This is a genomic window from Microbacterium dextranolyticum (assembly GCF_016907295.1).
GTDB lineage: Bacteria > Actinomycetota > Actinomycetes > Actinomycetales > Microbacteriaceae > Microbacterium > Microbacterium dextranolyticum.
Window position 1 is genome coordinate 687,291 of record NZ_JAFBBR010000001.1, and the last position, 115,343, is coordinate 802,633.

The 115,343-nt window shown below is 67.5% G+C and carries 103 protein-coding genes and 2 tRNA genes; 50 read left to right on the forward strand and 55 right to left on the reverse strand.

From position 1 onward, the window contains the following. The first annotated feature begins 7 nt into the window (after positions 1–7). Positions 8–940: an ABC transporter ATP-binding protein gene (locus JOE64_RS02985; protein ID WP_204962883.1), complete on the forward strand. Its 933-nt coding sequence runs from the start codon at positions 8–10 to the stop codon at positions 938–940. Beyond that, positions 937–2,037 (forward strand): ABC transporter permease, encoded by a 1,101-nt coding sequence (locus tag JOE64_RS02990; RefSeq protein WP_204962884.1) that lies wholly within the window; start codon positions 937–939, stop codon positions 2,035–2,037. The genes JOE64_RS02985 and JOE64_RS02990 overlap by 4 nt, the downstream gene beginning before the upstream one ends. A 6-nt stretch (positions 2,038–2,043) precedes the next feature. Here JOE64_RS02990 and JOE64_RS02995 read toward each other — a convergent pair whose 3' ends face one another. The 7 genes from JOE64_RS02995 to JOE64_RS03025 form a co-directional block, all read right to left on the reverse strand. After that, a complete protein-coding gene (locus JOE64_RS02995; protein ID WP_204962885.1) occupies positions 2,044–2,607 on the reverse strand; it encodes an alpha/beta fold hydrolase in 564 nt (187 codons plus the stop codon). A 67-nt stretch (positions 2,608–2,674) separates the two neighbouring features. Continuing rightward, a complete protein-coding gene (locus tag JOE64_RS03000) occupies positions 2,675–3,307 on the reverse strand; it encodes a hypothetical protein (RefSeq protein WP_204962886.1) in 633 nt (210 codons plus the stop codon). A gap of 53 nt (positions 3,308–3,360) precedes the next feature. Continuing rightward, positions 3,361–4,161: an SDR family NAD(P)-dependent oxidoreductase gene (locus JOE64_RS03005; protein WP_204962887.1), complete on the reverse strand. Its 801-nt coding sequence runs from the start codon at positions 4,159–4,161 to the stop codon at positions 3,361–3,363. Between the two features lie 61 nt (positions 4,162–4,222). Then, entirely contained in the window at positions 4,223–5,110 is an 888-nt protein-coding gene (locus tag JOE64_RS03010) for an SMP-30/gluconolactonase/LRE family protein (RefSeq protein WP_204962888.1), read from the reverse strand. After that, positions 5,100–6,908, reverse strand: coding sequence for a glycoside hydrolase family 15 protein (locus tag JOE64_RS03015; RefSeq protein ID WP_204962889.1), 1,809 nt, complete (start codon positions 6,906–6,908; stop codon positions 5,100–5,102). Before JOE64_RS03015 ends, JOE64_RS03010 begins: the two co-directional genes overlap by 11 nt. 46 nt (positions 6,909–6,954) lie before the next feature. After that, a complete protein-coding gene (locus tag JOE64_RS03020) occupies positions 6,955–7,845 on the reverse strand; it encodes an SDR family oxidoreductase (protein ID WP_271202434.1) in 891 nt (296 codons plus the stop codon). 833 nt (positions 7,846–8,678) lie between these two features. Continuing rightward, entirely contained in the window at positions 8,679–9,614 is a 936-nt protein-coding gene (locus tag JOE64_RS03025; RefSeq protein ID WP_239531685.1) for a sugar-binding transcriptional regulator, read from the reverse strand. A gap of 130 nt (positions 9,615–9,744) precedes the next feature. Between JOE64_RS03025 and JOE64_RS03030 the strand changes: the two genes are divergently transcribed. The 3 genes from JOE64_RS03030 (at position 9,745) to JOE64_RS03040 (ending at position 14,957) form a co-directional block, all read left to right on the forward strand. After that, entirely contained in the window at positions 9,745–11,493 is a 1,749-nt protein-coding gene (locus tag JOE64_RS03030) for a glycerol-3-phosphate dehydrogenase/oxidase (protein ID WP_204962891.1), read from the forward strand. A 52-nt stretch (positions 11,494–11,545) separates the two neighbouring features. Further along, positions 11,546–13,063: a glycerol kinase GlpK gene (glpK, locus tag JOE64_RS03035; RefSeq protein WP_204962892.1), complete on the forward strand. Its 1,518-nt coding sequence runs from the start codon at positions 11,546–11,548 to the stop codon at positions 13,061–13,063. 208 nt (positions 13,064–13,271) lie between these two features. Continuing rightward, the gene (locus tag JOE64_RS03040) at positions 13,272–14,957 is read left to right on the forward strand and encodes an alpha/beta hydrolase family protein (RefSeq protein WP_486341527.1); all 1,686 of its coding nucleotides are present in this window, start codon (positions 13,272–13,274) and stop codon (positions 14,955–14,957) included. A 251-nt stretch (positions 14,958–15,208) separates the two neighbouring features. On the opposite strand, the gene JOE64_RS03045 is transcribed toward JOE64_RS03040, so the two are convergent. Both JOE64_RS03045 and JOE64_RS03050 read right to left on the reverse strand, forming a co-directional pair. Next, positions 15,209–15,835 (reverse strand): response regulator, encoded by a 627-nt coding sequence (locus JOE64_RS03045; protein ID WP_204962893.1) that lies wholly within the window; start codon positions 15,833–15,835, stop codon positions 15,209–15,211. Continuing rightward, positions 15,832–17,019, reverse strand: a complete 1,188-nt coding sequence (locus JOE64_RS03050; protein ID WP_204962894.1) for a sensor histidine kinase — start codon at positions 17,017–17,019, stop codon at positions 15,832–15,834. Before JOE64_RS03050 ends, JOE64_RS03045 begins: the two co-directional genes overlap by 4 nt. Before the next feature lie 163 nt (positions 17,020–17,182). Here JOE64_RS03050 and JOE64_RS03055 point away from each other — a divergent pair, with 163 nt between their 5' ends. From JOE64_RS03055 to JOE64_RS03070, 4 genes are all read left to right on the forward strand, one after another. Beyond that, on the forward strand, positions 17,183–18,253 hold the full coding sequence (locus JOE64_RS03055) for an FtsX-like permease family protein (RefSeq protein WP_204962895.1): 1,071 nt from the start codon (positions 17,183–17,185) through the stop codon (positions 18,251–18,253). After that, positions 18,250–18,945, forward strand: a complete 696-nt coding sequence (locus JOE64_RS03060; RefSeq protein WP_204962896.1) for an ABC transporter ATP-binding protein — start codon at positions 18,250–18,252, stop codon at positions 18,943–18,945. Before JOE64_RS03055 ends, JOE64_RS03060 begins: the two co-directional genes overlap by 4 nt. Before the next feature lie 30 nt (positions 18,946–18,975). Beyond that, on the forward strand, positions 18,976–19,395 hold the full coding sequence (locus JOE64_RS03065; RefSeq protein ID WP_204962897.1) for a DUF2269 family protein: 420 nt from the start codon (positions 18,976–18,978) through the stop codon (positions 19,393–19,395). Positions 19,396–20,326: 931 nt separating this feature from the next. Next, positions 20,327–21,516 (forward strand): IS3 family transposase gene (locus JOE64_RS03070; protein WP_204962898.1). Its coding sequence is split into 2 segments (ribosomal slippage): positions 20,327–20,605 and positions 20,608–21,516, totalling 1,188 coding nucleotides; the frame shifts between segments, so codons are not numbered across the junction. A 146-nt stretch (positions 21,517–21,662) separates the two neighbouring features. On the opposite strand, the gene JOE64_RS03075 is transcribed toward JOE64_RS03070, so the two are convergent. Then, positions 21,663–22,370, reverse strand: coding sequence for a hypothetical protein (locus JOE64_RS03075; RefSeq protein WP_239531687.1), 708 nt, complete (start codon positions 22,368–22,370; stop codon positions 21,663–21,665). Positions 22,371–22,380: 10 nt separating this feature from the next. Between JOE64_RS03075 and JOE64_RS03080 the strand changes: the two genes are divergently transcribed. From JOE64_RS03080 to JOE64_RS03100, 5 genes are read left to right on the forward strand one after another with little or no spacing between them, the layout of a single operon-like run. Further along, positions 22,381–22,599: a helix-turn-helix transcriptional regulator gene (locus tag JOE64_RS03080; protein WP_204962899.1), complete on the forward strand. Its 219-nt coding sequence runs from the start codon at positions 22,381–22,383 to the stop codon at positions 22,597–22,599. Further along, positions 22,589–22,879, forward strand: a complete 291-nt coding sequence (locus JOE64_RS03085) for a glutaredoxin domain-containing protein (RefSeq protein WP_204962900.1) — start codon at positions 22,589–22,591, stop codon at positions 22,877–22,879. Before JOE64_RS03080 ends, JOE64_RS03085 begins: the two co-directional genes overlap by 11 nt. After that, positions 22,879–23,349, forward strand: coding sequence for a hypothetical protein (locus JOE64_RS03090; RefSeq protein WP_204962901.1), 471 nt, complete (start codon positions 22,879–22,881; stop codon positions 23,347–23,349). The genes JOE64_RS03085 and JOE64_RS03090 overlap by 1 nt, the downstream gene beginning before the upstream one ends. A gap of 5 nt (positions 23,350–23,354) precedes the next feature. After that, a complete protein-coding gene (locus JOE64_RS03095) occupies positions 23,355–24,245 on the forward strand; it encodes a hypothetical protein (protein WP_204962902.1) in 891 nt (296 codons plus the stop codon). Beyond that, entirely contained in the window at positions 24,242–24,505 is a 264-nt protein-coding gene (locus JOE64_RS03100) for a hypothetical protein (RefSeq protein ID WP_204962903.1), read from the forward strand. Before JOE64_RS03095 ends, JOE64_RS03100 begins: the two co-directional genes overlap by 4 nt. A 188-nt stretch (positions 24,506–24,693) precedes the next feature. On the opposite strand, the gene JOE64_RS03105 is transcribed toward JOE64_RS03100, so the two are convergent. The 9 genes from JOE64_RS03105 to JOE64_RS03145 all read right to left on the reverse strand — a co-directional run bounded on the left by JOE64_RS03105 (position 24,694) and on the right by JOE64_RS03145 (position 38,165). Further along, the gene (locus tag JOE64_RS03105; RefSeq protein ID WP_204962904.1) at positions 24,694–25,710 is read right to left on the reverse strand and encodes a zeta toxin family protein; all 1,017 of its coding nucleotides are present in this window, start codon (positions 25,708–25,710) and stop codon (positions 24,694–24,696) included. Next, positions 25,707–25,961 (reverse strand): hypothetical protein, encoded by a 255-nt coding sequence (locus JOE64_RS03110; protein WP_204962905.1) that lies wholly within the window; start codon positions 25,959–25,961, stop codon positions 25,707–25,709. The genes JOE64_RS03105 and JOE64_RS03110 overlap by 4 nt, the downstream gene beginning before the upstream one ends. A gap of 461 nt (positions 25,962–26,422) precedes the next feature. Then, a complete protein-coding gene (locus JOE64_RS03115) occupies positions 26,423–26,935 on the reverse strand; it encodes a helix-turn-helix domain-containing protein (protein ID WP_204962906.1) in 513 nt (170 codons plus the stop codon). A gap of 31 nt (positions 26,936–26,966) precedes the next feature. Further along, entirely contained in the window at positions 26,967–29,612 is a 2,646-nt protein-coding gene (locus JOE64_RS03120; protein WP_204962907.1) for an N-6 DNA methylase, read from the reverse strand. A 34-nt stretch (positions 29,613–29,646) separates the two neighbouring features. Continuing rightward, entirely contained in the window at positions 29,647–32,757 is a 3,111-nt protein-coding gene (locus JOE64_RS03125; protein ID WP_204962908.1) for a type I restriction endonuclease subunit R, read from the reverse strand. Further along, positions 32,754–34,046, reverse strand: coding sequence for a restriction endonuclease subunit S (locus JOE64_RS03130; protein WP_204962909.1), 1,293 nt, complete (start codon positions 34,044–34,046; stop codon positions 32,754–32,756). Before JOE64_RS03130 ends, JOE64_RS03125 begins: the two co-directional genes overlap by 4 nt. Next, positions 34,043–35,992, reverse strand: a complete 1,950-nt coding sequence (locus JOE64_RS03135) for a type I restriction-modification system subunit M (RefSeq protein ID WP_204962910.1) — start codon at positions 35,990–35,992, stop codon at positions 34,043–34,045. The genes JOE64_RS03130 and JOE64_RS03135 overlap by 4 nt, the downstream gene beginning before the upstream one ends. Before the next feature lie 207 nt (positions 35,993–36,199). Then, positions 36,200–37,378 carry a hypothetical protein gene (locus tag JOE64_RS03140; RefSeq protein ID WP_204962911.1) on the reverse strand — a complete coding sequence of 393 codons (1,179 nt, stop codon included), beginning with the start codon at positions 37,376–37,378 and terminating at the stop codon, positions 36,200–36,202. A gap of 130 nt (positions 37,379–37,508) precedes the next feature. Beyond that, entirely contained in the window at positions 37,509–38,165 is a 657-nt protein-coding gene (locus JOE64_RS03145; protein WP_204962912.1) for a DUF3800 domain-containing protein, read from the reverse strand. A gap of 65 nt (positions 38,166–38,230) precedes the next feature. On the opposite strand from JOE64_RS03145, the gene JOE64_RS03150 reads away from it, so the two are divergent. After that, complete coding sequence (locus tag JOE64_RS03150) at positions 38,231–38,470, forward strand: hypothetical protein (protein ID WP_204962913.1); 240 nt, start codon at positions 38,231–38,233, stop codon at positions 38,468–38,470. A 327-nt stretch (positions 38,471–38,797) separates the two neighbouring features. Further along, on the forward strand, positions 38,798–41,803 hold the full coding sequence (locus tag JOE64_RS03155) for an AAA family ATPase (protein ID WP_204962914.1): 3,006 nt from the start codon (positions 38,798–38,800) through the stop codon (positions 41,801–41,803). A 17-nt stretch (positions 41,804–41,820) separates the two neighbouring features. Here the strand turns inward: JOE64_RS03155 and JOE64_RS03160 are convergent, their stop codons facing one another. Continuing rightward, positions 41,821–42,258: a hypothetical protein gene (locus tag JOE64_RS03160; RefSeq protein ID WP_204962915.1), complete on the reverse strand. Its 438-nt coding sequence runs from the start codon at positions 42,256–42,258 to the stop codon at positions 41,821–41,823. Between the two features lie 197 nt (positions 42,259–42,455). On the opposite strand from JOE64_RS03160, the gene JOE64_RS03165 reads away from it, so the two are divergent. After that, on the forward strand, positions 42,456–43,103 hold the full coding sequence (locus JOE64_RS03165) for a HEPN domain-containing protein (protein WP_204962916.1): 648 nt from the start codon (positions 42,456–42,458) through the stop codon (positions 43,101–43,103). 13 nt (positions 43,104–43,116) lie between these two features. Here the strand turns inward: JOE64_RS03165 and JOE64_RS03170 are convergent, their stop codons facing one another. The 16 genes from JOE64_RS03170 to JOE64_RS03245 all read right to left on the reverse strand — a co-directional run bounded on the left by JOE64_RS03170 (position 43,117) and on the right by JOE64_RS03245 (position 59,880). After that, the gene (locus JOE64_RS03170; protein WP_204962917.1) at positions 43,117–43,878 is read right to left on the reverse strand and encodes a class I SAM-dependent methyltransferase; all 762 of its coding nucleotides are present in this window, start codon (positions 43,876–43,878) and stop codon (positions 43,117–43,119) included. A gap of 262 nt (positions 43,879–44,140) precedes the next feature. Beyond that, positions 44,141–44,878, reverse strand: coding sequence for a hypothetical protein (locus JOE64_RS03175; protein ID WP_204962918.1), 738 nt, complete (start codon positions 44,876–44,878; stop codon positions 44,141–44,143). Continuing rightward, positions 44,823–46,532 carry a DUF262 domain-containing protein gene (locus JOE64_RS03180; RefSeq protein WP_204962919.1) on the reverse strand — a complete coding sequence of 570 codons (1,710 nt, stop codon included), beginning with the start codon at positions 46,530–46,532 and terminating at the stop codon, positions 44,823–44,825. The genes JOE64_RS03175 and JOE64_RS03180 overlap by 56 nt, the downstream gene beginning before the upstream one ends. 84 nt (positions 46,533–46,616) lie before the next feature. Continuing rightward, positions 46,617–48,692, reverse strand: coding sequence for a UvrD-helicase domain-containing protein (locus JOE64_RS03185; RefSeq protein ID WP_204962920.1), 2,076 nt, complete (start codon positions 48,690–48,692; stop codon positions 46,617–46,619). 145 nt (positions 48,693–48,837) lie between these two features. Next, positions 48,838–49,290, reverse strand: coding sequence for a single-stranded DNA-binding protein (locus JOE64_RS03190; protein ID WP_204962921.1), 453 nt, complete (start codon positions 49,288–49,290; stop codon positions 48,838–48,840). Between the two features lie 34 nt (positions 49,291–49,324). After that, positions 49,325–49,807 carry a hypothetical protein gene (locus tag JOE64_RS03195; RefSeq protein WP_204962922.1) on the reverse strand — a complete coding sequence of 161 codons (483 nt, stop codon included), beginning with the start codon at positions 49,805–49,807 and terminating at the stop codon, positions 49,325–49,327. Continuing rightward, a complete protein-coding gene (locus JOE64_RS03200; protein ID WP_204962923.1) occupies positions 49,804–50,202 on the reverse strand; it encodes a hypothetical protein in 399 nt (132 codons plus the stop codon). The genes JOE64_RS03195 and JOE64_RS03200 overlap by 4 nt, the downstream gene beginning before the upstream one ends. Beyond that, entirely contained in the window at positions 50,199–52,031 is a 1,833-nt protein-coding gene (locus tag JOE64_RS03205) for a type IV secretory system conjugative DNA transfer family protein (RefSeq protein WP_204962924.1), read from the reverse strand. Before JOE64_RS03205 ends, JOE64_RS03200 begins: the two co-directional genes overlap by 4 nt. Before the next feature lie 9 nt (positions 52,032–52,040). After that, on the reverse strand, positions 52,041–53,318 hold the full coding sequence (locus tag JOE64_RS03210) for a ParA family protein (RefSeq protein WP_204962925.1): 1,278 nt from the start codon (positions 53,316–53,318) through the stop codon (positions 52,041–52,043). A gap of 2 nt (positions 53,319–53,320) precedes the next feature. Then, a complete protein-coding gene (locus JOE64_RS03215; protein ID WP_204962926.1) occupies positions 53,321–54,928 on the reverse strand; it encodes a putative type IV secretion/conjugal transfer ATPase in 1,608 nt (535 codons plus the stop codon). After that, positions 54,928–56,421 (reverse strand): SCO6880 family protein, encoded by a 1,494-nt coding sequence (locus JOE64_RS03220; RefSeq protein WP_204962927.1) that lies wholly within the window; start codon positions 56,419–56,421, stop codon positions 54,928–54,930. The genes JOE64_RS03215 and JOE64_RS03220 overlap by 1 nt, the downstream gene beginning before the upstream one ends. Beyond that, the gene (locus JOE64_RS03225; protein ID WP_204962928.1) at positions 56,418–57,908 is read right to left on the reverse strand and encodes a hypothetical protein; all 1,491 of its coding nucleotides are present in this window, start codon (positions 57,906–57,908) and stop codon (positions 56,418–56,420) included. Before JOE64_RS03225 ends, JOE64_RS03220 begins: the two co-directional genes overlap by 4 nt. Then, positions 57,908–58,204 (reverse strand): hypothetical protein, encoded by a 297-nt coding sequence (locus tag JOE64_RS03230; protein WP_204962929.1) that lies wholly within the window; start codon positions 58,202–58,204, stop codon positions 57,908–57,910. Before JOE64_RS03230 ends, JOE64_RS03225 begins: the two co-directional genes overlap by 1 nt. A gap of 19 nt (positions 58,205–58,223) precedes the next feature. Then, positions 58,224–58,838 (reverse strand): M23 family metallopeptidase, encoded by a 615-nt coding sequence (locus JOE64_RS03235; RefSeq protein WP_204962930.1) that lies wholly within the window; start codon positions 58,836–58,838, stop codon positions 58,224–58,226. Position 58,839: 1 nt separating this feature from the next. Continuing rightward, positions 58,840–59,589, reverse strand: a complete 750-nt coding sequence (locus JOE64_RS03240) for a hypothetical protein (RefSeq protein ID WP_204962931.1) — start codon at positions 59,587–59,589, stop codon at positions 58,840–58,842. A gap of 6 nt (positions 59,590–59,595) precedes the next feature. Next, complete coding sequence (locus tag JOE64_RS03245) at positions 59,596–59,880, reverse strand: hypothetical protein (RefSeq protein ID WP_204962932.1); 285 nt, start codon at positions 59,878–59,880, stop codon at positions 59,596–59,598. Between the two features lie 92 nt (positions 59,881–59,972). On the opposite strand from JOE64_RS03245, the gene JOE64_RS03250 reads away from it, so the two are divergent. Both JOE64_RS03250 and JOE64_RS03255 read left to right on the forward strand, forming a co-directional pair. Further along, entirely contained in the window at positions 59,973–60,296 is a 324-nt protein-coding gene (locus tag JOE64_RS03250; RefSeq protein WP_204962933.1) for a winged helix-turn-helix domain-containing protein, read from the forward strand. A gap of 49 nt (positions 60,297–60,345) precedes the next feature. Next, the gene (locus JOE64_RS03255) at positions 60,346–60,816 is read left to right on the forward strand and encodes a hypothetical protein (protein WP_204962934.1); all 471 of its coding nucleotides are present in this window, start codon (positions 60,346–60,348) and stop codon (positions 60,814–60,816) included. 141 nt (positions 60,817–60,957) lie between these two features. On the opposite strand, the gene JOE64_RS03260 is transcribed toward JOE64_RS03255, so the two are convergent. Continuing rightward, on the reverse strand, positions 60,958–62,658 hold the full coding sequence (locus tag JOE64_RS03260) for an intermediate filament family protein (protein ID WP_204962935.1): 1,701 nt from the start codon (positions 62,656–62,658) through the stop codon (positions 60,958–60,960). Between the two features lie 790 nt (positions 62,659–63,448). Between JOE64_RS03260 and JOE64_RS03265 the strand changes: the two genes are divergently transcribed. After that, positions 63,449–64,525, forward strand: a complete 1,077-nt coding sequence (locus JOE64_RS03265) for a DUF2510 domain-containing protein (protein ID WP_204962936.1) — start codon at positions 63,449–63,451, stop codon at positions 64,523–64,525. Here the strand turns inward: JOE64_RS03265 and JOE64_RS03270 are convergent. Next, positions 64,522–65,436: a TM2 domain-containing protein gene (locus tag JOE64_RS03270; protein ID WP_204962937.1), complete on the reverse strand. Its 915-nt coding sequence runs from the start codon at positions 65,434–65,436 to the stop codon at positions 64,522–64,524. The genes JOE64_RS03265 and JOE64_RS03270 overlap by 4 nt on opposite strands. Positions 65,437–66,285: 849 nt before the next feature. Here JOE64_RS03270 and JOE64_RS03275 point away from each other — a divergent pair. Both JOE64_RS03275 and JOE64_RS03280 read left to right on the forward strand, forming a co-directional pair. Next, positions 66,286–67,164, forward strand: a complete 879-nt coding sequence (locus JOE64_RS03275; RefSeq protein WP_204962938.1) for a hypothetical protein — start codon at positions 66,286–66,288, stop codon at positions 67,162–67,164. Then, positions 67,151–68,698 (forward strand): hypothetical protein, encoded by a 1,548-nt coding sequence (locus JOE64_RS03280; RefSeq protein WP_204962939.1) that lies wholly within the window; start codon positions 67,151–67,153, stop codon positions 68,696–68,698. The genes JOE64_RS03275 and JOE64_RS03280 overlap by 14 nt, the downstream gene beginning before the upstream one ends. A gap of 251 nt (positions 68,699–68,949) precedes the next feature. Here the strand turns inward: JOE64_RS03280 and JOE64_RS03285 are convergent, their stop codons facing one another. Beyond that, positions 68,950–69,357: a hypothetical protein gene (locus JOE64_RS03285; protein WP_204962940.1), complete on the reverse strand. Its 408-nt coding sequence runs from the start codon at positions 69,355–69,357 to the stop codon at positions 68,950–68,952. 377 nt (positions 69,358–69,734) lie between these two features. On the opposite strand from JOE64_RS03285, the gene JOE64_RS03290 reads away from it, so the two are divergent. Continuing rightward, positions 69,735–70,793, forward strand: coding sequence for a tyrosine-type recombinase/integrase (locus JOE64_RS03290; RefSeq protein WP_504740181.1), 1,059 nt, complete (start codon positions 69,735–69,737; stop codon positions 70,791–70,793). Between the two features lie 46 nt (positions 70,794–70,839). On the opposite strand, the gene JOE64_RS03295 is transcribed toward JOE64_RS03290, so the two are convergent. The 3 genes from JOE64_RS03295 to JOE64_RS03305 form a co-directional block, all read right to left on the reverse strand. Continuing rightward, positions 70,840–70,915, reverse strand: a tRNA-Met gene (locus JOE64_RS03295). Positions 70,916–71,176: 261 nt separating this feature from the next. Continuing rightward, positions 71,177–71,575, reverse strand: a complete 399-nt coding sequence (locus JOE64_RS03300; RefSeq protein WP_204962942.1) for a YccF domain-containing protein — start codon at positions 71,573–71,575, stop codon at positions 71,177–71,179. An 85-nt stretch (positions 71,576–71,660) separates the two neighbouring features. Beyond that, on the reverse strand, positions 71,661–72,860 hold the full coding sequence (locus JOE64_RS03305; protein WP_204962943.1) for a pyridoxal phosphate-dependent aminotransferase: 1,200 nt from the start codon (positions 72,858–72,860) through the stop codon (positions 71,661–71,663). Between the two features lie 69 nt (positions 72,861–72,929). On the opposite strand from JOE64_RS03305, the gene JOE64_RS03310 reads away from it, so the two are divergent. Next, the gene (locus JOE64_RS03310) at positions 72,930–74,225 is read left to right on the forward strand and encodes a chloride channel protein (protein WP_204962944.1); all 1,296 of its coding nucleotides are present in this window, start codon (positions 72,930–72,932) and stop codon (positions 74,223–74,225) included. Positions 74,226–74,277: 52 nt separating this feature from the next. Here JOE64_RS03310 and JOE64_RS03315 read toward each other — a convergent pair whose 3' ends face one another. The 4 genes from JOE64_RS03315 to aceB form a co-directional block, all read right to left on the reverse strand. Further along, entirely contained in the window at positions 74,278–75,405 is a 1,128-nt protein-coding gene (locus JOE64_RS03315) for a hypothetical protein (protein WP_204962945.1), read from the reverse strand. Between the two features lie 78 nt (positions 75,406–75,483). Then, positions 75,484–76,059: a TetR/AcrR family transcriptional regulator gene (locus tag JOE64_RS03320; RefSeq protein ID WP_204962946.1), complete on the reverse strand. Its 576-nt coding sequence runs from the start codon at positions 76,057–76,059 to the stop codon at positions 75,484–75,486. Then, the gene (locus tag JOE64_RS03325; protein WP_239531690.1) at positions 76,052–76,900 is read right to left on the reverse strand and encodes an alpha/beta fold hydrolase; all 849 of its coding nucleotides are present in this window, start codon (positions 76,898–76,900) and stop codon (positions 76,052–76,054) included. The genes JOE64_RS03320 and JOE64_RS03325 overlap by 8 nt, the downstream gene beginning before the upstream one ends. A 91-nt stretch (positions 76,901–76,991) precedes the next feature. Then, entirely contained in the window at positions 76,992–78,665 is a 1,674-nt protein-coding gene (aceB, locus tag JOE64_RS03330; RefSeq protein WP_239531691.1) for a malate synthase A, read from the reverse strand. A gap of 157 nt (positions 78,666–78,822) precedes the next feature. Here aceB and JOE64_RS03335 point away from each other — a divergent pair, with 157 nt between their 5' ends. Then, positions 78,823–80,313, forward strand: a complete 1,491-nt coding sequence (locus tag JOE64_RS03335; protein WP_204962948.1) for a helix-turn-helix transcriptional regulator — start codon at positions 78,823–78,825, stop codon at positions 80,311–80,313. 278 nt (positions 80,314–80,591) lie between these two features. Here JOE64_RS03335 and JOE64_RS03340 read toward each other — a convergent pair whose 3' ends face one another. After that, complete coding sequence (locus tag JOE64_RS03340; RefSeq protein ID WP_239531692.1) at positions 80,592–81,278, reverse strand: amino acid deaminase; 687 nt, start codon at positions 81,276–81,278, stop codon at positions 80,592–80,594. Between the two features lie 76 nt (positions 81,279–81,354). Between JOE64_RS03340 and JOE64_RS03345 the strand changes: the two genes are divergently transcribed. The 11 genes from JOE64_RS03345 to JOE64_RS03395 all read left to right on the forward strand — a co-directional run bounded on the left by JOE64_RS03345 (position 81,355) and on the right by JOE64_RS03395 (position 93,149). Then, positions 81,355–82,047: an HAD family hydrolase gene (locus JOE64_RS03345; protein WP_204962949.1), complete on the forward strand. Its 693-nt coding sequence runs from the start codon at positions 81,355–81,357 to the stop codon at positions 82,045–82,047. A gap of 37 nt (positions 82,048–82,084) precedes the next feature. Beyond that, on the forward strand, positions 82,085–83,074 hold the full coding sequence (phnD, locus tag JOE64_RS03350) for a phosphate/phosphite/phosphonate ABC transporter substrate-binding protein (RefSeq protein WP_204962950.1): 990 nt from the start codon (positions 82,085–82,087) through the stop codon (positions 83,072–83,074). Beyond that, positions 83,071–83,889, forward strand: coding sequence for a phosphonate ABC transporter ATP-binding protein (phnC, locus tag JOE64_RS03355; RefSeq protein WP_204962951.1), 819 nt, complete (start codon positions 83,071–83,073; stop codon positions 83,887–83,889). Before phnD ends, phnC begins: the two co-directional genes overlap by 4 nt. After that, the gene (gene phnE / locus JOE64_RS03360; protein WP_204962952.1) at positions 83,886–84,683 is read left to right on the forward strand and encodes a phosphonate ABC transporter, permease protein PhnE; all 798 of its coding nucleotides are present in this window, start codon (positions 83,886–83,888) and stop codon (positions 84,681–84,683) included. The genes phnC and phnE (JOE64_RS03360) overlap by 4 nt, the downstream gene beginning before the upstream one ends. Then, positions 84,680–85,519 carry a phosphonate ABC transporter, permease protein PhnE gene (gene phnE, locus JOE64_RS03365; protein WP_204962953.1) on the forward strand — a complete coding sequence of 280 codons (840 nt, stop codon included), beginning with the start codon at positions 84,680–84,682 and terminating at the stop codon, positions 85,517–85,519. Before phnE (JOE64_RS03360) ends, phnE (JOE64_RS03365) begins: the two co-directional genes overlap by 4 nt. Beyond that, the gene (locus tag JOE64_RS03370) at positions 85,509–86,366 is read left to right on the forward strand and encodes a MurR/RpiR family transcriptional regulator (protein WP_204962954.1); all 858 of its coding nucleotides are present in this window, start codon (positions 85,509–85,511) and stop codon (positions 86,364–86,366) included. Before phnE (JOE64_RS03365) ends, JOE64_RS03370 begins: the two co-directional genes overlap by 11 nt. A gap of 578 nt (positions 86,367–86,944) precedes the next feature. Beyond that, the gene (locus tag JOE64_RS03375; RefSeq protein WP_204962955.1) at positions 86,945–88,210 is read left to right on the forward strand and encodes a sugar ABC transporter substrate-binding protein; all 1,266 of its coding nucleotides are present in this window, start codon (positions 86,945–86,947) and stop codon (positions 88,208–88,210) included. A gap of 5 nt (positions 88,211–88,215) precedes the next feature. Next, positions 88,216–89,178, forward strand: coding sequence for a carbohydrate ABC transporter permease (locus JOE64_RS03380; RefSeq protein ID WP_204962956.1), 963 nt, complete (start codon positions 88,216–88,218; stop codon positions 89,176–89,178). A gap of 11 nt (positions 89,179–89,189) precedes the next feature. Continuing rightward, entirely contained in the window at positions 89,190–90,062 is an 873-nt protein-coding gene (locus JOE64_RS03385; protein ID WP_204962957.1) for a carbohydrate ABC transporter permease, read from the forward strand. Positions 90,063–90,099: 37 nt separating this feature from the next. Next, positions 90,100–91,959, forward strand: a complete 1,860-nt coding sequence (locus JOE64_RS03390; RefSeq protein WP_204962958.1) for a glycoside hydrolase family 3 protein — start codon at positions 90,100–90,102, stop codon at positions 91,957–91,959. Between the two features lie 47 nt (positions 91,960–92,006). After that, positions 92,007–93,149, forward strand: coding sequence for a LacI family DNA-binding transcriptional regulator (locus JOE64_RS03395; protein ID WP_204962959.1), 1,143 nt, complete (start codon positions 92,007–92,009; stop codon positions 93,147–93,149). A gap of 133 nt (positions 93,150–93,282) precedes the next feature. Here the strand turns inward: JOE64_RS03395 and JOE64_RS03400 are convergent, their stop codons facing one another. Further along, entirely contained in the window at positions 93,283–94,815 is a 1,533-nt protein-coding gene (locus JOE64_RS03400; RefSeq protein ID WP_204962960.1) for a helix-turn-helix domain-containing protein, read from the reverse strand. Positions 94,816–94,923: 108 nt separating this feature from the next. On the opposite strand from JOE64_RS03400, the gene gabT reads away from it, so the two are divergent. From gabT to rplA, 12 genes are all read left to right on the forward strand, one after another. Continuing rightward, positions 94,924–96,282 carry a 4-aminobutyrate--2-oxoglutarate transaminase gene (gene gabT, locus JOE64_RS03405; RefSeq protein ID WP_204962961.1) on the forward strand — a complete coding sequence of 453 codons (1,359 nt, stop codon included), beginning with the start codon at positions 94,924–94,926 and terminating at the stop codon, positions 96,280–96,282. A 109-nt stretch (positions 96,283–96,391) separates the two neighbouring features. Next, entirely contained in the window at positions 96,392–97,750 is a 1,359-nt protein-coding gene (locus tag JOE64_RS03410; RefSeq protein WP_204962962.1) for a flavin monoamine oxidase family protein, read from the forward strand. Further along, positions 97,747–98,634, forward strand: a complete 888-nt coding sequence (locus JOE64_RS03415) for a universal stress protein (RefSeq protein ID WP_204962963.1) — start codon at positions 97,747–97,749, stop codon at positions 98,632–98,634. Before JOE64_RS03410 ends, JOE64_RS03415 begins: the two co-directional genes overlap by 4 nt. Then, positions 98,631–100,181 (forward strand): APC family permease, encoded by a 1,551-nt coding sequence (locus JOE64_RS03420; protein ID WP_204962964.1) that lies wholly within the window; start codon positions 98,631–98,633, stop codon positions 100,179–100,181. Before JOE64_RS03415 ends, JOE64_RS03420 begins: the two co-directional genes overlap by 4 nt. Next, the gene (locus JOE64_RS03425) at positions 100,178–101,635 is read left to right on the forward strand and encodes an NAD-dependent succinate-semialdehyde dehydrogenase (RefSeq protein WP_204962965.1); all 1,458 of its coding nucleotides are present in this window, start codon (positions 100,178–100,180) and stop codon (positions 101,633–101,635) included. Before JOE64_RS03420 ends, JOE64_RS03425 begins: the two co-directional genes overlap by 4 nt. Before the next feature lie 61 nt (positions 101,636–101,696). Beyond that, the gene (locus tag JOE64_RS03430) at positions 101,697–103,064 is read left to right on the forward strand and encodes an NAD-dependent succinate-semialdehyde dehydrogenase (protein WP_204962966.1); all 1,368 of its coding nucleotides are present in this window, start codon (positions 101,697–101,699) and stop codon (positions 103,062–103,064) included. 82 nt (positions 103,065–103,146) lie between these two features. Further along, a complete protein-coding gene (locus JOE64_RS03435) occupies positions 103,147–103,584 on the forward strand; it encodes a pyridoxamine 5'-phosphate oxidase family protein (protein ID WP_204962967.1) in 438 nt (145 codons plus the stop codon). Between the two features lie 144 nt (positions 103,585–103,728). Further along, a tRNA-Trp gene (locus JOE64_RS03440) sits at positions 103,729–103,801 on the forward strand. Between the two features lie 85 nt (positions 103,802–103,886). Beyond that, positions 103,887–104,147, forward strand: coding sequence for a preprotein translocase subunit SecE (gene secE, locus JOE64_RS03445; RefSeq protein WP_204962968.1), 261 nt, complete (start codon positions 103,887–103,889; stop codon positions 104,145–104,147). A gap of 47 nt (positions 104,148–104,194) precedes the next feature. Further along, positions 104,195–105,289 carry a transcription termination/antitermination protein NusG gene (gene nusG, locus JOE64_RS03450; RefSeq protein WP_204962969.1) on the forward strand — a complete coding sequence of 365 codons (1,095 nt, stop codon included), beginning with the start codon at positions 104,195–104,197 and terminating at the stop codon, positions 105,287–105,289. A 766-nt stretch (positions 105,290–106,055) separates the two neighbouring features. Beyond that, the gene (rplK, locus tag JOE64_RS03455; RefSeq protein WP_196384053.1) at positions 106,056–106,487 is read left to right on the forward strand and encodes a 50S ribosomal protein L11; all 432 of its coding nucleotides are present in this window, start codon (positions 106,056–106,058) and stop codon (positions 106,485–106,487) included. A 13-nt stretch (positions 106,488–106,500) separates the two neighbouring features. Then, positions 106,501–107,190, forward strand: coding sequence for a 50S ribosomal protein L1 (gene rplA / locus JOE64_RS03460; RefSeq protein ID WP_204962970.1), 690 nt, complete (start codon positions 106,501–106,503; stop codon positions 107,188–107,190). 145 nt (positions 107,191–107,335) lie between these two features. On the opposite strand, the gene JOE64_RS03465 is transcribed toward rplA, so the two are convergent. Together JOE64_RS03465 and JOE64_RS03470 are read right to left on the reverse strand one after the other, a co-directional pair. Next, positions 107,336–107,611, reverse strand: coding sequence for an acylphosphatase (locus JOE64_RS03465; RefSeq protein ID WP_204962971.1), 276 nt, complete (start codon positions 107,609–107,611; stop codon positions 107,336–107,338). A gap of 139 nt (positions 107,612–107,750) precedes the next feature. After that, complete coding sequence (locus tag JOE64_RS03470; protein ID WP_204964946.1) at positions 107,751–108,413, reverse strand: LysE/ArgO family amino acid transporter; 663 nt, start codon at positions 108,411–108,413, stop codon at positions 107,751–107,753. A gap of 73 nt (positions 108,414–108,486) precedes the next feature. Here JOE64_RS03470 and JOE64_RS03475 point away from each other — a divergent pair, with 73 nt between their 5' ends. Next, a complete protein-coding gene (locus JOE64_RS03475) occupies positions 108,487–109,419 on the forward strand; it encodes a LysR family transcriptional regulator ArgP (protein WP_204962972.1) in 933 nt (310 codons plus the stop codon). Positions 109,420–109,479: 60 nt separating this feature from the next. Here the strand turns inward: JOE64_RS03475 and JOE64_RS03480 are convergent, their stop codons facing one another. The 5 genes from JOE64_RS03480 to JOE64_RS03500 form a co-directional block, all read right to left on the reverse strand. Next, entirely contained in the window at positions 109,480–110,532 is a 1,053-nt protein-coding gene (locus JOE64_RS03480; RefSeq protein WP_204962973.1) for an NADP-dependent oxidoreductase, read from the reverse strand. A gap of 180 nt (positions 110,533–110,712) precedes the next feature. Beyond that, positions 110,713–111,174 carry a MarR family winged helix-turn-helix transcriptional regulator gene (locus JOE64_RS03485; RefSeq protein WP_271202442.1) on the reverse strand — a complete coding sequence of 154 codons (462 nt, stop codon included), beginning with the start codon at positions 111,172–111,174 and terminating at the stop codon, positions 110,713–110,715. Positions 111,175–111,184: 10 nt separating this feature from the next. Further along, positions 111,185–112,873, reverse strand: coding sequence for an MDR family MFS transporter (locus tag JOE64_RS03490; protein WP_239531693.1), 1,689 nt, complete (start codon positions 112,871–112,873; stop codon positions 111,185–111,187). Between the two features lie 182 nt (positions 112,874–113,055). Further along, positions 113,056–113,778: a YqaJ viral recombinase family protein gene (locus JOE64_RS03495; RefSeq protein WP_204962974.1), complete on the reverse strand. Its 723-nt coding sequence runs from the start codon at positions 113,776–113,778 to the stop codon at positions 113,056–113,058. A gap of 79 nt (positions 113,779–113,857) precedes the next feature. Continuing rightward, positions 113,858–114,523 carry a hypothetical protein gene (locus JOE64_RS03500; protein ID WP_204962975.1) on the reverse strand — a complete coding sequence of 222 codons (666 nt, stop codon included), beginning with the start codon at positions 114,521–114,523 and terminating at the stop codon, positions 113,858–113,860. A 275-nt stretch (positions 114,524–114,798) separates the two neighbouring features. On the opposite strand from JOE64_RS03500, the gene rplJ reads away from it, so the two are divergent. Continuing rightward, positions 114,799–115,314: a 50S ribosomal protein L10 gene (gene rplJ, locus JOE64_RS03505; protein WP_204962976.1), complete on the forward strand. Its 516-nt coding sequence runs from the start codon at positions 114,799–114,801 to the stop codon at positions 115,312–115,314. The last annotated feature ends 29 nt before the right edge of the window (positions 115,315–115,343 follow it).

Sequence of the window (115,343 nt, forward strand, 5' to 3'; positions counted from 1 at the left end):
GGGGCCCATGACCTCCCCCGGAATCGTCGCCACGGGCGTGCGCCGCTCGTTCGGGAACGTGCACGCCGTCCGCGACGTCACTCTCCAAGCCCGCGCCGGCGCCGTCACCGGGCTCGTCGGCCCGAACGGGTCGGGCAAGACGACGCTGCTGCTGATGCTGGCCTCGCTGCTCGCTCCCGACGGGGGGACGTTGCGGATCGGCGGCATCGACCCGATGGCCGACCCGGCAGGCGTTCGGGGGATCGTGGGGTGGATGCCCGACGCCCTCGGTGCGTGGCCGTCGCTCACGGCGCGCGAGACGCTCGAGATGACGGGGCGCCTGTACGGCCTCGATGCGGCCCGTTCCCGGCAGGGCGCGGAACGTCTGCTCGCCGAGGTGGCTCTGGCCGACCTCGCCGACACCCCGGCGCGTGTCTTCTCGCGCGGTCAGAAGCAGCGGCTCGGGCTCGCCCGCGCGCTGGTCCACGACCCGAGCGTGCTGCTGCTCGACGAACCGGCCTCGGGTCTCGACCCCCAGGCCCGGATCGACCTGAGAGTCCTCCTGCGCCGGCTCGCCGCCGACGGGCGCACGGTCCTCATCTCCAGCCACATCCTGTCGGAGCTCGAAGAGGTCGTCGACGATGCCGTCTTCCTCCTCGACGGCGCGACGGTCAGCGCGGAACGCGTCGACGCGGCCGCCCGTCGCGGCCGCACGTGGCGCATCCGTCTCGCCGACCGCGACGCGACGGCATCCGTGCTGCCGATCGCGCAGACGCTCGGCCTCGACGCGGCGCTCGTGCCGATCGATCGACGTGACGTGCTCGTCGCCTTCACGTCGGATGCCACCGCGGCATCCGCCCTCGCCGCATTGACCGCCGCAGGGCTCCCGGTGGCCGAGTTCGCCGCCACGACCGGCCTGATCGAACACACCTTCCTCGACCTCGAAGGAGGACGCTCGTGAACCTCGTTCGCCTCTGGACCATCGCCCGCCTCGAACTGCTGCAGCGGGTGCGCACGGTGTCGTGGTACGTGCTGCTCGGTCTCTTCGGCCTCGCCCTGCTGGGCGTGACGGCCCTCTCCTTCCTCTCCTACGGCGGGTGGGGGACGGGAGGCGCCGGCGTCTACTCCGTCGTCGTGTGCGTCACCCTGCTGCTCGTGCTGCTGGTCTCGCCGACGCTCAGCGGAAACAGCATCAACGGCGATCGCGACGCCGCCACGCTCGCTCCGGTGCAGGTGACCCTCGCCACGACCGCCGAGATCCTGTTCGGCAAGTTCCTCGCGGCCTGGATCACCGGGCTCGCCTTCGCGCTGGTCGCGGCGCCCTTCCTCGTCGTCGCGACCCTTGCGGGCGACGTGAACCCGCTCACCGTCGTCGTCTCGCTGGCGATCCTCGTAGTCGAGACCGGGATCATCTCAGGCATCGGGGTCGCGCTCTCAGGCATCCTCGCGCGCCCGCTCTTCTCCGTGGTCGCGACCTATCTCGTCGTCGCGGCGCTCGCCGTCGGCAGCCTCATCGGGTTCGGGCTGCTCGGCTCGGCCATGTCGAGCGAAGGCATCAGCCACAACCGATCGCTCGCCTACGACGAGCACGGCAACGTCATCTGCACCGACGGGTCGAAGCGCTGCTATGACGATCCCGAGGCGATGGTCTGTGCGGACTGGGTCACGAACACGTACCGGGTGCCGCGGTTCGATCGCGTGTGGTGGATGCTGTCTGCGAACCCCTTCGTGATCCTCGCCGACGCCGCGCCCACGCGATTCGACGCCCGCGGCAACCCCGACGACGCGTTCGGGTGGATGAAATCGAGCGTCCGGTCGGCCCAGATCGCTCCCACGCTCGAATCCAGCTGGGACGAATGCGATCCGGCCAACTACCGCGGCGACGTCGACGGGAGGTCGGGCTACAAGACGCCCGAGCAGATCATCGCTCAGACGGTGCCGAGCTGGTTCGTCGGACTCGCCGTCCAACTCGCGCTGACGGGGTTGCTGCTCTGGTGGGCCTGGGCGCGGACGCGCACCCCCGCGCGCACGCTCCCGCCGGGAACGCGCATCGCCTGAGGAAACTCAGTCCCAGTCGAGGTAGTCCTCGATGAACCACGAGGTCTCGCCCGGGTGGGTGAGGGGGAAGAGGTGTCCGGCCCCCTCGACGCGCTTGAGGCTGGCGAGGGCCGGGGCAGAGGCGACGAGGGCCTCGCTCTCGGCGATCGGGGTCTCGTCGTCGTCGGTGCCGTGGATCACGAGCACCGGGATGTCGGCCGCGATCGGCAGGTCGCTCGGCGCAGGGGCGAGCAGCAGCACGCCGTTGACGTGGTCGTGGTGGTCGAGCGATGCCGCGCGTGCGACCGTGCCGCCGGCGCCGTGGCCGCCGATCCAGGCGTGGTCGATGCCGAGCTCTGAGAGCAGCGCCATCACCGAGGATGCCAGGGCGCGGGCATCCTCACCGGTCTCGAGCGACACCAGGCGCACGACGCGGAAGTCCTCCTCGACGAGAATGCTCGCGAGTGTGCCGAGGGACCCCGTGGGCTGTCCCGTTTCGGGAATGAGGACGACGGCGGGGCCGGTACCCTCGTCGACGTAGGGCAGGTCCCGACCATCGTGGGCGAACGTCGGCAGCGAGGCGGTCGTCATGGATCCAGTCTCTCCTCTCGCGCCGAGGCGCGCCAATCGGATGCGGCCGGGGGTATTCGCGCCCGGTTCACGCGGGGTCGTGGAGGAACTCGGCACGCACCTCGGCGACGTCATCGAGTTCTTCTCGCAGAAGCCCGAGGAGGCGTATGCCCTCGTCGTACCAACCGGTCGGCACCGGTGCGTCGAGACCGCGCGCCGACCACACCTCGTTCCATCCGCGCAGTTCCTCACCGAGTGCAGGGGAGAGAGTGAGGTCTGCGGGTGTCAGATGGTAATGATCGGAGAAGCTCTCCCAGAGCGGCCACCCTTCCGTCCACTCCGGGAACATCCGGATGAGCCGGCGGCCGTTCGGGAGGTGCAGCGCCAACCCACGCCGACGGCGTTCGGCGAGATAGCGGTTCTGCATCCGCGCGCGTTGCGCACGCTCCATCGCCGAATCGGGAGGGTCGTTGTAGTCCATGCCCGACAGCCAGACGAGGCCTCGCAGCCCGCGGGCATCCGTCTCGACGAGTGCGAGCGACCACAGCCGCTCGTCGCGCCCGGACAGATCGCGGGCAGCATCCAGTGCCTCATCGAGTGTCGTCTCGACGAGGTCCACTGTCGTCACGGCGTTGTCAGGGCCGTCGAACACGTACACCCGATATCGGGCGTCGGTCCGCTCCCAGGCCGAGTCGCGTTCGTCGGAACTGATCGCGCGCATGGACCCACGCTATCCCCGCCCCGGCGGGTTCCGCGGTGTGCCGAACACTCCGGTCAGATCGTGGCCACAGAACCCGAGTCGACGCGGTAGTTCGATCCGTTGACGAACGACGCGCGGTCGGAGCACAGGAACGCGATGACGGCCGCGACCTCGGTGGGTTCACCTCGGCGCCCGAGCTCCATGTAGGGGCGTTCCTCGGAGAGGAAGGAGTCGATCGCTTCGTCGAAGCCCTCGCCGCGCTCGTCGGCGCGCTTGCGCATCATCGCGTCGGTCATCGGGGTGTGGATGAAAGCCGGCGAGACGGCGTTGACGAGCAGTCCTTCTTTCGCATAGCTGCGCGACAGCCCCTTCATGAGCGCGAGGATGCCGGCTTTGGCCGAGCAGTAGGGGATCTCGTCGTCGTACGGCTGCACACCGTCCTCGGAGGCGAGGAAGACGAGGCGGCCCCATCCGCCGACGCGGAGGTCGGCGAGGAACTCGCGGACGACGCGGACGGGCCCGAGCAGATCGGTCTCGATCGTCGACGTCCAGCCCTCGTCGTCGATCTCGTGGAACAGGCCCTGCGCACCGGTGATCCCCGCCGACTGCACGAGGATGTCGATCTTGCCGACCGTCGCGCGCACGCGGCGACCGAGCTCGGCCACGCTCGCGACGTCGGTGATGTCGGCGGCGGCGTAGTGGAGTCGGCCCTCGGCCGCCGTGAGGCGCCCGGCGGCCTCGGCGAGGGAATCCGCGTCGAGGTCGGTGAGGAAGACCGTCGCGCCCTCGTCGAGGAGGAGCCGTGCGCTCTCCCAGCCGATGCCGGAGTCTCCGCCGGTGATGAGCGCAGTGCGTCCTGCGAGTCCGAGGTCCATGTCGTGTCCTTTCATGGGGTGCCTGTGGGCTGTCGGTGGGGTGTTCGGGCCTGCGGTGAGGTCAGAAGGTCGCGCGGGCCCTGAAGGTGTGCGGCGGGTATCCGCGCGCCCCGACATCGAGGGCGAAGATCGCGCCGCTGCGGGGATGGGCCACGAGCTGCTCCTCAGTGAGGTTCTCGCGTGCGGTGCCGACGAACAGCGTCGACAGATCCGGGCCGCCGAATGCCACCGACGTGACATTCGGCGCGGGAAGCCCGATGCGCGCCGTCTCGGTGCCGGAGGCATCCCACCGGATCACGGCGCCCTCGCCGTACAGCCCGTTCCAGAATCCGCCGTCCCGCGCGCGGGCGAGACCGTCGGACGGGCGGCCGACGAAGAACGGCTCCAGATCGCCGAGGGGCCGGGGACCGGCGCCGTAGGGCGCGCGGTAGACTGTCTGCACGGAGGTGTCGGTGAGGTACATCGTGCCGCCGGCATCCGACCACTCGAATCCGTTGGCAACGGCGAAGCCGCCGCGCAGCACGTCGACGAGCCCGTCGGCCCCGATCGCGCGAACCGTCGCGTCGGGATCGCCGGTGGTGAGGTCCATCGCTCCCACGACGAACCGCCCGAACGGATCGACCTTGCCTTCGTTGTTGCGGATGCCGTCGTGGGAATGCGTAGTCTCGGCGACCTCGCGCACGATGCGCCCCTCGGCATCCAACAGCACGATGCGATCGCGCAGAGCCGCGACGAACCCGCCGTCCGCTGCGGGCTGCACCGCGCTGAGCGGGGGCGGCAGCTGCGCGACGCGGTCCTCGCGACCGTCGGCGGACCCGTCGAGGCGCCCACGGTGGAGGGTGCCCGCCGTGATGTCGACCCAGACCAGCTCGTCGGTCCGCTCATCCCAGAAGATGCTCTCCACGAGGATTGCCGGGGCGCTGCGGAAGACGCGCGGTTCAGAGGTCACGGAGCATCTCCGTCGGGGCGACGTCGAGGATCGTCAACGCCGCGCCCACGACGGCGAGGTGACTGAGCGCCTGGGGAAGGTTGCCCCAGAACGACCCGTCCTGTGCCGAGATCATCTCGCTGTAGATGCCGACGTCGTTCGCCTGACCGACGAGCGCGGTCATCGCCGCGATCGCCTCGTCGTGGCGGCCGACGCAGGCGAGTGCGTTCGCGCGCCAGAACGCGCAGGCTGTGAACGTGTGCTCCTCGTCCGGCATGCCGCTGTAGCGATACAGCAGGTGGTCGCGCCCGAGCGCCTCGGTGAGGGCATCGATCGTGCGCGACATGCGCTCGCCACGGTCGAACCCGCTCTCGGCGTGCAGCAGCACCGACGCGTCGAGCGCCGGCGAACCCGGGAACATCGTGTACGCGCCGGCATCCTCCGACCAGCATTCGGCCTCGACCCACGCGGCGATCCGGTCGCGTTCGGCCGCCCACCGCTCCGAGGGGCCGGGGATCATCCCGGCATCCGACAGATGCACGGCGTCGCGCAACGCTTGCCAGCACCCCATCTTCGATGACGTGTGGTGCTCGAGGGAGGGAAGCTCCCACATGCCCGAGTCGCGGCTGCGCCACCGGTCGCACACGACGTCGGCGAGCCGGGCGAGGAGCGCTCCCGTCCCGACATCGAGGATGTTCCCCGCATCGACGTAGGTGCGGCAGATCGCGAACAGGTCGCCGTAGACGCCGAGCTGCAGCTGATCGGTCGCGGGATTGCCCGCGACGACCGGGCCGATGCCCGCCCATCCGGGCGCGTCGAACTCTTGCGCTCCGTCGACGAGGTCGCCGCGCAGCGTGTACATCACGTGGGGATCGCCGCCGTGCCGCTGGATCGTCGTCAGCAACCACGACAGGGCGGCATGGGTCTCTTCGCGCAAGCCGAATCGCACGAGCGCGTGCGCGGTGTAGGCGAGGTCGCGCACCCACGCGAAGCGGTAGTCCCAGTTCTTGCCGCCCGCGGGGTTCTCCGGCAGCGATGTGGTCGCCGCGGCGGCGATCGCACCCGTCGGCGCATACACGAGGAGCTTCAAGGCGAGCGCGCTGCGCTGCACGGCATCGGCCCACGGCCCGTCGTACGAGAACTCGCGCGACCACTCCCGCCACCCCGTGATCGTCCGCTCGATGCTGGCATCGAGGTGGCCGGGGTCGGGGATGTGCAGCGGCTCGCCGTCGGTTGCGACGACCGCGAGAAGGTGGCGTGAACCGGATGCCGTGGTGAACGCCCCGCCGAGTGCGGGAAGGCCCGAGTCCGCGGAATCCTCGATGCGGGTGCGGCCGATGTGCTCACCCACGACGGCGAGGGTGGTGCCGTCGACCCGGAGCAGGTGGTGGCCGTCCGCGCGGACGATCCAGGGCGATGCGGTGCGCAGGCGCGTGCCGGGGCGCACGGCCCAGCGCAGTCGCACGTCGCCATCGAGTCCCTCGACCCGGCGCACGAGCTGCGCCCACGGCAGACGCCCGGCGACCCCGGTGACCAGAGCATCGGTCACCCGCACCGCACCCGACGCGGTGCGGAACGTCGTCTGCAGGACGTTCGTGCCGGCGAGGTAGCGGCGCCGGACCGTGTACTCCTCGTCGGGGGCGAGCTCGAGGCATCCGCCGTCTGCGTCGTCGAGGATTCGTGCGAAGACGGGGGTGGAGTCGAGTTGGGGGAGCGGCAGCCAGTCGATCCCGCCGTCACCGGCGACGAGGGCGACCGTGCGTCCGTCGCCGATCGGCGCATACGTCCGCAGGTCGCCGCGGTCAGCGACGGTCACCATGCGCGTTGCGGCATGGTGAGCCTCCGGGCCGCGGCGTGCGAGGTGCTCACGTCAGCGGCATCCCGCCCGTCACGGCGATCGTCTCGCCGACGACGTAGCTCGACTCCTGCGAGGCGAGGAAGACGTAGGCCGGGGCGAGCTCGACCGGCTGACCCGCGCGACCGATCGGGGTCTGCTCGCCGAAGTGCTCGATCTTCTCGTTCGGCACGAACGCCGGCTGCAGCGGCGTCCAGATCGGTCCGGGCGCGACGCCGTTGACGCGGATGCCCCGCTCGATGAGCTGCTGCGCCGTCGCCCGCGTCCAGTTGGCGATCCCTGCCTTCGATACCGCGTACTCCGCGAGGGACGGCGACGGGTCGAAGCCTTGGATGCTCGAGGTCGTGATGATCGACGCCCCCGGCGTCAGGTGGGGCGATGCCGCCTTCGTCAGCCAGAAGAGCGGGTAGATGTTGACCTTGACGACGTGGTCGAGGGTCTTGGTCTCGAAATCGTCGATGCTGTCGACGGTGGGCATCGTGCCGGCGTTGATGACGAGGATGTCGAGACCGCCCAGTCCTTCGATCGCCTTCTCGACCGCGTCGATGTTGGTCTGCTCGTCCTGCAGATCTCCCGGGATCAGGACGGCGGTGCGCCCCTCGGCGCGGATGAGAGCGGCGACCTCCTCCGCCTCCTCCTGCTCTTCGGGAAGGTAGGACAGCGCGACGTCGGCGCCCTCGCGGGCATAGGCGATCGCCACGGCCCGACCGATGCCCGAGTCGGCGCCGGTCACGAGCGCCTTGCGGCCGGGCAGACGACCGAAGCCGATGTAGGTCTTCTCGCCGTGGTCGGGCGCGGGGTCCATTTTGTGGGTGTCGCCGGGGCCCGACTGCTGCTGGGGCGGGAACGGGGGGCGCGGGTACTGCGTCGTCGGATCCTGTGCCGTGTACATGTCGGTCATGGATGCCACGGTACGGACCGCCGCCGCGGCGGCATGCCCCCTTGCCGCCGGGCCGACGGGGTGTTACCGCGCCGGCTTGAGGCGAGGCGCCGAGTGGACGCGACGGCGGGAGTCGAAACTTCGGTTGCGCAGATTTCGGTGCTGCCGGAGAAGCGCGGAATCACGCGGGTTGGGCCGTCGTGCCGCGGAAAATCAAGGGATTTCGGGCTCTGATCGCGTCTCGTGTCGTTCGGTTCTGATCAGCGGGGTCGGTCTGGATCTGCGCGGATTGTGTCCACATGGTGTCCACGGCAGGGAGCGTCGGCCCCGCATCGGTCATGTCGTTGTGACGGCAAGACAACTTTCCGAGACACATAGCGCCACGGGATCATGCGGACGCCGACAGTCGCTCAGAGCGAGGCGACGATGTCTCAAAAAGCTGTTGTATTTTGCGACGTGTCGATGCATCTGTCTGGTGTGCGGCGAGGCGACCCAAGTCCTGGAGCTAAGTCAGAGCGTCTATGCGACAGGGTTTGAAGCAGGCGGGAGGCAGCGGGATGAGCTCCACTGTGCTCTGGATCTTTCCCGTTCACTGACGGAGGCCGATTCGGCGGCAGATAGCAGTACGTCGAGCACATGGAAGCCGAGTTCTCCGGAGGCCATGTGCGGGCGATCTTCGGCGATCGCGCCGACCATGTTCAAACCCCAAGCCCGCGGCCGACTTAGACCTCCTCGTGATCGCGCTGTGTTCGTCGGTGTGAGTCTCCGATGAGTCACTGTTTTGTCGATGATCGGGGGGTCAGCGATCTGCTACCACGTCCACGATGTCGGCGTGAGCTGAGTTCTCGATGGATCTAGGTGATACGGCGCCGCAGTTCGCGGGCGGTCTGCTCATCAAGGATGAGCTGCGTGATTATTCCCGCGCGAAGAGCCGCCAGTAGAGGGATGACCTTGTTTTCTCCGGCGACGGCGCACACGCGACGCGGTATGCGCGTGAGCTCCGCTGGCGTGGGACCGGTTGCACGTAGGTTCAAGGCAAGGTCCTCGTACGTCCCATCGGCTCGGAGGAACACCGTGCAAACGTCGCCGACCACTCCGGCCGACTCGAGCACACGAATGTCGTCTGGTTCGAGGTACCCCGCCGAGTAGACATGGCTAGGCACCTGGCCAGTCACGGCACCGATCGAGAACAGGGCGATGTCCGCCTGCCGCTGCACCTCGAGCACCCGCGCGATGGAGCGCTCACGCCACATCGCGTGTCGCGTGCTGGCATAGTCGAAGAAGGCAGGCACCGGAAACGACTGCACCCGCGCATCGAACGCCTCACCGAATCGAGAGATCAGGTTGTCCACATAGTCGACGCCCGACGTGCGGTTGTTCGCACCCCCGTTGAGCTGAACGATGACGCTTCCGCGCGTCGGCTTCTTCGTGAGATGCTGCGACACCGCGCCGAGAGTTCTTCCCCACGCGATCCCGAGGATCATGTCTGAATCGAACCAGTCGGTCACCATCTTGGCTGTGGCGGTGGCCACCTGATCCAGACGCTCCTGCATCGATGCGGAGTCGCTGACGGGCACCACATAGGCCTCGACGCCGAATTGCTCCGCGATGAGGTGGGCAACCTCCGGGGCATGTGAGGGGGTCGGGCGCAGCGTCACGCTGACGAGCCCTGACGACCGGGCTTCTTTGAGAAGTCGTGACACGGTCGATCTCGACATGTGCAACCGCTGAGCGATCGTCTCCATTTTGATGTCCTGGAGGTAGTACATCGAGGCCGCCGCCAGGATCATTTCGTCCCTACTCATAACTCTTCTGCACATTCGTGCAGGATCCATGCGCGATTTGGCATCATACGTCCCAAGGCTAATACGCTTCAGGCTGTCCGCGGGAGATTCCTCCGGTCCTCAAGAACGGAACGCCATGCTCGACACTCGCCTCACGAAGGAATCCCGCGACCGCGCCCTCGCGCGTCTATCCGAGAGCTCACGGCCGGGGCGAGAGCTCGATGTCCTGGTGATTGGAGGCGGCATCACCGGTGCCGGCATCGCCCTCGATGCGGCGAGTAGGGGTCTCGAGACCGTGGTAGTCGAGGCGCAGGACTGGGGCGCGGGAACATCGTCTCGCTCGAGCAAGCTCGTGCACGGGGGTCTCCGCTACCTGCAGATGCTCGACTTCAAGCTGGTGTTCGAGGCATTAGCCGAGCGCGACCTCCTCCTGACCACCGTGGCCCCTCACCTAGTGCGCCCCGTGCCGTTCCTCTACCCATTGCGCCACCGGGTATGGGAGCGTGCCTTCGTGGGCGCGGGCATCGCCCTCTACGACATGCTCGCGACCCTCCGACGGGGAAAGCGCGCCCTCCCCTGGCATCGCCACCTCAGCCGTGCCGACCTCGACCGGGTCTTCCCGGACCTCAGCGCGCGGGCGGCCGTCGGGGCGATCGAGTACTGGGACGCGACGGTGGACGACGCGAGATACGTCACGACACTCGTGCGCACCGCGGCGGGGTACGGGGCACAGGCGGCCACGCGCATACAGGTGGTGGAGCTGACCAAGAACGGCGCCGGTGTCGTCGACGGGGCGCTGCTGCGCGACCTCGAGACGGATCGCGTGATCGCCGTCAAGGCGCGCCATGTCATCAGCTCAACCGGTGTCTGGACCGAGCAGTCTCAGGCTCTCGCCGGCGAGACCGGCGAGACCGGCGGGCTGCGGGTGCTGGCCTCCAAGGGCATCCACATCGTCGTCCCCCGCGACCGGATCGAGGGCGACGCGGGTCTGATCCTGCAGACGAAGAAGAGCGTCCTCTTCGTGATCCCGTGGTCGCGGTACTGGGTCATCGGCACGACCGACACCCCCTGGACTGAAGACCTCGTCAATCCCGCCGCACACGCCCGCGACATCAACTACGTGCTCGAAGAGGCGAATGCGGTGCTGGAAAAGGCGCTCACACACGACGACATCATCGGCACGTGGGCCGGGCTGCGCCCGCTGCTGCAGCCGGGCACCAAGGTCGGCACCGCATCAGAGAAGGTGTCGCGCGAGCACACGGTCGCCTCGCCCGTCCCGGGGTTGACCGTCATCGCCGGCGGCAAGTTCACCACGTACCGGATCATGGCGCGGGATGCCGTCGACTTCGCCTTAGGCGCCGAAGCGGCCGCCCCGCGACCATCGATCACACAGACCCTCCCGCTCGTGGGCGGGCGCCCTTTGACCGACGGCGCCCCGGGCGCCCTCGCACGCCAGTTCGGCTGGGACGCGGCGATGGTCGATCACCTGCTGCACCGGTACGGCTCCGACATCCGCGACATCGCCGAGATCTGCGACCGCGACGAGACCATGTCCCGCCCGCTTGAGCATGCGCCCGCCTATCTGCGCGCGGAAATCGCGTACGCCGTCAGCCATGAGGGTGCGCTGCACCTGGAGGATGTGATGCACCGTCGCACCCGCATGGTCTACGAGTACGCCGACGAAGCGCTGGCGGCCCTTCCCGAGGTCGCCCGTATCGTCGCCGGCGAAATGGGCTGGTCAGACGCGCGGCGCGACGAGGAGGTCGCGGCGTATACCGCCGTGGCCGACGCGGTCGCCGCTGCGGCGCGCACGAGCGATGACGCCGCGGCCGCGCGCGCCAGGGCGGCCGCCCCCGGAGTCGCCGCCATGTCGCCGCGTCCCTGATCGCCGATCCCCCCCCATCCCACCCCTCACACGCTTCGATGGAGAGCACCCCGTGACACGATACGTATTGTCGATCGACCAGGGCACGACGAGCACTCGCGCGATCGTGTTCGACCACTCGGCGTCGATCGTGGCCAGTGGACAGCTCGAGCATCTCCAGCACTTCCCCCGGGCGGGATGGGTCGAGCACGACGCCATCGAGATCTGGGACAACGTGCGCGAGGCCGTGGGACTCGCGCTCACCCGCGCGAACCTGACGCACGGCGACATTGCCGCGGTCGGACTCACGAATCAGCGCGAGACCACCATCGTCTGGAACCGCCACACCGGAGTCCCCGTGTGCCGGGCCATCGTCTGGCAGGACACGAGGACGCAGCGGATCGTCGAGGACCTCTCGCGCGAGCACGGGGTCGATCGGTACAAGGCGAGCGTCGGCCTGCCGCTGGCGACCTACTTCGCTGGCCCCAAGGTGAAGTGGATCCTGGACAACGTCGTCGGCGCCCGTCAGGCCGCCGACGACGGCGACCTGCTCTTCGGCACGGTGGACACCTGGGTCCTCTGGAACCTCACCGGCGGCGTGGAGGGCGGCATCCATGTCACCGACGTCACCAACGCCTCCCGCACGATGCTGATGAACCTCGACACTCTGGCCTGGGACGAGCAGATCGTGGCGGACATGGGTATCCCGATGTCGATGCTCCCGCAGATCCGGTCCTCGTCTGAGGTTTACGGTGTCGGTCGCGAGCACGGGATGCTCCCCGGAGTCCCGATCGCCGGAGTTCTGGGGGACCAGCAGGCAGCGATGTTCGGTCAGGCCTGCTTCAGCGCGGGCATGGCCAAGAACACCTACGGAACGGGGAACTTCCTGCTGCTGAACACGGGCCCCACGCGCGTGCACTCTGAGAACGGACTGCTCACTACCGTCTGCTACAAGATCGGGGACGCCCCGGCCGTCTACGCGCTCGAGGGATCGATCGCCGTCACAGGCTCCCTCGTGCAATGGCTGCGGGACAACCTCGGCATGTTCTCGGACGCGTCAGAGATCGAGCCGCTGGCCCGTGAGGTCGAAGACAACGGCGGCGCGTACTTCGTGCCGGCGTTCTCCGGACTGTTCGCCCCGTACTGGCGGCCGGATGCCCGTGGTGCTCTGCTCGGGCTCACCCGCTACGTCACGAGGCAGCACATCGCCCGTGCGGCCCTGGAGGCCACCGCTTATCAGACGCGCGAGGTAGTCGAGGCGATGAACGCGGATTCGGGCATCGCGCTGGCCGAGCTTCGCGTCGACGGCGGGATGGTAGCCAACGAGCTGCTCATGCAGTTCCAGGCGGATCAGCTCGGTGTAGATGTGCTGCGCCCCGAGATCCTCGAGACCACCGCCCTCGGTGCGGCCTACGCCGCCGGCATTGCTGTCGGATTTTGGGGCGGTCAGGACTCCGTCACCGAGAACTGGGGCGAGGCCGAGCGCTGGAACCCCTCGATGCCGCTGCTCGAGCGCGAGCAGCTCTTCCGCAACTGGAAGAAAGCGGTCACCAAGACCATGGGTTGGGTGGACGGTGACGTGGACACCTGACCCCCGACACTCGCTCAGACCGAAACCCAACCGATACCCACGAAGGAGTAGGGATCTCATGAAAGCAACCTTCCTGAAAAGGAACCCATTCTGGCTCGCGCTGTCATTGGTGCTGATGCTGATGTCAGCGATAGTCGCATCTGCGGTACAGACGAACGCCGGGACCGTCGCGGTAAAGGACATGCGGTGGGAGACGTCGTCGGGCCAGATGATCAGCGCCCTTCTGTTCAAGCCCGACGCGGTGACCGCCGACTCGCAGGCCCCTGCCATCATCGTGTCGCACGGCTGGTGGAACAACCGCGAGATGCAGGACGCCAACTTTGTTGAACTCGCTCGTCGCGGGTACGTCGTGGTGTCCATCGACATGTACGGGCACGGCAACTCATCTCCGCTGGTCAACGACCAAGTACAACTGGGCGGCACCGGCATGTACGACGTCGTGAAGCTCGTCGCCGATCTGCCATATGTGGACCCCGACATGATCGGCGTCTCCGGACACTCCAACGGCGCGCGGGCCGCGAACTTCTCGGTGGCCCTGGACAACGAGGCCGACGAGCAGCTCATCGATGCAGTCTTCCTCGTCGACAACGACCCGGTCTACACGGACGCCGACGGCGCGTACACGAACATCTACGGCACGCGCGACGTCGGTCTCGTCGCCGACCAGTACGACGAGTTCTTCTTCCGCAGCTACAGCCCGGAGGGTGTCGCACTGACCCCGCCGCGCGATTACATCTCGACCCCTAACGCGCAGTCCTTCCTGAACTTCGGCGCCGACCCGGCCGAAGGCGACCCGCGCTCGGCCGGTGAGTTCTACGCAGAGGGGGATGCCGATCGCATCGTCTACACCCCTGCCGAGACGCACCCGTGGGGCACGATCTCGAAGACGACCGTGGGTAGTCAGGTCGAGTTCTGGGAGCGCGTGTTCCCCGCCCCGAACGCGATCGATCCGGGCACCCAGGTGTGGCAGGTCAAAGAGACGGCGACCGCGTTCGGTCTCATCGGCTTCGGCATCTTCCTCGTCGCCTTCGCGCGTGCGCTCCTCGGCACGCGCGCCTTCGCGGGCCTCCGGGTCACCGACCCCGCCCCGCTCGCGGCCACGAGCCGCAAGGGCCTGGCCTGGTTCTGGGGCGGCCTGGTCGTCTCGGCGCTGTTCTCGGGCTGGAGCTACGTCTGGCTGAGCCAGCAGCCTGTGATGCAGGGCATTGCTTTCAATGCCGTGCCGACGATCTTCACCCAGGGCGCCGTGTTCTTCATCGCCACTTGGGCGGCGATCAACGGCGTCGCGGGGCTGATCATCATGACGGTCTCCTACTTCGCGTTCGGCAAGAAGAACAGCGTCGACCTGCGGGCCGCTGGGGTTCTGCCCGGCTGGAGGAAGTTCTTCCACGGCATCGGCCTCGGAGCGGTCGTCGTCGCGGCCGGATTCGGCATCGTCTTCGTGCTCGACTACTTCTTCAAGACCGACTTCCGGTTCTGGGTCGTGGCCGTCAAGGCGTTCGGAGCGGACAAGCTGTGGATCGGCCTGCTCTACGTGCCGTTCTTCCTCGTGTACTTCCTCGCGAACTCGGTGGCAATCAACGGCTTCAACCGGTTCACGCTGCGCGGCAAGGAATGGCTCAATACGCTGGTGCTCGCCCTGGCAAACGCGATCGCACCGATCGTACTCGTGATCGCCCAGTATGCGACGTTCTTCATCACCGGTGAGACCATCCCCGGCTTCGGCGGCATCTTCAGCATCTGGCTGTTCCCGGTCATCCTCATCCTGGCGGTCTCGGCCGTGATCTCGCGCAAAATTTACCGTGCGACGAACAACCCGTATATCGGGGGCTTCATCAACGCCGCCGTCGTGACGATCATTTCGGTCTCCAACACGCTAACCGTCGTGTACTGACCAGTCTCACCGAGTCGGACAGAGGGAGCGCTTCCGCCTTGAGGCGGGGGCGCTTCCTCTGTCGCGTCAAGGGGTCAGGCGAAGCCGGCACTGAACCACTTCGCGATCGCATTCGAAAGCCGGATCACCTGATGACCGCCAGATCAGATCCACCGTTATCGGACAGACCCAGTCGAGCTATCCGTGCGCCGACCAGCTGCCCGACCGTGCTGCGAATTTGGTGCCACGCGGGATGACGGTGTGACGCAGGTTCAGCGCAGGATGCCGCGTTGTCTGGCTGCGGAGACGGCTGCGGTTCGTGAGGTGACGGCGAGTTTCGTGAAGATGTGGGCGAGGTGGGATTTGACGGTGGTCTCGCTGACGAAGAGTTCGGTTGCGATGTCGGTATTGGAGTGGCCGGCCGCGACGAGCTCAAGCACCTGCATCTCGCGACTACTGAGGCTTGCTTCGGGGGCTCGCATGCGGCTCAGAAGCCTTGAGGCGATGACGGGAGCGAGGGCGCTTTCCCCTGCGGCGGCGGCCCGGACGGCTGCGGCGAGCTCGTGGGGCGGGGCGTCTTTGAGGAGGTAGCCGCTGGCGCCGGCTTCGACGGCTCCCAGGATGTCGGCGTCGGAGTCGTAATTGGTGAGTACGAGCACGTAGGGGGCTGCGTCGAGGGCACGGATCCGCCGTGTCGCGTCGGCTCCGGTCATTGCGGCGTGAGCGCCGAACTGGAGATCCATCAGTACGACGTCAGGGTTGCTGTGTTCTGCGGCGGAAACCGCTTCGTCGGGTGTGGCAGCTTCCGCGATGACGTCTATGTCCCCCTCGAGGGCGAAGAGTGCTACCAGTCCGGCGCGGACGATGGGATGGTCATCGGCGATCAGAAGCCGGATCATGCGAACTTCTCCAAAGTGAGCTCGACGGTCAGTTGCGTTCCTCCGCCGGGGTGGGTGTCGATGGTGAGGCTGCCACCGAGTTGTTCTGCGCGTTCGCGAATCGCTTGGAGCCCGAACGAATCTGAGCGCCCGCGCGACCCGATGGTCGCGATGTGGGGGTCGAAGCCTTCACCGTCGTCGGCGATGGTGAACTGAAGTCGCTCGTGATCGGCGGCGAGAGTGATGGTCGCGGTGGTGGCATGCGCGTGCTGGATGGCGTTGGCGATGGCTCCCTGCGCGATTCGCAGGAGCGCCGTCTGGACCTGCATGGGCAGATCGACCGTGTCGGATACACGCACGTTGACGTGGAGTCCTTGCGCTGCCCATTGGGAGTCGGCGAGCCTCCGCAGTGCCCCGCCGAGTCCCCGGTCGTCAAGGTCGGGTGGGGTGAGTTCGCGGATGAACCGGCGTGCATCGGCAAGATTGCCGGCTGCCGTCTCTCGGGCGAGGCGGATGTGTTCGGCGCCAGGGCGATCAGGGTCGGCTCTTTCGGCGGCGTAGAGGAGCATCTGGATGCTGGAGAGGCCCTGCGCGACGGTGTCGTGAATTTCGCGGGCCAGCCGGGCGCGTTCGGCGAGGACTCCGGATTCGTGTTCGGTTGCGGCGAGCTGTCCTCGGGTGGCGAGCAGCTCGCCCATGAGGGTCTCGCGTTGTTGCGCCTCGCGGGCCAGAGCCTGGTAGCCGAGACCGATCAGGAGGGCGACTCCTGCGCCGATTAGTGGGCCGACGACTCCCGCGAGACTCCATCCGTTGTGGATGCCAAGCGCACAGATGGCAGTCACGGTAGCGACGACGATCGCGGCAGCGCCCCACCAGGGGCCGAGGAGATGGAGGTAGAGGAAGAACAGGGGGAACACGAGGTACGCGGCCTCGGGTGTCAGCCACAAAAGGACCACCCACTCGAGCGTGAGCGCCGCCAACCACAGCAGGCGCAGGGCGCGGGCACTCTGACCTGTGGTCCTGGTCTTTACCGCCCCGACCCCGTATGTGGCGATCATCACCAGCGTGAGGACGATCGCGGCGACGCTGCTCTCCGTGGGTGAGATCACCGCGCGGACGATGACCAGAACGGCGAGAGCAGCGAAAAGTACATGCAGCCCGGTGCGCAGACCCACGAATACGGGGGTGAGAGCTGTGTGGGGCATGGACCGAATCCTACGCATCGATAGGGCGACGGCATCGTCCGAAAGGATGACTTCTCCAGCCACCCTTCAGTCGGCAAAGTCTGTGCGGGCGGGCGATGAGATCGCAGGTCAAGAAAGGAAAAGTGGTACGTGTCCCCAGCTCGGGTGACCGGAAAGGAATCTCATGTTCGTCGCGCTCCGCGACCTACGCTTCGCCCGCGGCCGATTCGTCTTGATCGGTTCGGTCGTTGCCCTCATCACCGTTCTCGTCGGGTTCCTCAGCGGCCTGACCGGCGGCCTTGCCACCCAGAACATCTCCGCCGTCCTGTCGATCCCAGCCGATCGGGTCGTCTTCTCTGCGCTCACCACGGACGGCGCGGACGCAAGCTTCTCCGACTCCACCATCACCGAACAGCAGACCACCGACTGGGACACAGCGGCCGGCGTCACCTCGGCAGAACCGATCGGGATCAGCCAGACCCGGGCAGAGGCCGGCGACGCCCGCATCGCGATCGCCATCTTCGGTGTGCAACCCGGATTCAACGCCACCGCCCCCTCCCAGGACGGTCGGGTGAGCCTCTCCGCTCCCGCAGCCAAAGACCTCGCCGTCGCTACCGGAGATGACGTGACAATCGCCGGGACAACGTACACGGTCGAAACGATCGCTGGCGATGCCTGGTACAGCCACACCCCCGTAGTGGAGATGACCCTGTCCGACTGGCAGGCCTACTCGGCAGCCACTGGCAACCCCGATGCTTACGCGACGGTTCTCGCTGTCACCGGTTCCCCGGACTGGGAGACCGTGGACACCGCGACCTCGACCGTCTCCCACACCGTCCTGGGGTCGTTGACCGCGCTCAGCGCGTTCCGCTCCGAGATCGGGTCCCTCCTGTTGATGGTCACCATGCTGTTCGGCATCTCGGGTCTGGTCATCGGCGCGTTCTTCACCGTCTGGACCATGCAACGCAAGGGCGACATCGCCGTGCTCAAAGCACTCGGCGCCAGCACCTCCTCGCTGGTCCGGGACGCGCTGGGTCAGGCGCTGATCGTGCTGCTTCTGGGGATAGGGATCGGGTTGGGTCTGGTCACCCTCTTCGGCGCCCTCGCCGGCACAGCCCTGCCGTTCCTCCTGAACCCGTTCACGACACTGCTGCCCGGCGTGATCATGATCACGCTCGGCCTCGCTGGAGCCGCATTCGCGCTCCGCTCCGTGACCTCCGCCGACCCCCTCACCGCCCTCGGGAGCAACCGATGATCCGCCTCGACAACATCACCCTCACCTTTCCCGACGGCGACAATCGCGTCACCGCCGTCAACCAGGTCAGCCTCACCGCTCACCCAGGAACCGTCACCGGCATCACCGGCCCCAGCGGCTCCGGCAAATCCAGCCTCCTCGCCGTGGCGGCGACCCTCATCCGCCCCGACAGCGGGCAGGTCATCATCGACGACATCGACGCCACCCGCCTCACTCCCGGCGAAGCGACTGAGACCCGCCGGGACAAAATCGGCATCGTCTTCCAGCAGTCCAACCTCATCCCGTCCCTGACCGCGCTCGAGCAGCTGTCCGTCATGAACGAGCTCGGTGCACGCCACTCCCGCCGAAACCGTGGCCAGGCGGCCAAACGAGCCGAGACGCTTCTAGACGCGGTCGGACTCGCCGACCACCGAGACAAACGACCCCACCAGCTCTCCGGAGGGCAACGTCAGCGAGTGAACATCGCCCGCGCCCTGATGAACGACCCCAGCGCGCTTCTCGTCGACGAACCCACCAGTGCGCTCGACCAGGAACGCGGCGCCAGCATCATCGAACTCATCCTGCGCCTCACCGACGAGCTGAACACCTCGACGCTGCTCGTCACCCACGACCTCGTCCACCTTCCCCGGATGCACGGCGTCGTCAACCTCGTCGACGGCACACTCGTCGACACCGTCTCTGCCGCCGCCTAACTACCCGCCGCCCCCAGCAAAGGAATCTTCTTGGACCTTCTGTTCGGCATCCTGCACGTCGCCACCGCGGTCTTCATCATCGGCCCGATCGCCATCATCCCCATGACCGGACTGCGCGCGCTGCGCACCGGAGACGCCGCCCGCGCCACGGCCTCAGCGAAAAGCGTCCGCCTCCTCACCTACCTGTCCGTGCTGGTGGTTGTCACCGGATTCGGTGTGATGGGCATGGCAGACCCGAAATACGACCTCTCCATCACCACCCCGTGGGTTCTGGGCTCCCTCATCCTTTATGTGATCGCCGTTGCCCTCACACTCGGGATCGTCATCCCCACCTACCTGCACCCGGAACGGCGTGAACCGAAGCAGCGCTACATCCGCGCTGCGGCGAGCTCGGGCATCGCAACCATCAGCCTGGTCGCAATAGTCGTCCTCATGGTGTGGAAGCCGTAGCGCCGCATGGACATCGAATCACCGGTACGGATTACTCGTGCCGGCCCCTACCACAGGGCCGGTGGCCGGGCATGATGAACGGGTCAGTTCGAGCGCCGCGAGAGCACCCGTTATAGGGGCCGACACGGGCTGACTAGAACGGTCAATTGATCGAATTGCACCGTAGCGTCAGCGGGGTCTAGCGCCCCGGCCTCGACCTGGCTGACGATGTCCGCGAACGCGGCGCGTTCTGCCGTGTAACGACGATCTGATGGTTCTTGCTGGGCATCCAGCGCTGCGACCACGCGTAAGCCCGCATGTACGGCGGAGATGGTCCATCGTGGTTTCATTATCCGCTCCATTGGTGTGACGGAAAAGCGGGGGTGACGTGCGGTGGGTGCTGGTTACGCATCCGCGCCTGACACTCCGGCAACGATGCGGTGTGGGCAAAGAGCTGTAGCGCCGGATGCGGCTCACCCCGCGTGTGCTGCGGCCTCGCGGATCATCCGTAGTGCTTCTCTGTGCATGATCAGCCGGGCCGTGACGTGCCGCAGCTGTTCGGTAGCCACCTCAGGACTCACCCGCCGTTGTTCGACATCCCTGACGATGCGTGCCAGGAGCGAACGCGCGTCGGCGTAGATCCCGACTGTACGAAACGGAAGCGAGTCGAGTGCCTCGTGTGCGCAGAGGCGCGCGCTCATCGCCGGAGGTGTCCACACGGACGAGAGCGTCGGCGTCCTGCCGAGTCGGTCTGGGACGGTCGCGCCGCCGTCGTCCTCCCAGCGGTGAACCTGCTTGACCGTGGGGGTGCGGTCTGAGACGACCTTGCGGTCGTCTCCTGGGCTGCGGACGAAACGGTCGCCCGGGCGCGCACTCAAGCGGTGACGGGTCTGCCCCGGGTTTGGTTGACATCTGAACTGTGAGGATTCGTCCTCGCTGGAAGGATGTTCTTGTGGCAAAGCCCTATCCCCGAGAGTTCCGCGATGATGTCGTGGCCGTGGCCCGGAAGGGTCAAGCGCCGCTGGCACAGATCGCGAAAGACTTCGGTATCTCCGAAGGCTCATTGAGCAACTGGATGAAGCAGGCCGACGTCGAGGACGGCAAGCGTGCCGGCCTGACCGACGACGAGCGCAAGCAGCTGCGTGAGGCGAACAAGCGGATCCGGCTGTTGGAGCAGGAGAACGAGGTGCTGCGGCGGGCCGCGGCGTATCTGTCGCAGGCGAACCTGCCGGGAAAATAGTCTTCCCGCTCGTCCACGAGATGGCTGCGGCCGGTGCTCCCGTGAGGGTGCCGGTCGCGGTGGCGTTGCGGGTCCTCGGCCTGTCCAGGCAGGGGTACTACCAGTGGCTCAAAGACCCGGTCTCCCAGCCGGACTGGGACGACGCGCACCTGATCGATGCGCTCTACGACCTCCATGCCGACGACGTCACGCTCGGCTACAGGTTCCTCACCGACGAGCTCGAGAGCGAGCACGGGATCTCCGCGAGCGAGAACCGGGTGCACCGACTCTGCCGGATCGCGGGGATCCACGCGTCCCACCACCGCAAGCGCAGCAAACCCGGCAGCACGGGACCTGCGCCGCACGATGACCTGCTCGCGGTCGTCGACGAGCACGGCGTCATCCGGCACGAGTTCATCGCCGACGGGGCGAACAAGGTCTGGCTCTGGGACATCTCGGAACACCCGACCAGAGAAGGCAAGCTCTACATCTGCGCGATCAAAGATGTCTGGTCGAACAAGATCGTCGGTTACTCCATCGACACCCGCATGAAGTCATCTCTCGCCCGCGCGGCGATGCGCAACGCGATCGCGTTGCGCTCACCTGACGGCACGATCTGCCACTCCGACAGAGGCGGCCAGTTCCGCGCGAAACGCACCCAGAACCTGCTCCGCAACAACGGGCTCGTCGGCTCCATGGGCAGGTCTTACGGGGCCGGAGACAACGCGAGCATGGAGAGCTTTTTCAGCCTGCTCCAGAAGAACGTGCTGAACACGAGGCGCTGGGACACCCGCGCCGACCTTCGCCTCGCGATGGTCACCTGGATCGAAACGAAGTACAACCGCCGGCGCCGTCAACGCGGCCTCGGCAGACTCACCCCCATAGAGTTTGAGATGATCTACAAGGACGCAGAAGCGGCCTGATCACCCCAACCCCCGACTGTCAACAAGACTCGGGGCAGACCCCTTGAACGTCTCCACGGTGTCGATACTTCCGTATGAGTCGCTCGCTCGCGAAGTCTTAAGCGCTCTCCCAACCCTCACGCGACTGATGCGCCCGGCGGTGAAAGCTACGCGCCGGCGGGCCTACCAACGTTCGACGTCATCCCGACCAGCCAGCCAGCGGCCCTGGCCTTCTGGACCCAATCCGATGCGGTCCGCTCGGGAACATCCAACTCGAGGGCGATGAGCTTCACCGGTGGGAGGTCTGCCAGTGCGGCCGTGCCGTAGAGAATCTCGATGACCTCCCATCGCTCGCCCTTCATCCCTCGTTTCACGACGGCCTGCGCCATCCAGGGCGGGATGATGCGGCCCTCCGCGGTCGTGAGATCGGCGACTGTCGTCCACGACGCATTCGGATCATCGTCGAGCTGAAGTGCGACGCAGTGGGGGATCGCGACCTGCAGAATCGCCTGCGGTGCTGCGTGCTTCAAACGGTCTTCGTTGAAGTCGTCAGCGATCGCCCGGTTGACGATCGTGGTGATGATGTAGCGGCCGCGGCTCGCGCTGTAATGCGCTTCGATCGTCGTCTCGACGCCGGTCGACTCATCCACCGCGGTCGCGACGAACGCGGGAGCGATGCGCAGTGTCGACCCGACTGATTCCGAGGCGGCGGATGCCGACATCGCCTGGCCATCGATTGTCCGCACGTCGACCTTCACCCCCTCATCATGTCCTACTCGACACGAGTTCTGCAGAAGCCCTTGACTAAGGATACGACTTAGGCGTGTACTGCTGTTAAACGTCAAACCGAATCCGCATGAGGAGGCGTGTTCCATGACGACAGCGATGAATTCTGAGACTGCCGGTCTCAGTCATGTCTTCCTGAGTCCGGACGAGCTTGCCGCGGCCCTGCCGGGCGTCACCAAGAGCACGCTCGCGATGTGGCGGTATGAGGGAAAAGGCCCGCGGTACCGAAAGCTCGGACGCATCGTCGTCTACGCGCTCGATGAGGTCGAGAAGTGGATCGAAGACGGCGCGAGGGAGGGCGGCTCCCATGCTCATTGACACCGCGCCCCACGATCCTCGATCAACGGAGCACGTCGTCTCCGTCTACACAACGGGACCGGAGTGCATCCGGTGCGTTCTCACGAAGCGCGTGCTGACCGAGAAAGGCGTCCGATTCCTCGAGGTCGACATCCGAAGCAACGACGCCGCACGCGAGTATGTCGTAGAGGATCTCGGATACACCGAGGCACCGGTCGTTGTCGTCACCGACGAAGACCACTGGTGCGGCTTTCGTCCCGACAAACTCAGCGCACTTGCCGACCAGCGTCGGAGCCTCTGATGAACGCGGTTGCAGCGGGTGCCGAGGGGGAGAGCATCGCGGAAGCGGGGGAGCGGATTCGCCGTACAGCGCCCATCCTCGGAGGTCGCGCAACCGACGAGGACTGCCGCATCCGACGTGCGCTGATCGACGAAGCACTGGCAGTCCGCGGCATCCATCCGGGTGCGCACGAGTGGCACACTGCCCAACTCATCGACGGACATGTCGCCGGCGTCTGGGCGAACTCGGTCGAGGAAGCCGAGCTCGATCTCACGGTCTGGTGGGGCGTCCGATGCCATTGGGTCACCGCTGACCCGCAGTGCCTGCTCTTCCACGAGTACTTCCCGAGAGGCAAGCGTTCGGCGGCAGAGGCCGATCGACGCTTCCCGCTCGCGCCTCCGCGCACGCTGCGCGACCGCTTCGCGTCCGCCGAGTCGCTTCTCGACGGCATCTGGCCGCCGACGGCATCCGCCACGTCGGTCGCGAGGTGATCACTGTGGTCGACGATGCTGAACGGCTCGAGCGAGCGAACGAGGACCTTCGCCTTCAGATCGCGCATGCTCGCGCTGTCCTATACGAGAGGGAGAAGCAGCGGAGGGAGCGGCGCCGCGAGTATGCGCGCGAGTACTACGCGGCACATCGCGACGAGTACCTCGACTATCAGCGCCAGTACCGGGCAGAGCAGCGCGAGAAAGACCCCGAGGCGTATCGGGCGGGCAAGCGCGAGCGCAACCAGCGCTGGCGCGATTCGCACAAGGATCAGGTCAATGCGCGGCTGCGCGACAAGTATCGCGACAACGCCGAGAAGCACCGCGAGCGCCGACGCGAGTACTACGCGGAGCATGCTGAGGAACAGCGTGCGCGCCGCCGCGAGTACTACGCCCGCAACAAGGAGAAGCAGAATGCCTCCCATCGTGCGTGGCGCGACCGCGAAAAGCGGCGCCGAGCGGCCGGCCTGCCGACGCAGCGTCTCCATCGCGTACCCCGCGACGAGCGCAAAGCCAACCGCGTCGCTGCCGACGCCTTCTTCTCACGAACCTGGACCGAAGAGGAACTCATGACCATGATGGAGATCTTTGCCACGCCGCCGGAGCTGCTGGCGGCGTGGAAGCGAGACTGCCTCAAGGCGCGCGCGACCTACACGCTGGCTGAGCAGCAGGAGGAGCTCGCGCGCCTGCAGAAGGAACTGAATCGTGTGGCTCCCGGCCCCAAGCCGAAGCCGACCCTGACGCCGCAGCAGATCGAGGAGGCACGGATGGATGCCATCGCGAAGCAAGTCAACGATCGCCTCCGCCACCGCGAGGAGCCGCGGCGCGTTCATCATCTGGACCCCGCTGCCCCGCATCCGACGCTGCATCGGCCCAACACGACAGGACTGAGCCGATGAGCGCCATCGGCCGAGGCCGCGCCGAGAAGGTGCTTTACCGCACCGCCATCAGCGCGTTCATGTACTACCCCGACAAGCCCGACAACGAGCCGGGGTATGACGTCGAAGAGGACGTGGCGTGGTGCGTTGCGCCGCTTGATCGACAGTTGCCGATGCCGGATGTCGATATCTTCCGCGGAGTCATCCGGATGCTAATCACTGAACCGCTCGCGGACCGACGGCCCTTGATCCAGAAGCTTGCTGAGCTCTCGGGGGAGTAGGAGGCGGATCCGTCCCGGCGGCCGATCGTAGCGACCTCCGGCGTGCTCCGTTCCGGCCCTGCGGCATATCCTCCCTCGCTGCGCTCAGTCCGGCAATCCTCGGGCTCGGCACTGCGCGCGCCTGCGGTCGCGTTGTGAGCCACTACCAGGAGGATCCGGGAGGAGTGGACGATGCGCGGTGATCTGAGTCAGCGCGAGATGCCGCCTCGCTCGGGGCCGCGAGGAGTGACGACGGGTGCGGCGAGATCGATGACCTCCTCGCGCGGTAGCGCGCGCCGCAGTTCGTCCAGTCTGACTACCGTCTTCTGCTCGATCGCGCTGATGAACTTGCCGTCGCTGGGCACGTGCAGTTCGGGGATCACCTCGCGGAGGGCGATCTCGTGCAGTTCGACGAGGAGCTCAATGGCCCCGCCGGGAAGGTCTCGGCGCGTCATCGCGAAGTCGGTCAGGTGGTGAAGCTCGCTGAGCCACTGGGTGGAGTCGAACCGACTCAAATGGGCGGATTGCCCAGCCTCGAGTGCCGCTCCGGCGTCGCGGAACACCTCGTCGCCGTCAGCGCGCACCGCGTCGAATTCGAGGTCGCCGGCGCGTCCGATCACCGTCAGTCGGTCGACGGATGCCGAGTGCGCTGCCTTTGCCGCGAGAGCGCGAGTCGCCTCAAGTGCGCGGTCGTGAGCGTCTCGGCTGACGAACCGCGCAAGCTTCCCGGCGCGGACGTTGCTCAAGTAGAGGGATGCCGCGGAAAGCAGGCTCTCGGCTCTCCGCGATGCGACGATCACGAGGCGCGTCTGAAAGCCCGCCGCCCCGAAACGCTCCGCTATTCCAACCGCTAGTGCGGGGTCCTGAAACGCTCCCTCGACCAGCACCGAACGACTGTTCTCTCGAGCGAAGCGGATACAGTCTCGGAGCCACCCCGCTGTCGCTCGAGCGACGCCCTCGAGCGCTTCCGGGGCGCCGGCGGTGACAAGGTCGGGGAAATTAGGGTGGAATGCGCGAAGCTCGTCAGCGCTCACAGTCGCGAGATGGTCGGGATGCTGGCGGACCAGCGAACCAGCAGCGCTGGAGTGGCGCGATCCCGGTTGGCCCGCCAGAAGAATCAAGATGGGCGGCTCCTCGGTCGGGGGTGCGTCTGGGAAGACGAGAGGAAGGACGACCCGTCTGAGGATCTCGTCGCGCTCGGAATCCGTGAGTTCCCACTCGATCATGGCTGGGAGTCTCTGAGCTGCACGATTCGGCGCTCGATGCTCTTGGCCAGACGGGAAACCTCAGCACGGTCATCGCTGTCCGTCTTGAGCACGCTTTCACGCAACTTTGTGACTTCGTCGATCGCGCCCGACAAAGTCTGCCGTCCATCGGTCGATCCGTGTAACAGCAACGCAGTGAGCATGGTCGCCGACTCGCGCATCGCTTCGAACGCGACGACGTCGTTGACGCGCCAGGCCGAGATGTCCGCCAAACCATACCTCCCGACGTCATCGTAGTCTCAGCGCAGCGAAGCGCTCGGTGGTGGTCGGCCCTGCGTCGGCGCCGAGAGACGTCGCGCCTCGGTGGATCTCAAACCGAGGACGTCCGATGGGCAGCTCGCGGCTGGGAGCCTGGGCGTAGGGGCTAAGCCTCGCAGTGAGCTCGAAGCGCGGTCAGCGCATGGGGTCGCTGCGTTCGACAACCGCGATCGCGTCAACGAAAGCGAGGTTGCAGGAGTTGCAAACGTATCCCCGTCTCGCGTCCCGGAGCACGGTTCCGCATTCCGGGCAGTGAGGCTGCTGAGGTCCAGCGAACGGGTCCACCGGCATGACGCTACGCCTAGCTACGAAGACGCGCGAGCGGTATCGGCCATGACCCTCGTATCAACGATGCCCTTGCGGGCGCTGCGCGAAAGCGGGACTCTTCCGGGCATCGCGCGTTGACGGAACCCGACTAGCGCGGAGGGTAGTTCACCAGCACCGGCAACAGCGCCGTCGTGCCGTCCTCGAGCCGGATCTTCCCCGGCGGGAACCACGGGTCGCACTGCGCCGCATCACCCGCCGCCCAGGCCAAACGGTCCGCGGGATCGACGGGGCGATGCTCGGGCCTCAGCCTCGCGACGTTGTCACGAAACCAGCGGATCGAGCCCTCCCAACCAACCCGCTCCGCGATCACCGTCGCCGGCATCTGCGGATGCTCCGCCAACAGCGACCGCACCCGCGCCTCGAACGGCGTGAACAACGTCGGCCGCGGCGACCGCTCATACTTCCGCGGCCCGTCGGAGGGCACCGCCTTGATCACGGTCGTCCGCGAGATCCCCAGCCGCGCCGCGATCTGCGCTTTCGGAACCCCGTCCGAAGCCAGCCTCCTGATCAGCGCCCAGTCTTCCAAAGTGATCACTCTCCAATCGTTGAGTGTCCACTTTTCGAACGTCGCTATCGACCAGTTCTCAAGCGCCGCCGACACACGCCGGGCGCCTCCTGCACCGGCACGGTTCTTACCAGAGGTCGCTTAGTCCTTCGAGGGTCACTCTCGGGACGCTCAGTTCGCTACTATTTGCGGTCTGATAGGTCACAAGCCGTGCCGAACCGTCGCGCTCCTCCCTGTTGAAGAAGTATCCGGTGGACACCTCGTGATTCGGGCCCGGTTGAAGTGTGAAGATCGGCAGCAGCGGCAATGGCACGGCCGCGCCTTCCTTGCCAATAAAGAGGCCTCCCGTGTCAAGCATCGATCCGTAGGAGAGAGTGCCCCTGACGAATGGAGCTCGAGAGCCTGTCAGGACCTCGACGTCGTGCTCGAATGTGCTGCCATGCTTGGAGGCCTTGCCTGCTCGAATCAAGGGAAGCTCCCGCCACGCGTCACCCACAAGCCCACGAAGCTCCGTGAGCGTCTCGAGCAGGTGCGCGAGCTGGGCCTCTGACTCCGCTGTGCTGAGTGAGCCTGAGTGTCCGTCCCATTGATTGCGGCGGAGGTTCGCCGTCTCCAGCAGTGCCACAGCGGCCGGCGCAGTCAGCCTTTCCAGAGCAGCTGTGCTTGCACCCCCGAACAGAGCCTCCATCCGCGCAGCTTCCTCGGAATCAGCCGCCTGGAATCGCTTGCGGAAGACGCTGGCGAGACGCTGACACACGGTGATCCATGTGCCAAATGACGGTCGCTTGAGTGTCTGATGAACGCTCTCCAGGGCTGCCCGAAGACGCGGAGACTCTTCATCCCAAAGTTCGTGGTCGTTCCTCAGCGCTGACAAGAGGACGGTCGCAAGGTAGGCACTGTATGCCTCTAGGGTCAGTATCGCCTGCTTGTGCTTCGCCTCCGTCGTGGCCTTCGTCTCAAGAGTCCAGAGCGCCCCCGCAATAGGGAAGGGGAGAGTCTCGGTCCAGCCTGTGAGACTCTCATCCCCAAGGTTCGCGAATCGGGAAACGATCATCGAAGCCTGATCCGGCTTCGACCAGAGTTCGCTGACGGCCTCGCGCAGGGTCTGCTGTGCGCGGTGGAGATCCGCTGATGCTTGCGCCACTGTCAGTTGTAGCTCCGGCCGGCCAACGGGTACGACGATTGCATCGAGCAGAGCCACCAGCTCAGCTGGTCGATTGTGGACCAGCGCTTGTCTCCACTGTCCACCGAACTGAGACCGGGCAACTCGAACGGACTCCCGCCCAAGTTCGCTGCGAAGCCAGTTGTTGAGAAAGTCCGGATTGGCCAGTGACGCATCAACCACGGCGTGGAGATCCGCGTCCTCACCCCCCAAGGCCTCATCATCGTCACGATGCACGATCAGTTCTGCGCCTACCGGGAGATAGTTCTGATCAGCTACCGGCTTGATGGGGCTAAGGAGAAGCGCCGACAACCTTGTTCGCTGCCACCCCGCCTGAGACAACCGAGACTCGACATTGCGCTGTGCCGACCCAAACGCGGCTGTCGTTTCGAAAACGTATGCGTCTCGCTGCGCCGACTCCCATGTGATTGCGGTCCCCGGGTAGCGAGCTTCGAACCAGACCTCCGCGTTGACGTCACCCGGGATCTCCACGCTCCAGCTCGCAGAACTGTCCTGCGCGGCTCGTCGCGCGGTGTAGCGTCGTCGGCGGAAGTGGCTCTGATCGACCGTTCGAGAGATCGGTCCGTTGCGCTCTGTTGCCATTGCGGAGCGTAGAAGCTCTGCCGCCGCGGGGCTGAGTGAACGTGCGGATGACGTACCGCGCGAGGAAGTGAATTGAGCGCGCAGGTCCACCAACTGGACTCGTCCTTGTCGCTCAGTCACCTTGGCCGAGTCGAGAACCATCGCGAATAGCGGAACCGACGAGTGCGGCGTGAGCCCCGAGGGCAAGGCGATGATTGTGTCAACGAGATCCTGGTCGAGGAGATCACGACGAACTTCCGCAGCTCCCTCACTGAGGAGCGCGTTCGAGGTGAGGTAGACGAGCGCCCGACCGCCACCGTCTGCGGGCGTGTAGAACTTGTCGCTCATTCGGCGGGCAAACAGCCACTGGGAGTCGGCCACGTTCGGCAGCGGTCCAGTGAACTGGCTTTGGATCGTGTCGCGATAGTGCCTCCAGCTAAGCCCCCACGGAGGTTGCGAGACAGCGAGTCCTACCTTGCGGTCGGCGAACCGGTCCGCGACAAGCGAGTCTCCGTCCTCCACTACTCCTGTCGCCCCGCTGACGTAGAAGTTGGCGCGAGCGAGAGAAGCCACGCGCTTGTCGATCTCCTGCGCAAGGACCTCGCGCCTCGACGCGGAGGTGGTGGTTGCAGCCCACAACCGGGCAAGCGTTCCGCCGACTCCCGCCGCAGGGTCGTACAGTTCAGTTCCACCAAGTTCGCGATTCGTCGAGAGCAACGCGGTCTCGGCAACCGTGTCCAGGGCCCTACTGGTTACGTGTTCGCCCCAGGAGTCGCTGCTCGCTGCCAGCACGAGTTCCGACACGTGACCAGCAAGCTCGTCCTCCTGCGCCGCCTCCAGCCACCTCCTGTGCTCGTCGACGGCACTCGAAGGCAGCTGGATGTCCAGCTCCCGAGCCCAGGCCGGCGCGTTCGGGTCCGATTCCGCTTTCCATGCGGCCGCATGGAAAGCGAGTCGCTCGGCAGCTATCTGCGCTGGGAGGTCTCCCCGCAAACCCTCCAGCAAGCGAATCACAACGTTCGTCGCCATGTCGTCAAGATCTCCAGTGGTTCTCGGTGCGCATTCAGCCAACTGCGTCCGGCCGGGCTCTCAGGTACTCGTACAGCATCGCCGGGAGCGCCTTCCCCAGTTCGGAGTACAGCCCGCTGTCGTTGAACAGGTCGTCGATGAACGCGGGGGTCTCGTCACGCACGCCGAGCAGCGCCTTCGTGAACGCCTTGGGCAGCGCAGGTGACTCAGCAAACTGCTGTGGCGAATTCACCGCGGCCTGGTTCGCGAGCTCCACGTCGAGCGCGAGTTTGCCGACGATGTGGTTCATCTGGAGGTCGATGACGCCGACGCCGTACTTGTCGCCGAGGCGTTCGTTGAGCTTGTGGATGATCTCCTCGAGCGCGCTGCGGTGCTTCTCGTGGATCGCGCCCGACCCGATCGCGGTGATCGGGTCCAGGCCCGGCCCCTGCTCCAGGTTCAGCTTGACCGCTTCGCCGGCGCTGATCTTGTAGCCGACGAGTGTCACGTCCGAGATATCGACCCGTTCCAGGATCGTTGCGGTCGACAGTTGGGGGAGGATGCGGCGGAAGAAGTAGTGCCGGCGGGGTAGGTCGGTGTCTTCGAGGTTGCGGGCCTGGGAGATGAAGTCGTAGAACTTCACGAAGTTCCCCACGTCCGCCTTGAACAGCCGCAGCTCGTCCTGCTCGGCCTTGTCGTCGTCCAAGACAGCGGCGACCCATCGTTTCTGGAACCGGTCCACCGCCGGCGCAGTAGCCGCCGACACCTTCGAGTTGACGTTCACCCCACCGGCCAGGGCGGCATCGAACGCGTGCTCGACCTCGGACATGTCGTAGATCCCCGCTGAGTCGAGCTTCACCACGAGGTCGTAGATCAGATTCGGGTCGGTCGTCGCGGTCAGGAACGCTTTGCGGTAGTAGACGTTGAACGCCTCGAGCACGTCCTCCGGGTCGTTGACGAAGTCGAGTACGAAGGTCTTGTCCTTGCCCGGGTAGGTGCGGTTGAGTCGGGAGAGGGTCTGCACAGCCTGGACGCCGCCGAGCTTCTTGTCGACGTACATCGCGACCAGGCGGGGCTGGTCGAACCCGGTCTGGAACTTCTCGGCCACGATCATCACGTTGTACGTGGCCGGCTTGAACGCCTCCGCGAGATCCGACTGGACACCCGGGTTCTGCGTCCGCTCCGTCAGCCCCTCACCCACGTCGTCCGGGTCATCGACAGTTCCCGAGAATGCGACCAGGGACCGCACGTTCTGCACTCCGGCGTCGGCGATGTAGGTGTCGAGGTACTTCTTCCACCGCACTGCCTCAACACGCGACCCGGTGACGACCATCGCCTTCGCCTTGCCGTCCAGCAGGGGCTGTACGAAGGTGCGGAAGTGGTCGACGACGATCTTCGCCTTCTGGCTGATGTTCGTCGGATGCAGGCGCACGTACTGCACGAGCGCCTTCACCGCGGTCGACTCGTCGACCTCTCCTGCGCCGTCGTAGTCGGAGTCGGGATGCTGCAGCTTCCACGCCACTTTGTATGGCGTGTAGTTCTGCAGCACGTCCAGGATGAATCCCTCCTCGATCGCCTGCTGCATCGAATACAGGTCGAACGGCTCCGGCGTAGCATCCGGCCCCGCACCCTCCGGGACCCGCCCGAACAACTCCAGGGTCTTGGCCTTCGGGGTTGCGGTGAACGCGAAGTAGGAGATGTTCGGGGCCGAGGCGGTGACTTCCATCGCCCACTGCAGGTACGCCTCGGAGTTGATCGGTGCGCCTTCCGCGACCGCGGCCTGCTCGTCTGGGGACAGCACCTTCGTCAACGCGCCCGCCGTCGACCCGGTCTGCGACGAGTGCGCCTCGTCCGCGATCACCGCGAACCGGCGTCCCTGCAGTTCCGGGAGCGTTTGGATCGCGGTGATCAGTGCCTCGAACGACTGGATCGTCACGATCACGATGTTCTTGCCGCCTGTCAGTGCCGCGGCGAGCTGTTTCGACTTCGACTCGCCCGCATCCTTTGTGATCGACTGCACCACCCCGGCCTGCTTCTCGAACTGCGAGATCGCGTCCTGTAGCTGCTTGTCCAGCACCGTCCGGTCCGTGACCACCACGACCGTGTCGAACACCCGCACGTTCTGGTCGTCGTGCAATTGGGAGAGGCGGTGCGCGAGCCACGAGATCGAGTTCGTCTTCCCCGACCCCGCCGAATGCTGCACCAAGTACCGGTTCCCCGGCCCCTCCACCCGCGCCGCCTCGACCAGCCGGGTCACAGCCCGCCACTGGTGATACCGCGGGAACAGCACCTTCTCCGACTTCGTCTTCTTGCCCGTGTCGGGATCCACATCGACCTCGACCTGCAGGTGCACGAACGACCCCAACAGCTGCAGCCAGGTATCGCGCTGCAGGATCTCCTCCCAGAAGTACGAGGATGCCGACCCGTCCGGGTACACCGGGTTCCCCGCTCCCTCGTCCGCACCCTTATTGAACGGCAGGAACCGCGTCCTCGGCCCGGCGAGTTTCGTCGTCATCCGCACCTCGGAGTTCGACACCACGAAATGCACCAGCGACCGCTTCGCGAACCCGAACAGCGGCTCACCTGCCGGCGACCGGTCGAACCGGTACTGGTTCACCGCGTTCCCGATCGACTGTGTGAAGTCCGTCTTCAACTCGACCGTCGCGACCGGGATGCCGTTCACGAACAGCACCAGATCCAACGCCTTGTTCGGATGCTTCGCCGAGTAGTGCACCTGACGCATCACCCGCACCCGCATCTTCGCGTACGCCTCGAGCGTCTCAGGGTTGTTCCTCGTCGCCGGCCGGAACTGCGCCAACCGGAACTTCACCGCACCCCCATGCAGCGGCACCATCGAGAAGCCCTCATGCAGAATCCGGATCGTCCCACCGTTCTTCAACGGATCCAGATCCAGCGACTTCGCCAGACGACTCAGGATGCCGCGAGCCGCCGCGTCACGCTGGGCGTCGGTGTCGGTGGGGCGGACGACCTTCGCGAACTCGGTCGGCTGCGAATCCTCCAACCAGCCGAGCACGTCCTCGGGGAACAGCGCGAGCTCACGGTCGTAGCCGGCGTCGGTCGGCGAGTACAACCAGTCGTTCGCCGCGAGATGCTCAGCGATCTCGTTCTCCAGCACCGACTCCAGATGCGCCCCAGCAACACTCACACCGACACCCCCACATCGATCTTCCCCGTCACCGCAGCCGAAATCAGCGCGGCACGTCGCTCACGCGCAAGCTCGACACTTCCTTGCGCCACCGCGACGGCCGCGTCGATCCGAGAAGATGCTTCCTCGATATGCTTCACGATCTCGCGTTGCTCCGAGAGAGGCGGAACAGGCATCTCGATCCGCCCGAGTTTGTCGCCGGACACGTTCGGGATCGTCGCGAATGCACTGAGCGCTTCATAGTGCCCGAGTCGCCTAACGTGCTGGAGCCAGTAATTCAGGAATCGTCCGTCATGGCCCGGTCGAGATCGCAAGCGGATCACATGATTCTGGAACACCCACCCCGGCAGATCTTGGGCGAGGTAGTCGGATCTGCCGTATCCTCCGCCGCCTTCGACGAATACGACGTCCCCGGATTGGAGTGTGAGGGCACGACGGTCTGCGGCGGTCGCTTTCATCTCTTTCACGTCGCTCAGGTCGAGCCCCTCGGGCTGAATGTTCGCGGCCCGCACGTACGGTACCGGGTCGCCCTCAGACTTCGATTCGTTGAGCATCTTGCCCACCACGACTGAGTACGCGCTCTTGATGGGCTGCACGCTCCAAGCGGCTGGCACCGCACCGATCCAATCGGGACCCTTTGCAGAGAGTTCGACACCTTCGCTAATCCCTCGCGTCACTGCGCCACCGATAACGGAAGCGCGGCGTTCGGTGAGGAGGGTGATGAGTTCCTCGTTCTTCGCGATGAACGAGTCGATCTGCGCCGTCTCCCGATCCAGATAGTCCGCAATCGCCCGCTGCTCGTCGAGCTCCGGGTACGGCAATGGGATCAGGGTGAACTGCCCGTAGCGGATCGACTGCCCGTCGCGGAGTTGATCGGTCGTGGTCTGGAGAGCCTGAACATAGAGGTCACTCTTGAACAGGTACTTGAAGAATCGCGGCTCTAGCGCGACCTTCGGCTTCAGCACCGTGTACGCCGCGCTCACCTTGCCTGGGATGCCTGCGAACTCGAGTCCACCCTGAAAGCTTCGAAGATGGCTGACGTAGTCGCCCGCCTCGACGTGACGCATGTTGTCAGCGCCTGAGAGGTTCAGAACCACCTTGTTGCCGGTGATCTCCATGTACTCGGCCTGCGGCAGCACACCGTACTTCTGGGAGGGCGTCAGGTGCACGTCGATCGCGGAGCTCTTCTGTTTGCGTTCGCCGAAGAGCGCGCGCGCAGGGACAACGGACCAGGCCGCCGGAGTATCCCCGAGCCACCCCACTCCGGAGTCACGGAGTTCTCTTGTCATGCTTCGACCGCCGTGAGCATCGCCCGGAGGTCATCCATGACGGCGTCGAGGTCGCGGTCGATCTCTTCGAGCGGGCGGGGCGGGACGTACTGGTAGAAGTGGCGGGTGAAGGGGATCTCGGCGCCTTCCTTGGTCTTTGAGTGGTCGACCCACGCGTCGGGTGCGTACGGGAGGACTTCGCGGGCGACGTAGGCGTCGACATCCTCGCCCCACGGCACGTTCTCGGTGTCGCGGAGTGACGCATCCGCCTCCGGGTTGCCCTTCGCGTCGGTGCAGGTGTCGGCGGTGTCGTCCTGCTCACCGAGCTCGGTGGTCACGGTCTTGAGGAGCGGTGCGGGGAGGGTGAGGCCTTCGGCTTTCGCGGCATCCTTCAGCGCCTTCTGGAACGCGGTGCGGTTCTTCCATACGGTGTCGGTGCCGAGCCGGTCGAGGGCGGCACGTAGGGCTGTGGCATCCGTCTCGTTCAGCTTCTGGATGGCCTTGGCGTCGAAGACGGCGTCGATGCGTTCGGGCGTCGCGTGCCAGTTGAGTTTGAGGGGGCGTTCGACGGTGATGGTGCGGTAGAGGAAGTCCTCGTTGCGGAAGATCTTCGAGTGCTCGCCGTCTTCAAACCCGGCGTACAGGCCGACGATGGTTTCGATGTTCTTCGGGGAGAGTTCGTTGCGCTTGGAGCCGAGGCCCTTGCGGAGCTTGGTGAACATCTCGCGCCCGTCGATGAGTTGCACCCGGCCCTTGCGGTTCTCGTCTTTGCGGTTGGTGAGCACCCAAACGTAGGTGGAGATGCCGGTGTTGTAGAACATGTCCTTCGGCAGTCCGATGATCGCCTCGACGAGGTCGTTGTCGAGCAGCCACTTGCGGATGTTCGACTCGCCTCCGCCGGCGCCGCCGGAGAACAGCGGTGACCCGTTGAGGACGATCGCCATGCGAGAGCCGCCGTCTTCGGGTTTGCGCATCTTCGACACCAGGTGAAGGAGGAAAAGCATCGCCCCGTCGCTGACGGCTGGGGTGCCGGGCCCGAAGCGGCCGTTGAAGCCGAGCTTCGAATGTTCGTCGTCGACGTAGGTGCGCTGGTCTTTCCAGTCGACCCCGAACGGAGGGTTGGAGAGGCCGTAGTCGAACTTCTTGTCGTCGAAGTGGTCTTCGGTGAGGGTGTCGCCGAGGGCGATGTTGTCGACGTCCTGGCCCTTGATGACCATGTCGGCCTTGCAGATCGCGTACGACGCGTCGTTGTAGTCCTGCCCGTACAGGCTGAGCTGGATACTCGGGTTCAGGGTGTGCAGGTACTCGTCGGCGACGGAGAGCATGCCGCCGGTGCCGGCGGTCGGGTCGTAGATGGACCGCACGACACCCGACTTCGACAGGGCGTCGTCGTCGAGCGCGAACAGCAGCTCGACCATGAGCTTGATGACCTCGCGTGGGGTGTAGTGGTCGCCCGCGGTCTCGTTCGACTTCTCGTTCGCGAACCGGATCAGCTCCTCGAACACGAGGCCCATCTGGATGTTGGAGACGGTGCGGGGGTGGAAGTCGGCCTGCGCGAACTTCTCCGTCACCGCGAAGAGCTTGTTCTTCTCCGCCAGCTTGTTCAGCGTCTTGTCGAACTCGAACCGCTCGAAGATGTCCCGCACATTCGGCGAGAACCCGGCGAGGTAGGAAGAGAGGTTCGCGCGGAGGTCGGCGGGATCGGCGACGAGCTTGGCGAAGTCGAACGGCGAGGTGTTGTAGAACTGGTGCCCCGACGCCTCGGTCAGCTTGATCGTCTGTAGCATCTCGGGGAGCGACTCGACTCCCTTCGCCGCTTCGAGCACGGCGGGCTTCGTGTCCGCCAGCACGGCGTCGAGGCGGCGGAGCACCGTGAACGGCAGGACCACCGATCCGTACTCGGAGGGCTTGAACGGGCCGCGAAGGGACTCGGCGATGTTCCAGATGAAGGCGACGTGATTCACCACGGATGGGCACTCCTGCTGTAGAGCAACGAACAAGCGGCAACGACGCCGCGAACCCTCCCATCCTGGCCCATGGCGGCGACACAACGTGGGCGAAGCGATGGTGGCGCCCAAATTGCTGAGCTGTTCTTGTGCAGGCTAACCTCGCCTCCCTGTTCTCTTGGGGCATCGGGGGCCTTCGATACTCTCTCCAGTCGAGTTCAGTCGTCTTCAGGTTTCGTGGTTGATCTTTCGGTCCGTAGCGATGGATCGCTTGCTGATTCGTGGCAGGGGGAAGTCAGCGGACCATTTGTGCAGAAGGGATCCTCCGCAGCCGCATGGGCATGGCTCTTCGGTCCACATGTTGCGCAGGTAGGGCGACCCTACGAGATCCACGGCCCTGGAAGTGAGTGTGAAGTCCGCAGGCAGCTTGAATGCAAGAGGAAGCAGTTCGAGAAGAATGTCCGCGCACAGGATCCATGTGTCCGCGATGAGTCGCGGAAACTCGTTGACCGCCACGTCGAATGAATCGTGGCCTTCGTCATCCGAAGTCGTCACGATCGGGCTATACGAGAAAAGGGTCTCCGCCTTTCCGTGACTCTCGTGCATGAATGTCACGCTCGAGTAGAGCGTCCGTGCATACGCCGAAGGGTGCGCTGCATCCGACAGTTTGTCGTACCAGTCCGTGACGACCGGCGCCTGGGCATCCCTCGCCAGTCTCTCGATCCAGGTGAGGACGTTTGGGGCGCGCAAGAACTCCGGGCTCTCCTTCAACCGGGTTCCCCGAAACGCCTTCAGAAGGCGAGGGTTCAGCTCTTGACGTACGCGGACTGGACGATCGTCGCCGCCAGGGAGTTTCTTGGCCCTCCTCCAGGCGCCGCAGAGTTGACGAGTTTCGTACCAAAAGGCTGCAACCGATTCGAGAAGCGACCGAGTCAGAGTCGATGCCGATGCAAGGGACCATCCGCGAATCGCGTCCCGGCTTGCTAGGGCGAGTTCTAGCGAGGACCACGCATGCGTGAGGCACCATGCCCAGAGGCGCGAGTCCAGCTCCGGATAGATGACTGCAGCGACGGGGCGCAAACGACCGAGCGCAGAAAAGTCGTCGGTGGCGAGGACTGACCCGTCTGTGAACTTAACGACCAGCCACTCCTCGTCGGTACTGGTCGTGGACTGCAACTTCTCAAGAGTTGTGCGTGGAAGCTCCCACTCTCTGAGGCTGACCGGCTCGAGGCGCTGAACCCAAGTACGAAGAGTTGGAACACTCGCTTCGAGTAGTCGCGATCTCTCCGCGCCAAGCACAGTTTCCCAAGAGGATCTACGGACGGCTCGCACGCCGCCCACACTAATCGGTACTGCGCCGCGCTGGACCCTCTCGTTACCAGCGGCGAGGTATACACGCTTGCTCACCGCTCGGACCGGCCACCGCGGGCCTGTCGGACCGGCGTGCTAGTTTGGGGCCACCGAGACCCGCCGTCCGAATAGTCGCCCTCTGGGTGTGTGCGTGCCTCACGAATAGGCTCAGGGCGGCGGGTCGACCTCAGATGGTGAGCAGCTCGGGACGCGGCCGGAAGTGCCAGCACGAGCCGCGAGGCTGATAGGTCCTCCGCGCGAAGGTGGTCAGGTGCGCGGCTGAGCCCGGCCGATCCGTCCTAACCCGCCGGTTGATCGCGCCTGCGACCATGTCGGCGAGTTGGATAGGGCGACTGACGCTCGAATCGACGTGGCGAATCTCTGAGAGCGTGCCCGGAGACTCTCGGTTCACGATCCTCATGAGGTAGTCACTGTCCTGCATCCCGAATGCTCGGGTGTCCTGGCCGTCGATGAAAAGCTTCGCATCGCGGATCTGGCCGTGGTTCTTCGTCATGAGCATCCGGATTGCGTAGCTCTTGAGAGCAGCCGGGTGCGACCGCAGGTGGTCGCTATAGATGAGGCGCTTCTCGATGATGATCGTCCGCACGTCGAAGGTCGCAGGGGCGATGCACCGAAAGAAGCAGTCCTTGACTCGGTCCTTGGTCTTCGAGTACTTAAACTCCCGCGTCTGCCGGTTGTGACGCGAGCACTCCTCAATCAGATCCACTGCCGTCGTGATGTGCGCGGGATCGCGGAAGATGCACGCCGCCATGACCAGATGACTCGTTGAGCCCTGGCCGAACTTGAAGCCCCCGTCACCGGAGTCGTCGAGGTACACGTGCACCCTCCGAGCCTAGGCGGGCGGGCCGACACCTGACGTCTGCGGCACATCGTCGGATGTACTCCCGGATGTTCGAGTACAACACCGCCAACGAGACGGGACCGCTCGCCCTCGATATCGACGTCGAGCCCGGCACACTCGTCACTCTGATTCCCCACGACTTCGATTTCGCTAGCGCCACGCTTCCACTGCAGCTCCTCACCGTTCTCCCCGCAGACAAAGAACCCGAGAGGGTCGGCACCGACGGGGGTCAGAGGTGCACACCAACTCAGAGTCCGAAGAGGACAAATGATTTGCGCGTCTGCTGAACGCTCCCTCGTTGGATCACGCATGGCTCCGGAGCCGTTGCTGGCAACGCCTGTCTCGCCACCAGGGGATCTGCGCGGTCATCGCACGCATCGCGGTCCCGTCGCGAGCATCGGTCACCGTGACATTGCCGTCTCCAGACTCCTTGAAAGAACGCGTCTCACATGATCCGCCCGCTCCGATGCGCGATCGACGCATGCGATGCGGACGCGCCCATCAGCGTCGTCCGCGATCCGATGACTAAGCCGATCAAGCGAGGAGAGCAATGCACGCAGGCACTTTCTGTGGAACTAGTATCGAGTTATACATATTCCGGCTAGACTCAGCCCATGCGCGGAGGCCTGGAGCGCTGGAAACGGGGCGTCGGATCGCAAGGGGTTCGACAGGCGCTCGCGTACGCATTCCAGGGATCCTGTGATTCCCACCTTCGATCCACCGCCGGCGCTGAGGCGCTCGCCTCCTACAGTGCGGCTGGCGGCGGGGGCGTCACGCGCTTCGTCGTCGAAGACGGGGCCATTAACGCGGACACACTCGACGAAGAGCAACTTCGTCGCTGGGTCGACGGTCGCGACCCTGCGACCGACGAGCGTCGTGGTCGCGACCTGACGTCGCCTGACGCTGACCTCATCCTCGACGGCACGATCAATGCGCCAAAGTCCTACAGCATCGCGGCGATGCTCAACGCAGACCTCGCGGCAGAGTTCGAGGCGCTCCAAGATCGACTCCGCGACCGCATCCTCACGACGTGGCAGACAGAACTGAATGCGCGCCGAGGCGCAGGCGGCCGCATTCGCGAGTTGCTCCGCCGGGTCGAGGTGGTCGAGCTCCAGCATCGCCGGTCGCGCGCTCTCGATCCGCACATCCACCGCCATCTGTGGCTCAACGTCAAGGTGCTCGGCCAAGACGGCAAGTGGTCGAACGTCGACTCCCGAGTGGCGATGAAGATGCAGACGGTCATCAACGCCGAGGGGGAACTCGCGGCGCGCACCGATCCGCAGTGGCTCGATGCTCTCGCTCGGCACGGGCTGACCCTCGACGCCGGCGGCGAGATCGCGGAGCTCGCGCACGCCGTCCGCCCGCTCTCCCGTCGTTCGACGCAGATCGAGGCGACCCGTGCGGTGCTCCTCGCCTCCTGGCACGGCGACCACCCCGGCCTCGAGCCGAGCCCCGACGAGCTGCATCGCATCGATCGGCTCGCCTGGGCGAGAGCGCGACCGAACAAGCCGGGTGACGTCGATGAAGGAGCCTGGGAGCAACTGATCGCCGACGAACTTGCGGCGATCGACCCCGCCATACTGCGCGACCGGGACGCCGTGCCGGCAGACAGGATGCCGATCGACAAGCTCGACCGAGACCTGCTGGCTGCGCAAGCCGTCGTGGAAGCCGATGCCCGTTCAGCATGCTGTGGCGGACGATTCAGCCTCTTCGATGTCAGAGCGGGCGCGACGCGGGCTGTCGCGGCATCCGGCGTCGTCGCTCAGCGCGAGCACCTGCAGCCGGTTATCGACGACGTCATCGTTCGCGCGCTCACGCAGACCGTCGACATGCTTGAGGGCGAGCCCGACCGCCCCGCGCACATCAAGGGGTACATGGCCTCGAGCACCGCGGCGGCGAAGGTCGAGCTCGCTGCTCGTTTCGACGAGCTCGCCATCGGTGGCGCTTCGGCGGATCAGGCGGAGGTCTTGACCGCCGCCTCTGCGGTTCTGCAGAACGGAATCCAGCTCGAGGGACGCCAGGTCGAGGCTGCGGCAGCGATCGCTGGCACCGACCGGTTGGTCTCGATCACGGGGCCTGCGGGAGCGGGCAAGACGACGATGCTGCGGGCAGCGAGGGCGGCGCTCGCTCATCGCGGACGCCGTATGGTCGTCGTTGCTCCCACCAAGAAGGCGGCATCCGTCGCCGGCCGCGAGATCGGCACATCGGCATCCAGCCTGCACGCGCTGCTCAGCGACCACGGGTTCAGGTGGGGGCGTGACCCCGCGGGGGCGGAGATCTGGACGCGGCTGACGATTGGAGAGATCGACCCCGCAACCGGTTTCGCCTATGCGGGACCCTCGCGGTACCGGCTCGCTCCCGGCGATCGAGTCGTCGTGGACGAGGCCGGAATGGTCGACCTCTACGCGGCGAACGCGCTCGCGGCGATCGCCGCGGAGTCTGGCGCTGGCATCGCGATGGTCGGCGACCACATGCAAGCGCGCCCCGTCGGACATTCGGGGGCCATGGCCACGATGACTCGGCGTGCGACGGCCGTCGTGGAGCTGACAGCGGTGCACCGCTTCACCGATCCCGGCTATGCCGTGCTCACGCTGAGGATGCGGGAGCCGGCGTCGAAGGATGCCGCGCTCGCCGTGGCGACCGACCTCGCCGAACGAGGGCTCATACACCGCGTGGTCGACCACGTCCAAGCGCGCGATGTGATGGTGGAGTCGTACCTCCGCTGGGCAGCCGGTCAGCGCCGTGTGGCTCTCGTGACCAGCACCAACGAGGAGGCGGATGCCATCAACGAGGCCATCCAGCAACGACGTGTCGATCGCGGCGAGCTGGCCCTCTCCCGGATCGCAGTCGGGCAGGGCGAGCAGCGACTCCTCGAAGGTGACGTGGTTCAGACTCGCCGCAACGACCGCTCGACCGGCGTGGAGAATCGCGCGGTATGGACTGTTCACCGGATCACATCAGCAGGCCTCGAGCTACGCGGCGTCAACGATGCGATCGACACCCGCGTCGTGAGCCTCGAGTACGCGGCCGAGCACGTGCACCTCGCGTACGCGTCGACGGTGCACGGCATCCAGGGCGAGACGACGGATTCCTCTATCGTCGGACCAGGGGTCGACGCGTCGGGTCTGTACGTCGGCATGACGCGTGGGCGTGCGCACAACGAGGCGATCGCGATCGCTCGAACGGATGCCGTGGCGCGTGATCAGATCGCGGACAGCATGATGCGCGGCATCCCCGAGGTCAGTATCGACGACTCGGTGCGCGCGGCGCGGAGCGAGCTCGCGAGGGCGGCACGGTCGCCAGGGGGCACCGCGGGCGACGAGCTGCGCGAACTGAGCGGATGGATGCGGGACGCTCGGCGTAAATTGCTCGAGCTCGATAGCCAGATCAGCGGCTTCGTGGCCAACCAGCACGGCCGTCGTTCAGATGGCGGCGCACTCCGAGGCCTGAAAGAAGATCGGATCAAGCTCGGCGCTCGGTACGCCGCGACGGAGAACCGCTACGACGAGTTGCTGCGCCAGGTTCGTGACTCGACTCACGCGGCCGGCGAGATTAGAGATCAGGACCTGGCCGCGCCTATTGCGTTCCCGAGCGCGCAGGGCCGCGTCGGATTACGGTAGGCGCCTAACGCCTCACCTCACTCGCCTCGCACGTCGCGCACCAGTGCGGCGACTCCCGGCGGCAGGTGAATCCGACCTTGAGGAGCGGCCTTCAGCCCTGCGACCTTTAGGTGCGCGATGCTCAGCCGCGCCCGCTCACCGGGGGTGAAGGTGTGGACGAGGGAGAATCGCATCCAGGTGCGCCCTCGCCGTTCTGTGACCGGATCTTCGCCTCGCCAGTATCGGCGGTACTCCGCCGCTCGCTCGAAGGGCAACCCTCGCTCGAGGACGACGCATTCGTGAGTGATCGCGCTCCGCGGCGCAGCGCCGTAGAGGTAGACGGTGTCGCCGAGCCGGATCTTGACGTGCGTCTCCGTCCAGAGGATGTCGTCGTGGTCGCGAAAAGCAGACTCTGAGTCGTAGGTCTTCGCGTTCGAGTGGACCGACCACTCGGTTGATGAGGTCGGGTGCGTCACCTGGCAAATGGTACGCCGCACCTGCGGGTGTGACTTCTCGATATCGACGGTGATAATCGCGCCGCGTGGTCGACGGTGCGCCGAAGAATAATGTGAGAGCGGACTCGCAATTTGCGTCGTCGTGGGACGACGTCAGCGATCAGCGAGAACGAAGCACACCTGGGGAGGATTCGCCGTTGAGCGCAACAGAATCGTCAATGATGTTCGCCGATCTGAAAGCGCGTCACCGGCGTGAGCGGGATGCCGAGCCGGCGGCACTTTCGCTGCGCGTGCACCGCGCGTTGAGCTGGCTCGGCCGCGCGGAGCAATCGGCTGACGACCGCGATGTCCAGTTCGTCCTGCTCTGGGTTGCGTTCAACGCGGCGTACGCTCAGGACCTCGCGATCGACATCTCGCAATCGGAGCGGGAACGGCTGCACGCATTCCTGGGTCAGCTGTGTCGAGTGGACGAGAAGCGCTTCGAGAACCTGTTGTGGCACGAGTTCTCCGGCAGCGTGCGGATGCTGCTCGAGAACCGATACGTCTTCCAGCCGTTCTGGGACTGGCGCAACGGGCGCATCAGCGAGGCCGATTTCCAGCGTCAGTTCGATGGCGCGCGCCGGGCCGCCGAACGCGCTTTGGGCGCCGGCGACACCAACGTCGTCCTCCAGATCGTTTTTCATCGGCTCTACACGCTGCGCAACCAGCTCGTCCACGGCGGCGCGACCTGGAACGGTGACATCAACCGCGAACAGGTCCGCGACTGCGCAACCATCCTCGGGCGCTTCGTGCCGCTGATCATCGCGACGCTGATGGATTACCCCGGCGAAGAGTGGGGCCCCGTCCACTATCCCGTCGTCAGCTGACGGTCGCAGCCAGTCAAGCCTCCGGTAGGTGCGAAACGACGAACCGACCGACGGCGACCTGGCTGCTGGCGAATCGAGTTGCAGCCCTGAGAGACGCCGCCGCGAACGCGGCGTCAAGATCGTCTGTGACCGGCCCTTCGCCATCTCTGTAGTGCATGACGACCGCCCCTCGCTTTCCTCGAGCGGTCACCTCCCGCAGCTCTGCTGGCGAGAGATAGGACGCGGTCCCGCCCAGCGCCAGCACGCTGTCAAAGTGGGTGCCACACAGCACCCGCTTCTCGTGAGCGTCGCTCCAGGTCATCGCGTGGATGCCTGCTGTGACCGCGTGCTTTGCCACGAGCGCGTTGAGCATCGCTGTTGAGTGGTCGATGCCGACGTAGCGGACCGGGTCCACGAGACCGGTTGTCATGGGCCATCCCGTTCCGCATCCGACGTCGAGGGTGCGCCACAGCTGCTCGCCGAAGACATTCTTGATGAACGTCGTCGTACCTTCGATCTCGTCATCCGTGAGACAGTGCTTCTTGTCCCACTCGGACGCGACCACGTCGTATTCTGAGGCCACGCATGACCGGGTGATGGGCATATTCTGGATGCCGTACACGTGCTCCACGCGGCCGCGATTGACGAGAGTTGTCTCGTCAAGGTTGCGATCCATCGTCCAGTGCTTCCAGCCCATCGGGGTGGGCAGATAGATGCGGGTCCATTTGTAGAACTTCATCGGCTCGCCGAATGTCTGGATCACGTGTGCGGCGCGCGCGAAGTCCGCGGCATCCAACCCCTCGGTCCTCGGAGAAGCGACGTACTCGTGCGGGGCGCCCTCCGCATACGTGGTCGCGAATTGCCAGTCGAGCTCAGGCTCGAGGTCGAGCCACCAGTTGAGGTCTGTGCGGGTGATCACCATGTTCTCCGAGTTCCGCACGGCCCACGAAGTCCGTGCAGTGAGAACTCTGCCGCAAGGTGGCGACATCGAGTGACGTCTCCACGAAGTTCTCTCCCCTGCAACGCCCAAGGGGGATGCCGGGCACCAGCGGGGATCGCTATCGAGGATGTACGCGTTGGAGTTCGATTGCCTGCCGAGCGAAGGCCTCGGCGATCTCCTGGTCAGTTGCCTCGTCCCAGCTCTCCCCGAGTGCAATGTGGTCGAAGTCCGAGTATCGCTTGCTCTCCCGGTTCTCATACGCCTTGATGCGAAGGCGAAAGCCGAAGTCGGGACTCCAATCGGTGATCAGCTCGATGGTGTTCCCGCCCCGCAACCTGAATGCCACGCAACTCGTCGGCTCCGTACGGCGACTCTTGGGCCAGAGCCACCGTTCCTCAATCCCTACAGCGTCTTCGATTCGATCCGCGATCGCGAGCTGCAGCGCACTTCGGCGTGTATAGATCTTGTCCGTGGCCCGCTTCTTTGCCATTGCTATCGATCCATCGTCGAGGCCGTACGCGTGGAGCATGGCGTCGATGCCAAGGCGATCCGCCAGAGCGTCAGGTGTTTGGGGAACATCGGCAACGGGCATGTCGGCATCCGCGGCGAACTCAGCGATACGGGGAAAGCGAGCAATAGCCTGATCGAGTAACCACGCCGTGCGGGCGCGGACGAGTGTGGCCATCGCCTGGCCGACTTCCTGTATGCGATCGTGTCTCACGTCCGCGGAAGCACTGGCCACATCGGTCAAGTTGGCCAACTCGTCTCCGAGCATTTCGAACGAGGCCTGGTGGGCAGCATCAATCCCAGCGTGGCGGTCCGGTCCGATCCTTCCTCTTCCATCCGGGTCGCTCACTGCCCACTCTCGAAGCCGAGCGAACTTGTCTCGCGGAGCCATCTCCTGCACGGACCGGTTGGCGCCGGCGTCTAGGAACCAGAAGTTGCCCGGCCAGTTCAGATAGGTGTGCGTGGCCGCGTACCGCCGACCGAAGCCGAGCGGTAGCCGGAAGCGCGACTGGTTGTCGGCTGCCACCACGTGGTCCCAGTCGATCGTGCCCGCTGCAAGAGGAAGCTGCTGTGCCAATGTGACGAGAAGTTCGGGGGGCGCTCCGCGCCACCTCTAACCGCTCGTCGTCTGAAAGTAGTCCCCGGACCAGTTGACGACCGCGCTTCAGCTTCGGATATCTGCCGTGCGCCACTCCGATGATCTCCTCCAACGGGAACTGGCGGCCGGAGGAACCCGCATCGATCGCGACTGCAAACGCATCCCGTCGGAAAGCGTCGCCGAGGACCTGCTGGTAGCCGAAGAGGGACGCGCCCAGCACATAGTCCTCGACCGTGGCGACATCATTGCTCGTCCACTCGCGGTCGGCATCGCTTGCGACCACCCATCCGAACACGTCCTCCCACAGCTGGGTTCGAGTGATCCTCAGGGCGTAGCCGAGTTGCGTGTGCTCGTGGATTGCGGCCGTGAATCGCTGCACGGCGGTCGCGACGTGCGGAGCGCTGAGCTTCATCGATCGCAGGATCGGGTTCTTATTCGCTTTGCTGAGGCGGTCGACGTTGACCGGCACCATGTCGGATAGGCCGATCCCCGCGAGAGACAGGCGAGAAAGGAGGCTGAGCGCCCCGTATACGTCGAGTAATCCGTCCGTGGCGTCAGCAATGCCTTGGAGTGCGGCATGAGCAGACATCTCCCCGGGCGCCGACAGCGCAGGATCGTGCCAGAACGTCTTGACGGCAGCAAAGTAGAGATCGTTGCCGGAAACCGGCGCGCCGCCGCGATTGACTCGGCTGAAGACCTCGAGAACGTCCTCCGGATCCCGCACTGTCGCCGAGATCATCGGAATGCTCCGCCGGAACCACGCCTGCCGGATGGACTCCAGTCGAGTCGCGATCGAGCTCCGAGTGGTTACATCGTCTGGAATGCGGAACTGGGCATCGAGGGCGGAGGTCACACGGTCGAGGCGGGCTTCGTCGATCTCTTCATGGAGCAAGTCGCCCAGCGAATGCCAGTTCGAGAGGTCAAGGTATCGGTCGCGATTGGCGATCGGTTCGGCTTCGCGTTCGTTGAACCCCTCGGCTTCTGGGTCGAGACACGGGTCGAAGCGCCGCCAGAGGATGTATCCGGCGTCTCGTGACGGATCCCGGAAAGCATTCACGTAGAAACGGCCGTAGCCCCGCCCGGTGAAGATCGAGTAGATCGCAAATACGCGTTGCTGGCCGTCGACGAGCTGGGGATTCGCCCTGTCGGTCTGCCTCACCGCCCTCTGGCCTCCGCCAAGAGGAATCGATGCTATCCCCGGTCGATCGATTTGGCAGAAGAGCAGCGACCCGACTGGATATCCCATGATCAACGAGTCCAGAAGCAGCCGGATTCGATCTTCCTTCCACACCTCGTCTCTCTGAACGAGCGCCAGGTCCCACGCGTTGTCCAGCCTTCGCTGGACGATGTCACGGGGAGCGAGTCGGCCGTCTTCGACAGGCTGTTCGAGGTTCGGGCTGGTCACAATGCGAAGCTACCCTTCACTACCGCGCGAGCGCCGCCGGCCGCCGGACGAGATCGAAGATGCCACGGAGATCGCGCTCCTTGTTCAATCTGGGACCGTGAGTCCCAGCTCTTCGAGGTAAGGCGAAGGCCGGAGCGCGCTGTCGAGCAACCGATCGGACAGAACGAATGCGAGGTACTTTCGCGCGCGCGTCGTCGCAACGTAGAACAGGCGACGCTCCTGCTCCCGCTTACGGTCGGTCGTCGCGTGCCGGATGGGCCAGATCTCGTCGTTGGCGTCCAACACGATCACGGCGTCGAACTCGCGACCCTTCGCGCGTAGCGCCGTCATCAAGTGCAAGCGCGCATCGAGTTGCTCATCGTCAACGTCGTCGCTGTCTTCACTTTGTACTTGGGCGAGCCGGTCCATGGCGTCCGAGATATCTCTATAGAAGCCCGCGAAGTCTTCGTCGTACGATTCGGCCAGGCCGGCGAGATAGAAGAACGGTGGGTCGGTATAGAAGATGTCATCATCCGACTTGCCGTAGTCCTGCTGGAGCCCCTGGAAGTCGGTGCTCAACGTTCGGACAGCATCAGACACGGTGCGCGCGGCGACGAAGGACTCGAGAGCCGTTGCGTATGCGTCGGTCATTCGGGCATCGGCGTTGTCGCCTTTCAACGACCCCCGGTATTCCCGGAAGCGCACCAGAGCGTCCGGCATTGATCGCAGACGCGTCTTCGTCATATGCGCAATCAAAGCCGATCGATCCGACTTCGACAGGGGGTATTTCTTGACCTTGTCGCACAGGGAAAGAACCATGTCGACGACCGAAGGGCCGAACGGGGATGCGCTGGCAGCACTGCCGCGGATGAAGAGCATCTGCTTGAGGTCTTCGAACGCCTTGCTGAGGTTGATGTTCAGATCCTCCGCGGCGTAGAAGCCCATTTCCGCGCCAGCAAACGTGATCTGGTATGGAATGATCTGGCTACGCTTGCGGCTCACGAGAGCGACGGAACCGATGTCATCGCGTTCCAGCAGGGCGGCGACAAGAGTCGTGGTGCGTTGGATACACTCCGACACGCTCGGATAACGGAGAACCTCGACTTCCGCCTCGGTATCGAGGTGTGGCCGCACTGATTTCGGCACTCGCCTCGTGTTGTTTGAGATCATCGCCTGCGACATCGCCACGATGTTTGCCGGAGAACGGTAGTTGGTGTCGAGAACGAACGTCTCGAACTCCCCACCCAGGTACTCGTCAGGTCGCAAGATGAACTCCGGGGACGCGCCCCTCCACTCGTAGATCGCTTGATCGTCGTCTCCAGCGAGAGTGATGGTTGAGTCGTTCTGCGTGGCGATCGCGCGAATCAGTCTGAGGTCGAGTGGGTTGATGTCCTGAAACTCATCGACCAGCACATGGTGAGTCCTGGCTGCGCCGGAGAGCTTCTTGGCTCCACGAGTCGTCATCGTCAAATAGGGCCAGTACTTCTGGTCCTCGAACGTGATGAGACCCTGAGCGCGCAGTTGCTCGGTCGCTTCGGACCAGAACGGGATGATGTCATCCATCATCTCGCCTATGAAGCTGCGTCTGTGGAGCAGACTGTTCGGCGTGACCAGCCCGACCTCCTGAAGCGGATCGAGGAGGGCGTCGAGCTGCGACTCCATTCCCGCGTCCTTCAACCATTTGATCTGGCGACGCACGCTCGACTCGGAGACCTGGTCGTGCCTGAAGCCGAGCGACTTCAGTGACTCCATGGTCGCGAACAGTGCGTCGCCTACGCGAAGCTTGTTGCCGCCGGTGAGCGCATCGGCAAGCCTGGGGTACTGCTGCCAGACCGGCTGGAGGGCGTTGTTCATAGCCCGTCTGCGTTCGTTCTTGTTCCCCACGAGCTGGGCGTGAGTGACCAATTGGCGAACCTGGCGGTAGCCCCAGGCGTTGAGTGTGGTTACGCGTACGTTGGCGCTGGCATGCTGCAGGGACGAGTCGCGCTGTAGCCGCGCGTTGAGCTCGTTCTTCGCGGCACGTGTGAAAGTGATGAAGAGGAATCGCTCGTTCGGGGCCTCCTGGCCGATGCGAGCGCATCTCTGCAGGAGGGAGTTGGTCTTGCCCGAGCCTGCTGGAGCTAGCAAACGGATCCGAGCGTTGCCAGCCTTTGTGAAGGCGAGCTGGCTCTCGTCGAGCATCCGAGTCCTTTCGACCGCTTTGTAGATGCTCTCAATGCTAGTCAGCCGGTCCGTCATCGCCTGTCGCGGTTACTGGCGCCGGCGGTCCCCGCGAGAGCGGCGCGGGAGTACGATGACTCCCACGCCGCTCTCCTGTTGCGATGGGTCAGCGAGCAACCCCGACGCCGGTGGTCGAGACCGGCTGGGCTACTGGCCCCGTGGCGGATCTGTCCGCGGCGGGGCCGTTAGCTTTTGGGGTGCGGTCCACCGAGACCGTCGCGAACTTGAGTGACGCTCCGATGTTGTCGGCGACGATGTCGCGCGTCTCACGGGTGTTGCCCGTCTCCTTGTCGGTGTACGTGCCGAACCGCAGGTCGCCGGCGACGATCACACTGTCGCCCTTGCGCAGCGAGTTCGCGACGTTCCGCGACTGCTGGTTGAACACGACGACGCGGTGGAACACCGTGCCGACGTCTTCCCACCGCTTCGTCGTCTCGTTGAGGCGGCGGTCGTTGACGGCGATCGTGAAGCGGGCGTACTCGTTGCCCGACTCGCTCGCGCCGTGCTCGGGGTCACCGGTGAGGTTGCCCTCGATGGTGACCGGGATTCTGGTCGTCATGCTTTCTCCTTCCGATCAGAGACGCCGAGGCGCCTCACTCGGCGTGGGCCCGGCTGGTCCACGCCTCCCATTCCTGCTCGTCGACGACGTCCGTCCACGAGCGAGGCTTGTAGCGGCTGTGTCCACGCGAGCACCCGCCGGCGTACGCCCGACGCAGGCGAGGCAACGCGAGGGTGAGACGCTCGTGCCAGCCGATCGGGCCGAATCCCGAATCGGACGGGTGGAACGCCACCGTGTGCGCGGTGTGGAGCGCGGAGAGCTCCTCGACGAGGTCGCCGTGCTTGAACCAGCACGCCGGCACCACCGACTCCGAGATCTGGTACCGCACCGTGAACCACTCGACCCAGTCGCGCAGCACGATCCATGCCGTCCGTGCGTCGGCATCCGTCAGCGAGCGCCACTTCACGATGTGTGCGCCGATGGGAGCGGACGACCCGGACCTGTCGGGCGGATTGAGTTCGGTCAGGTCGGCCGCGAGAGCATCGTCGAGATCCTCCGGCTCTTGTTCGTACGTCACGTCCCTGCTCCTTTCGCGTGAGTGAGTGTGCGACGCAGGGCGTCGAGGGCGAGCTCGGATGCCACGCGCCGGGTCCGATGCCGTGACAGCACGGCATCCCGGTCGATGAGTCGATGAAGTAGCTCATGGCAGTACGGATGCAGGGGGATGAGATCGCCGTCCAGCTCATGGGCGACCCAGCGGCCGTCTTCGAGCCGCTGGACGCCGGCGTAGTCGAGGTGGTGCAGCTCGAGGTCTCGCTTGTTCGCTGGAATGCCACATGCCGCGCACGCGAGCGGGTGCGGTTTCATCGCCGCGTGGGTGAACCACGCGTCGCGTCGCGCGAACCATGCCCGCGAACGGAGAAAGGTCGACCGATAGGCGTTCGCGTGGAGCGGGGTGCGGCGATTGCTCATTCCTCGCTCACCGCCTCTGCGGACTTGACGGGTGCTGCGGCTGGCTCGGGTGCCGCCGGTGCTCGGTGCGCATCCTCGAAGGTGCTCCGCTGCTCCTGCTCCGTCTCGCGCTTGCCGAGTTGGATTGCGCGGGCGTCGCGACGTTCGTCCCATCCGGCGAGGTCGAGGAGCACGCTCCGGCGGTTGCGGTACGCGAGCAGGCCGGCGGTCGGTGGCAGTCGGCGGATCTCGTCGACCGACATGAGGGGTCGCCGCTCGTGCTGCTCGCTGGTCGAGTGGCCGGCGTCGCGCGTCGACCACGACCGTTGTTCGCGACGGGTGTCGCGGGTGCCGAGGAGCGACTCGATGTCGCGCAGGTGGTCGACGTGGCTCGCTCCGCCCAGCAGCACCTTGGCCGTCGCGGCGGCCCAGATCGTGTCGGCCTCCGCCCGCGACCATGATGTCTCGGCTTGCGAGAGAGCCTGCAGCACGATGAACGTGCAGATGCCGCGACCGCCGCCATCGGCCATGATCCGTGGCAGGCTGCCCCACCGGAACATGTTGGCGATCTCGTCGAGGATCAGTCCGAGCGGATGCGTGAGCCGTGCACCTGGCAGGGCGAGTGCGCGCTTGCGGGCGACCTCAACGATGTCGTCGAGGACGGCGCCGAGCCATCCACCCATCGCGGCCGCGCCGGACGACGAACCGATCAGGTAGAGCGTGTTCGCCGCGTCGAGGAAGCTCATCGGGTCGAGCGCCGGGTCCCCCGGGCGGGGAGAGAGCGCGTCGCGGATCTGGGGCACGGCGAGTGGAGCGACGGCACCGCTGACCCCGAACCAGATGGACGAGACGAGCTTCTCGTCGCCGGCGATGGTGGCATCGAGGCTGTCGCCCCAGCCCGGCGCGCCGTCGGCTTTGAGGATCTCGACCGCGTCCCGCGTCTGCGCCGGGCTCGTGCCCCAGTCGTAGAGCTCTGCGATGGACATGCCGCCGACGGCGGCCGCGTGGAGGAGTCGTCCGAGGACGACGCCGGACGCTTGTGCCCATTCGCCGTTCGTCGTCGAGGAGCCGAGCGCGGTGCCGGTGATGATCGCGCTGCCGCGCTGCATCGCGACCAACGGGTCTTCGCATCCGGCGATCGGCGAGATGCGGAGCGGATGCCGGACGCCGGACAGTCCCTGCGGGTCGAACACATGGACGTCGCCGCGGGCCTGCCGCATCCGCATGGTCGCCGTGAGGTTGTCGTTCGTCGTCGAGGTCGTGATGAGAGGACCCGACCAGTCGAGGATCGCTGAGATCAGGATCCGGTAGCCCTTGCCCGAGCGCGGCGGGCCTTCGAGCGCGACAGAGTCTTCGATGGAGACGTACACGTCGCGTCCGCGTGCTGTGCCGACTCTCCACCCGACGTCTGTCGCCCGCGGGCGAGCGAGGTCAGGGCGCAGCTGCGCCGCTCGACGCAGCACGGCCTTGGCGGAGAGATGGTCGCGGATCTCACTCGAGGTCGCGAATCCCGGCCGGGTGCGCAGGTCGGCAAGGAAGGCGCGGTCGGACTCCCGGTAGCGACGCACGGCGACCAGAATCCAGACGGCCGCGGCGACGATCAGGACGACGGCTACGGCATCCACGATGCGGATCGCCGCGACCGGCATCGCGCACTGCGCCGGGGCGGCGTACGCAGAGGCATCGCCGGTGATCGCGAGGCCGAGCCCGGCGAACAGGTGCTCGGGACTCGGGCGCGCGCCGCAGGCGATCTGAGTGACGAGCTCGGCGAGGAAGCCGAACGCGAACGACAGGATCACCGCAGCCGCGATGAGGATCGCGATCGCCTTGCCGAGCATCCCCTGGTTCATGATCGGCTCCTACAACGTCTTGGCAACGGCCGCGGCGGTTGCGAGCCAGGCGTCGCGCGTACGTCGCCGCAGCGCGTCGAACCGCAGCGGCCCGGCCTTGAGCGCGGGATCGAACGGGATCATCTGCACCGCACGCACGTGATCCCGGAACCCGTCTGCGATCCGGAATGCGGCTGCAGCCGAAGGCTCCGACTGGGTAACGACGACGACCGCACGGTCCGCGAGGAGACTCGACCGCTCGTCGCGCCCGCGGAGCGCGTCGAGCAGCAACGCTGCAGACTCTGCGGACTCGGGGGTCGCGAGCGTCGGGATGACGAGCTGGTATGAGTTGTCGACCATGCGTAGCCAGCGCTCCGCCGACTCGTCGTTGCCCGAGTCGAAGAGGACGAGTCGATAGAACCGAGATGCGACCTGCATCAGTAGATCGAACTCGGCGGAGGCGATGCGCTGATCGGTCGCGAGCAGCTCCGGGTTGGAACGGAGCACGTCGTAGCGATCCGCGGCCTGGTGATGCACGAAGCGGGTGATGTCGGACACCCCGGCGCCGAGTGCGAGCAGGTGGGATGCCTCGGGCAGCAGGTCGCGCAGCGTCGTGTCGTAGAGGCCCTGCTCGGTGCGCCAGCCGAGCGTACCGCGGGTGTCGTTGTTGTCCCACGCAAGCACGTTGCCGCCACCCTCGCGTGCGTAGACCGCCGAGAGCATCGCGGTGGTCATGGTCTTGCCGACGCCGCCTTTGCCGTTTGCGATCGCGATCGTGCGGCATCCGGCCCATTGTCGCGACACGACGGAGGTCCACTCTGCGCGCTGGCGCTCGGCGGCCGAGGGCTTGACCGCGATCCCCAGCCGTTGTGCGAACCTTCGCCAGCCGCTCGCGCCGGTGGCGAGATCGGATGCCGAAGCGAGGAAGGAGGGGCGGGCGGGCGGCTCCGCAACCGCCGCGTCGGGGGTGTCCGGTGCGGTCGGCTGCGGAGCTTCTTCGCTCACCTCCTCTCCATACGTCTCTGTCGGGGTGCTCGTGCCGGCGACCGGTCCCGCGGTCGCGAGGGGTGTGAGCTGCCCGTCTGGTGCAACGAGCAGTCGGTGGTCGCCGCGATCACCCGAGGTGATCAGTTCGACGGTCGCACCGGTGCGTCGCGCTTCGTCGGTCGCGCGCCGGACGATCGCGTGCCGCACGTCCTCGTCTGGGGCAGCGGGGATCGACTCCGCATGGCCGTCGAGCGTGACGAAGGTGACGTGCGGGCCGCTCACCGTCGCGTATGCGCGCGCGTGGGTAATGATCGTGCTCATGCTCACTGCTCCTCGGTGTTCTCGCGAGGTCCGGCAGTGAGCCAGCCCTCGATCCCGGTGTCCATCTCGCGCGTCTCCGGCCACAGCGTGTCGAGCGTCGCTGCGTCGATCGCGCGGAAGCCGCTGTCGTCGCGGTCAGCTGGGGCCAACGCGTCGTCGGTGGCGAAAAGCTCGTACTCCCACTCGGTCGACGTCGCGAAGCAGTCGACGAGGTACGAGTACTGACCGACGTACGCGAGGAACTCGCCCTTGCGCAGGTGCCGCGCCATCTCGACATGCGGCGCCGGCAGGTTGAGGCGCGCGCGAAGCGCCGCTTGCTCCTGGCTGTTCACACGGAAGATGAACTTGTTCTCGATGTCGCCGACGATCGAGTACGCGAGTGACCGCTCGAGCGAGCCCTCGTCGCCGACCGCGTCGAGGTCGCCCATCTTGTGCAGGATGACGATGTTGCTGATGCCGTAGTGACGCGAAAGCTTCAGCCACTGCTGGAACATCTGCAGCGACGAGAGCGACGTCATGTCGCGCCAGCCCTCCTCGCGGACGACGTAGCGCGTGCGATGCGCGGCGCGGTCCGAGATCACGGCCTGAATCCACGCCGTCGAGCACACCTGCGTAAGCTGCGCGGCAAGATCGCCGCGCGCGAAGAGCTCGGACGTGTCGGTGACGACGATCGGCGCTTCCTGGTCGAACTCCACGGTGGACTCGTCTTCGAAGAGGCCTGACAGGTCTCCCTCGACAAGCCGGCGCAGCACGAACCGCGGCTGAATCGCGCCCTCGGCGGCGTGGAACGCGGCATCCGTCTCACCCGCGATCTCGCCGAGCTCCTCGAACACTCCGCGCAACGTCGGGTGGTCGTCCGTGCGGAGAATGCAGCGGTCAAGCGCATCGAGTAGGGCTGCGTGCTCGACCGCCGACAGACGTGCGCCGAGAGTCATCTCGATGAGCGCGATCAGCGTGCCGATGCGCCGCTGCTTCACCATCTGCTCGTGCTGCTCGTCCGTCGCGCCCGTTCGTCGCGGACCGCGGTCGAGCGGGTTCAGCCGCGTGCCCGTGCCTCCGCCGAGTCGGATGACCCGACCGCCGGGAATCGCCTCGGCCACCGCCACCCACTCGCCCTTGGGATCGGAGGGGACAACCACCTGATGCCCGAACGCGATCGACCTCGTCACGAGCGTCTTCACAGTCGCGGACTTGCCGCCGCGGTACGCGCCGAGCACGAGGATGTTCGTAGAAAAGGTGCCGCGCTCGGAAGAGTCGACGTACGCCTCCCACGGCGAGAAGTGCCACAGCGCGTCGGCGTTGAGGTCGACGCCGAGGATGGGCCCGCGGTGCCCGAGCCCCGAGTCGGCGACGAACGGGTAGATGCCTGCGATGTGCTGCGATGTCGCCTGATGCGGTGGGATCCACGCCTTCGCGAGATTCCAATAGCCGCCGCGCACCAGCCCCGGCCCAAACGGCCCCGGAACAGCGGCCTCGGGCAGGCCACGATCGTGTCGGGACGTCCGCGTGGGCTTCTGCTCCTGCTGGGCGCGACTGATCTCGCGGTGCAGGTCGCGCTTCTCGCGCCGGCTGAGCTCGACGGGAGTGAAGGATGCCGCGTGCCTGACCATCACTTCATCCCCATCCCGATCGGCAGCGCGTTGACCATGAGCGCCTCGGCCTGCTGGCAGTAGAGAACCTGCGCCTCCATGCCCGCGCGAGAGAGCGCGTTGCGCATCCCAGCGATGGCCTGGTCGAGGCGTTCCTCATCGGGCGCGGTGACGGTGAGGTAGGCGCCGTACTGGAACTCGCCGTGGCCGCGGGCGATCTCCTGCTCGCGCTGCTCGAGGGCGCGCCAGTCCGCGGCATCCGCCGCCGATCCGTCGGCGCCGCGCTTCGCCCGCAGCGACTCGTTGCCGCGCCACACCTTCTTCTCTTCGCGGATGCGCTTGAGCGCCTTCCCTACGGGCACCGGAGTGAGGACGATCGAGAAGATGTGCGTGATCGCCTCGCCGGTGTGCGGATGCCGCGCGAACACGACGGGGGAGAGGAACCCGACGGGTGAGTCGGACCGTGGCCACTCGTGCACCCACATCGTCGTGTGCACGCCCGAATCGGTGACGACGATGCCGTTGCGCCCCTTCGGTTCCTCGAGGTACATCGGCCCGATCGCCACCGGGTCGACGCCCGCGACGGCCTCCGGCCGGTTCTGGACAGTAGAAGCGAACTCCGGATCGAAGGCGAGCCGCCCGAGCGCGGCGACGTCTCGTGGGGAGAGCCAGCGACGGACCGTGATCTTCGCGGACGTCAGGGCGTCCGCGAGATTCCCCGCTTCGATCTGCGCGAGCGTGACGATCGCCTCCTTCCCGCCGCCGAGCGCTTTGAGCTGGCCGCCGAGAACGACGAGGTCGAGGGTGAGGACGATGTAGTTGCGGTGCGCGACCTCGAACCGTTCGGACAGGTCCATCACGTCCTGGTAATTGTGCGCGACGGGGGAGTCGGAGCTCAGGTTCTGGACTCGGCGAACGGTGTCGTAGTGCTCTCGGGCGGCGCGGATCGTCGTTGGCAACGTGCGCTCTTGCAGCGTGACCCGCTTGACGCCAGGCCGCTGCGTGAACGGGCCGAGCACGCGGTCGAACTGCTCCGCGAGGTCGAACCGCTCTGGCAGGTCGTGCATGAGGAAGCCCTGCACCTCGAGCTCAGCGATCACCGATACCGAGCGGTCCTGCGGGTTGTAGGTCGCCGCGACGTTGTTGACGTCCCAGAGTTGGATCGACGCGCGCGTGCCGGGCAGGTTGAGCGTGCCGGTCAGCCGCGGTCGCTCCGGACGGAACTTCTCCGTCGTCGCGCCTGTCGCGTGGCGGACCTGCTTCATGAGCCACAGTCCCGCCATCCTCGGCGTCGACATCCCGCGGATCGTCGTCAGTGCGGTGATGCCGAACGCGAGGTAGATCGGCGCGCCGTAGAGGAGCCCCAGCGGGCCGAAGCGGTTCACGAAGATGAGCAGCGCGACTGCGGCCGCCGTGATGAACGTGAGCTGCCACGGATCCATGCCCATGACGACGCCCTGTCGCGAGCGTCGCGGCAGGCGAACGGGACGCGCGTACTCGGTGGAATCGGTCATGACGAGCTCCGATCAGGCTTGGGAATGGATGTCGGTTGGGGCGAGCGGGGTGGGGATGCCGCGGGCTGTGGCGTCGGCGTCTGGGCGGAACCGGGCATCGCGGGCGAGAGGGAAGTCGTCGGTTGCGCGGCGCGGGTAGTCGCAGCTTGTGGGCGCGCCGTCGCGGTGCCACCGCGCGCGACCACACCGGTCGTTGCGCGGGCCGTGGCTGGCTTCGAGGTCGGCGACGTCGAACCAGGGCGGGAGCTCGACGAGTGCATGCCCGAGGGGAGTGAGCCCAGTCGCGTCGGTATGCGCGCCGCCGATCGCGCCGCTCCCGCGGCCATGCGTCCGCCGTGCGAGCCGAGTCGTGAGCCGATGCCGTCGGCGGCGACAGCGCCCGCGAAGCTGAACAGTCCGAAGATCGCGAACGGTGCGAACGCGACGAGCACGAGGCCGACGATGAGCGGCCACGATTGGGGGTTCCAGATCGTCTTCACCGATGCCAGGCCGTTGATGATCAGCGTGACGAAGCCGATCGTGAGTGGACCGGTGAGCAGTAGGACGAAGATCGCCGAGACATAGCGGACCACCCACTGCGGTCCGATCCCGCGCACGGGGAACAGCATCCAGGCGACCGGGCCGACCATGATCAGAGCGGCGAGCACGATGTTGCGGAACGCGAACACCAGCATCAGCAGCAGCATCCCGAGCATCAGCAGGAAGTGGATGAGGAAGGCGAAGAAGTAGTTCGCTTGACCGCCCGCCCACATCACCGACTGCAGCGTCGAGTACAGGCCGTCGCGGCCGTCCTGCGCCATGATGTACCAGGTCATGTCGTCGACGGCGTTGAGCAGGTGCCCGGTGAACCACAGCGAGATGGGCACCGCAGGGACGGCGATGAACGATCGCACCAGCGCGCCGACGAGTTCTTCCCGGTCGCCGGAGGCGACGGCCGCGGCGATCGCCCACACCATCGCGCCGAAGGTGATCACGAGAATCGCCCACTGCCAGAACGACCACTGATCGACCGCGGCCGTCCACAGGAGCGTCGAGGTGTCGAAGCGCATGTTGTCGGCGACGAGGAACATCATGCCTGTGGCGGCGAGTGCCATTCCCCGCCCGGCATTCTCGAACGTGACGCACACGGCGTCGCCCAAGCTGCAGCCGTACTTCACGATGAGGGCGCGCCCGCCGTCAGCCTGGATCGCCTGCACGTGACCCTCGTAGGTCGTACACACGGTCGTCCGCGCTCCGTCGATGGAAACACCGACGAAGCACTGCTGCGCCGTGACGTTGTTCGGATCGTTCGGCGTGCAGGTGACCTGGTCGCTCGCGCGCTGGCAGTCGACGTCGAATGCCGGCGCCGACCAGGGCTCGCCGCTCACGGCATCCATCGGGACGATCCGCGCGGCATCCGTCTCGACGGCGTGCGCGCCGGAGCCCGACCCGAGGACGAGCAGCAACCCGACCACGAAGCCGATCCGAAGAGCGCGCGAGACGTTCATCAGAATCCGAAGTCGAAGTTCACGAACCACGCGAACAGGCCGGATGCCGCGCCGAGCACGGCCGCGGCGATGAAGATCCAGAGGATGTTCTCGCCGGCCCACGTGCGCACACGATCGGACGCGAGGCCGCGGAACGCGAGCGCTGCGCCGGCGATGATCAGCATGATCAGCACGACGAGCATGGCGCCGGCGAGGATGTACGACGCGATCACTTGGAAGCCCTGGAAGAACGGGGCGGAGAAGTCCGGCTGGATGTCGGGGACATCGACATCCGTCGGCACGGTGTGAATGGACATGATCGTTCTCCTTCGTTGATTACTTCAGGCGGAGGCCGAGGTTGGCCATGAACGGCTCCGGGTCGATGCGCACGCCGGAATCGCGGACTTCGAAATGCAGGTGGCATCCGCTCGACCGGCCCGTCGAGCCCTCGGCGCCGAGTGGTGTGCCGGCGGACACCTCGTCGCCGACGCCCACGCGCAGCGACTCCCACTGCATGTGTCCGTAGATGGTGACGACGCCGCCGCCGTGATCGATGACGACGGCGTTGCCGTAGTCGAAGTACGCGCCGGCGACCGTCACGCGGCCGGGTCCGGCGGCGAAGACGGTCGCGCCGCAGGGCTGGTCCATGTCGTAACCGCGGTGGTCGGACTTGCAGTAGCTGCACCCCTCAACCGGGTGATAGCCGAACCCTCGTCCCTTCGCATAGTCACCCGCGAGCGGGTAGCCCCACTCTCCGCTGACCGCAGGAAGTTCCGTATCGCTCACGGGTTGGTTCGCCGTCGCGCTGGCGCCGGAGACCGCGAAGGGGATAGCGATGAGCGGCGTGAGGAGGAACCCCGTGCCGAGCAGGACGACCAGGATTGCCCCTATCAGGATCTTCCGGCCAGTCCTCGTGTTGAGGGCTGCGGCGGCGATCACCGGGGCTCCCATGTCAGGGCTCCAACGGCTCCGTGAAGTACCGGACGACCTTGCAGTCTCCTGACCGCTGGTCGGTGTCGGGGGTGGGCACGGATGCCGCGCCGCACAGCACCTGGACGCTCACGCGCACGTGGTCGTCGTACGACGTCTCCCCGCCCGAGCCATCCGAACGGGTGAAGCTCAACGTGACATCGGCGGTGCCGATGGACATGTCGCCCGACGGGTCGTCGGTCACCGGAACGTTGGTGATCTCGCTGGTGACGACGGCCACCACGCGACCGTCCTCGCCCGCGAGCGAGTCCCACTCGTCCTTGGGGAGCACGACGCCCTGCCGCAACTCCGTCTGCGAGTCGGTCATCGCTGCGAGCTGGTCAGCCTCGGAAGTGAAGCGGGTGTCCGGCGTGAACCACGTGTCGAGGTAGTCGAGCCACTCCTCGCGCGTGCTCTTGGTCGTGTCGAAGGTGGATGCCGCCGCAAGCGCCGCGCGGATGTAGATGTCGGCGTCCGTCGTGATCGGCTCGGGCGTCCATCCGCGGTCGGCGGCGGTCGGGTCGACGACCGCGCCGGTGGGTTGGGGATGAGGATCAGGGTCGGCGGAGCTCGTGGGGTCCGCGGAGGCAGTCCCTCTAGTGGTCGGCGATGGTGTCGGCGTCGGCCGCGCGAGCACCGCGCTCACGATGATGGCGACGATGCCCGCGAGCAGCACGATCCCGCCGATGATCGCCCATGCGACTCCGCGGCGTCCCGAACTCTGGCTCATCATCACCGGTCAGGCCTCCTGATCTTTCAGGACGGCCACCGGGCACGGGTGGAACGGCTCGCGCGTCGGTCGCCGTGTCGGCATCCTAAGCACGTCATCGCAGACCCGGTAGCGCCTTTTGTCCAGGATGTGGATAACCGACGAGGAATCGATGCCGGTGGAGGAGGGGATGGTCTGGAGTCGCAGGTTGGCCTCGGCGACCCGGTCGTTCAGATCACGCTCGACGTGTCGCGCGGCCGACGCCGCGCAGCGCGTAATGCGCGCGAGGGTTGCGGAGACTCGACGAGTAGACATGCCCACACGGTATAGCAGTATGGACGGAAAGTAAACAACTAAATTGTGTGCTTTGCTGGACTTCGCCTCGGGCGGTGCGCGAGACTTGAGTCATGCCTCGTCTCGCGCAACCAGCGGGCTCGGAAGATGCCCAAGATCCGATCGGCCTTCTCGGCAACCTCGTCAAGGCGGCGATCCTCCGGTACCTGCGCTCGAACCCCGACGTCACGGTCGGCCCGATCTGCGACGCGTTGGATCTCGGCCCGACGACAGTGCAACCGCGGCTGAACGAGCTCGAGGCTGCCGGCCTCGTGATCGCCGACCCCCCGATGGTGCCGGGGGAGTCGCGGAAGGGCGTCTGGGTCAAGTACAGCGCGGACAACGAGGCGATCACCGACCTATACCTGCGTCTCGGGCTGGCGATCGGGGAGTTCTGACGGGTCGCCTGTCCGACGCCCGGAGTATGCCTGGGGCATACCCAAGGGGGTGGCTGCAGTGGACGGTTGGATGTGGGCCGTGCTCGTCATCGCGATGGCATCGACGGTCGGCCTCGTGCGGTGGAAGCAGCGCGCTCGCCGCGTATACGTGATCGACCACGTGAAGCTCGAGCTGCACCCGGCGCACATCGTCGAGGATCGTGTGGTGGAGGCTGTCTGGCGCGCCGCAATCTCGATGACGAACACGTCGCGGCGGCCGCGGTCAATCCCTGTGCTCGCAGAGCGGGCTACGGTGCGAGCGGGAGGGTACGTCTACCTAGCCGACGTCTACCTTGACGTGGACGTGCGTGAGTTGAATCCGCGAGGAGTTGCGCTCGCGTGGATTGAGTTCGCGCTTCCCGGCGATGCGCCCGCGCCTCGCATCGACACCGGCATTCTTGATGCCGGAGGGCGTTCTCGCACGCTTCGCTGGGCGGGCAGTTCGGCGGCAAGCGAGCAACGGCCCGTCACTGTCAGTTGAGGCGGTCGTTGTGCACCGGGGGCGCGGGTTCGAACCTGCGAGTATTCGCGATTTTGCCCTTCCTCGGCGGCAGCCGGATAGGCCGTGACTGGGTCGCCGACCCGCCGTTCGCCGCCCAGATGCAATGACGCGGAGCGTTCCTTACGGCTCGACGTCGTCGTGGACGACTGCCCTGCTGAATTCGATGCGCCCGCCAGGTAGTTGCCAGTAGTGCAACCGGCGTGCGGAAGCAGTGTTCTGCTCGAGCGCTATGCGCCAGCACGTCCCGCCATCCCGCCGGGTGACGTACGGGTCGTTGCCGCCCTGCCCTTCGCGGAGACGGTGGAGGTCGCGGCTGGGGATCTCGGGCGCGCGGCCGGTTAGGACGTCAACGAGCGCACGAAGAATCTTCTCGGTGTATGCGTCACCGAGTTCGTTCACGCTTTCCAGGAATCGAGGGCCGACGACGTATTCCCTGAGAGGGTATTGACGTTTCTCTGAGGCGCCGGTGCGGGACGCCCACGTGCTGGTCACCTCGTGTCGCAACCATGACTCACCATCGGGCCAATCTGACCGCGCAGTTCGTGAACCACCGGCTTCCGGCTCCGGGCGAGCGCCGCGGGCCTCGCGCAACTCCTGACGGAGTCCAGCGATTATGTTGTCTCGCTCTCGGCGAAGGCCGCGCTCGCGGTGCAGCTCGGTCGAGAGGCCCGCTGACTCGTCGCGCAACTGATCGAGGGTTTCTAGGTCGGTGCCCGCGCGAAGCTCACGGCCCAGTCGGTGGAATGCATCCTTGAGTCCTGCGACCTCTTCGCGCAGTTCTGCGAGCTCCCGCGTAGGAACGGTGGGGCCGGCATCCGGGATGTCGACTGGCGTCGCCGGTCGCACCGAACCGGCGACAGCTCTCGGATCGTGCGCATCCTCTGCCGGAACTGGAGCTTCGGGCAACGCGTCGACGCCTTCGCGGAGCCACGGCGTCCCGCCGCGCAGCAGAGTGAGAGGGTCGATGAACGTGCGGTCACCGTCGACGTCGACGAGCGAGAGGCCGAGCGTGGCTCCTGTCCGCACTATGCGCGCACGGACTGTCTGTCCAACGCGCACGACGTCGCCGACCTTCACCTCCTCGTTCTCTCCTGCATCGGCGCCGGGAACGATATCGCGGCGACGAAGTCGATACTCGGCGGCAATCGGGAACAGTGCGAGGGTCGCGCTCAGTCCCGTGACCTTCACGACGCGGGCGAGTGTGACCGCTCCGTCGGTGAAACGTGCCAGGTCAACCACGGTCGGCTCGGGCGCCAGATCCCGGTCGGTCAGCCACCCTTCCACAGGGCCACCGATCGCGAGCGCGTCCGCGAGCTTGAGGGTTGGGGGGAATTCGTCGGCGACGACCATCACCCGTTCTCCGTTGGCAAGGCGCGCGACATTCCCCGTGACGCCCGAGACGAGTTCCACGGTCGCGCGCACCCAAGTGCGTCGCGGCGGGGCAACGACGGGCGCGACGGTCAACTGCGCGAGCGCGTCATCGATGAGGTCCTGCTCGACGCGTCCGGGGAAGCGGAGCAGTGACCGTTGCCAGTCGGGGTCGCGCCCGAAGTCCGGCGGGTACGACCTTGCTGCGCCGTTGAACACATGCGCCTTCGCTGGCAGGAGCCCTTCGAGGGCGTATGAGGCCTCACCGGTCAGTATCGTTACGACATCCGCGTCGCCGTCGAGCTCCTGGGCGATGTGTTCGGGGTCGAAGTCATACTCACCGTCCGGCCCCGTGCTTATGACGACTAGAGGTCTATTTCGGACATCGAGGATCTCGTGCGCAAGTTGGATAGCCTCGGCCGAATTCGCGACGTGTCTCATGCTGCTCATCATGGCGTGAGCCCACGACACCGCCGGCATGTTGGACGCCACTTCCTGGAACTCATGTCTGTCCGGGGCGCCGCCCCGCGGAGCGGCGCCTGGCCGGCCCGTGATCGGGGCTCTTGCGCGCTTCCGGTAAGCCGCCTCGCACGGAGGTGCATGCCATGTCTGACGCCATGGCTAGGTTCGGCGTGTGACTGTCGAGTTCACTTCTTCGCCCACCGTCGCGTGCGGCCCGATCGTGGGAACGGTGCGCTGATGCTCCCGGGGGCGTCGGACGGATGGGTACCGCTTCCGGAGGGTTGGGTCATTCATGACCGTAGGGTGATCACGCGTCGCGCACTAGAAGACGTTTTCGCCTGGTTCCCGATTCCGGATCCGCGTGGATATGCCGGGATCGGACTGGCTCTGCTGGACAAGACCGACGTTGCGCGCGAGTTCTGGATGTGGACAGACGCCTCCGAGGAGAGGGTGGCGCGCATCGTCCGACTCGGCTACCGACGATATGTTGTAGAGCTGCATGGCACGAATGGGTGCGCCGTGCTCGAGTATCCTGACCGCCCCACCGAGGAGCATCGCGTAGCAAGCGAGGAGCAGGACGTTCTCGGTCACCCCATGGTGTCGCCAGCGAGAACTTTCTCGTCGTCGGTTATGGCGGAGAGTTGCGCGCGCATGTGGCTCGACCACGGACGCGTGCACGACGGATTCGAGCTTGGTCGGTGGGAGACTGGCGGAACGTAGCCGGACTTTCGGTGCGAAGGGGCCGACTAACCTCATCACAAAGGGACAAGGTGGCGGACGTATGGCAAAGCGCGACGACCATGCGGATTTCATCGAGGTCATCGCGAAGGTGCCACGTGTCGGTAGGGACGGGGCTCCGATCACGCCAGACGACCTCGCTACCGGTGGAGCGCGGCGCGACGATGGAAGCCTCTCAGCGTTGGCGTATGACATGCGTATGCGCGACGACGATGAAATCGACGAAGTCGTTGCTCCGTCATACGTAAGCACGGGGAACGAGCGACTCCAGGCTGAGTCCGAGACGGTTAGCCTGGGCGGCGCGCTCGCAGGGCTGGCTCTGATCGGACTGACGATCGGTGCACTGTCGGTAGCGGGCTCAGTCCAGGAGAAGAGGCGTCGCCGGCGCGACCACCGCCGGCTACCGTCGCGAGTCGAGCCCATCGCGGCCCCGCCAGGCTGGTATGAGCTAGACGATGGGCGCCTGCGGTGGTGGGACGGCTCTGACTGGACCGAGCACTTCCAGCCCGCCCCAAGAAGCGAGGACGCACCTGCAGGCTGGTATGACGATGGCTCCGGTCGTCAACGATGGTGGGACGGCATCGCATGGACTCAGCACTTCCAGCCAGCACGTGCGCTCACCTCGGGTGCTCCGCAGGCCGGCGGCCAGAGCTTTGTAGAGTCGACTTCGCAGGCGATGGACGTGAGCAACGACGTACCGCGGATCGCGATGAGCAGCGCCGAATGGCAGGAGCGAATGCGCGCCATGCTGCTCGCTCGAGCGATCAGTGAACAGCAGTGGCGGCTTCTATCGAGGGCACGCATCGAGGATGCCGGAGATGAGCTGCTTGGGTGGCAGCAGCACCTGGCATCCCTCACGCCTCAGCAGTTCTCGGATCAGTTGAACAATGCACTCGAAGCGGATCCTGGCTTCGCCCAAGCGGCGCTGGAAACCGCGCGGGCCGGGTGGTACGACGATGGTTCCGGACAGGAACGGTGGTGGACCGGTTCGGAATGGACCGACGAGTACCGGGCGGAGCGGCTCGCCGTCCGCAGCACGACGAACCCTTCGGCCGCTCCCGGGATGTACGACGATGGTTCCGGAAGGGCCCGCTGGTGGAACGGGCAGAGCTGGGTCTAAAGCATCGGCGGTGAATCGCCGTCACGGGCTGCGCGATCGAAATCGCGCTGCCAGTCATCCATTGCCTTGCGAGGACCGATCAGACCGTCAATCGCAACGGTGAAGACGATTCCCTTCCGAGCGTTTACTTGGCGCACGTTGGCGAGGAGCTGAGCATCGACGGCGGCAACCGCGGCGCGCACGTCGCTGATGCGTTGCTCGGGATCGTCCCACAAACGCGGGCTCGCCAGGACGTCCAAGAGGTAGTCGTCGTCGAGTGCCGCGGTGAGCTTTCCGAGCTTGTCCTCGTACTCGCGGCGGGCTCGGTCTCGTTGCGACTTCTCGGACCTCGCCGCCAGACGAGTAAACAACTCTGACGTGTTCGATGTTAGCGAGTCGAGCTGTTGAATCACAGAACCAGCAACGTCATCACCGCCCGCCGAGCGGGTGACGTATTTTGCGCGGAGCACGGCGATTCGTTCGAGATACGACCAGATGCTCGGTGGCACCGAGTTGGGCCGTCGTGCCGAGCTGGACGGTACCCGCCGAGCTCGACGACGGACGAGCACGACTACTCCACCGATCGCGGCCGCGGCGGCGGCTGTCGAGAGGAGAATCCAACCAAACGGCGTAGGGCCGGATTCACCGACCGATGCCGTCGCAGCGAGGGCGACGAGGCCGCCGACGAGCGAAACCCCGAACAATGCTCCCAGGGCAATCCACACGGTCTTCTTGTGCCGTTCGTACCCACGCAGACGTAGGCCCCAGGCGTCACGCTGGCCACCGAACAAAGTGATCAGTAGATCAATGAGCCACCAGTATCCGAACCCGCCGAGCGTGAACAGCTTCACCAGCGCTGACCGGGTCTTGCCCAGATAGAAGCGATCGGCGCCGAACATGCCGAATAGATAGGACAAGACGACTGTCGCCACGTAGCTCTTGTCGCCCTCGGGTGCGGATTGGCCTCCCGCGCGCCGAGCAATAGTCGGCGGCGCACCGTCCCATGAGGTTGGGGGAGGCGGCGAAACGCGCCTATGAGTTGGTGGGGGAGGGGGTTGCCGCGGATGTCGGGGCGGTGGTTGAGCGCTTCGCGGCGCCTGGAACGAAGGAGGCGGCGGTGGCTGCGATCCGCGAGGTGGCGGAGGCGTGGACGTCATAGCGACGGACCTCCTTGACGACGTGTAGCCCCATTGTGTCACTCACGCCAAGCGGCGCTGGAACGGCTCGATCTCGAATCGAGAACTGTCGCGGGGATAGAGGACTGGGGTGGAAGGCTGCTGCGGGCTTCGGGGCGGGAGTGTCTCGACGTGACCGATGGACGCGCCGGCGCCGTCGAAGTCTGCGTTGTGCGCAACCTGGTCGTGCACGGGCAGGTAGTGGTCGATCAGAAGAACTCACGAGACTTGAGAGCGCCGGTAGTGGAGCGTTCCGATTGGGGGACGCAATCGACCTAACCTACGAGCGCGTCGTGACCTACCGCGCGCGCCTTCGCAGCCTGCTGACCGCGGGTGGGATGTACGCGCAGGAATAAGAACATGTACGGGGTCGGTCGCTCACGCTGATTCAGGTCACGACGCTCAGCGGGACCGGCCCACGGGCTCGCCGAACGATCGAGGAGCGGCATGTCGATTCGCTCGGGATCCCTAATCGGACAATGCCCGTTGGTGGAGCAGTGCGGGCGGGCGCCATGAATCTGACGGAGCCAATACCTGCGCTGCACAACCGCACCGGTTCGATGTCATACACCGCGGATACCCTAATGTCTGTCTAGGCACCTGGGGATGGAGTGCGTGTTGTTCAACTCGAAGCTGCGGAAGCGTGCCGTTGAGGGCTTCAACGAAGCGGTCGAGCGGTATGTCGCGTCGACTGGCAAGTTCGAGACTGCTGTAGGTGCGCTGTACAGCCTCCGCGTGGGGGCTGCGCAGCAGGTCCGGGCCATCTCCGACCACATCAACATGCTCACCAATGTGCCTCGCGAGTTCAAGGTCTCGTTGGAACGGACTACCGCGGAGATCCGCTCCTTCGAGGGCAAACAGAGTGAGATCAAGAGAGCCGCGGCGCAGGCGAAGCGAAACGCCAAGGGCTCTGCGGCGGGCGCGTCGCTCGGCGCGCTCGGCGTGGCGGTAGCGACCATGGGTCCGACGGTTGCGATGGGTGTAGCCACGACCTTTGGGGTTGCGTCAACCGGCACGGCCATTGCGAGCCTGTCCGGCGCAGCCGCGACGAGCGCGGCGCTCGCTTGGCTCGGTGGGGGCACGCTCGTCGCGGGCGGCGGAGGAATGGCGGCGGGCACCGCGCTGCTCGCCTTGGCTGGGCCGGTCGGCTGGACTATCGCGGCCGGGGCGGCACTGGTCTCAATCGGCGTCGGCGCCGCCGCCGCCGTGGAGAACAAGAAGGCGGCAGACGACGTGAACAAGGAGCGACTGGACGTCGAGGCCGCAATCCGGCGCTTCGACCAAACGACCGCCGAAGTCGACGCGTTGCTAGACCTGACCGTGACCCAGATGGAGCAAGTCGCCGGGCTAAGCAGCCAAGTTCCCACTGCGGACTATCAGTCCTTCTCCGACGACGAGAAACGGCTGGCGGCGGCCCTCGTCAACACGAACCTCGCCCTCGCACGCTTGATCAACAAGGAGATCGCAGTCGATGCCGAGGCATAGCGCTACCGACAACGCAGTCACGCAGGGCATCGCAGCGCAGGTCAACTACCTCGAATCAACGCGAATCGCGGAATTCGTATCGACCTTGGAACAGATTCTCGTCAGCGAAACCGACGAGCTCGCCACGGTGGCGTCACGGGAGGCCCGGGCAGTACTCCACCTTGACCTGGCACGAATCAACGCGCAGGGAATCATTAACGCTAACCGCGGTGGCTCGACAGGAGTACACGGCTTCATCGCCGAGTACGCGGAAGCAGGAGTCACAAATGCTGAGCGCGCGATCAACGGCATCCGACCTTTGACCCGCGTACTCGCCAACAATGGCCCAGCCGACCTCAGCTCGTGGGGGGTTCCAGTGCAGATGAAGTTCTACGCCAACCCGTATAACGAGCTTCTTCAGTCGGTCCACTACCGCGACATGAAGATGATGTTCCCCCAGAACCATTTCGAGGTCTTCGACCGAATCATGCGAGGTGAGACGTACCTCGAAGTTGATGGATCAGTCCTGTCCGCTAGGAAGGTCAACGCAATCCGCGAGTTCATCGAGCAGGAGAGCACTGCGCGCGGAGAGTCGTACACCAACTGGATGAGGCCCTCCAAGTTGGAGTACGCCGAGGTCCAACGAGGTGCGATCGGCGACACCTTGGACGAGAAAACCGCCGCCATGCGTCAACGAGCGGAAGAGCAGCGACAGCGTGTCAGGGACGATTCTGATACAACGCGGGCCAGCGCAGCTCAACAGGCCTCGCCGTCCTGGGGCGAGGCGGCGAAAGTTGCTGGCACGGCGGCCGCAGTCCAGGGCGCGCTGTCGTTTGGGATGTACCTCTACCGCCGGCACCGCGAGGGCACCCACATCTGGGAGTTCGGCAAGGACGATTGGCGCGAGGGAGGCATTGAGACCGCTCGGGGTGGACTCAAAGGTGGCGTCTCGGGTCTTGCGATCTACGGACTCACACAGGTCTGTCGGATGGGTGCGCCCGCCGCCGCCGCCGTTGCCTCGGGAACGATCGGGCTCGCAACCGCTGCGGCAAACCGGAGGGCCGGGAAGCTCGATGACGATGAGTTCGCCGACCTCGTGTTCTTCAACGCGATCGAGGCGGCGGGCGCTGCGGTAGGAGCATCGCTCGGCCAAGTTCTCATCCCGATCCCGATCCTTGGAGCGGTCGTGGGCTCCATCGCGGCGAGCATGATCCTCGGCCAAGGCAAGAAATTCCTGAGCAGGGTCGAGAACGACGCAATCAGCGCGCGCGAAGCTGAAATCCATGCGTACGTAGACGGGCTCGATGCGGAACTCCAGGCCGAGTACGAACGCATCCTCGTGGAGCACGACTACTACCGCGACCTCCAGAATCGCGCCTTCGACATCACCGCGAATATCGAACTCCAGCTCCTCGGTTCAATCGAACTCGCTCGATCTCTTGGCGTGGCAGAGGAGCAGATTCTCCACACCCTTGCTGAAGCAGATGCCTACTTCCTCGGCGCTGCCCCCTCACAGGTGGAGTCGTCGAGCCCAGAGGGGAGTCTTCCGGAGTAGCCGAGTCGTTGGCACGGCGCAATGCAACAGCGCCATCGTGACCGAGCATGCTGCGTCCGGGCTCCCGGAACATAGCGGGCCCTGGGTCACCAGTTGAACGGCACAAATGTCGCGACGCTCCTCGGAGGCTGATGGGACTTCACGCCGCCTCGACAGCCGATCTTCATTCGGGCATATGCGTTGAGGGCCTATTCGCCTGCGATCTCGATCGCCAGTCGCCGGGGCCTTGGAAGCTAGTTTCCGCTCGAAAGCTAAGCGACGGGATTCTGTATCCCCTGCCGGGTGTGCACCTCAGCCACGACGGCATCAGCGAGCGCTTGCGGGATGGGAGACTGCGTGTTCTCCGAGGTGATCCAGTACTTGCCGGTGAGGCGCCCATAGTCACAGAAGTCGACCTCCGCCTTCCAGCTCGTCAGTCCGGTGTTCGACTTGACGTGGATGGTGACAATGAGCCCGTCGGCGTGGCTCGCGTACACGCGGGGGAGCCTCTGCGTCGTCTTGTTGATGAAGTCCTGAAAGGCCTCTCGCGAGAAGCGCGGATCCCACTCCACGGGCGTCGCGCGCCGCTGCGCCGTCTCCTTCGCTGACTTGACCGCGGCACCGATACCGAACGCAGCCAGCGCGACAGCGCCAACCCCCATCAGCACCTGCGGAATCATCCAGTCCCCATCCTGAGCCGTGAACCGACAGCCTATCCGCACCGTGCATGGCGGAGGACATGACGACAACACATATCCTCCGGCCTGGACATCGCTTCTCGCGTCGTCGAGCCTCTCGCGAGCGTCCGGGCACAGCGCGCAACCGGCATCTAGGCCTGCCACGAGCGCCGGCTCATGTCCGCGACTCTAGACACCGAATGGTGTATATGTTGAATTGCAGAGATGATCTGCAAATAGCGCTCTGAGGTGCGGGCATGGGAAGCATTGAACAGTATGAGACAGCCAGTGGACGGCGGTATCGCGTCCGGTATCGACGACCTGACCATCGGCAAGGGGCGAAGCGCGGGTTCAGGACCAAACGCGAGGCCGAGCGATACTTGATCTCGGTCGAGTCCCAGATGCAGACCGGGGATTTCATCGACCCCGCGGGGTCGCGCGTGACGGTCGGTGAACTCGCTCCCGACTGGCTCGATGTGAAGCGAATGAAGCTCAAGCCGTCCAGTTACAAGCTGCTGGACGACGCCTGGCGCGTCTACGTTGAGCCTCGGTGGGGCTCAGTCCCGCTCGGGGCAGTTACACACAGCGACGTGCAGAAGTGGATCACTCAGGTGAGTGCGGGGACGGCACGCACGGTCCGTCGCTATCACGCCAGGACGGCCGAGGTGGCGAGACGACCGAAGAGCGCAACGGTGGTGATTCGCGTCTACGGCGTTCTCGCCGCTGTGCTCGACGTGGCGGTTCGGGATCGTCGCATCGCGCGCAACCCAGCCCGAGGCGTCGACCTCCCGCGCAAGAGCAAGAAGCGCCATGTGTACCTCAGCCACGACGAAGTCGACCGGCTTGCTCGCGCCGCCGGCCCAGCGCACGCGACCATCGTGTACGCGGCGGCATACACGGGCCTTCGGTGGGGTGAGCTTTCGGCGCTCCGTGTGCGTGATCTCGATCTCGACCGCCGCCGACTCGCGGTCAACGAGAACGCTGTGCGGGTCGGGTCCGAGCTGCATGTCGGCTCTCCAAAGACCCACGAGCTGCGCTCCGTCGGCTATCCCAACTTCCTCGCAGAGGCGCTTGGCGAGCTTGCTGCGGGCAAGGAGCCGCGCGCCCTGCTGTTCGGCGAAGGCGACGAATACATGCAGCGGCCGCGTTCTTCCGGCACGTCGCGTTCGTGGTTCATGCGTGCGCTCGCCAATGCCGGCTTGCCCCGGATGACGGTGCACGATCTGAGACACACCGCGGCGTCGCTCGCGATCGCGTCCGGAGCGAACGTTAAGGCGGTCCAGCGGATGCTCGGCCACGCTTCCGCAGCCATGACGCTGGACGTGTACGCAGACCTGTTTGATGACGATGTCGATGCCGTTTCGGCCGCGCTCGACCAGGCTCGTACGACCTCGATTGTGTCCAAACCGCGTCCATTAGCGCATTCCGGCGCCGACTGAGCGGCCACGATCCCTTGCTATGACTGAGATCGCGGGCTCTTTAGAGTGGACGCGACGGCGGGAGTCGAACCCGCAACGCGACCGGGTATGAGCCGGTGCCCGGGACCACCCGGATCGCCGCGATGTCCGGACCTTGAGAGGCATCCGGAACGCTGTCACGGTATCGCGCCGGCGCCGGGCCGCGGTGGCGTATGTCGCCCGGTGACGCCCCGCGTCGTCCCGTGGCGACCCGTGTCATCGTGTGTCATGCGTCGCCGTCGTGTCACCTGTCGCCGGGGCCCTGATCCCCGCGAGACCTCGCTTATGTACCGGAAAACGCCCTAAAAGCGTACATAAGGGAGGTTTCGCGGGGGATGTCGGGGAGCGTGCCGCGCGATGAGGCGTCAGAGTGTGCGGTCGAAGGCGCCCTGGCGGGTCGAGACGATGTCTTTGCCCAGCGGCATGAGTGAGATCGGGATCATCTTGAAGTCCGCGATCGCCATCGGGATGCCGATGATCGTCAGGCACAGGGCGATGCCGCTCGTCAGGTGCCCGAGAGCGAGCCACCACCCCGCGAAGATCACCCAGATCACGTTGCCGAGGAACGATCCGACGCCGGCGGTCGGCTTCGTGACGATCGTGCGCCCGAAGGGCCAGATGACATACCCCGCCGTGCGGAACGAGGCGATCGCCCACGGGATCGTGATGATCGGGATGCACAGCAGCACGCCCGCCAGGACGTAGCCGACGAACAACCAGAAGCCGGCGAAGACGATCCAGATGATGTTCAGCAGCGTGCGCATGGCATCCATTCTCGCGTCATCGCCGGCCGCGGCGACAGCCGACCGCGACGATAGGCGTCCGAGGCGATCCCCGACGCGTCTCGGCTCAGGCGAACAGGCGCTGCATGCGCTGCACGCCCTCGAGCAGCTGGTCATCGCCCAGCGCGTACGACAGGCGCAGGTAGCCCGAGGGCCCGAACGCCTCGCCCGGCACGACGGCGACCTCGGCCTGCTCGAGGATCAGATCGGCGAGCTCGAGCGTGGTGTCCACGCGCACGCCGTTCCACTCACGTCCGAGCAGCCCTGTGACGTCCGGGTACACGTAGAACGCACCGAGCGGGTTGGGCACGGTGACCCCGGGGATCTTCGCGAGCTCGGTCACGATCAGGCGGCGTCGACGGTCGAACGCCTGCCGCATCTGCTCGGCCTCATCCTGGGGGCCGGTGAGAGCGGCGAGGGCCGCGCGCTGTGCGATGTTGTTGACGTTGGAGCTGAGGTGCGACTGCAGGTTGGCGGCGACCTTGATGGCATCCGCCGGTCCGACCATCCAGCCCACGCGCCAGCCCGTCATCGCGTAGGTCTTCGCGACGCCGTTGACGAGGATGGTCTGCGCGGCGAGGGCGGGCACCGCCTCGACGATCGACACGGCACGGACACCTTCGTAGACGAGGTTCTGGTAGATCTCGTCGCTGATCACCCAGATCCCGTGCTCGAGCGCCCACTCGCCGATGGCCGTCGTCTCTTCGGGGGTGTAGACCGAGCCGGTCGGGTTCGAGGGCGAGACGAACACGAGCACGGTCGTCTTGTCGGTGCGGGCGGCCTCGAGCTGCTCGACGGTGACCTTGTAGTCCTGGTCGGCGCCGGCGAAGACCTCGACCGGAACGCCGTCCGCGAGGGCGATGGCCTCGGGGTAGGTCGTCCAGTACGGCGCCGGCAGCAGCACCTCATCGCCCGGGTTCACGACGGCCTGGAACGCCTGGTAGACCGCCTGCTTGCCGCCGTTGGTCACGAGAACCTGACTCGGCGCCACCTCGAGCCCCGAGTCGCGCAGGGTCTTCGCGGCGATCGCCTCGCGCAGCACAGGCAGGCCCGCGGCGGGGGTGTAGCGGAAGTTGGCGGGATCGTGCAGGGCCTCGGCCGCGGCATCCACGATGAACTGCGGCGTCGCGAAGTCGGGCTCGCCGGCAGCGTACGAAATGATCGGACGCCCCTCCGCCTTCAGCGCCTTCGCCTTCGCATCCACCTTGAGGGTGGCGGACTCGGCGATGGCGGACAGTTTGCGGGAGAGAGGAGCGCGTTCGGTCACACGCAAAAGCGTAGTGGTCGCGGGCGTCGGCGTGCGGGTGGGCGCTCGCGGGTGCGCTAACGTGACGACGTGACAGCAGACCCCCGTGCCCGCCGGACGCGTCGCCTGGCCGGTCTCTGGGGGCTCGTCCGGCTCGGGCTGGCGACACTCGTCGCCGGGGTCGCCACCGGTCTCGCGGTGATGCTGCTGGTCTGGATCGTGCACTCCATCGAGCACCTCGTCTGGGGTGCCGGCGAAGGCCCCTTCCTCGACGGGCTCGCCTCGCCCTCCCCGTGGTGGCTGCCGATGGTCACCGTGTCGGCCGCCGGTGTGATCGCCGCGGTCGGCTGGTACCTCGTCCGCCGCTTCGGCCGGCGCATCGCGAGCGTCGAAGAGGGCGTCGCCGGGCAGCGGATGCCGGCGATCGAGACCCTCGTCGACACGGTGCTGCAGGTCACGTCGGTCGGTCTCGGAGCGTCGATCGGAAAAGAGGTCGCGCCGCGTGAGCTGTCGGCGATGGCCGGCTCGAAGCTCGTGCGCTGGTTCCGTCTGGATGCGCGGTGGTCGACGATCCTGATCGCCTCGGCGGCCGGATCGGGACTCGCCGCCGTCTACAACGTTCCGCTGGCCGGGGCGCTGTTCGCGATCGAGATCCTGCTCGCACGCTTCAGCGCCGGTGCCGCCGTCGTCGCCCTGTCCGTCAGCGCCGTGGCGACCTACGTCGCCCGTCCGCTCGTCGGCGATCACTCGCTGTACCAGGTGGCCCCCGTCGAGGTCAGCCCGTCGCTGTTGGCGGCGGCGATCGTGATCGGTCCCCTCATGGGGTGGGGGGCGACGAGCTTCTCTGCCGTGACGGCACGGCTGTCGAAGCGGCGTCCGACCGGATGGAAGCTCCTGGTGTTCCTTCCGCTGACCTTCGCGGCCGTGGGCGTGCTCGGTGCGTTCTTCCCGCTCATCCTGGGCAACGGCCGCGCGCTCGCCACGGCCGGGTTCGATCTCGCCCAACCCGCCTACCTTCTGCTCGTGCTCGCGGTGATGAAGTACGTCGCGACCTCGGTCTCGCTCGGTTCGGGTGCGATCGGCGGCACGCTGCAGCCCTCGGTGGCGATCGGTGCCGCCCTCGGCGCCGCCGCGGCCGCCGGCTGGGCGCTGATCTGGCCCGGGGCCGACGCGACAGCGCTCGCGATCGTCGCGGCCGGTGCCTTCCTCGCCTCGAACATGCGCGCGCCCTTCACCGCGATCGCGCTGATCATCGAGTTCACCGGCACCGGGTTCACGCTGCTGCTGCCGATCTTCCTCGCCGTCGCCGGGTCGCTCGCCGCCTCTCGCCTCACCCTCGGCGGCGGGCTCGGGCGGTTCGCGCCGATCGATCCCGGCCGCGAGTGAGGCATCCGACGGGCGCCGTCGCATCCGCTCGGCGGTGGGGATGCCTGCGCGCTCAGCCCTGCTCGGCGTCGACGGGGGCGTAGCGGGCCAGAGCGCCCATGACCTCGTTCGCGTAGGGCGCGGACGCCGCTGCGAGTCCGCGGGAGTTCAGGATCGGAAGCGGTACGTCGATCGGATGCGGCGTCGCCGTCACGAAGACGTGCGCCGTTCGGTACGACGCCTGGCTTCGACCGGAGGCGACCATCAGTCGCCCCGCCTGGACGCGCTCGATGCGGTCCCACCCGAGGGTCAATCGCGGTCCGTACCGGGTGCTGCCCCGCCAGAGGGCGATGCCGTCGGAGCCGGCAGAGACCACGAGGCGCCCCCCGAAGCTCACGGCGTCGGACGGCAGGGCCGCAGCCCTCAGCGCCCGGGTGAGTTCGGGGGTGCGCGGGGAGAGGAAGACGACGTCAGCCGGGCGCAGGGCCGCGACGCGGCGCACGCGGGATCGAGACTGCCGGGCGACGGCGACGAGGGTGCCGGTGATGATGAGCGCGACTCCCGCGAGCGTCACCGTGACGGTGAGCAGGAACATGTCGCGGTCGTGCCCGCCCCGCACGGTGAACGCCACCGGCAGCAGCAGCGCGAGCAGGATGCCGAGGAAGATCGCCACGGCGATCGTGTAGGTGACGGCGGCCGAGCGTCGGGCGTCCGCCGGCACGGGAAAGTACTCGGTGCCCGAGGCGCTCGCCGAGAGATTCGCCGACGCAGTCCTCGCGGGGCCGGGTGTCGCTGACGTCGCGGCGGACCCTGCGACCGGGGTGTACACGGCCGAGAAGGCCCGCCGCACGACGATCCCGGTCGTCGGGTCGACCTGGTCGAACGAGGTCCGCCCCGTCGTGCGGGTCGTGTAACCGGCCGCGCCCTCGGCTCTGTCGCGTCGCGCGGCCACACCGGTGAGTGCGGCGGCGACCGCCAGGGGAACGAAGCCGACCGCGACGAGAAGTGCGATGTCGCCCGTGGTGAGCGGGGCGCGCCCGCGCGCGCCCAGATAGACGCCCGCGCCGAGGCCGACGATCAACCAGAGGAGCGTCAGGACGAGGGTCACCCGGCGCGTGATCTGCGACAGCCGGTACGCCGAGATCCCGCTCACCAGCGCATAGCGTTCGGGTGCGGCGGAGGGCACCGGGGGAAGGCTCATGGCAGGACGCTACGATCGGTTGCTTTCTGTCCGCTGGGCGGCGCGTATGAGCCCATCGGGTCGGTTCCGAGGTGCGTGTCACACAGACCAGGTCGACAGCATCCGGTCGAAGCCGGCGACCATCCGATCGAAGCTCTCGTCGATGCTGACCGGGATCGCGAAGCCGCCGTTGTTCTCGAGAATGCAGAATCCGTGCAGCGCCGCGCGCAGTGCGCGCGTCGCATCGATCACCTGGTCGTCGGCGATGTCGTAGCCGTGCAGCGTCGCCGACACCACATCCTGCACCTCTGCGGCCGCCCCCGCGTGCGCGTCGTCGCGGCGCTCGCCGGGTCGGGGTGCGCGCTGCGTCGCCGAGTAGCGTCCCGGATGCCGGAGGGCATAAGCCCGATATGCCCCGCAGAGTCGGGCGAGCGCCTCGGTGCGGGACACCCCGACCGCCGCGCGTCGCAACTCGTGCGCGAGCTCGCGGGTCGCCGCCGTTGCGACGGCATCGCGCAGCACCTCGATCGACGCGATGTGTTTGTACAGACTGGGAACCCGGACCCCGGCGCGCGCGGCGACCTCGGCGAGAGTGAGAGCGTCACTGCCGACCTCGTCCACGGCGTCGAGCGCGAGCGCGATCACGGCATCCTGCGTGAGCCCGGCCCTAGGCATCCGTGACCTCCCGGCAGAAGGCCACGAGCGCGGGGGAGGCCTGCTCGGGTTCCTCTGTCTGGGGGTAGTGTCCGGCGCCCTCCACGAGCACGACCTCGGCGTGCAGACGCTCGCCGATCCACGCGGCCTCGGCGGAGGGGTCGGTGAAGTCGGGGTCGGCGGTGCCCATCACGACCAGCGTCGGCGCGGTGACATCGGGAATGCGCGTCTCCGCCGGGGTGTGGTCGGTGCGGGTCGTCCGCGCGAAAGCGGCGGTCGCCCCCGGGCGCGACATCGCGGTGCGGATGGCATCGCGGTGTTCGACGAAATCGGCCGGTCTGCGACCGGGGTAGAGCTGCGGCAGGTAGGCGAGCCAGGCCGCGCGCGCCCACGGCCGCAGCATCATCACGCGGAAGAATGCGACGGCGACGGGGTTCGTCGGCGCGTTTCTGACGAAGGGGCCGACGAGGCCCAACCCTCGGATCGCCTCGGGCTCCTCGGCGGCGGCCCACACCGCCGCGCCGGCCGCCATGGAGTTGCCGACGACGACGGCGGGGCTGCCGAGGTGCGCGATCAGGGCGAGGATGTCGGTGCCGGCGGCGACGTCGTCGTACGACGAGAACGTGGCGTCGGACTCGCCGTGGCCGCGCAGGTCCATCACCGCGACGCGGAACCCGGCGGCCTGCAGCGCGGGCGATGTGTAGCGGAAGCTCGCCGCGATCTCGCCCATGCCGGGCACGCAGACGACGAGAGGACCCTCTCCGACGAGCCGGTAGGCGATCCGGCCCTCGGGGCGCTGCAGGTGGTGAACCTCGAGGCGCGCGAACGCGGCGGAGGCGGATTCGACGGGGAGCATTGGCATAGCCATAAAGCTAATGTCATTAGCTAAAGACGTCAAGAGGGACGAATGAGGGGGTGGATGCCGCGGCATCCACCCCCTCGTGTCACCGGACTCAGTCGGTCAGGTAGTCGGCGTACGCGCCCAGCGTCAGGAACGTGGGGAAGTCGTCGCCGAGCGCCACCTCGCGGAAGATCGTCGCGGCGTCGTCGAACCGGTCGCCCTCGCGACGCTCGACCTCGCCGAGCACTCGCCCGATCAGTCCCTCGATGTAGTCGCGCGTGATCCTCGTGCCGTCCTCGGTGGAGCGGTCCTGGTGGATCCACTGCCAGACCTGACTGCGGCTGATCTCGGCGGTCGCGGCATCCTCCATCAGATTGTCGATCGCGACGGCGCCGAGCCCCCGCAGCCACGCCTCGATGTAGCGGATCGCCACCGACACGTTCGCGTACACCCCCGATGCCGAGATCGGCAGGCCGATGTGCACGTCGATCAGCTGGGATGCCTTCACATGCACCTCGGGGCGCTGCCGGTCGACCTGGTTGGGGCGCTCGCCGAGCACGGCGTCGAACTCGGCGCGGGCCACCGGGATCAGATCGGGGTGGGCGACCCAGGTTCCGTCGAAGCCGTCGCCGGCCTCGCGCTTCTTGTCGGCCGACACCTTCTCGAACGCCTGCGCGGTCACCTCGGGGTCGCGACGGTTGGGGATGAAGGCGCTCATGCCGCCGATCGCGAACGCCCCGCGCTTGTGGCACGTCTGGACGAGCAGTTCGGTGTAGGCCCGCATGAACGGCACGGTCATCGTCACCTGGCTGCGGTCGGGCAGCACGAACCGCGCCCCGCGACCGCGGTAGTTCTTGATCATCGAGAAGATGTAGTCCCAGCGACCGGCGTTCAGTCCCGCGATGTGGTCGCGCAGCTCGAAGAGGATCTCCTCCATCTCGAACGCGGCCGGCAGCGTCTCGATCAGCACCGTCGCGCGGATGGTGCCGTGCGCGATGCCGAGGCGGTCCTCGCTGAAGGTGAAGACGTCGTCCCAGAGCTTCGCCTCTTCGGCCGACTCGATCTTCGGCAGGTAGAAGTAGGGACCGACACCGTTCTCGATCAGCCGCTGCGCGTTGTGGAAGAAGTACAGGCCGTAGTCCACCAGAGAGCCGGATGCGGCCATGCGGCGCCCCGCCCGGTCGGTGAACTCGATGTGCTTCTCGGTGAGGTGCCAGCCGCGCGGGCGCATCACGATCGTGGGCGTGCGCTCGGCGGTGACGCGGTACTCCTTGCCCGGTGCGGTCTCGGTGGCCGGGCTCGTGTACGACAGCTGGCCGCGGATCGCGTCGAACAGCGACAGCTGGCCCTCGATGACGTTCCGCCAGGTGGGGCTCGTGGCATCCTCCTGGTCGGCCAGCCACACCTTCGCGCCGGAGTTCAGCGCGTTGATCGTCATCTTCGGGTCGGTCGGCCCGGTGATCTCGACGCGACGGTCTTCGAGTCCGGGGCCGGCGCCGGCGACCTGCCACTCCGCGTCCTCGCGGATGTGTGCCGTGTCGGCGCGGAACTGGGGGTCGTGACCGTTGCCGATCTCGAAGCGGCGGCGCATCCGATCGGCGAGACGGTCGTGGCGACGGCCGGCGAAGCGCGCGTGCAACTCGGAGAGGAACGCGAGCGCGTCGGGCGTCAGGATCTCGTCGTAGCGCTCGCGCAGCGGGCCCGTGACGGTGATCGCGGTCGTCGGGATGGGCCCCGTGGTGGGGCGGTCTGTCGTGGGCTCGATGCCCGTGGCGGTGGGAGTCATGGCCCTGTCTTCCTGTGTCGTAGTGATCTGCGAGAGGCGGACGCCCCGCGCCGCCGGTGAGGGCGTGAACCCACTGTGCGTGAAGAAACGCCACCGCACCCGCAGCTTCGGGGGAGAAGTTTTGCCGTTCTTCTGCATTCGTGACACACTCCCGGTCATGACGAACAACGATGTTCTCCTCGGGTCGGAGCTCCCCGGAGACGACGCGACCGCGCCCGACGCGGATGCCCTCACGATCGGCCGCCGCATCCGACAGTTGCGCACCGCCCGCGGCATGACGCTCGACGAACTCGCTGCCGCCGTCGAGCGGGCGCCGAGCCAGCTCTCCATGATCGAGACCGGAAAGCGCGAGCCGAAGCTCACGCTGCTGCGCACGATCGCCCGTGCGCTCGGCGCGACCGTCGACCAGCTGCTCGAAGCCGAGACGCTCGACGAGCGCGCGACGCTCGAGATCGCCCTCGAACGCGCGATGAAGGGGCAGACGTTCCGCGCGCTCGGGATCGAGCCCTTCCGGATCGGCAAGTCGGTGCCCGACGACGCGCTGCGCGCCCTTCTCGCCCTGCAGGGCGAGATCGAACGGCTGGGCGACGAGCGTTCCGCGACACCGGAGGAGGCCCGCCGGGCGAACGTCGAACTGCGCCACCTCATGCGCCGCGAGGACAACTACTTCGGCGACCTCGAAGAGCGTGCCCGCGCCATCCTCGCCGCTGTCGACCATCCGGGTGGCCCGCTCACCCAGCGCGGCGCATCCGACATCGCCGCACACCTGGGGTTCTCGCTGCACTACGTGGCCGACCTGCCGGCATCCACCCGCTCGGTCGCCGACATCAAGAACGGGCGGCTCTACCTCTCGAGCACGGTGCCGGCCAAGGGCGACTCGCGCACCGCGGTGCTGCAGGCCCTCGCCAGCCGGATCCTCGGCCACAGCGAGCCCCACTCCTATGCCAAGTTCCTGCGTCAGCGGGTCGAGACCAACTACCTCACGGGCGCGCTGCTGATCCCCGAGGACCATGCCGTTCCGGCCCTGCACGAGGCCAAATCGCGTCGGGCGCTGTCGATCGAAGACCTCCGCGACACCTACTCGGTCTCGTACGAGACCGCCGCCCACCGCTTCACCAATCTCGCGACCCGGCACCTCGGCATCCGCGTGCACTTCCTCAAGGTGCACGAGTCGGGCACGATCACCAAGGCCTACGAGAACGACGACGTGAACTTCCCCTCCGACCGGCTCGGATCGATCGAGGGGCAGCTGTGCTGCCGGCGCTGGACGAGCCGCGTCGTCTTCGACATCCCCGACAAGTTCAACCCCTATTACCAGTACACCGACACGGGCAACGGCACGTACTGGTGCACGGCCCGTGTCGAGGGATCGAGCGAGGGCGCGCACTCCGTGTCGGTGGGCGTGCGCTTCGATGACACGAAGTGGTTCCTCGGGCGCGAGACGACCAATCGCGGTCTGTCGCGGCACGCCGTCGAGGTCTGCTGTCGGCGCGCCCCGGCCGAGCTCGAGACGACCTGGCGCGACCAGGCATGGCCGAACGTGCGCACCCCGCGCACCCTTCTCGCGACGCTGCCGACGGGCTCGTTCCCCGGAGTGGACACGACCGACCTCTACGAGTTCCTCGAGGCGCATGCCCCGGGGGTGTGACCCTCTGGCTCTCTGACCGCCGGCGGCGCCGGTGCGTCGTCCGGAGGCGCCGATGTGTGGGTGGATGCCTGTGCAACCCGCCGATCGGCGCCTCCGAGCGGGGTGGGCGCCGCGGGGGAGACTGCTGCTCGCCTGGAATCCCTTGTTCAGGGGCGCCGATGTGTGGGTGGATGCCTGTGCAACCCGCCGATCGGCGCCTCCGAGCGGGGTGGGCGCCGCGAGCGAGGCGTGCTTGTGGATGAGCCGTGTCGGTGGATGAGGGGGTGGTCGGGAGCGGGTCAGGGTGTGGCGTTCCAGCGCAGCCGTGGGCCTTCTGAGCGAACCGCGGCGAGCACCGCCTCGGGCGAGGCGACGGGGAAGGTCGTGATGAGCCGGCGCTCGCCGTCGCGGTCGAGCGCGTACGCGAGGGCCGCCGGCCCCGTGGGGGAGCGCCGGGCGATCGCGATGCGGCCTACGGCATCGCCGGCGGGCTCTTCGTGCACGGCTCCGGTCGCGAGGAGCGCTCCGGCGGCGGCCTCGACGCGGCGCAGGAGGGTGCCCGTCGCCGACGGCGGAGTCCACGGGAGGAAGGCGTCCGCGGCGCGGCCGTAGGCGCGCGCGAGGGCGCCGTCGAGCCAGCGTTCGCGCTTCAGCCCGTACGGGGTGGGCGTCGTGGACAGCAGATAGCCGTAGACGTGCAACAGCCCGGCGTTGCCCACAGGGAACGTCGCCGGGATGCCGGCTCGGTCATGCAACGCTCGGAAGAGGTCCGCAGAAACAACCTCTGATCCGGTGTTCTCGTCGATGACGGTGGAGTGGCCCCAGCGTGCGAAGCGCCCGTCCGAGGCATCCGCATCGATGGAATCGCCCAGCCAGGGCAGCGCCTCGATCGCGGCGTGCGGATCGACGACGGCGCGCGCGGCAGCAGCATCGAGTGCCCGGAGCGGGTCGCCATCTTTTACCGGCTGTTCATCTGTCGTGGTCATTTCGTCCACAAGCATCCCTCACTATGGACGAAGCGTCCAGAATCGCGGGCGCGTCACCGACAGCCCAAGGAGTTCCGTGCCTCGTCCGATCCTCATCTTCGACTTCGACGGTACCGTCGCCCTCGGTGACGGCCCTGTGCGGGCTTACGCGCGCGCCGTGGCCGCGGAGGCCGGGCTCGCGCCCTCGTTCGTCGATGAGATCGTCGCGGATCTCGCCGTCACCGAGGGCGCGGATGCCGGGAGCAGCGAGGTCGTCGACCCGGATGCCGCGATCGACGCCTACGACCTGGTGCGGGTTCGGGCGACCGCCGCCGGGGCGGGCGCCGACGACCTCGCGCGCGGCTACGCGGCCAGCCGTGCGCGCCTCGCCACGGAGGACGCGCCCATCGCCGCGCCCGAGGGACTCGCCGCCTTCCTGGCCGACGTGGACGCCGAGCGCATCCTCGTCACGAACGCGCCGGGCGTGCGCATTCCCGAGGCCCTCGTGGCCCTGGGGCTCGACGGTCTGTTCGACCGTGTCGTCGTCGACGCCGCCAAGCCCGCGGGTCTCGCCGCGATGCTCGACGCTCTCGATGAGCGCGCCCAGGTCCTCGCCGTCGGCGACATCTGGCGCAACGACCTCGCGCCGGCCCACGAACGCGGACACGCCACGGCGCTCGTCGGGGGATACCCCGATCCGAATGCCGCTCCCGACTTCCAGGCCCGCACCCTTCCCGAACTCCTCCCCGCCCTGACCGACTGGGTGCACGCTCGCGCGCGCACCCGCTGATCCTCGCTCCGCACGACCCGACATCGAAGGAATCCCCATGCGTATCACCCGCCTCCGTCTCGCGGCCACGGCCGCGACGGCCCTCATCGCCACCGCCGCACTCGCCGGCTGCTCGAGCAGCAGCGGCGGATCCGACGCGTCGGGCTCGGCCGCTCCCGCCGCCGACCCGAGCTCGCTCGTGCTCGCCCTCGTTCCCTCGCAGGACCAGGCCGGTCTCGTCGACACCGCCAAGCCGCTCACCGACATGCTGACCGAGAAGCTCGGCATTCCCGTCACGGGTGTCGTGTCGAAGGACTACCAGGCCGCGGTCGAGGCCATGGGCGCCGACCAGGCCCAGATCGGCTTCCTGCCCTCGCTGCAGCTCTGGCAGGCGAGCGACCGCTACGGCGCGAAGGTCGTGCTGCAGACCGAGCGCAACGGCGCCATCACCTACCCGGCGCAGTTCATGACGAACAACCCGAGCAAGTACTGCTCCGACACCCCCGTCGACAAGGACGGCATGCTGTACTGCAACGGCACCGACAAGCTCGCCACGCCGAGCGGTCTCGACGCCATCACGAAGGTCGCCGGCGCGAAGGTCGCCGTTCTCGGCCCCGGCTCGCCCGCCGGCTACATCTACCCGATGCTCGCGCTGAAGGACAAGGGCGTCGACATCGACAACGGCTTCCAGAAGATCCCCGTCACGGCCAACGACGCCTCGGTCATGGCCGTCTACAAGGGCGACGCCGAGGTCGGCTTCAGCTTCTGGGACGCCCGCACGATCGTGAAGAAGGACACCCCCGACGTCGGCCAGAAGGTCGTCGTGTTCGCCCTGAGCGACCCGATCCCCAACGACGGCGTCGCGGTCTCGTCGAAGCTCTCGCCCGAGCTCCAGGACAAGATCAGCACGGCGCTCGCCGACTACTCGAACACCGACGCCGGCTCGGCGGTGCTCAAGAGCATCTACTCGATCACCAAGCTCGCCCCGGCCAACCCCTCCTCGCTCGACGTGGTCGCCCGCGCCGCCGAGCAGCTGGGCCTGAAGTGACCTCTGCGATCCACACCCAGGGCGTCGAGGCTGCGGCCTCGGCGCCCTGGGGCATCCGCCTGGACGGCGTGACCGTCCGCTACCCGAACGGCACCGTGGGGCTCCGCGGCGTCGACCTCGAAATCGCTCCCGGCGAGATGGTCTGCATCGTCGGGCTTTCGGGATCGGGCAAATCCACCCTCATCCGCACGATCAACGGGCTCGTCCCCGTCACCGAGGGCGCCGTGACCGTCGGTGGCCGGCGCGTCGACACCGCCCGGGGCGCTCGCCTGCGCGGCCTGCGCGGTCAGATCGGCATGGTCTTCCAGGGGTTCAACCTCGCCGGACGCACGACCGTGCTGAACAACGTCCTCGTCGGGCGCCTCACGCACACGCCGCGGTGGCGCACCCTTGTCGGCGCCTATCGCGACGCCGACAAGCAGATCGCGTTCGAAGCACTCGATCGCGTCGGCATCCTCTCGAAGGTCTGGGAACGCGCCTCGGCGCTCTCGGGCGGGCAGCAGCAGCGCGTCGCGATCGCCCGCGCCCTCGCCCAGCAGCCCCGCATCGTCCTGGCCGACGAGCCGGTCGCGAGCCTCGACCCGCCCACGGCGCACGGCGTCATGGGCGACCTGCGCCGCATCAACGCCGACCTCGGCATCACGGTGCTCGTCAACATCCACCTGCTCGACCTCGCTCGCCAGTACGGGGCGCGGATCATCGGCATGCGCGCCGGCGAGGTCGTCTTCGACGGCCCGGCCGGAAGCGCGACGGATGCCGACTTCGAGCACATCTACGGGCGCTCGCTGACCGGCGACGATCGGCTGGACCGATGAGCGCGGCCCTCGCCGTTCCCGCCCGTCCCCGGCGACGCGCGGGCGTGTGGATCGCGATCGCCGTCGTCGTCGCGATCACGGTGATCACGTGCCTCCCCGGCATCGGCGTGGGCCTGGATATCGCGCCGATCGTCAACAACTGGCGGAACGGCGCCACCAAGGTCGTCGCCCTGCTCACCCCGGACTGGTCGTTCTTCCCGCGCACCGTCGCGCCCATGATCGAAACTCTGCAGATGGCCGTCCTCGGCACCGTCGTGGGCGCGGCGATCTCGCTGCCGCTGTCGTTCTGGGCGGCGCGCCCCACGAACCCGCACCCGGTGTTCCGCGGCGCGGTGCGGACGTTCCTCAACGTCATCCGCGCCGTTCCCGAACTCGTCTACGCGGCGGTGCTGGTCGCGATGGTCGGCGTCGGCGCCCTCCCGGGCATCATCGCGCTCGCGGTCTTCAACATCGGCATCATCGTGAAGCTCGTCTCCGAGTCGATCGACGCGACGGATGCCGGGGCCATCGAAGCGGGCCGCGCCGCCGGCGGCACCCAGGCGCAGATCAACCGCGCGATCGCCGTGCCGGATGCCTGGCCCGCCTTCGTCTCGCAGACCCTCTACGTCTTCGAGCTGAACGTGCGCGCCTCAACCGTCCTCGGACTCGTCGGCGCCGGTGGCATCGGCCTGCTCATCGACGCCGTCCGCACCTTCTACCGCTACGACCAGCTCTCGCTCATCATCCTCGAGGTGCTCGTGGTCGTCGTCGCGATCGACCTCGCGAGCGACGCCATCCGACGGAGGCTCGTATGACCGCCCTGGCCCCGCCCTCTCCGCGCGCCTCCCGCTCCGGCCCGCTGCAGATCCCCGCGCGCCGCCGCTCGCCCTGGCGGGCGATCGCCGCGGTCGTCGTGACCGCCGTCGTGGTCGTCGCCTTCTGGTCGGTGCAGATCTCCTGGGATCGCCTCGCCGACCTCCCCGCCGACATCGGGCGCTACCTCTGGCTCATGTTCTCGTCGCCGGAGTGGTCGAAGCTGCCCGAGGCGCTCTGGCAGACGTGGCGGAGCATCGAGATGGCCTGGGTCGGCACGATCCTCGGCATCGTGCTCGCGACGCCGCTCAGCCTGATCGCGGCTCGCGGATTCGGACCGGTCTGGCTGCGGGGCATCCTGCGGCTCGTCTTCTCGGTCATCCGCGCCGTTCCCGAGCTGATCATCGCCATCATCATCCTGTCGGTGACGGGCCTCACGCCGCTCACAGGCGCGCTCGCGCTCGCCGTCAACGGCATCGGCACCCTCGGCAAGTGGGGGTACGAAGCCGTCGAGGCCGTGCCGCCGGGGCCGATCGAGGCGGCGCGGGCCGCGGGCGGGTCGACGGCGCAGGTGCTGCGCTGGGGTGTGTGGCCGCAGGCGCAGCCGGTGTTCCTGTCGTTCTGGCTGTACCGCTTCGAGATCAACGTGCGCTCGTCGGCCGTTCTGGGACTCATCGGCGTCGGCGGCATCGGCGATATGCTGACGTCCTACACCCAGTACCGGGAGTGGTCCACCGTGGGGATGCTGCTCATCGTGGTCATCGTCGTGACGATGGCGATCGACGCCGCGAGCGGCGCGCTCCGCCGGCGAATCATGGAGGGTCCGCGTGTCCGTTGACGCACCGACGACGGTGCGCATCGCCGCGATGCGCAACGCTCTGCAGCCCACGGAACGACGCGTCGCCGACCTCATCGTCGCCGAGCCTGATGCGGTCGTGGAGCTCACCGCGCAGCAGCTCGCCGACCGGGCGGGCGTGGCGCGCTCCTCGGTCGTGCGAGCGTGCCAATCGCTCGGCTACCGCGGATACCCGCAGCTGCGGGTCGCGCTCGCGGCCGAGCTCGGCGCGCAGCCCGAGCGTGAGACCGATCACGGCGACGGTCCCGTCGGCGAGCTGCGGGCGGCCCTCGCGCGCACGGCGCAGTCGCTGTCGACGGCGGTCAGTCTCATGACCGATGCGGACGTCGCAAGTGCGGTCGCCGCCGTGGCAGGTGCGACCCGCCTGCTGGTCGTGGCCAACGGCCTGTCCGCGCCCGTCGCGAGCGACCTCGCGATGCGCCTGACCGCGGTGGGCCGCCCCGCCGAAGTGATCCCGGATGCCATCGCGCAGCAGATCGCGGCGCGTCAGCTGACCTCCGCCGACGTCTGCATCGTCGTCAGCGGTTCGGGCGCCAACGTTGCGAGCCTGCGGGCCGCCGAGGGAGCCCGCGCGGCCGGAGCGCGGGTCCTCGCGCTGACCTCGTTCGCATCGAGCCCGCTCGCCGACCTCGCCGATCTGTCGCTCGTGATCGCCCCGACCGGCGTGAGCTTCCGGGAGGAGCTCGCCCACACCTCGCGCGTCGCACACGCCGCCGTCGTCGAGGCCTTCGTCGACACCGTGGCGGCTGCCCTGGGCGAGCGTGCTCGCGTCGTGCGGGCGCACGTCCTGGGCATCCTCTCGGACAACCTCGACGACGGCGCGGCGTAGCCGCGGTCGTTTGCGCTTTCCGGCCGCTGCTCGCCCGGCATCCCTCGTTCGGAGGCGCCGATGTGCGGGTGGCTGCCCGCGCGACCCGCGATTCGGCGCCTTCGAGCGGCGGCGGGGTGTGGCATCCCTGGTTCGGAGGCGTCGATGTGCGGGTGGATGCCGGCGCAACCCGCAACTTGGCGCCTTCGAGCGGCGGCGGGGCCCGGCATCCCCAGGCCAGAGGCGTCGATGTGTGGGTGGATGCCCGCGTGACCCGCGATTCGGCGCCTTCGAACGGCGGCGGGGTGTGGCATCCCTAGTTCGCAGGCGTCGATGTGTGGGTGGATGCCGGCGCAACCCGCAACTTGGCGCCTTCGAACGTCGGCGGGGCCCGGCATCCCCAGGCCAGAGGCGTCGATGTGTGGGTGGATGCCCGCGCGACCCGCGATTCGGCGCCTTCGAACGGGAGCGGGAGGCGAGGCGGCAAGCGAGACAGTCGCCGTGACCAAGAAGTTATGCGCTTAATCTTGACGCGGTTTAAGCGCATAACTACAGTGGAGCGCGACACCGCAGCAGGTGTCCCCGTTCGAGGAGGAACCATGAAACATGTTCGGCTGGGTGCGGTCGCACTCGTCGCGGTCGCGGCACTCGCGCTCGCGGGATGCGGTCGCTCCGACACCGCCGCAGACGGCGGCAGCGACGCGCCGACCACGATCGGCAGCGAGCCCGCGACCGGCACGGTGACCCTGTGGGCCATGGGCGCCGAAGGCGAGGCGCTGCCCGATTTCGTCAAGACCTTCGAAGACGCCAACCCGGGCGTCAAGGTCGAGGTCACCGCCATTCCTTGGGATGCCGCGTACAGCAAGATCCAGACCGCGATCGCCGGCGGCACGACGCCCGACATCGCGATGATGGGCTCGACCTGGATGGCCGATTTCGCCGATGCCTTCCAGTCGGTGCCGACCGACCTCGACACGTCCGGCTCGTTCCCCGGTGCCGTCGGCTCCACCAAGGTCGGCGACCGGGCCACGGGCGTGCCGTGGTACGTCGACACCCGCGTGCTCTACTACCGCACCGACCTCGCGGCGCAGGCCGGCTGGACGAAGGCCCCGACGACCTGGGACGAGCTGTCGCAGATGGCGGCCGATCTGCAGGCCAAGGCGGGCGCCAAGTACGGCATCCGCCTGCCGGGCGGCAACGACTCGTTCCAGGGCACACTCTGGATGCCGTGGTCGAACGGTGCCACGCTCGAGGACGGCTCGAAGTGGACCCTCGACACCCCCCAGATGGTCGAGGCGTACCAGTACTACCAGAGCTTCTTCCAGAAGGGCATCGCGAACCCCTCGGCGGATCGGTCTTCGGGCGCGCAGGAGAACGACTTCGTCTCGGGCGACACCCCCATGCTCATCGACGGACCCTTCATGATCGGCTCGCTGGAGAAGGTCGGCGGCGCCGGCTTCTCCGACAAGTTCACGACCGCCGTGCTCCCCACCAAGGAGTCCTCGACGTCCTTCAGCGGCGGGGCGAACCTCACCGTGTTCAAGAACTCGAAGAACGCGCACTCGGCGTGGAAGCTCGCCCAGTGGCTCACCGACCCCACGACCCAGGTGCAGTGGTACGAGAAGACCGGTGACCTCCCGGCCGTGCAGGCCGCGTGGAAGGATGCCGCGCTGGCATCCCAGCCGAACCTGAAGGCCTTCGGGACGCAGCTCGAAACCGCCAAGTCCGTGCCCGCCACGACGACCTGGGTCCAGGTCGCGGCCGCCGGCGACGCCGTCCTCGAGAAGGTGCGCCTCGGTACCCAGAGCCCTGCAGACGCCATGAAAGAGCTGCAGAGCAAGGCCGACGCACTCGGAGTGGGCTGAGCCGCATGACTCAGGCATCACTGGCCGCGACCGGAGCGGCCACCGCCGCCACCGGTCGCGGCCGTGGTCGCCGCCCCGCCGGCGGCCACTCCGCTCGCAGACGTCGGCAGGGCCTGATCGCGTGGGGGTTCGCGCTCCCGTTCGTGATCGTGTTCGCGGCGTTCATGGTCGTGCCGATCATCGGATCGTTCGCGATGTCGTTCACGGACTTCCGCGCCCAGGACATCCGGGCGCCGTTCTCCGTGAACTTCGTGGGACTCGACCAGTACCTCAAGGTGCTCGGCGACCCGACGTTCCTGAAGTCCATGGGGGTGACCGCGACCTTCGTCGTGATCGGCATCCCGGTGACGATGGCCGTCGCCCTCGCTCTCGCGCTGGCGCTCAACTCCAGCACCGGCCGATTCGTGTCGTTCCTGCGGGTCGGCTTCTACGCCCCGGTCGTCACGAGCATCGTCGCCGTCGCCGTCGTGTGGCGCTACATCCTGCAGCCGGACGGGCTGCTCAACAGTGCGCTCGCCCTCGTCGGCATCCAGGGCCCGAACTGGCTCAATGACACGACCTGGGCGCTGCCGTCGCTCATCGCGATGGCGGTCTGGCGGAACGTCGGGACGCTCATGGTGATCTTCCTCGCCGGGCTCCAGGCGATCCCCACCGACGTCAAGGAGGCCGCCATGATGGATGGCGCCTCGGCATGGCGACGCCTCACCTCCATCACGCTGCCGATGCTGCGGCCGACGCTGCTGCTGGGCGCCGTGCTCATCTCGGTCGGCTTCCTGCAGTTCTTCGAGGAGGCGTTCGTGATGACCCAGGGCGGTCCGCTCGATTCGACGCTGTCGGTCGCCTACTACACGTTCAAGCAGTTCGGCTTCGGCCAGTACGGCGTCGCCTCGGCCGCCAGCTACATCCTGTTCCTCGCGATCGCGCTGCTGAGCCTGCTGCAGTTCCGGCTCCTGCGGACCAAGGACTGAGAGGACACGTCATGGCAACCTCATCGCTCGCGCCGGCCCGGTCTCCCCGCCGTGCCCGCGCCCGGCGCGCGTTCACCGGGCGCGCTGTCACCTACACCGTCCTGGTCGTCGGGCTCGTCGTCTGGCTGCTGCCGTTCGCGTGGATGCTGCTGGGCTCGGTCAAGACCCAGTCCGAGATCCTCCAGCGTCCGCCGACGTGGTGGCCGAAGGAGTTCACCTGGGAGAACTTCGCCCAGTGGTTCGGTCCGCTCGACATCGGCCGGTTCTTCACCAACAGCATCGTCGTGGCACTGCTGACGGTGCTCGGCAACCTCGTGTTCTGCTCGATGGTCGGATACGCCCTGGCGAAGATGGACTTTCCCGGCAAGCGGATCCTCTTCGGCGTCGTGCTCGTGACCCTCATGGTGCCGGGCGTGGTCACGTTCGTGCCCCTCTTCGTCATGGTCTCGTCGTTCGGTCTCACCAGCAGCTATGCGGCGCTGGTCCTGCCGTTCATCACGACCCCGCTCGGGGTGTTCCTCATGCGGCAGTTCATGCTCGGGATCCCCGAGGAACTCATCGAGGCGGCGCGCATCGACGGCGCCGGCGAGCTGCGCATCTTCGCCCGCGTCGTGATGCCCTTGTGCGGTCCGCCCCTGGCGACCCTCGGCATCCTCACGTTCCTCGCCTCGTGGAACAACTTCCTGTGGCCGCTCGTCGCCGCGCAGTCCGAGAACATGTACACCCTTCCGGTGGCGCTGTCGCTCTACTCGACCGGTCAGAACGCGACCGACTACGGACTGCTGCTGGCCGGCTCCGTGCTCGTGATCGCCCCCATCCTGCTGCTGTTCGTCTTCCTGCAGCGCTACTTCATCCAGGGCGTCGCGACGACCGGGCTCAAGTGAGCCCGGCGTCGCCGCCGCGCCCCGAGAAAGGCAACCGATGACCCCCCATCTCTCCACCGCCGCCGACGGAACGTCGTACCGCGACCTCAACGGCAACGGCGTCATGGACCCCTATGAGGATCCGCGCCTCAGCCCCGAGGAGCGTGCCGACGACCTCGTGAGCCGGATGAGTCTCGAAGAGAAGTGCGGCCTGATGTTCCAGACGGTCATCGAGGTCGGCGACGACGGTGAGCTGCTCGAAGCCCCCGGCCGCATCTCCAAGTCGCCCACGACCGAGGTCGTCGTCGGCAAGAACCTGTCGCACTTCAACGTGCACGCGATCCGCACCGCCCGCCAGGCCGCGGTCTGGAACAACAACCTGCAGGCGCTCGCCGAGCGGACGCCGCACGGCGTTCCGGTCACGATCAGCACGGACCCTCGCCACGCTTTCGTCGAGAACACCGGCGTCGGCTTCGCGGCCGGCCCCTTCTCGCAGTGGCCGGAGGGACTCGGACTCGCCGCGATCGACGACGTCGAGACGGTGCGCGAGTTCGCCGACGTCGCACGTCGCGAGTACCGCGCCGTCGGCATCCGCGCTGCGCTGCATCCGCAGATCGACCTCGCCACCGAGCCGCGCTGGGGCCGCCAGGCGCAGACCCTCGGTCAGGATGCCGCGCGGGTCGCCGAGTTCACGGCGGCCTATCTGCAGGGCTTCCAGGGTGATGAGCTGGGGCCGGACAGCGTCGCCTGCACGACCAAGCACTTCCCCGGCGGCGGCCCGCAGAAGGACGGCGAGGATTCGCACTTCCCGTACGGGCGCGAGCAGGTCTACCCGGGCGGCATGTTCGAGTACCACCTGGAACCCTTCCGTGAGGCGATCCGCCGCGGAACCGCCGCGATGATGCCGTATTACGGGATGCCCGTCGGCCTCGAGCGCGGCGGCGAGAAGATCGAGGAAGTCGGGTTCGGGTACAACCGCCAGATCGTCACCGACCTGCTGCGGGGCGAGCTCGGCTACGACGGGGTCGTCGTCACCGACTGGGAGCTCGTCAACGACAATCACGTCGGCGACCAGGTGCTGCCCGCGCGCGCGTGGGGCGTCGAGGAGCTCACCCCCGCCGAGCGGATGGAGAAGATCCTGGATGCCGGTGCGGACCAGTTCGGCGGCGAGGAGTGCGTCGACCTGCTGCTCGACCTCGTCCGCTCGGGGCGGATCGGCGAGGAGCGCATCGACGCGTCGGCGCGGCGCCTGCTGCTCGTGAAGTTCCGCCTGGGCCTGTTCGACGACCCCTACGTCGACCCGGACGAGGCGGAGCGGATCGTCGGCAACGCCGACTTCCGGGCACAGGGCGAGCGCGCGCAGGCGCGGGCGCTGACGGTGCTCGTCAACCGCGAGGATGCCTCGGGCGCCCCGACCCTGCCGCTGCGACCCGTGGGTCGGGTGTACGTCGAAGGCTTCCGCGCCGACGAGGCGGCCGAGCTCGGCGTGGTGGTCGATGACCCCGCCGATGCGGACCTCGCCCTCGTGCGGCTCGGTGCCCCCTTCGACCCGCGCGACGACCTGTTCCTCGAGGCGTGGTTCCACCAGGGGTCGCTCGAGTTCCCGCCGGGGCGCGTGTACCGCATGCGCAGGATCGCCGAGCAGTGCCCCCTCGTGCTGGTCGCGAACCTCGACCGCGCCGCCGTGCTGACGCCGTTCGCGGAGTTCGCCGCGGCGATCGCCGCCGACTTCGGCAGCTCGGGCGCCGCCGTGCTCGACGCGCTCACGGGTCGGATCGCGCCGGAGGGCCGGCTTCCCGTGGAGCTTCCCCGGTCGATGGACGCCGTCCGCGCCTCGCGTGAGGATGTACCGTCGGATACGGAGGACCCGCTCTTCCCCGTGCACTTCGGCCTGTCGTTGACGACGGCGCGCGCGTAAGGGGCGGGATGGCCCGCGAAGCGGCTCGTCACGAGGAGGACACAACCATGACGGATGCCGCTGCGCCGGCGCGCCGCCCGACCGTGTACGACGTCGCGCAGCAGGCCGGGGTCTCGATCGCTTCGGTGTCGTTCGCGTTCCGGCATCCGGAACGACTCACGGATGCCACGCGCGAGCGCGTCCTGGCCGCCGCCCGCCGTCTCGGATACGCCCCCAGCGCCGCCGCTCGCGGGCTCGCGCGCGGACGCACCGGCACACTCGGACTGCATGCGTTCGACCTCATGCTGGAGCGCGCCGACCCCGGCGCTCGCGCGGACGACGAGCAGTCCGCGGTGCATCGCCCGACACTCGGCGGCGGGGGCGTCATCCCCTGGGGGATGACGGATGACGAGACGCTCTCCGATCCGCGCGCGTTCCCGCTGTACGTCGACGAGATCCAGCGTGGATTCGCCCTCGAGTGCTGGATGATGGGGCGCCCCGTCATGGTCACGAGCGGCTCCGACAGCGACGTGTCGATCGCCGATACGGCGGGTCGCGTCGACGGACTCGCGATCTTCCCGACCGATGCGCTGCCCTCCGCGCTATCGCGGGTGACCGTCACGATCCCCACCGTGCTTTTCAGCGTCGCCCCCGACGACGACCCGTACCACCGTGTGCGGGTCGACAACCGCGGCGGCATCCGGGCGCTCATCGACCATCTCGTCGACGACCACGGCATCGACGACATCGCCTTCGTCGGCCGGCTCGAGAGCACCGACGGCACCGAGAGGTTCGGCGAGTACCTGGCGTCGCTGCGCCGGTGGGGGCTGCGCCCGCGGCCCGAGCCGATCGACGCGACCGTCAAGGGCGAGCACCGGCTGATCGAGCAGCTGAACGCTCTCATCGACGCCGGGGCGCTGCCCGATGCCCTCGTGTGCTCGACCGATCAGCACGCACTGCTTGCGATCGACCTGCTGAGCGCTCGGGGGCTGCGGGTACCCGAGGATGTCGTGGTGACCGGGTTCGACGGGATCCTCGCGGGGCGCCTGAGCACTCCCACGCTGACGACGGTCCGACAGCCGATGGAGGCGATGGGGCGCGCGGCGGCGCGCATCCTGGCCGGTCAGGCCGGACCGTTGCCCGACGGTCAGGCGCGCTTCGACGCCGTCTTCGCGCCCCAGCTCGTCGTCCGTCGCAGCTGCGGCTGCTGAACGGCTCGCCTCTCTGCCCCGATGCGGCTCGCGCCGCGCGCGCCGTTCGGAGGCGCCGATCTGCGGGCACGCGCGCACGGCACGCACGTGTTGGCGCCTCCGAACGGGTCGCGAGGGCCGCATCGCCCCTGGGTCAGAGGGGCGGGGTCAGGAGAGCCGCCCAGAGCTCGGCGCGCGCGGGGAAGGCGGACAGATCGGTCCCGAGCACGCGCTCGGCCTGTGCCACCCGGGCGCGCACGGTGTGGCGGTGGATGCCCAGAACCCGGGCGGTCTCGTCGATGCGCGCGTCGTGGGCGAGCCACGCGTGCAGTGTCTCGACGAGGGAACTGCCGGTCGCGGCGTCATGCGCACGCAACGGGCGCAGCCGGGCGTCGGCGAGCACCCTCACGGCGGGTGAGTCGAGACTCGACAGCAACGCCTCGGCGGCGACGTCGCCGAAGCGTGCGACGCCCCCCGACGACGCGCGGCGCAGCGCGGCGACCGCTTGCGCATGCGCGCGGCCGAACGAGGCGTAATCGGTGGGGTCCGACAGTCCGACGCCGGTGTCGACGAGCGCCGCGAGCTCGCCGGCGGTGCGTTCGTCTGCGGCGGGAACCACGACGACGATCCCATCCGGCCCGCGGCCGTAGAAGACAGCCCCGCGCTCTTCCACGGCGCGCAGTTCGAGCCAGTCGACGGCGGCGTCCAGCCGGCGGGATGCCACGGGTGCCACCCCGACCACGACCGGGGCGCTGGGCAGTGGGCCCCACAGCTCGCGCGCGACCCGGCGCGGCAGCTGCGGCTCGTCGGCGAGGAGCGCCTGCAGGAGCCCGGCCCGCAGCGCCGAGCGCGCTCTGCCGAGGCCCACGTTCTGCTCCAGTGAGAGACCCGCCATCGCGATGACGGAGGTCACCACGCTGCGGCCCTCGAGATCGAGCTCGGCGCCGACGATCGCGAGCAGTCCGCGCAGGTGTCCGCCGCGCCCGAGCGTCTGCATCGTGATGCGCTCGCCGGCCGCGTCGAGGGTGGAGGCCGCGCGCGCTCCGCGCCGCAGCAGTGCCCCGGCCTCGGCGACGACGGCCTCGAGCACCTCCGGGGCGGGCCCCGTCTCGGGCGCGCTCTGGGTCAGGGTCCCCGCCGCGTCGAAGAGGCCGACCCAGGCGTTCAGCTGATGCGCGAGCTCCGACACCGTCGCGGCGAGCCCGTCGGGGCGGAGCGCCGCGAGCGAGATCGCCCGCTGTGCCGCGAGAGCCCACGTGCGACGGGCGTACGCCTCGGCGGCGATGGCCTCGGCGTTCGCGCGGGCGAGAGCGATGAAGGGCGTGCGGTAGGGAACCTCGAACAGCGGCATCCGCTCGCGTCGACAGGCGTCGACGAGGGCGGGCGGGATGCCGTCGCGCACCACCTCGGTGCCGAATCCGAGTCCGCGGACGCCGCGTGCGCTCAGCCGCGCCACGTACGCGTGGTACGCAGCGGGGCCGTCGGCGCCGGCGAACTGGGTGCCCGTCGTCAGCAGCAGCAGGTCGTCGGCCAGGAAGGGGGTCGGATCGGCGAGGTCGGAGCTGTGCACCCAGCGCAGGGGAGTGTCGAGGGCGCCGTCGGCCATGGCATCCGGGTCCGAGGCGAGGCGCAGGTCGAGCTCGGGACGCGCGAGCAAGGCGCGAAGGGTCGGCTGCGGATCTGCCATGGGCGACGGTCCCATCGGTGGAGCGGCTGTACGTGAGGTCTGTCACTGCGCTCAGAATGTACACGGTGGCGGGTGTGGCGCGACAGTCCCGACTCGTACGCTCCCGGCATGAGCATCATCGACACCGCCTTCGTCGGCGGACCGTCCCTGGCGCAGGAGCGCCGCATCGTCACGCCGATCCCCGGTCCCCGCTCGCAGGAGCTGCTGGAGCGCAAGCGCGCGGCCGTCGCCGCCGGAGTCGCCCACACGGTCCCCATCGAGACGGTCGCCGCCGGCGGCGGGGTCGTGGTCGATGCCGACGGCAACTCGCTCATCGATCTCGGCTCCGGTATCGCCGTCACGAGCGTCGGCAACGCGCACCCGGGTGTCGTCGCCGCCGTGCAGCAGGCCGTCGCGCAGTTCACGCACACCTGTTTCATGATCTCGCCCTACGACTCGTACGTCGCGGTCGCCGAGAAGCTCAACGCGCTCGCCCCCGGCGACCACGAGAAGAAGTCGGCCCTGTTCAACTCGGGCGCCGAGGCCGTCGAGAACGCGGTCAAGATCGCCCGCCGATTCACCGGCCGGCCGGCCGTGGTGGCGTTCGACCACGCCTACCACGGCCGCACCAACCTCACGATGGCGCTCACGGCCAAGGCGATGCCCTACAAGAGCGGCTTCGGGCCTTTCGCCTCCGAGGTGTACCGCGTGCCCGCGTCCTACCCCTTCCGCGACGGCCTGAGCGGTGCGGATGCCGCGGCGACGGCGATCTCGCTCATCGAGAAGCAGATCGGCGCCGACAATCTCGCCGCCGTCATCATCGAACCGATCCAGGGCGAGGGGGGCTTCATCGTGCCCGCGGACGGGTTCCTGCCCGCCGTCGTCGACTGGTGTCGTGCGAACGGGGTCGTGTTCATCGCCGACGAGGTGCAGACGGGCTTCGCCCGTACCGGCGCGATGTTCGCGAGTGAGCTCTTCGGGATCGTCCCCGACCTCATCACGACGGCGAAGGGCATCGCGGGCGGCATGCCGCTGGCGGCGGTGACGGGCCGGGCGGAGATCATGGATGCCACCCACGGCGGCGGCCTCGGCGGCACCTACGGGGGCAACCCCGTGGCCTGTGCGGCGGCCCTGGCATCCATCGAGGCCTTCGAGAACGAAGGCCTGCTCGGGCGGGCGCAGCAGATCGGGGGGATCCTGCGCGCCCGCCTCGAGTCCGTGCAGGCATCCGACCCGCGCATCGGTGACGTGCGCGGCCACGGTGCGATGATCGCCGCCGAGTTCGTCGATCCGGTGACGAAGGCCCCCGATGCGGCGCTCACCGCCGCCGTCGCGAAGGCGGCGATCGCCGAGGGGGTCATCGTGCTCACGTGCGGCACCTACGGCAACGTCATCCGCTTCCTGCCGCCGTTGTCGATTCCCGACGACCTGCTGATCGAGGGGCTCGACGTCGTCGCCGCGGCGCTCGCCGCCCAGCCGCCCCGCTGACCCGCAGATTCGCACGACCTCGTCCCACTTTCGGCCGGGCATGTCCCACATCCGGTCGTTTCGGGACCACCGCATCAGCACTTACTGGGACATGGACCGAGGAGCACGAATGACCGAGATCACCCGAGACGTCGTCATCGTCGGGGCGGGGGCCGCAGGCCTCACCGCCGCCAACGAGCTGAAGAAGGCGGGCCTGTCCGTCGCCGTCCTCGAGGCGCGCGACCGCGTCGGCGGGCGCCTGTGGACCGACACGATCGACGGCGCGATGCTCGAGATCGGCGGCCAGTGGATCTCGCCCGACCAGACGGCGCTGATCGAGACGGTCGCCGACCTCGGGCTCGACACCTTCTCGCGCTACCGCGAGGGCGACAGCGTCTACGTCGGACCCGACGGGGTCGCGCACCGGTTCACGGGCGAGATGTTCCCGGTGTCGCCCGAGACCGAGCAGGTGATCGCCGAGATCACCGAGCGGCTGGATGCCATGGTGGCCGAGATCGACCCCGACCGGCCCTGGGCGCACGAGAAGGCCGCCGAATGGGACCGCATCTCGTGGGATGCCTGGCTGCGTCAGCAGACCGACGACGACGAGGCCGTCCGCAACCTCGCGTTCGCCACCGGCTCGGCGATGCTCACCAAGCCGACGCACGCGATGTCGCTGCTGCAGTCGCTGCTCATGGCCGCGAGTGCCGGCAGCTACTCGCACCTGGTCGATGCGGATTTCATCCTCGACAAGCGTGTCGTCGGCGGCCTGCAGCAGGTGCCGATCCTGCTCGCCGAGCGTCTCGGCGCCGACGTGTTCCTCAACCAGCCGGTGCGGACGATCGACTGGTCGGATGCCGGTGCCACCGTGATCTCCGACGGGATGACCGTGCACGCCCGACAGGTGATCCTCGCCCTCGCGCCGGTCCTGTACCCGCGCATCGGCTTCGTGCCGCCGCTGCCCCGCCTGCAGCACCAGATGCACCAGCACATCTCGATGGGCTTCGTCATCAAGGTCCACGCCGTGTACGACCGGCCGTTCTGGCGCGAACAGGGTCTGTCGGGCACCGCCTTCAGTCCGTACGAGCTTTCGCACGAGGCCTACGACAACACCAATCACGGCGACGAACGCGGCACGCTGGTCGGCTTCGTCAGCGACCTCCACGCCGACGGGGTATTCGAGCTCAGCGCCGACGAGCGCAAGGAGCGCATCCTCGAATCGCTGTCGCACTACTACGGGCCCGAAGCCAAGAACCCGGTTGTGTACTACGAGAGCGACTGGGGGAGCGAGGAGTGGACCCGCGGCGCATATGCGGCGAGCTTCGACCTCGGTGGGCTCTCCCGCTACGGAGCGCACCTGCGCGAGCCCGTCGGGCCGATCCGCTTCGCGTGCAGCGACCTCGCGGGCGCGGGCTACCAGCACGTCGACGGCGCGATCCGGATGGGGCGCCTCGTGGCATCCCAGATCGTCGACGGGGTGCGGGCGTGACGGGTCACATCGTCGTCGGCTACACGGCGACCAAGACGGGGCGCGATGCCGTCGCGTTCGCGGCCCGTCTCGCCGCGGCGACCGACGCCGTGCTCGATGTCGCGATCGTCCTGCCGAGCCCGTCGCGCAGCGTCATCACACCGCCCGATGCGGCGTACGATCGCTACCTGCACGAGCAGGCGCAGCGCTGGATCGCCGGAGCGATCGATCGCATCCCGGCCGACGTCGTCGGCCACGCGCACGTGCGCACCGCCGAGTCCTTCGCCGAAGGACTGGTGCAGCTGGCGGGGTCGATCGGCGCCGACTACGTCGTCGTCGGCGCCGCCGACGGCGCGTCGCGCGGTCGCCACCGCCTCGGGTCCACGACGACCGAGCTGCTGCACTCGTCGGACGTGCCCGTGGTGCTCGTGCCGCGCGGTGCCCGCAAGGTCGCCGCGGAGACGGGTCTGTCGCGCGTCACGGTCGCGATCGGCACACGCCCCGGCGCCGACGCCCTGATCGGCGCCACCGCGGAGCTGGCCGAGCGCGCGGGGGTGCCCGTCCGGCTGCTGTCGCTCCTGCCCGTCGATCTGCCGCCGTCGGCCGACACCGCGGCCATCCGTCTCGCCGGATCCACCGAGGCCGAAGAGGTGCTCGAGGCCGCCGCGGCCGAGCTGCCGGCAGGGCTGGCCGCCGACGTCGTGGTCGCCTCGGGCGACTCGATCGAAGACGCCGTGTCGCATCTCGAGTGGCAGGGCGGCGAAGTCCTGCTGGTGGGCTCCAGCCGGCTCGCCCAGCCCCGGCGGCTGTTCCTCGGATCGACCGCCGCCAAGATGCTCCACGAGGTCACCGTCCCGGTGATCGTCGTTCCCCGCACCACCCGCACGGAGGAGGCTCGAGGATGAGCGCACCCCAGTCCGCCGCCGAGGCATCCACCGGCGGCCTGTCGAAGAAGGGCCTCAGCGCCGGAACGGTGGGCCTGATCGGCGCCGTCGTCATCGGCATCTCGTGCATCGCCCCGGCGTACACCTTCACCGCCGCGATCGGCCCGACCGTCGGCGCCGTCGGCGTTCAGGTTCCGGCGATCATCCTCGTCGGCTTCATCCCCATGCTCCTCGTCGCCTTCGGCTATCGCGAGCTGAACAGCCGGATGCCCGATTCGGGGACCTCCTTCACGTGGGCCGCGCGCGCGTTCGGCCCGTGGGTCGGCTGGATGGCGGGATGGGGTCTGGTCGCGGCCACCGTGATCGTCCTGTCGAACCTCGCCGGCATCGCCGTCGACTTCCTCTTCCTGCTGATCGCTCAGGTGACCGGTCGACCGGAGACGGCGGAGCTCGCCGCGAACATCCCGGTGAACATCGTCGTCTGCCTGCTGTTCGTCGCTGCGGCGACGTTCGTGTCGTACCGCGACATGCAGACGACCCAGAAGCTGCAGTACGTGCTCGTGACCTTCCAGGTGATCGTGCTGATCGGCTTCGCGATCGCCGCCTTCGCCCGATTCGCCGGAGGCCAGGCGTTCGACGCGACGCCGTTCGACTGGCAGTGGTTCAACCCGTTCGCCGTGTCATCGTTCAGTGCGTTCGCTGCGGGGCTGTCGCTGTCGATCTTCATCTTCTGGGGGTGGGATGTCACCCTCACCATGAACGAGGAGACGAAGGACCCCGAGAAGACCCCCGGGCGGGCGGCGACCATCACGGTCATCACGATCGTGTCGCTCTACCTGCTGCTGGCCGTGTCGATGATCATGTACGCCGGCACCGGCGACGGGGAGTTCGGTCTCGGCAACCCCGACATCCAGTCGAACGCGTTCTTCGCACTCGCCGGGCCCATCCTCGGCCCCTTCGCGGCGCTCGTCTCGCTCGCGGTGCTCACGAGCTCCGCGTCGTCGCTGCAGTCGACGTTCGTGGGCCCTGCCCGCACCCTGCTCGCGATGGGGCACTACGGGGCGCTGCCGGCATCTTTCGCCAAGGTCAGCCCGCGCTTCTTCACCCCCGGATTCGCGACGATCGTCTCGGCGGTCGTGGCGGCGGGCTTCTACTCGGTGATGCGGGTCGTGAGCACCAACGTGCTCTCCGACACGATCCTGACGCTCGGCATGATGATCTGCTTCTACTACGGGATCACCGCCTTCGCCTGCGTCTGGTACTTCCGTCGGCAGTGGTTCGACTCGACCCGGAACTTCTTCTTCATGCTGCTGTTCCCGCTGCTGGGCGGCGTCATCCTCGCGGTGCTGTTCGTCACGACCCTGATCGACTCGATGTCGCCGGACTACGGCAGCGGCTCGGAGGTGTTCGGCGTCGGGCTGGTGTTCGTCCTCGGCATCACGATCATCGTCACGGGCATCGCGATCATGATCTGGCAGTCCGTGAAGCGCCCCGCCTTCTTCCGCGGAGAGACACTGGGAATGGATGCTCCGCCCTCCCTCCGCCGATCCAAGGAGAACGCACGATGATCACCGAGAGCGACCTGCTCGCGAAGACCCCCCGTCAGCTGTTCATCGGCGGACGCTGGCAGGACGGCGAGTCCGGCACGTTCCCCGTGCGCGACCCCGCGACGGGCGACGTGCTCATCGAGATCGCCGACGCCTCCGCGGCCGACGGCATCCGCGCGCTCGACGCGGCCGTCGCCGCGCAGGATGCCTGGGCCGCCACCCCGGCGCGCACGCGCAGCGACATCCTGCGCCGCGCATTCGACCTCCTCACGGAGCGGGCGGACGAGTTCGCGCTGCTCATGACGCTCGAGATGGGGAAGCCGCTCGCAGAGGCGCGCGGCGAGGTCACCTACGGCGGCGAGTTCCTGCGCTGGTTCAGCGAGGAGGCCGTCCGCATCGCGGGGCGGTACGGCGAGAACCCCGAGGGCACGGGGCGGATGGTCATCAGCCAGCGGCCGGTCGGCCCGTGCTTCTTCATCACGCCGTGGAACTTCCCCCTGGCGATGGCGACCCGCAAGATCGCGCCGGCGCTCGCCGCCGGGTGCACGGTCGTCGTGAAGCCGGCCGAGCTGACGCCTCTCACGACCCTCGCTCTCGCCGCGCTGCTCGTCGAGGCGGGGCTCCCCGAAGGGGTCGTCAACGTCGTCACCACGACCGCGTCGAGCGCCGTCTCGGGTCCGATCATCGCCGACCCGCGGCTGCGCAAGCTCTCGTTCACCGGCTCGACCCCGGTGGGGAAGAAGCTGATCGCCCAGGCTGCTGAGGGCGTGCTGCGGGTGTCGATGGAGCTCGGGGGGAACGCGCCGTTCGTCGTCTTCGACGACGCGGACCTCGACAAGGCGGTCGACGGGGCCCTCGCCGCGAAGTTCCGCAACATCGGCCAGGCCTGCACCGCCGCCAACCGCTTCATCGTGCACGCCGGCATCGCCGAGCGCTTCGCCGACCGCGTCTGCGAGCGGGTGCGGGCGATGAAGATCGGCCGGGGCACCGAGGAGGGCGTCCAGATCGGACCGCTCATCGACCGCAAGGCCGTCGACGGCACGGCCGCGCTCGTCGCGGATGCCGTCGAGCGCGGCGCGACGGTGCGCGCCGGCGGCGCGGCGATCGAGGGGCCGGGCACGTTCTTCGAGCCGACTGTCATCACCGAGGTCGCCCCCGGCAGCGACATCCTGCGCGAGGAGATCTTCGGGCCCGTGCTCGCGATCGCGACGTTCGAGGACGAGGACGAGGCGGTGCGCCTCGCGAACGACACCGAGTACGGTCTCGTCTCGTACGTGTTCACCGAGAACCTCGCGCGGGGCGTCCGCATGATCGACCGTCTCGACACGGGGATGATGGGCCTGAACGTGGGGGTCGTCTCGAACGCGGCCGCCCCCTTCGGGGGCGTCAAGCAATCCGGCGTCGGGCGCGAGGGCGGGCTGGAGGGCATCCACGAGTTCCTGTCCACGAAGTACACGCTGATCCCGATGGCGTAGGCCGCGAACCGGCATCCGCCCGCATCCGACCCGACACCGCACCGACACCGATGAGGACACCATGAGCGAATACGCCGTCACCAACCCCGCCACCGGCGAGACGCTGGCGACCTACCCGACCGCGACCGACGCCGACGTCGAGAATGCTCTGGCCACCGCCGACGAGGCGTTCCGCGGCTGGGCGCGCACCGCAGCGCCGACGGAGCGTGCGGCTCTGCTGCGCCGCGTCGCCGAGCTCCACCGCGAGCGCCGCGACGAGCTCGCCGCGATCAGCGTCCGCGAGATGGGCAAGCCTCTCGCCGCCGCGGAGGGCGAGGTCGACTTCGCCGCCGACATCACGGAGTTCTACGCCGAGCACATCGACGAGATCACCGGCGACAGCCCGATCGACATCCTCGGCGAGGGAACGGCGGTCATCCGCCGCGCGCCGCTCGGCGTGCTGCTGGGGATCATGCCCTGGAACTTCCCGTACTACCAGGTCGCGCGCTTCGCGGCGCCGAACATCGCGGTCGGGAACACGATCCTGCTCAAGCACGCGCCGCAGTGCCCCGAATCCGCGGCGGCGATCGCGCAGATGTACACGGACGCGGGCTTTCCCGCGGGGGTCTACGCCGACGTGCGCCTGACGAACGACCAGGCGGCGGATGTCATCGCCGACCGCCGCGTCCAGGGGGTGTCCGTGACCGGCTCGGAGCGCGCCGGATCGGCCGTCGCCGAGATCGCCGGCCGCAACCTGAAGAAGGTCGCCCTCGAACTCGGCGGGTCGGACCCGTTCCTCCTGCTGTCGACGGACGACCTCGACGGGGCCGTGCAGATGGGCGTGGACGCGCGTCTCGACAACAACGGGCAGTCGTGCAACGGCGCCAAGCGGTTCATCATCGTGGACGACCTCTACGACGCTTTCGTCGAGAAGTTCTCCGCGGCCATGGCGGATGCCACGGTCGGCGATCCCTTCGCCGAGGGCACCGTCCTCGGCCCCCTCTCGTCGCTCGCGGCCGCCGAGCGTCTCGCGGAGCAGGTCGACCGCGCCGTCGCGCAGGGCGCGACCCTGGTCACGGGCGGTGTCCGTGACGGCGCCTACTACCCGGGCACCGTGCTCACCGGGGTCACCCCCGAGATGGACGCGTATCGCGAGGAGTTCTTCGGACCCGTGGGCGTCGTCTACCGCGTGGCGGACGAGAACGAGGCCGTCGACGTCGCCAACGGCACACCGTTCGGGCTCGGCTCCTACGTCTTCACGACGGATGCGGCGCAGGCCGAGCGGGTCGCCGACCGGATCGATGCCGGAATGGTCTACATCAACATCGTCCTCGCCGACTCGCCCGAACTTCCCTTCGGCGGCGTCAAGCGCAGCGGTACGGGGCGCGAGATGGGGCTCCTCGCCGCCGACGAATTCGTCAACAAGAAGCTCATCCGCACGGCCGGCTGACGCGCTCGCTCGGCCATGCGCCGCGGGGGTTCTTCCGGCGCATGGCCTGGCGGCACGACCTTCGGCGGGCCAGGATGGGTTCATGGACCACGTCTCTGATCCCGTCACCCGCCTCTCCGACCAAGAGTGCTGGGATCGCCTCGCAGAACAGCAGCTGGGGCGTCTCGTCACCCGCGTGGGCGATGTGCTCGACATCTTCCCCGTGAACTACACCGTCGACGGCGAGAGCCTCGTCTTCCGCACGGCCGAGGGCAGCAAGCTCACCGAGATCGCCATCAACGACGAGGTGCTCTTCGAAGCCGACGAGTACACCGAGACGGATGCCTGGAGCGTCGTCGTGCGCGGTCGTGCCCGTCGCCTCGACACCGTCGAAGAGGTGGCCGAAGCCGACCGGCTTCCCCTGCAGCCGTGGGTGCCGACGGTGAAGTACAACTACGTGCGGATCACCCCGGCATCCCTCTCGGGGCGCGATGTCCGACGGGGATCGGAGCCCGATCGTTACGGCGTGCAGCAGTACTGAGCCATGCGGCCGGGCCCCCGCGTTCGCGCGTTCCGGGGGCATGACGTATGCTGGACACAGCAGTTGAAGTCTGCATTCTTTCGCCGTGCCCTGGTTGTGCGGGGGGGAGAGGTAAGGCTTCGACCTCGAGGCCTCCGGGTCTCTAGGGCGGTAGCTCAATTGGCAGAGCAGCGGTCTCCAAAACCGCAGGTTGCAGGTTCGATTCCTGTCCGCCCTGCGCGTCAGCGCACAGCTGATAACGAAGGCGTGCCGGCGTCCCGCCGTCACGGAAGCAAGTCCGAGCAATTCACACGGGTGGGTACATGGTTCAGGAAGAGGCGCACGGCGAGGTCGTCGCGAGCAGCGCGCCCCGCGAAAAGAAGCTGAACTTCGTTCAGCGGATCGCCCTCTTCATCCGTCAGGTGTTCGGTGAACTCCGCAAGGTCGTCACCCCGACCCGCCAGGAGCTCGTCAAGTACACCGCGGTGGTCCTGGGCTTCGTCGTCGTCATGATGGCGATCGTGTACGGCCTCGATTTGCTCTTCACCTGGGTGGTGAACGTCGTCTTCGGCGTTCCGGCCTGAGCGACGGCATCCCACGCCCGACCCGCCCCCGATGGAAGAGAACGCACGTGTCTGAGAAGTTCACCGACGATGTCGACTGGGCGACTGCCGCAGAGCAGTCCAGTGAGGATGACGAGGCCCAGGAGGGCAACGTCCTCGCCGCAGAGGAGCGCTCGTCCGAGTCCGCCGAGCACCTCGCCGTCCACGTCGTGAACGAGGACGAGGATGACGCCGACGACGAGATCGACATCGACGACCCGGAGGCGGATGCCATCGTGAACGACGCACTGGAGATCGACGAGGCTGCTGAGGCCGAGGCTGCCGCCGAGGTGCTCAACGACTCGCTCGCCGAGGAAGAGGCGGAGGCCGCTGCGGCCGCCGCCGATGATGTGACCCCGTACGACGGCCCCGACGTCAACGGCGAGCCGGATGCCCCCGCGCTCGACGAGGACTTCGTCGCCGAGGTCTCCGAGGCTGCAGACGTCGTCGACGCATCCGAGACCGCCGAGGAGGTCGGCGACGTCGACTCCGACGAGGCGGCCGACCCCTACGAGACCTTCCGCGCGGAGCTGCGTTCGCTGCCGGGCAAGTGGTACGTCATCCACTCCTACGCCGGGTTCGAGCGCAAGGTGAAGGCCAACATCGAGCAGCGCAAGAGCTCGCTCGAGGTCGAAGAGGACATCTACCAGGTCGAGGTCCCGATGGAGGACGTCGTCGAGATCAAGAACGGTCAGCGCAAGATGGTCACGCGCGTCCGGATCCCCGGCTACGTGCTCGTGCGCATGGAGCTCAACGAGGACACCTGGTCGGTCGTGCGTCACACTCCCGGTGTCACCGGCTTCGTGGGCAACGCCCACAACCCGACGCCGCTGCGCTTCGAAGAGGCGTTCAACATGCTGAAGGCGCTCGTGCAGGTCACCGAGACCGCTCCCGCCAAGGGCGGCGCGGCCAAGGGCTCGGCGACGCCGGTGCGCAACGTCATCACCGAGGTCGACTTCGAGATCGGTGAGACCATCACGATCAAGGAGGGCTCGTTCGCCGGACTCCCCGGTTCGATCAGCGAGATCAAGCCCGAGAGCGGCAAGCTCACGGTCCTCGTTTCGCTCTTCGAGCGCGAGACTCCGGTCGAGCTCTCCTTCGACCAGGTCACCAAGCAGTCCTGACCGGATGCCGGTTCACCGGCATCCTTCCGAGAACGGCACGCTCCCCACGGAGCGTGCCGTTCTCGCGTGCGGCCGGTCTTCCGCCGGCCGTGTCCCACTTTCCGCGGGGTGTGTCCCACTTTGTGCGGGCCGTGTCCCACTTTCTGTCGCTCGGGGGCCGTCCGGACGACAGAAAGTGGGACACCGTCATGGGGGCGGGTGGTGGGGCGGTCGGCCGCGGCTGGTGTCCCACTTTCTGCGGCACTGGCACGCCGTGTCCCAGTTTCTGCGGGTCGTGTCCCACTTTGTGTCGCTTGGCAGCCTGCTGAACGACAGAAAGTGGGACATGGCCATGAGGCCGGTCCGTATGGGCGGCCGCCTGCCGGCCCTGTCGCAGTTTTTGCCGGCCCTCTCTCAGTTTCTGCCGGCCCTGTCCCACTTTCTGCGGGTCGCGTCCCGCTTTCTGCGGGGTGTGTCCCACTTTCTGTCGCTCGGAGGCCGTCGGGACGCCAGAAAGTGGGACATGGTCGTGAAGCTGCGACATGTGAGCCGCTTTCTGGGGGGGGGTGTCCCACTTTGTGTCGCTGGAAGGGCGACCGAACAACAGAAAGTGGGACGCGGTTGGAAGAGGGGGCGAGGCGGGGCAGATGACGGATGCCGCGGCATCCGGTAGACTCAAGAGGTTGCGCGTCCGTCGCGCGACGATCCCACCACCTTCCGGGTCCGCCGGACGGGTGGAAGCGCGCCCCGATCCGCACGGATGGGGTGCTCGACAGAAGGAAAGAGAATGGCACCGAAGAAGAAGGTGACCGGCCTGATCAAGCTTCAGATCAACGCCGGTGCCGCCAACCCGGCGCCGCCGATCGGCCCCGCGCTCGGTCAGCATGGCGTCAACATCATGGAGTTCTGCAAGGCGTACAACGCCGCGACCGAGTCGCAGCGCGGCAACGTCATCCCCGTGGAGATCACCGTCTACGAGGACCGCAGCTTCACGTTCATCCTGAAGACCCCGCCCGCGGCGGAGCTCATCAAGAAGGCCGCCGGTGTGGCCAAGGGTTCGCCGACCCCGCACACCACCAAGGTCGCGAAGCTCACCAAGGACCAGGTCCGTCAGATCGCCGAGACGAAGATGCCCGACCTGAACGCGAACGACATCGAGGCCGCCTCGCTGATCATCGCCGGCACCGCCCGCTCCATGGGCATCACGGTCGAGGACTGAGGGGGAACGCACAATGGCTAAGTCCAAGGTTTACGAAGCAGCCGCGGCGAAGATCGACCGCGACAAGTTCTACACGTCCACCGAGGCGGTGAACCTCGCGAAGGAGACCGGCTCGAAGAAGTTCGACTCCACCGTCGAGGTCGCCCTCAAGCTCGCGGTCGACCCGCGCAAGGCGGACCAGATGGTCCGTGGCACGGTCATCCTGCCGCACGGCACGGGTAAGACCGCCCGCGTCATCGTGTTCGCGACGGGCCCGGCCGCCGAGGCCGCCATCGCCGCGGGCGCCGACGAGGTCGGCGGCGCCGAGCTCATCGAGAAGGTGGCCGCAGGCTGGACCGCGTTCGACGCGGCCGTCTCGACCCCGGAGCTCATGGGCCAGGTCGGTCGCCTGGGTAAGGTCCTCGGTCCCCGTGGCCTCATGCCGAACCCCAAGACCGGCACCGTGACCCCCAACCCGGCCAAGGCCGTCGAGGAGATCAAGGGCGGAAAGATCGAGTTCCGCGTCGACAAGCACGCCAACGTGCACTTCGTCGTCGGCAAGGCCTCGTTCACGGCCGAGCAGCTGGACGAGAACTTCAAGGCCGCGCTCGAGGAGATCGTGCGTCTGAAGCCGTCGAGCTCGAAGGGTCGCTACATCCAGAAGGGTGCCGTGTCGACCACGTTCGGCCCCGGCATCCCGCTGGACGTCAACTCCATCGCCTGACGCACCGCGTCTCGCGAGAAACGAAGGGCCCCGCCGCGAGGTGGGGCCCTTCGTCGTTCCCGGGCGCGTCGACCCGATCGATCGGCTGGCCCGTCGTCCACGGCGGCGTCGACCCGATTGAGCCACCGGACCGCCCTCCCGCCGGTCAGCCGTCGCGTCGCACCTCGAAGCCGTCGCCGCCGATGGGTGGCAGATCCTGCACCGACAGGTCGTCGACATAGCCGCCGCGAGGCCCTTCCGCGGCCCAGGTCAGGACGTCGCGCACCGCGGCATCCGTGCCCTCGATCTCCGCTTCCACCCGTCCGTCACGCAGGTTGCGCACCCAGCCCACGGTGCCGGCCCGCTCCGCGACCCGCTGCATCGTGTACCGGTACCCGACACCCTGCACCTCGCCGCTGATCGTCACCCGCACTCGTCTCATGACCCCATCCTCTCCTTGCGGCGTGCCCCTCGGAAGAGCGTCCTTGCGGCGTGCCCCTCGGAAGAGCGTCCCCGCGGCGTGCCCCTTGGAAGAGCGCCCCCGCGGCGCGCACCTCGGAAGAGCGTCCCGATAGGGATCGTCACGGCTCCCAGATGAGGCGTGCGGCGATCCAGAGCATGACCACGGCGATCGCGGCGTCGAGGAACCGCCACGCGCGCGGGGAGCCGAGCCACCGTCCCAGATATCGCGCCCCCTGCGCGAGCCCGAAGAACCAGAGCACGGATGCCGCGACGGCGCCCCCGGCGAACCACCAGCGTCCTTCGCCGTTCACGCCCTGCGCGTGGGCGATCGATCCGAGCAGGAACACCGTGTCGAGGTAGACATGCGGGTTGAGCCAGGTCAGCGCGAGACAGGTCAGTGCGATCGACCTCCGCGTCGTCGTTCCGCGTCGCGGTGACGCCTCGGCGTCGCCGGGAGACGCGGAGGACGTGTCCGCTTCGACGGCCAGCGCATCGCCGTTCGGACGCAGCGCGCGACGCGCGGCGAGCACCGCGTAGCCGGCGAGGAACAGGGCTCCCGCCCAGCGCGCGGCGGTGATCAGCCACGGTGCCTGCTGCAAGAGGGCGCCCGTCCCGGCCACGCCCGCGGCGATCAGCACCGCGTCCGAGAGGGCGCACACCGTGGCCACGGTCATCGCATGCTCGCGACGGATGCCCTGCCGCAGGACGAAGACGTTCTGAGCCCCGATGGCGACGATCAACGACAGGCCGAGGCCGAATCCCGCGAGCACGGACGAGAGCATGATCCGACGGTAGGGCGCGGCGATTGATACAGTCCAGTTCAGGTTTCTCACGTACATGAAGGAGAACTTCATCATGCGGATCTCCGCCCAGGGTGCTCTCACCCTCGCCGCCGTGCTCGATGCGGGCACGATGGAGGCCGCGGCCGAGCAGCTCCACATCACCCCCTCCGCCGTGAGTCAGCGGATCCGGGCCCTGGAAGAGGAGCTCGGAAGGGTGCTTCTGGTGCGGACGAAGCCGCTACGGCCGACCGACGCCGCCCACGCCGTCGTCCGGTTCGCCCGGCAGGTGTCGCTCCTCGCGCACGACGCCGCGGCCGATCTCGGTGAGGGAGCGGACGTCACGAGCGTTCCCCTCGCGGTGAACGCCGATTCGCTGGCGACGTGGTTCCTGCCGGCGATCGTCCGCCTCGCGGCATCCCGCCCCGTCGCGTTCGACCTGCACCGCGACGACCAGGACTTCACCGCCGCCATGCTCGAGAACGGCACCGTGATGGGGGCCGTCACCTCGCGCAGCGACGCGGTGAGCGGATGCCGGGTCGCGCCCCTCGGGGTGCTGCGGTACGTCGCGGTCGCGGCACCTGTCTACGTCGAGCGCTGGCTGCCCGGCGTCACGGTTCCCGAGCCGGGTGGCGGGATGATGGACGCGCGCATGCGGGAGGCGCTCGACGCCGCGCCGCTGATCGATTTCGATCGGCGCGACGAGCTGCAGACGCGATGGCTCGTCGGCCACGACATCGACCCGTCGCGGCCACCGCGCCACCGCGTGCCCGCATCGCACGAGTTCGCGACGGCCGCTGAGCTCGGCGTCGGCTGGGCTCTGCTGCCCGCCCTGCAGGCGGCCGCAGGTCTCGCCCGAGGCTCGCTCGTGCCCCTCGGTGGACCGCCGATCGACGTGCCGCTGTACTGGCAGCAGTGGAACCTGACATCTCCGCTGCTCGACGCTGTCGCGCAGGAGATCATCGACGAAGGGCGCCGCGCCCTGTCCCCGTGGCCGTCCGCCGTGTGACAGGCCGATCCCTGGCGGGCCGCCGCGCCGCGAGACGCCGAAGCGCAGAGGGAGCCGCCGTCAGGCCTCGCTGACGGAGAGGACGATCTTGCCGCGGGTGTGGCCGCGTTTGAGCTCACGATGCGCGGCGGGTGCCTCGTCGAGACCGAACACTCGATCGACGTAGACCTGGATCGCGCCGGACTCGAGCAGTCGCGCGATCGTGGCCAGCACGCCCCCGTCGGGGATCACCTTGTACGAGGTCGCGCGCACACCGGCATCCGCTGCGGCGGCCGCGTACCCCGGCCACGATCCCGTCGGCACCAGTACGTACAGGCCGCCGGGGCGCAGCACGGTCAGCGATCGCGTTCCCGTGTCGTCGTGGACGTTGCCGACGAGATCGATGACGACGTCGACGTCGCCGACGACGTCTTCGAAGCGCGTCGTGGCGTAATCGATGACGACGGATGCCCCCAGCTCCCGCAGCCAGGTCAGATTGCGCTCCGACCCCGTCGCCGTCACGTGGGCGCCGAAGTACGCCGCCAACTGGACGGCGAAGTGTCCGACGCCGCCCGCTCCCGCGTGGATGAGGATGCGCTGCCCCTCATGGGCGTGCGCGGTCTCCACCACCAGCCCCCACGCCGTCAGTGCGGCGAGGGGCACACCGGCCGCCTCGGCGTGCGACAGCGCCTGCGGCTTGCGGGCGATCGAGAGCGTTGGGGCCACGGTGTACTCGGCGTATGCACCGCCTGAGCGCGGGAAGGAAGCCATGCCGAACACCTCGGTGCCGACCGGAAAGGGATGCGCCTCGTACGGTGACGAGACGACGACGCCGCTGAAGTCGAACCCGAGCGTGCTCGGGTAGGCGGCGATCGCGCCGCTCACGCCGGCGCCGGAGCGCGTCTTCGCATCGATGGGGTTGACCCCGGCTGCGACGACGCGCACCAGGATCTCGCTGAGGACGGGCGAGGGGGTGGGCACGGAATCCACGCGGAGCACGTCGGCGTCGCCGGGAGCATCGAAGACGACCGCTCGCATGGTGCGGGGCGCGGCGGGTGCATCGGCCAGGGCGGGCGCCTCCGGCGCCGACGTCGCGCGCAGGGGTCGGAACCGAGAGAAACTACGAGCGGCCATCATCGCCCTTCCGCGTGCGTGTCGACGACGCGCCCGCCGGGCGGAGCGCGCGTCCCCAGAGGTCCTGAGTGCGTTCAGTCAACAGTCCCATTGTCTCGACCACGTTACGTCGGTGCTACCGGGGGGAGAACCTCGCCGGGAACCACCGCGCAGGCTCGGAACACACGTCGAACCGCCGGCTCAGGAGGTCGGAGAGACCCCCGCGGTGAGGGCATGGAGCAGTCGGGTGAGCGTGTGGATGTCGTCGAGCGGCCATTGCTCGAGCGCGTACACGAGTGAGCTCTCCTGCGGTTCCCGCGCCGAGGAGAGGCGTTCGAGGCCGAAGGGCGTGGGGGAGAGGATGCTGGCGCGCCGATCGTCAGGGTCGGGGTCGCGTCGGATGAGTCCGAGCTGTTCGAGCTCTCGGACGGTCCGGCTCAGTTGGCCCTTGTCGACGACGAGAGCGTCGGCGAGGGCCGATTGGGCGACGCGTTCGCGCCGTGCGATGGTCGTGAAGACCTTGTATGCCCCGGGGAGCATGCCCGGGCTCACGCGGTGCGCGTTGTCGGCGAGCAGTCGGCGCATGCGGTTGATCAGCTCGCCGAACTCGCCCTCCAGGGCCCGCACGGCGTCCGTGCGGGCCTGGAGCTCGTCGATGGTCACGATCTCGACCTTAGCGAGCGCGCGCGTCGCTGCCGCGCAGACCTGCGGGGGTCGGAATCGCTCCGGTGGCGGTGAGTCCCGCCATGGCCTCGGGCACCGAGACCGTCGCGAGATCCGCCTCGCTGGCCTGCATCCGCTCGGCGGTGGTCATCGTGGTCAGCGGCTTGTTCGGCAGGAACACGATCGCCACCAGCGAGAGGAGGGCGAAGGGGACCGCGATCAGGAACGAGTGGGAGATGCCGTTCGCGTAGACGTCTTCGAAGACCACCCGAAGGGCTTCGGGCATGGCCGACACTTTCGGCAGCGACCCCGACTGGAGCTGCTCGCCCCAGTACTGGGCCTTGTCGCCGAGTGTCATCACCGCCGCGGTGATGTCCTGCGTGCGCTCGGCGACCAGGTCGGTCACGCGGGCGGCGAGGGCGGCGCCCATGACGGACACCCCGATCGTGCCGCCGAGGCTGCGGAAGAAGGTGACGCCCGAGCTGGCGACCCCGATCTGCTCGGGGCGGGTCGTGTTCTGCACCACCAGAACGAGGTTCTGCATCGTCATGCCGACGCCGGCGCCGAGGAGGAACATGTAGATCGACACGAGCACGAAGTCGGTGTCGTAGTGGATCGTCGACAGGAGGAAGGCGCCGGCGATCAGCGAGATCGAACCCGCGACGAGGTAGGGCTTCCATACGCCGAACTTCGTGACGAGTGCACCGACGCCGATGGATGCCAGCAGCAGACCGCCGATCATCGGAATCGTCATGAGTCCCGCCTCCGTGGGCGTCGCGCCACGCGCGAGCTGCATGTACTGGCTGAGGAACACCGATGCGCCGAACATCGCGATGCCGGTGGCGATCGAGGCGATGACCGACAGTGTGAAGGTGCGGTTCCGGAAGAGGGTCAGCGGGATGAGGGGCTCGTTCGAGCGCAGTTCGACGATCACGAACAGCACCGCCGCGAGGAGTGCACCGCCCACCATGAGGAAGGTCTCGATGCCCCACCAGTCGAAGCTCGTGCCGGCGGAGGTGACCCAGATGAGCAGGAGCGAGACCGAGACGGACAGCAGCACGATGCCGAGGTAGTCGATCGAGCTCTTCCGCGTCGCGCGCGCCGGGACGTGCAGCGTCAGCTGCACGAGGATGAGCGCGACGACGGCGACGGGCAAGGCGACGAAGAAGTTCCACCGCCATCCCCAGGCGTCCGTGATGACGCCGCCGAGAAGGGGGCCGCCGATCGTGGCGAGTGCCATCACCCCGCCGAACAGACCCATGTAGCGCCCGCGCTCGCGCGGGCTGATGATGTCGGCCATGAGCACCTGGCTGAGAGCCGCCAGGCCGCCCGCGCCGACACCCTGCACGGCGCGGAATGCGATGAGCATCTCGGGGCTCTGCGAGAAGCCCGCCGCGGCCGTCGCGAGCACGAAGATCACGATCGCGAGCTGGTACAGCACCTTGCGGTTGGTGAGGTCGGCGAGCTTGCCCCAGACGGGAGTGGAGATGGCCGTGGTGAGGAGGGTCGCGGTCACCACCCAGGTGAATGCGGTCTGGTTGCCGTCGAGGTCGTGGATGATGACGGGCAACGAGGTGGAGACGACCGTGGAAGCGAGCATCGACACGAACATGCCGAGCAGGAGGCCGGAGAGGGCTTCGAGCACCTGGCGCGGTGTCATGCGCGGCTTCGCGAGCGAGTCGGAGAGCGTGGCGGACATGATGGTTCCTTCGGGGAGACGAGCACGCGGTGCGTCGTCGGGCCGCCTGTGCTGATTGGTTGACCTGGATCAATCGTTGAGACTGGTCAACTATAGGCGCATTGTTGACCGGAGTCAATCATCCGCCGCCGCGACGGCGTCTCGCGCGCACAGAGCGCGCGGATCACGCGGGGCGCGGGGCGTCAGTCGGCGAGGGCGAGGGCGCGGAACGGCTCGCGGGCGCGGGGGGCGTGCTGCTGGGCGGGAACCGGGAGGACGGACCCGGCCACCGGCGGGGTGGCGCCCTGTGTGCGCTGGTGCATCGTGCGGCGGTAGAGCTCGTCGATCAACTCGGTCGCGAGGCGCACCAGCTGGCCGATCTCGCGCTCGTCGCGCTCGACCCAGGCGCATTTCGGCTCGTCTCCGACCGGAACGAATCCGTGATGCTCCTCCCACACCACGAGGGTGCGCTCGGCGCCGAGCACGTGTTGCTGCCACCACACCTGGCGCAGATACGTGCGGGGGATCGAGCGCCACGTCTTGTTGGTCGTCTTGATCTCCGCGAGGGTCACGCGCCCGTCCGGGTCGACGGCGATGCCGTCGGGCGTCGCCAGATGGCGCTTCTCGACCACCGCGTGGAACAGCGCGGACGACGGCTGGATGCCATGGGTCGCGGCAACCCACGCGGCGATCTCGGGTTCGCGCCGACGGCCGTGGTCGGTGTAGGCGTTGCCCGAGAATCCGCGTCCGCCGCCGAGCTTGGCGTCGGCGGCGCGGGCGATCGCGGTGTGGCTCGTCAGCTGGGCGACGTCGGTCGCCGTGATGCCGCGCGAGCGCGCGCGCATCCAGCCGACCCGATCGCGGGAATCCGCGACCACGCGAGCGGCCAGTTCCGGGGCGATGCGCGCGAAGGCCTCCGGAGTCATGAGAACGAGGCTAACCCGATGTCCGGGCCGAGGTCGATGCGACACCCATCGCGCGCGGCTCCGCCTCGATCGGTTCCGGTCAGTGCAGCCGCGCCGGCGTCGCCCGGGCAGCCGGAAGCCCGGAGGCCCGTCGCACTCCGCCGAACTGGCCGATCGACGCCGCCCCGGACAGTGCGGCCCAGCCCACGTAGAGGGCGATGAAAGCAGGGCCCTCGCCGGTGGCCGCGCCGCGGACGGCGACGGCGGTTGCGGCAAGGGTGGCGAGTACCGCAGCGGCGCTCGTGGCGAGCCGGACGAGGAGGTTGGCGGGAAGTGAGCGCACGGGGCGCACGGCCGGCGCCGGGAGGTGGCCGGCGCGTGCGGAGAGCACCGTGGCGGCCCGCAGCAGGCGTCGCCCCGAGCGGTGGAGAGACGTCAGCATCCAGACGGCGGGGATGCCGAGCGCGGCGCCTGCCACCAGGGTCATGCCGCTGAAGGCGAGGTCGAAGGCCGGACGTGCTCCCGTGGTCGCCGACTCGATGCCCACGCAGACGACCGCCCACGCGATCGCCGCGCCGACGGTTCCGAGCAGGCCCATCAGCCAGCGGTCGCTGCGTCCGTAGTCCGCGCGCACGCGCTCGGCCGCGGCCTCCGCACGTGCCGACGGCTCAGATGTCGCCGGCACAGGTGTCGCCGTCTTGGAGGTGTCCGCCGTCGCCTCGTCCTCGGCGTCGACCAGGTCGGCGACCGTTTCGGGGAGGATCATGCGGAACACTCTTCGAAGGTAGCGTGCGGATTTGTCGGTGCGCCGGTTCTCACGTAAACTCTTCAGAGCCAAAGACCGCTGGTCTCGGCGTGTGCGAAAGCTCACGTCGACGAAGCCCGTTCACGGGGCCCGCGCAGGTGACACCGAACTTCCCGGGAGACCGGGCCCGAAGCTCCGTGCGCTTGCGCCGGAGCTTTTTTCGTGTGCGGCGCAGCCGGCGCCGTCGAGGCGGCGTCTCGCCACCGCGTGACGTCTCATTCATACAAGGAGTGGCCATGGCGCAGAAGGAAGCATCGGTCGCCGAGCTCACGAAGAACTTCGAGAGCTCGACCGCCGTCCTGCTGACCGAGTACCGCGGGCTGACGGTTGCCGAGCTCAAGGAGCTCCGCAACAGCATCCGTCAGGACGCGGAGTACGCCGTGGTGAAGAACACGCTGACCAAGATCGCGGCGCGCAACGCCGGGGTCGAGGGGCTGGACGACGAGCTGAAGGGCCCGTCTGCCATCGCTTTCGTGCACGGTGACCCGGTCGCCGTCGCGAAGGGCCTGCGTGCCTTCGCCAAGGCACACCCTCTGCTGGTGATCAAGGGCGGGTACTTCGACGGTGCCGCTCTGACCGCCGACGAGGTGAACAAGCTCGCCGATCTCGAGAGCCGTGAAGTCCTGCTGGCGAAGCTCGCCGGTGCGATGAAGGCCTCGCTGACCAAGGCGGCATTCGTCTTCACCGCGCTCCCGTCGAAGGCCGTTCGCACGGTCGACGCGCTGCGCGAGAAGCAGGAGTCCGCGGCCTGATCTCGGCCCGGAGTAGCAAACCCCAATCA

Bases quoted from the DNA above. Each gene is read 5' to 3' on its own strand.
- JOE64_RS03080 (WP_204962899.1), top strand. From the start codon at position 22,381: ATGAATTCTGAGACTGCCGGTCTCAGTCATGTCTTCCTGAGTCCGGAC.
- JOE64_RS03045 (WP_204962893.1), bottom strand. From the start codon at position 15,835: ATGATCCGGCTTCTGATCGCCGATGACCATCCCATCGTCCGCGCCGGA.
- phnE (WP_204962953.1), top strand. From the start codon at position 84,680: ATGACCGCCCTGGCCCCGCCCTCTCCGCGCGCCTCCCGCTCCGGCCCG.
- JOE64_RS03100 (WP_204962903.1), top strand. From the start codon at position 24,242: ATGAGCGCCATCGGCCGAGGCCGCGCCGAGAAGGTGCTTTACCGCACC.
- JOE64_RS03375 (WP_204962955.1), top strand. From the start codon at position 86,945: ATGAAACATGTTCGGCTGGGTGCGGTCGCACTCGTCGCGGTCGCGGCA.
- JOE64_RS03245 (WP_204962932.1), bottom strand. From the start codon at position 59,880: ATGTCTACTCGTCGAGTCTCCGCAACCCTCGCGCGCATTACGCGCTGC.
- JOE64_RS02995 (WP_204962885.1), bottom strand. From the start codon at position 2,607: ATGACGACCGCCTCGCTGCCGACGTTCGCCCACGATGGTCGGGACCTG.
- JOE64_RS03240 (WP_204962931.1), bottom strand. From the start codon at position 59,589: ATGATGAGCCAGAGTTCGGGACGCCGCGGAGTCGCATGGGCGATCATC.
- JOE64_RS03055 (WP_204962895.1), top strand. From the start codon at position 17,183: ATGTTCGTCGCGCTCCGCGACCTACGCTTCGCCCGCGGCCGATTCGTC.
- JOE64_RS03025 (WP_239531685.1), bottom strand. From the start codon at position 9,614: ATGATCCTGGCGGCGGCCTCGATGTACTACCTCCAGGACATCAAAATG.
- JOE64_RS03490 (WP_239531693.1), bottom strand. From the start codon at position 112,873: ATGTCCGCCACGCTCTCCGACTCGCTCGCGAAGCCGCGCATGACACCG.
- JOE64_RS03340 (WP_239531692.1), bottom strand. From the start codon at position 81,278: ATGACCACGACAGATGAACAGCCGGTAAAAGATGGCGACCCGCTCCGG.
- JOE64_RS03275 (WP_204962938.1), top strand. From the start codon at position 66,286: ATGGAGTGCGTGTTGTTCAACTCGAAGCTGCGGAAGCGTGCCGTTGAG.
- JOE64_RS03285 (WP_204962940.1), bottom strand. From the start codon at position 69,357: ATGATTCCGCAGGTGCTGATGGGGGTTGGCGCTGTCGCGCTGGCTGCG.
- JOE64_RS03030 (WP_204962891.1), top strand. From the start codon at position 9,745: ATGCTCGACACTCGCCTCACGAAGGAATCCCGCGACCGCGCCCTCGCG.
- JOE64_RS03300 (WP_204962942.1), bottom strand. From the start codon at position 71,575: ATGCGCACGCTGCTGAACATCATCTGGATCGTCTTCGCCGGCTTCTGG.
- JOE64_RS03085 (WP_204962900.1), top strand. From the start codon at position 22,589: ATGCTCATTGACACCGCGCCCCACGATCCTCGATCAACGGAGCACGTC.
- JOE64_RS03185 (WP_204962920.1), bottom strand. From the start codon at position 48,692: ATGCTCGACGAGAGCCAGCTCGCCTTCACAAAGGCTGGCAACGCTCGG.
- JOE64_RS03225 (WP_204962928.1), bottom strand. From the start codon at position 57,908: ATGAACGTCTCGCGCGCTCTTCGGATCGGCTTCGTGGTCGGGTTGCTG.
- phnD (WP_204962950.1), top strand. From the start codon at position 82,085: ATGCGTATCACCCGCCTCCGTCTCGCGGCCACGGCCGCGACGGCCCTC.
- JOE64_RS03200 (WP_204962923.1), bottom strand. From the start codon at position 50,202: ATGAGCAATCGCCGCACCCCGCTCCACGCGAACGCCTATCGGTCGACC.
- JOE64_RS03425 (WP_204962965.1), top strand. From the start codon at position 100,178: ATGATCACCGAGAGCGACCTGCTCGCGAAGACCCCCCGTCAGCTGTTC.
- JOE64_RS02985 (WP_204962883.1), top strand. From the start codon at position 8: ATGACCTCCCCCGGAATCGTCGCCACGGGCGTGCGCCGCTCGTTCGGG.
- JOE64_RS03475 (WP_204962972.1), top strand. From the start codon at position 108,487: ATGCGGATCTCCGCCCAGGGTGCTCTCACCCTCGCCGCCGTGCTCGAT.
- rplK (WP_196384053.1), top strand. From the start codon at position 106,056: ATGGCACCGAAGAAGAAGGTGACCGGCCTGATCAAGCTTCAGATCAAC.
- JOE64_RS03380 (WP_204962956.1), top strand. From the start codon at position 88,216: ATGACTCAGGCATCACTGGCCGCGACCGGAGCGGCCACCGCCGCCACC.
- JOE64_RS03495 (WP_204962974.1), bottom strand. From the start codon at position 113,778: ATGACTCCGGAGGCCTTCGCGCGCATCGCCCCGGAACTGGCCGCTCGC.
- JOE64_RS03015 (WP_204962889.1), bottom strand. From the start codon at position 6,908: ATGGTGACCGTCGCTGACCGCGGCGACCTGCGGACGTATGCGCCGATC.
- JOE64_RS03385 (WP_204962957.1), top strand. From the start codon at position 89,190: ATGGCAACCTCATCGCTCGCGCCGGCCCGGTCTCCCCGCCGTGCCCGC.
- JOE64_RS03315 (WP_204962945.1), bottom strand. From the start codon at position 75,405: ATGAGCCTTCCCCCGGTGCCCTCCGCCGCACCCGAACGCTATGCGCTG.
- JOE64_RS03390 (WP_204962958.1), top strand. From the start codon at position 90,100: ATGACCCCCCATCTCTCCACCGCCGCCGACGGAACGTCGTACCGCGAC.
- JOE64_RS03260 (WP_204962935.1), bottom strand. From the start codon at position 62,658: ATGATGAGCAGCATGAGACACGTCGCGAATTCGGCCGAGGCTATCCAA.
- JOE64_RS03190 (WP_204962921.1), bottom strand. From the start codon at position 49,290: ATGACGACCAGAATCCCGGTCACCATCGAGGGCAACCTCACCGGTGAC.
- JOE64_RS03230 (WP_204962929.1), bottom strand. From the start codon at position 58,204: ATGTCCATTCACACCGTGCCGACGGATGTCGATGTCCCCGACATCCAG.
- JOE64_RS03250 (WP_204962933.1), top strand. From the start codon at position 59,973: ATGCCTCGTCTCGCGCAACCAGCGGGCTCGGAAGATGCCCAAGATCCG.
- JOE64_RS03150 (WP_204962913.1), top strand. From the start codon at position 38,231: ATGTTCGAGTACAACACCGCCAACGAGACGGGACCGCTCGCCCTCGAT.
- rplA (WP_204962970.1), top strand. From the start codon at position 106,501: ATGGCTAAGTCCAAGGTTTACGAAGCAGCCGCGGCGAAGATCGACCGC.
- JOE64_RS03215 (WP_204962926.1), bottom strand. From the start codon at position 54,928: ATGGTCAGGCACGCGGCATCCTTCACTCCCGTCGAGCTCAGCCGGCGC.
- JOE64_RS03090 (WP_204962901.1), top strand. From the start codon at position 22,879: ATGAACGCGGTTGCAGCGGGTGCCGAGGGGGAGAGCATCGCGGAAGCG.
- JOE64_RS03420 (WP_204962964.1), top strand. From the start codon at position 98,631: ATGAGCGCACCCCAGTCCGCCGCCGAGGCATCCACCGGCGGCCTGTCG.
- JOE64_RS03040 (WP_486341527.1), top strand. From the start codon at position 13,272: ATGATCAGCGCCCTTCTGTTCAAGCCCGACGCGGTGACCGCCGACTCG.
- JOE64_RS03120 (WP_204962907.1), bottom strand. From the start codon at position 29,612: ATGGCGACGAACGTTGTGATTCGCTTGCTGGAGGGTTTGCGGGGAGAC.
- JOE64_RS03325 (WP_239531690.1), bottom strand. From the start codon at position 76,900: ATGCCAATGCTCCCCGTCGAATCCGCCTCCGCCGCGTTCGCGCGCCTC.
- aceB (WP_239531691.1), bottom strand. From the start codon at position 78,665: ATGACTCCCACCGCCACGGGCATCGAGCCCACGACAGACCGCCCCACC.
- JOE64_RS03280 (WP_204962939.1), top strand. From the start codon at position 67,151: ATGCCGAGGCATAGCGCTACCGACAACGCAGTCACGCAGGGCATCGCA.
- JOE64_RS03335 (WP_204962948.1), top strand. From the start codon at position 78,823: ATGACGAACAACGATGTTCTCCTCGGGTCGGAGCTCCCCGGAGACGAC.
- phnE (WP_204962952.1), top strand. From the start codon at position 83,886: ATGAGCGCGGCCCTCGCCGTTCCCGCCCGTCCCCGGCGACGCGCGGGC.
- JOE64_RS03155 (WP_204962914.1), top strand. From the start codon at position 38,798: ATGCGCGGAGGCCTGGAGCGCTGGAAACGGGGCGTCGGATCGCAAGGG.
- JOE64_RS03130 (WP_204962909.1), bottom strand. From the start codon at position 34,046: ATGACAAGAGAACTCCGTGACTCCGGAGTGGGGTGGCTCGGGGATACT.
- JOE64_RS03320 (WP_204962946.1), bottom strand. From the start codon at position 76,059: ATGCCTAGGGCCGGGCTCACGCAGGATGCCGTGATCGCGCTCGCGCTC.
- JOE64_RS03050 (WP_204962894.1), bottom strand. From the start codon at position 17,019: ATGCCCCACACAGCTCTCACCCCCGTATTCGTGGGTCTGCGCACCGGG.
- JOE64_RS03430 (WP_204962966.1), top strand. From the start codon at position 101,697: ATGAGCGAATACGCCGTCACCAACCCCGCCACCGGCGAGACGCTGGCG.
- JOE64_RS03470 (WP_204964946.1), bottom strand. From the start codon at position 108,413: ATGCTCTCGTCCGTGCTCGCGGGATTCGGCCTCGGCCTGTCGTTGATC.
- JOE64_RS03205 (WP_204962924.1), bottom strand. From the start codon at position 52,031: ATGAACCAGGGGATGCTCGGCAAGGCGATCGCGATCCTCATCGCGGCT.
- JOE64_RS03235 (WP_204962930.1), bottom strand. From the start codon at position 58,838: ATGGGAGCCCCGGTGATCGCCGCCGCAGCCCTCAACACGAGGACTGGC.
- JOE64_RS03410 (WP_204962962.1), top strand. From the start codon at position 96,392: ATGACCGAGATCACCCGAGACGTCGTCATCGTCGGGGCGGGGGCCGCA.
- JOE64_RS03210 (WP_204962925.1), bottom strand. From the start codon at position 53,318: ATGAGCACGATCATTACCCACGCGCGCGCATACGCGACGGTGAGCGGC.
- JOE64_RS03020 (WP_271202434.1), bottom strand. From the start codon at position 7,845: ATGACCGACATGTACACGGCACAGGATCCGACGACGCAGTACCCGCGC.
- JOE64_RS03395 (WP_204962959.1), top strand. From the start codon at position 92,007: ATGACGGATGCCGCTGCGCCGGCGCGCCGCCCGACCGTGTACGACGTC.
- JOE64_RS03435 (WP_204962967.1), top strand. From the start codon at position 103,147: ATGGACCACGTCTCTGATCCCGTCACCCGCCTCTCCGACCAAGAGTGC.
- gabT (WP_204962961.1), top strand. From the start codon at position 94,924: ATGAGCATCATCGACACCGCCTTCGTCGGCGGACCGTCCCTGGCGCAG.
- JOE64_RS03105 (WP_204962904.1), bottom strand. From the start codon at position 25,710: ATGATCGAGTGGGAACTCACGGATTCCGAGCGCGACGAGATCCTCAGA.
- JOE64_RS03220 (WP_204962927.1), bottom strand. From the start codon at position 56,421: ATGACCGATTCCACCGAGTACGCGCGTCCCGTTCGCCTGCCGCGACGC.
- JOE64_RS03400 (WP_204962960.1), bottom strand. From the start codon at position 94,815: ATGGCAGATCCGCAGCCGACCCTTCGCGCCTTGCTCGCGCGTCCCGAG.
- JOE64_RS03165 (WP_204962916.1), top strand. From the start codon at position 42,456: ATGATGTTCGCCGATCTGAAAGCGCGTCACCGGCGTGAGCGGGATGCC.
- JOE64_RS03500 (WP_204962975.1), bottom strand. From the start codon at position 114,523: ATGATCCTCCCCGAAACGGTCGCCGACCTGGTCGACGCCGAGGACGAG.
- JOE64_RS03465 (WP_204962971.1), bottom strand. From the start codon at position 107,611: ATGAGACGAGTGCGGGTGACGATCAGCGGCGAGGTGCAGGGTGTCGGG.
- JOE64_RS03265 (WP_204962936.1), top strand. From the start codon at position 63,449: ATGGCAAAGCGCGACGACCATGCGGATTTCATCGAGGTCATCGCGAAG.
- JOE64_RS03480 (WP_204962973.1), bottom strand. From the start codon at position 110,532: ATGGCCGCTCGTAGTTTCTCTCGGTTCCGACCCCTGCGCGCGACGTCG.
- rplJ (WP_204962976.1), top strand. From the start codon at position 114,799: ATGGCGCAGAAGGAAGCATCGGTCGCCGAGCTCACGAAGAACTTCGAG.
- JOE64_RS03005 (WP_204962887.1), bottom strand. From the start codon at position 4,161: ATGGACCTCGGACTCGCAGGACGCACTGCGCTCATCACCGGCGGAGAC.
- JOE64_RS03060 (WP_204962896.1), top strand. From the start codon at position 18,250: ATGATCCGCCTCGACAACATCACCCTCACCTTTCCCGACGGCGACAAT.
- JOE64_RS03075 (WP_239531687.1), bottom strand. From the start codon at position 22,370: ATGGAACACGCCTCCTCATGCGGATTCGGTTTGACGTTTAACAGCAGT.
- JOE64_RS03000 (WP_204962886.1), bottom strand. From the start codon at position 3,307: ATGCGCGCGATCAGTTCCGACGAACGCGACTCGGCCTGGGAGCGGACC.
- secE (WP_204962968.1), top strand. From the start codon at position 103,887: ATGGTTCAGGAAGAGGCGCACGGCGAGGTCGTCGCGAGCAGCGCGCCC.